The organism is Enterococcus sp. DIV0755f (assembly GCF_051713725.1).
In the GTDB taxonomy this organism is placed as follows: Bacteria; Bacillota; Bacilli; order Lactobacillales; family Enterococcaceae; genus Enterococcus_D; species Enterococcus_D casseliflavus.
In genome coordinates, this window is sequence record NZ_JBIOQL010000001.1 from 1209215 (window position 1) to 1324557 (window position 115343).

Annotated in this window: 92 protein-coding genes and 1 pseudogene (2 of these 93 running past the window's edge); 68 read left to right on the forward strand and 25 right to left on the reverse strand. The window is 44.4% G+C overall.

Annotation, left to right across the window (positions count from 1 at the left end; translation table 11 throughout):
- The 12 genes from IGI73_RS05430 to IGI73_RS05485 all read left to right on the forward strand — a co-directional run.
- Positions 1-5640: the 3' portion of an Ig-like domain-containing protein gene (locus IGI73_RS05430; RefSeq protein ID WP_438759130.1), read on the forward strand. The gene continues 3753 nt to the left of window position 1, outside the view; the window shows 5640 of its 9393 coding nt (coding positions 3754-9393); its start codon lies off the left edge, out of view; the stop codon is at positions 5638-5640.
- A 102-nt stretch (positions 5641-5742) separates the two neighbouring features.
- Positions 5743-7212 carry an adhesive domain-containing protein gene (locus IGI73_RS05435; protein ID WP_438759131.1) on the forward strand — a complete coding sequence of 490 codons (1470 nt, stop codon included), beginning with the start codon at positions 5743-5745 and terminating at the stop codon, positions 7210-7212.
- Positions 7213-7226: 14 nt separating this feature from the next.
- Positions 7227-7535, forward strand: a complete 309-nt coding sequence (locus IGI73_RS05440) for a hypothetical protein (protein WP_428206406.1) — start codon at positions 7227-7229, stop codon at positions 7533-7535.
- Positions 7532-8179, forward strand: a complete 648-nt coding sequence (locus tag IGI73_RS05445) for a WxL domain-containing protein (protein ID WP_428206405.1) — start codon at positions 7532-7534, stop codon at positions 8177-8179. The genes IGI73_RS05440 and IGI73_RS05445 overlap by 4 nt, the downstream gene beginning before the upstream one ends.
- Positions 8180-8290: 111 nt before the next feature.
- On the forward strand, positions 8291-9325 hold the full coding sequence (locus IGI73_RS05450; RefSeq protein ID WP_428206404.1) for a DUF916 and DUF3324 domain-containing protein: 1035 nt from the start codon (positions 8291-8293) through the stop codon (positions 9323-9325).
- 615 nt (positions 9326-9940) lie between these two features.
- Positions 9941-10669, forward strand: a complete 729-nt coding sequence (locus tag IGI73_RS05455) for a LytTR family transcriptional regulator DNA-binding domain-containing protein (protein WP_015509411.1) — start codon at positions 9941-9943, stop codon at positions 10667-10669.
- 27 nt (positions 10670-10696) lie between these two features.
- Positions 10697-17062 (forward strand): bacterial Ig-like domain-containing protein, encoded by a 6366-nt coding sequence (locus IGI73_RS05460; RefSeq protein WP_428206403.1) that lies wholly within the window; start codon positions 10697-10699, stop codon positions 17060-17062.
- A gap of 260 nt (positions 17063-17322) precedes the next feature.
- Positions 17323-18999, forward strand: a complete 1677-nt coding sequence (gene kdpA, locus IGI73_RS05465) for a potassium-transporting ATPase subunit KdpA (protein WP_428206402.1) — start codon at positions 17323-17325, stop codon at positions 18997-18999.
- A gap of 12 nt (positions 19000-19011) precedes the next feature.
- Entirely contained in the window at positions 19012-21042 is a 2031-nt protein-coding gene (gene kdpB, locus IGI73_RS05470) for a potassium-transporting ATPase subunit KdpB (protein ID WP_074535103.1), read from the forward strand.
- 41 nt (positions 21043-21083) lie between these two features.
- Positions 21084-21620 carry a potassium-transporting ATPase subunit C gene (locus IGI73_RS05475; protein WP_413153486.1) on the forward strand — a complete coding sequence of 179 codons (537 nt, stop codon included), beginning with the start codon at positions 21084-21086 and terminating at the stop codon, positions 21618-21620.
- A 12-nt stretch (positions 21621-21632) separates the two neighbouring features.
- The gene (locus IGI73_RS05480) at positions 21633-24233 is read left to right on the forward strand and encodes a DUF4118 domain-containing protein (RefSeq protein ID WP_375836771.1); all 2601 of its coding nucleotides are present in this window, start codon (positions 21633-21635) and stop codon (positions 24231-24233) included.
- A gap of 11 nt (positions 24234-24244) precedes the next feature.
- Positions 24245-24946, forward strand: a complete 702-nt coding sequence (locus IGI73_RS05485) for a response regulator transcription factor (protein ID WP_016610414.1) — start codon at positions 24245-24247, stop codon at positions 24944-24946.
- A gap of 296 nt (positions 24947-25242) precedes the next feature.
- Here IGI73_RS05485 and IGI73_RS05490 read toward each other — a convergent pair whose 3' ends face one another.
- Positions 25243-25674 carry a GNAT family N-acetyltransferase gene (locus tag IGI73_RS05490; protein WP_428206401.1) on the reverse strand — a complete coding sequence of 144 codons (432 nt, stop codon included), beginning with the start codon at positions 25672-25674 and terminating at the stop codon, positions 25243-25245.
- A 284-nt stretch (positions 25675-25958) separates the two neighbouring features.
- Here IGI73_RS05490 and IGI73_RS05495 point away from each other — a divergent pair, with 284 nt between their 5' ends.
- Positions 25959-27299 carry a peptidoglycan DD-metalloendopeptidase family protein gene (locus IGI73_RS05495; protein ID WP_428206400.1) on the forward strand — a complete coding sequence of 447 codons (1341 nt, stop codon included), beginning with the start codon at positions 25959-25961 and terminating at the stop codon, positions 27297-27299.
- 77 nt (positions 27300-27376) lie between these two features.
- Here IGI73_RS05495 and IGI73_RS05500 read toward each other — a convergent pair whose 3' ends face one another.
- Complete coding sequence (locus tag IGI73_RS05500; protein WP_428206399.1) at positions 27377-27745, reverse strand: iron chaperone; 369 nt, start codon at positions 27743-27745, stop codon at positions 27377-27379.
- A gap of 418 nt (positions 27746-28163) precedes the next feature.
- Between IGI73_RS05500 and IGI73_RS05505 the strand changes: the two genes are divergently transcribed.
- The 24 genes and pseudogenes from IGI73_RS05505 (at position 28164) to IGI73_RS05620 (ending at position 55276) form a co-directional block, all read left to right on the forward strand.
- Positions 28164-28676: a hypothetical protein gene (locus IGI73_RS05505; protein ID WP_015509419.1), complete on the forward strand. Its 513-nt coding sequence runs from the start codon at positions 28164-28166 to the stop codon at positions 28674-28676.
- Positions 28660-30015 (forward strand): PTS cellobiose transporter subunit IIC, encoded by a 1356-nt coding sequence (celB, locus tag IGI73_RS05510; RefSeq protein ID WP_016610408.1) that lies wholly within the window; start codon positions 28660-28662, stop codon positions 30013-30015. The genes IGI73_RS05505 and celB overlap by 17 nt, the downstream gene beginning before the upstream one ends.
- Before the next feature lie 101 nt (positions 30016-30116).
- Positions 30117-30845 (forward strand): GntR family transcriptional regulator, encoded by a 729-nt coding sequence (locus tag IGI73_RS05515; RefSeq protein WP_015509421.1) that lies wholly within the window; start codon positions 30117-30119, stop codon positions 30843-30845.
- Positions 30846-31625: 780 nt separating this feature from the next.
- Positions 31626-32711, forward strand: coding sequence for a DivIVA domain-containing protein (locus tag IGI73_RS05520; protein ID WP_087627253.1), 1086 nt, complete (start codon positions 31626-31628; stop codon positions 32709-32711).
- A 137-nt stretch (positions 32712-32848) separates the two neighbouring features.
- A pseudogene (locus IGI73_RS05525) lies at positions 32849-34155 on the forward strand (hypothetical protein).
- The gene (locus IGI73_RS05530; protein WP_005235091.1) at positions 34152-34526 is read left to right on the forward strand and encodes a hypothetical protein; all 375 of its coding nucleotides are present in this window, start codon (positions 34152-34154) and stop codon (positions 34524-34526) included. The pseudogene IGI73_RS05525 and the gene IGI73_RS05530 overlap by 4 nt, the downstream one beginning before the upstream one ends.
- Complete coding sequence (locus tag IGI73_RS05535; protein ID WP_428206397.1) at positions 34459-35838, forward strand: glucosaminidase domain-containing protein; 1380 nt, start codon at positions 34459-34461, stop codon at positions 35836-35838. Before IGI73_RS05530 ends, IGI73_RS05535 begins: the two co-directional genes overlap by 68 nt.
- Positions 35831-36874 (forward strand): hypothetical protein, encoded by a 1044-nt coding sequence (locus IGI73_RS05540; RefSeq protein ID WP_061054321.1) that lies wholly within the window; start codon positions 35831-35833, stop codon positions 36872-36874. Before IGI73_RS05535 ends, IGI73_RS05540 begins: the two co-directional genes overlap by 8 nt.
- A 13-nt stretch (positions 36875-36887) precedes the next feature.
- On the forward strand, positions 36888-38342 hold the full coding sequence (locus IGI73_RS05545) for a hypothetical protein (protein ID WP_428206396.1): 1455 nt from the start codon (positions 36888-36890) through the stop codon (positions 38340-38342).
- A gap of 38 nt (positions 38343-38380) precedes the next feature.
- Entirely contained in the window at positions 38381-38704 is a 324-nt protein-coding gene (locus IGI73_RS05550; RefSeq protein WP_016610400.1) for a hypothetical protein, read from the forward strand.
- A 25-nt stretch (positions 38705-38729) separates the two neighbouring features.
- Positions 38730-39425, forward strand: coding sequence for a type IV pilus modification PilV family protein (locus IGI73_RS05555; protein ID WP_061054319.1), 696 nt, complete (start codon positions 38730-38732; stop codon positions 39423-39425).
- A 43-nt stretch (positions 39426-39468) separates the two neighbouring features.
- Positions 39469-40155 (forward strand): type II secretion system protein, encoded by a 687-nt coding sequence (locus IGI73_RS05560; protein ID WP_074536892.1) that lies wholly within the window; start codon positions 39469-39471, stop codon positions 40153-40155.
- Entirely contained in the window at positions 40142-42190 is a 2049-nt protein-coding gene (locus tag IGI73_RS05565) for a type II secretion system protein (RefSeq protein ID WP_428206395.1), read from the forward strand. Before IGI73_RS05560 ends, IGI73_RS05565 begins: the two co-directional genes overlap by 14 nt.
- A gap of 14 nt (positions 42191-42204) precedes the next feature.
- On the forward strand, positions 42205-43779 hold the full coding sequence (locus IGI73_RS05570; protein WP_428206394.1) for a GspE/PulE family protein: 1575 nt from the start codon (positions 42205-42207) through the stop codon (positions 43777-43779).
- 91 nt (positions 43780-43870) lie between these two features.
- On the forward strand, positions 43871-45181 hold the full coding sequence (locus IGI73_RS05575; RefSeq protein ID WP_015509432.1) for a type IV pilus twitching motility protein PilT: 1311 nt from the start codon (positions 43871-43873) through the stop codon (positions 45179-45181).
- Positions 45182-45184: 3 nt separating this feature from the next.
- A complete protein-coding gene (locus IGI73_RS05580) occupies positions 45185-46396 on the forward strand; it encodes a type II secretion system F family protein (protein WP_428206393.1) in 1212 nt (403 codons plus the stop codon).
- A 74-nt stretch (positions 46397-46470) separates the two neighbouring features.
- Positions 46471-47022 (forward strand): type II secretion system protein, encoded by a 552-nt coding sequence (locus IGI73_RS05585; protein ID WP_142967757.1) that lies wholly within the window; start codon positions 46471-46473, stop codon positions 47020-47022.
- 79 nt (positions 47023-47101) lie between these two features.
- Complete coding sequence (locus tag IGI73_RS05590; protein WP_008378680.1) at positions 47102-47854, forward strand: prepilin peptidase; 753 nt, start codon at positions 47102-47104, stop codon at positions 47852-47854.
- Positions 47855-47961: 107 nt separating this feature from the next.
- Positions 47962-49008, forward strand: a complete 1047-nt coding sequence (pilM, locus tag IGI73_RS05595) for a type IV pilus biogenesis protein PilM (RefSeq protein WP_422700476.1) — start codon at positions 47962-47964, stop codon at positions 49006-49008.
- Positions 49009-49010: 2 nt separating this feature from the next.
- Positions 49011-49634 carry a hypothetical protein gene (locus IGI73_RS05600; RefSeq protein ID WP_074536887.1) on the forward strand — a complete coding sequence of 208 codons (624 nt, stop codon included), beginning with the start codon at positions 49011-49013 and terminating at the stop codon, positions 49632-49634.
- The gene (locus IGI73_RS05605; protein ID WP_087627265.1) at positions 49627-50253 is read left to right on the forward strand and encodes a hypothetical protein; all 627 of its coding nucleotides are present in this window, start codon (positions 49627-49629) and stop codon (positions 50251-50253) included. Before IGI73_RS05600 ends, IGI73_RS05605 begins: the two co-directional genes overlap by 8 nt.
- 21 nt (positions 50254-50274) lie before the next feature.
- Positions 50275-53448, forward strand: coding sequence for a pectate lyase-like adhesive domain-containing protein (locus IGI73_RS05610; RefSeq protein WP_438759134.1), 3174 nt, complete (start codon positions 50275-50277; stop codon positions 53446-53448).
- Positions 53391-54320, forward strand: a complete 930-nt coding sequence (locus IGI73_RS05615) for a hypothetical protein (RefSeq protein ID WP_438759135.1) — start codon at positions 53391-53393, stop codon at positions 54318-54320. The genes IGI73_RS05610 and IGI73_RS05615 overlap by 58 nt, the downstream gene beginning before the upstream one ends.
- Before the next feature lie 248 nt (positions 54321-54568).
- A complete protein-coding gene (locus IGI73_RS05620) occupies positions 54569-55276 on the forward strand; it encodes a demethylmenaquinone methyltransferase (protein WP_438759136.1) in 708 nt (235 codons plus the stop codon).
- A gap of 104 nt (positions 55277-55380) precedes the next feature.
- On the opposite strand, the gene IGI73_RS05625 is transcribed toward IGI73_RS05620, so the two are convergent.
- From IGI73_RS05625 to IGI73_RS05645, 5 genes are all read right to left on the reverse strand, one after another.
- A complete protein-coding gene (locus tag IGI73_RS05625) occupies positions 55381-57186 on the reverse strand; it encodes an ABC transporter permease (RefSeq protein WP_422700479.1) in 1806 nt (601 codons plus the stop codon).
- A 13-nt stretch (positions 57187-57199) separates the two neighbouring features.
- Positions 57200-57952, reverse strand: coding sequence for an ABC transporter ATP-binding protein (locus IGI73_RS05630; RefSeq protein WP_428206391.1), 753 nt, complete (start codon positions 57950-57952; stop codon positions 57200-57202).
- 7 nt (positions 57953-57959) lie between these two features.
- Positions 57960-58322, reverse strand: coding sequence for a YxeA family protein (locus IGI73_RS05635; protein WP_428206390.1), 363 nt, complete (start codon positions 58320-58322; stop codon positions 57960-57962).
- Between the two features lie 167 nt (positions 58323-58489).
- Positions 58490-58840: a hypothetical protein gene (locus tag IGI73_RS05640; protein WP_010747917.1), complete on the reverse strand. Its 351-nt coding sequence runs from the start codon at positions 58838-58840 to the stop codon at positions 58490-58492.
- Positions 58837-60138, reverse strand: a complete 1302-nt coding sequence (locus tag IGI73_RS05645; protein ID WP_270787609.1) for a DUF1576 domain-containing protein — start codon at positions 60136-60138, stop codon at positions 58837-58839. The genes IGI73_RS05640 and IGI73_RS05645 overlap by 4 nt, the downstream gene beginning before the upstream one ends.
- A 377-nt stretch (positions 60139-60515) precedes the next feature.
- Between IGI73_RS05645 and IGI73_RS05650 the strand changes: the two genes are divergently transcribed.
- Positions 60516-62249 carry an oligopeptide ABC transporter substrate-binding protein gene (locus IGI73_RS05650; protein WP_438759137.1) on the forward strand — a complete coding sequence of 578 codons (1734 nt, stop codon included), beginning with the start codon at positions 60516-60518 and terminating at the stop codon, positions 62247-62249.
- Positions 62250-62566: 317 nt separating this feature from the next.
- Here IGI73_RS05650 and IGI73_RS05655 read toward each other — a convergent pair whose 3' ends face one another.
- Complete coding sequence (locus IGI73_RS05655) at positions 62567-63430, reverse strand: helix-turn-helix domain-containing protein (RefSeq protein ID WP_428206388.1); 864 nt, start codon at positions 63428-63430, stop codon at positions 62567-62569.
- Between the two features lie 1061 nt (positions 63431-64491).
- Between IGI73_RS05655 and IGI73_RS05660 the strand changes: the two genes are divergently transcribed.
- From IGI73_RS05660 to IGI73_RS05670, 3 genes are all read left to right on the forward strand, one after another.
- A complete protein-coding gene (locus IGI73_RS05660) occupies positions 64492-65334 on the forward strand; it encodes a PRD domain-containing protein (protein WP_005225677.1) in 843 nt (280 codons plus the stop codon).
- 170 nt (positions 65335-65504) lie between these two features.
- Complete coding sequence (locus tag IGI73_RS05665) at positions 65505-67406, forward strand: beta-glucoside-specific PTS transporter subunit IIABC (protein ID WP_010747921.1); 1902 nt, start codon at positions 65505-65507, stop codon at positions 67404-67406.
- 91 nt (positions 67407-67497) lie between these two features.
- On the forward strand, positions 67498-68967 hold the full coding sequence (locus IGI73_RS05670) for a glycoside hydrolase family 1 protein (RefSeq protein ID WP_015509445.1): 1470 nt from the start codon (positions 67498-67500) through the stop codon (positions 68965-68967).
- 52 nt (positions 68968-69019) lie between these two features.
- Here IGI73_RS05670 and IGI73_RS05675 read toward each other — a convergent pair whose 3' ends face one another.
- From IGI73_RS05675 to IGI73_RS05685, 3 genes are all read right to left on the reverse strand, one after another.
- Positions 69020-69205 (reverse strand): hypothetical protein, encoded by a 186-nt coding sequence (locus IGI73_RS05675; protein ID WP_074931802.1) that lies wholly within the window; start codon positions 69203-69205, stop codon positions 69020-69022.
- Between the two features lie 360 nt (positions 69206-69565).
- Entirely contained in the window at positions 69566-69823 is a 258-nt protein-coding gene (locus IGI73_RS05680; protein ID WP_005225681.1) for a hypothetical protein, read from the reverse strand.
- A 106-nt stretch (positions 69824-69929) separates the two neighbouring features.
- On the reverse strand, positions 69930-71105 hold the full coding sequence (locus IGI73_RS05685; protein WP_270266561.1) for a helix-turn-helix domain-containing protein: 1176 nt from the start codon (positions 71103-71105) through the stop codon (positions 69930-69932).
- A gap of 159 nt (positions 71106-71264) precedes the next feature.
- On the opposite strand from IGI73_RS05685, the gene IGI73_RS05690 reads away from it, so the two are divergent.
- The 7 genes from IGI73_RS05690 to IGI73_RS05720 all read left to right on the forward strand — a co-directional run bounded on the left by IGI73_RS05690 (position 71265) and on the right by IGI73_RS05720 (position 80922).
- Complete coding sequence (locus tag IGI73_RS05690) at positions 71265-73466, forward strand: glycoside hydrolase family 3 N-terminal domain-containing protein (protein WP_438759138.1); 2202 nt, start codon at positions 71265-71267, stop codon at positions 73464-73466.
- A gap of 19 nt (positions 73467-73485) precedes the next feature.
- Positions 73486-74838 carry a PTS sugar transporter subunit IIC gene (locus IGI73_RS05695; RefSeq protein ID WP_194194708.1) on the forward strand — a complete coding sequence of 451 codons (1353 nt, stop codon included), beginning with the start codon at positions 73486-73488 and terminating at the stop codon, positions 74836-74838.
- Positions 74839-74847: 9 nt separating this feature from the next.
- Positions 74848-75753, forward strand: a complete 906-nt coding sequence (locus tag IGI73_RS05700; protein WP_428206385.1) for an ROK family protein — start codon at positions 74848-74850, stop codon at positions 75751-75753.
- On the forward strand, positions 75746-77110 hold the full coding sequence (locus tag IGI73_RS05705; protein ID WP_428206384.1) for a glycoside hydrolase family 1 protein: 1365 nt from the start codon (positions 75746-75748) through the stop codon (positions 77108-77110). Before IGI73_RS05700 ends, IGI73_RS05705 begins: the two co-directional genes overlap by 8 nt.
- A 3-nt stretch (positions 77111-77113) precedes the next feature.
- Positions 77114-78085 (forward strand): alpha/beta hydrolase, encoded by a 972-nt coding sequence (locus tag IGI73_RS05710; protein WP_167822908.1) that lies wholly within the window; start codon positions 77114-77116, stop codon positions 78083-78085.
- A gap of 2 nt (positions 78086-78087) precedes the next feature.
- Complete coding sequence (locus IGI73_RS05715; protein WP_428206383.1) at positions 78088-79788, forward strand: DUF4091 domain-containing protein; 1701 nt, start codon at positions 78088-78090, stop codon at positions 79786-79788.
- Positions 79789-80034: 246 nt separating this feature from the next.
- On the forward strand, positions 80035-80922 hold the full coding sequence (locus tag IGI73_RS05720) for an SDR family oxidoreductase (protein WP_086338394.1): 888 nt from the start codon (positions 80035-80037) through the stop codon (positions 80920-80922).
- Between the two features lie 82 nt (positions 80923-81004).
- Here the strand turns inward: IGI73_RS05720 and IGI73_RS05725 are convergent, their stop codons facing one another.
- Positions 81005-82510: a helix-turn-helix domain-containing protein gene (locus IGI73_RS05725; protein ID WP_428206382.1), complete on the reverse strand. Its 1506-nt coding sequence runs from the start codon at positions 82508-82510 to the stop codon at positions 81005-81007.
- Between the two features lie 92 nt (positions 82511-82602).
- On the opposite strand from IGI73_RS05725, the gene IGI73_RS05730 reads away from it, so the two are divergent.
- From IGI73_RS05730 to IGI73_RS05750, 5 genes are all read left to right on the forward strand, one after another.
- On the forward strand, positions 82603-83271 hold the full coding sequence (locus IGI73_RS05730; RefSeq protein ID WP_428206381.1) for a WxL domain-containing protein: 669 nt from the start codon (positions 82603-82605) through the stop codon (positions 83269-83271).
- A gap of 16 nt (positions 83272-83287) precedes the next feature.
- A complete protein-coding gene (locus tag IGI73_RS05735) occupies positions 83288-84319 on the forward strand; it encodes a DUF916 and DUF3324 domain-containing protein (protein ID WP_428206380.1) in 1032 nt (343 codons plus the stop codon).
- 45 nt (positions 84320-84364) lie between these two features.
- Complete coding sequence (locus tag IGI73_RS05740; RefSeq protein ID WP_428206379.1) at positions 84365-86524, forward strand: L-type lectin-domain containing protein; 2160 nt, start codon at positions 84365-84367, stop codon at positions 86522-86524.
- 684 nt (positions 86525-87208) lie between these two features.
- Positions 87209-87577, forward strand: coding sequence for a DUF7006 family protein (locus IGI73_RS05745; RefSeq protein WP_015509452.1), 369 nt, complete (start codon positions 87209-87211; stop codon positions 87575-87577).
- 273 nt (positions 87578-87850) lie between these two features.
- Positions 87851-88213 (forward strand): hypothetical protein, encoded by a 363-nt coding sequence (locus tag IGI73_RS05750; protein WP_005225688.1) that lies wholly within the window; start codon positions 87851-87853, stop codon positions 88211-88213.
- Between the two features lie 75 nt (positions 88214-88288).
- Here IGI73_RS05750 and IGI73_RS05755 read toward each other — a convergent pair whose 3' ends face one another.
- Both IGI73_RS05755 and IGI73_RS05760 read right to left on the reverse strand, forming a co-directional pair.
- Complete coding sequence (locus IGI73_RS05755) at positions 88289-88723, reverse strand: MarR family winged helix-turn-helix transcriptional regulator (protein WP_015509453.1); 435 nt, start codon at positions 88721-88723, stop codon at positions 88289-88291.
- A gap of 58 nt (positions 88724-88781) precedes the next feature.
- Entirely contained in the window at positions 88782-89192 is a 411-nt protein-coding gene (locus IGI73_RS05760) for an Ohr family peroxiredoxin (RefSeq protein ID WP_060792506.1), read from the reverse strand.
- Positions 89193-89439: 247 nt separating this feature from the next.
- On the opposite strand from IGI73_RS05760, the gene IGI73_RS05765 reads away from it, so the two are divergent.
- Positions 89440-89652, forward strand: coding sequence for a hypothetical protein (locus tag IGI73_RS05765; protein ID WP_005225691.1), 213 nt, complete (start codon positions 89440-89442; stop codon positions 89650-89652).
- Positions 89649-90608: an SPFH domain-containing protein gene (locus IGI73_RS05770; RefSeq protein WP_010747934.1), complete on the forward strand. Its 960-nt coding sequence runs from the start codon at positions 89649-89651 to the stop codon at positions 90606-90608. The genes IGI73_RS05765 and IGI73_RS05770 overlap by 4 nt, the downstream gene beginning before the upstream one ends.
- A gap of 65 nt (positions 90609-90673) precedes the next feature.
- Here the strand turns inward: IGI73_RS05770 and mprF are convergent, their stop codons facing one another.
- A complete protein-coding gene (mprF, locus tag IGI73_RS05775; protein ID WP_074931775.1) occupies positions 90674-93220 on the reverse strand; it encodes a bifunctional lysylphosphatidylglycerol flippase/synthetase MprF in 2547 nt (848 codons plus the stop codon).
- A gap of 2 nt (positions 93221-93222) precedes the next feature.
- Positions 93223-93948 (reverse strand): alpha/beta fold hydrolase, encoded by a 726-nt coding sequence (locus IGI73_RS05780; RefSeq protein WP_428206378.1) that lies wholly within the window; start codon positions 93946-93948, stop codon positions 93223-93225.
- A 266-nt stretch (positions 93949-94214) separates the two neighbouring features.
- Here IGI73_RS05780 and IGI73_RS05785 point away from each other — a divergent pair, with 266 nt between their 5' ends.
- From IGI73_RS05785 to IGI73_RS05795, 3 genes are all read left to right on the forward strand, one after another.
- Positions 94215-95240 (forward strand): NAD(P)/FAD-dependent oxidoreductase, encoded by a 1026-nt coding sequence (locus IGI73_RS05785; RefSeq protein ID WP_428206377.1) that lies wholly within the window; start codon positions 94215-94217, stop codon positions 95238-95240.
- Between the two features lie 200 nt (positions 95241-95440).
- Positions 95441-96316 carry a cation diffusion facilitator family transporter gene (locus tag IGI73_RS05790; RefSeq protein WP_428206376.1) on the forward strand — a complete coding sequence of 292 codons (876 nt, stop codon included), beginning with the start codon at positions 95441-95443 and terminating at the stop codon, positions 96314-96316.
- 131 nt (positions 96317-96447) lie between these two features.
- Entirely contained in the window at positions 96448-96618 is a 171-nt protein-coding gene (locus IGI73_RS05795; protein WP_005225698.1) for a hypothetical protein, read from the forward strand.
- A gap of 116 nt (positions 96619-96734) precedes the next feature.
- On the opposite strand, the gene IGI73_RS05800 is transcribed toward IGI73_RS05795, so the two are convergent.
- Entirely contained in the window at positions 96735-96998 is a 264-nt protein-coding gene (locus IGI73_RS05800; RefSeq protein WP_015509456.1) for a hypothetical protein, read from the reverse strand.
- A gap of 168 nt (positions 96999-97166) precedes the next feature.
- On the opposite strand from IGI73_RS05800, the gene IGI73_RS05805 reads away from it, so the two are divergent.
- The 8 genes from IGI73_RS05805 (at position 97167) to IGI73_RS05840 (ending at position 104600) form a co-directional block, all read left to right on the forward strand.
- Positions 97167-97652 (forward strand): GNAT family N-acetyltransferase, encoded by a 486-nt coding sequence (locus IGI73_RS05805; protein ID WP_195960494.1) that lies wholly within the window; start codon positions 97167-97169, stop codon positions 97650-97652.
- 306 nt (positions 97653-97958) lie between these two features.
- Positions 97959-99257, forward strand: coding sequence for a PTS sugar transporter subunit IIC (locus IGI73_RS05810; protein ID WP_005225702.1), 1299 nt, complete (start codon positions 97959-97961; stop codon positions 99255-99257).
- A 28-nt stretch (positions 99258-99285) separates the two neighbouring features.
- On the forward strand, positions 99286-99537 hold the full coding sequence (locus IGI73_RS05815) for a hypothetical protein (RefSeq protein WP_005225703.1): 252 nt from the start codon (positions 99286-99288) through the stop codon (positions 99535-99537).
- A 1-nt stretch (position 99538) separates the two neighbouring features.
- Entirely contained in the window at positions 99539-100633 is a 1095-nt protein-coding gene (locus IGI73_RS05820; RefSeq protein WP_074535646.1) for a DUF871 domain-containing protein, read from the forward strand.
- A gap of 4 nt (positions 100634-100637) precedes the next feature.
- A complete protein-coding gene (locus tag IGI73_RS05825) occupies positions 100638-101750 on the forward strand; it encodes an amidohydrolase/deacetylase family metallohydrolase (protein ID WP_010747945.1) in 1113 nt (370 codons plus the stop codon).
- Positions 101734-102840, forward strand: a complete 1107-nt coding sequence (locus IGI73_RS05830) for a DgaE family pyridoxal phosphate-dependent ammonia lyase (RefSeq protein WP_428206375.1) — start codon at positions 101734-101736, stop codon at positions 102838-102840. The genes IGI73_RS05825 and IGI73_RS05830 overlap by 17 nt, the downstream gene beginning before the upstream one ends.
- A complete protein-coding gene (gene dagF / locus IGI73_RS05835) occupies positions 102837-103586 on the forward strand; it encodes a 2-dehydro-3-deoxy-phosphogluconate aldolase (protein WP_074931736.1) in 750 nt (249 codons plus the stop codon). The genes IGI73_RS05830 and dagF overlap by 4 nt, the downstream gene beginning before the upstream one ends.
- A 9-nt stretch (positions 103587-103595) precedes the next feature.
- Complete coding sequence (locus tag IGI73_RS05840; RefSeq protein ID WP_428206374.1) at positions 103596-104600, forward strand: sugar kinase; 1005 nt, start codon at positions 103596-103598, stop codon at positions 104598-104600.
- A gap of 106 nt (positions 104601-104706) precedes the next feature.
- Here IGI73_RS05840 and IGI73_RS05845 read toward each other — a convergent pair whose 3' ends face one another.
- From IGI73_RS05845 to IGI73_RS05880, 8 genes are all read right to left on the reverse strand, one after another.
- Entirely contained in the window at positions 104707-105285 is a 579-nt protein-coding gene (locus tag IGI73_RS05845; RefSeq protein WP_010747949.1) for a TMEM175 family protein, read from the reverse strand.
- 99 nt (positions 105286-105384) lie between these two features.
- Positions 105385-105945, reverse strand: a complete 561-nt coding sequence (locus tag IGI73_RS05850) for a TetR/AcrR family transcriptional regulator (RefSeq protein ID WP_010747950.1) — start codon at positions 105943-105945, stop codon at positions 105385-105387.
- A gap of 2 nt (positions 105946-105947) precedes the next feature.
- Entirely contained in the window at positions 105948-106871 is a 924-nt protein-coding gene (locus tag IGI73_RS05855; RefSeq protein WP_428206373.1) for a phytoene/squalene synthase family protein, read from the reverse strand.
- Positions 106861-108348 carry a phytoene desaturase family protein gene (locus IGI73_RS05860; protein WP_005235239.1) on the reverse strand — a complete coding sequence of 496 codons (1488 nt, stop codon included), beginning with the start codon at positions 108346-108348 and terminating at the stop codon, positions 106861-106863. Before IGI73_RS05860 ends, IGI73_RS05855 begins: the two co-directional genes overlap by 11 nt.
- Complete coding sequence (locus IGI73_RS05865) at positions 108345-109061, reverse strand: ABC transporter ATP-binding protein (RefSeq protein ID WP_428206372.1); 717 nt, start codon at positions 109059-109061, stop codon at positions 108345-108347. The genes IGI73_RS05860 and IGI73_RS05865 overlap by 4 nt, the downstream gene beginning before the upstream one ends.
- An 11-nt stretch (positions 109062-109072) precedes the next feature.
- Complete coding sequence (locus IGI73_RS05870; RefSeq protein WP_005235249.1) at positions 109073-110137, reverse strand: ABC transporter permease; 1065 nt, start codon at positions 110135-110137, stop codon at positions 109073-109075.
- A 314-nt stretch (positions 110138-110451) separates the two neighbouring features.
- Complete coding sequence (locus IGI73_RS05875; RefSeq protein WP_194185273.1) at positions 110452-111111, reverse strand: HD domain-containing protein; 660 nt, start codon at positions 111109-111111, stop codon at positions 110452-110454.
- Positions 111101-112024, reverse strand: a complete 924-nt coding sequence (locus IGI73_RS05880) for a dihydrodipicolinate synthase family protein (RefSeq protein ID WP_428206371.1) — start codon at positions 112022-112024, stop codon at positions 111101-111103. Before IGI73_RS05880 ends, IGI73_RS05875 begins: the two co-directional genes overlap by 11 nt.
- 336 nt (positions 112025-112360) lie before the next feature.
- On the opposite strand from IGI73_RS05880, the gene IGI73_RS05885 reads away from it, so the two are divergent.
- Complete coding sequence (locus IGI73_RS05885) at positions 112361-114193, forward strand: beta-glucoside-specific PTS transporter subunit IIABC (RefSeq protein WP_428206370.1); 1833 nt, start codon at positions 112361-112363, stop codon at positions 114191-114193.
- 48 nt (positions 114194-114241) lie between these two features.
- Positions 114242-115343: the 5' portion of a glycoside hydrolase family 1 protein gene (locus tag IGI73_RS05890; RefSeq protein WP_428206369.1), read on the forward strand. It continues 362 nt past the right edge of the window; only the first 1102 of its 1464 coding nucleotides appear in the window; it begins with the start codon at positions 114242-114244; the stop codon falls past the right edge of the window.

The window sequence follows — 115343 nt, forward strand, 5'->3', positions numbered from 1 at the left end:
GCTGGCGGGGATGAGTACCGCAGTCCTGCCACACCAGTGACGGTCCCAGCAGATGAGCTTGAACAAACAGCATTACCAACCATCGACCCAATCAATGCAGGGGACACGACGATCAGTGGGACTGCCGAACCAGGCGCTACGGTGACGGTAACGATCCCAGGTGAAGAACCTGTGACTGGTGAAGCCGATGACGAGGGCAACTGGACGGTTGAAGTTCCTGAAGTTTCTGAAGGAGAAACCGTCACAGTGGTCGCACAAGCACCAGACAAAGACCCAAGTGCACCAATCAGTGTTGGGGTCAATGGATTGATGATTGCTACGCCAACCGCGACGATCAGTGGCAATAGTACCGATGGGTACCCAGTAACGGGAACGGCACCAGCCAATGCAGCCATCGAAATCTTGAATGCCGATGACGAAGTAGTAGGTACTGGCACTGCCAATGACGAAGGCCAATACACGATCACGTTGACGAGTGATGATGCGTCTCCAGCTGAAACCTTACGGGTAGTGGCGGTAGTCACAGCCGGTGGTCAAGATTACCGCAGTGCGGCTGCACCAATCACAGTACCTTTGGATCAAACTGCAGTCCCAACGATTGAATCAGTGACAGCCGGCGACACCACCATCAGTGGTACAGCTGAACCTGGCGCAACAGTCTCGGTAACGATTGGTGACGCAGAGCCAGTCACTGCCGAAGCAGATGACGAAGGCAATTGGACGGCAACGGTGCCCGAGGTTTCTCAAGGAGAAATAGTTTCCGTGGTAGCGACCCTTGATGGGGAAACACCAAGTGATGCAGCAACGGTCGTCGTAAATCCACTTAGTGTGGCGACACCGACAGCAGCGATCAGCGGCAATAGTACCGATGGGTATCCAGTTACAGGAACGGCCACGCCGAATGCAGCGATTGAGATCTTAAATGCAGCCGATGAGGTTGTCGGCAGTGGCGAAGCAAATGGGGAAGGTGCCTACAGCATCACCTTGAGCAGCAGTGATGTTGATCCTTCAGAACCACTTCAGGTGGTGGCAGTGGTAACCGCTGGCGGCGATGAATACCGCAGTGCGCCGCTTTCCATCGTGGTCCCAGCAGACCAAACGACCGCACCAACGATCGATCCAGTGCAAGCAGGGGATACATCCGTCGGAGGAACGGCCGAACCTGGTTCAATGGTGACGGTGGAGATTTCTGGAGAAGATCCAGTGACTGCCGAAACGGATGAGGAAGGCAATTGGACGGTCACCGTACCAGAGCTTTCAGAAGGCGACACGGTCACAGTGGTTGCGGAAGCTGAAGGCAAAGATCCAAGTGAACCAATCAGTGTCGGTGTCGGTGCCTTGAACGTGGCAGCACCAACCGCAACGATCACTGGCAACAGTACTGACGGCTATCCAGTCACAGGGACAGCACCAGCCAACGTAGCCATTGAAATCTTAAATGATGCCAATGAAGTGGTGGGCAGTGGGACTGCCAATGGAGACGGTGAGTATACGATCACCTTGACAGAAGGTGTTTCTCCAGCAGAAACCTTGCGAGTGGTGGCAGTGGTAACAGCTGGCGGTCAAGAATACCGCAGTCCAGCAACTACTATCGTGGTGCCAGAAGATAACGCAGAAGACCAAACAGCAGCACCGACTGTCGCACCCGTGGTTGCTGGGGCTACAACTGTTAGCGGAACGGCTGAACCTGGGGCAGAGGTGACGGTTGAACTACCAAGCGGCAATATTTACACTGCAACAGCGAATGACGAAGGTGAGTGGACGGCAACTGTGCCGACGGTTTCTCTAGATGATGTCTTGACAGTTACTGCCTTGGCAGACGGCAAAACAGAAAGTTTACCAGTTACAGTGACGGTGCAAGGGCTGATCGTGGCAGCACCAACGGTAACGATTTCTGGCAATAGTGAAGATGGCTATCCAGTAACTGGTACAGCACCAGCCAATGCGGCAATCGAAATCTTAAATGCTGATGATCAAGTGATTGGCACAGGAACAGTCAATGAAAATGGCGTTTACACCGTTACCTTGACCAGTGAAGAAGCATCAGCGGGGGAAACGGTTCGTGTCGTTGCCATCGTTTCCGCAGGTGGGGATGACTTCCGTAGTCAACCAACGGCTGTCGTGGTGCCAGCGGATCAAACGGCGACACCAACGATTAATCCAGCAGTGGCTGGCGCAACAGAAATCAGCGGAACAGCCGAGCCAGGAGCAACAGTCAGCGTGACGGTCGGTGAGCAAGACCCAATCACCGCTGAAGTTGATGATGAGGGTAATTGGCAAGCTGAGGTACCAGCGCTTGCAGAAGGAACGACTGTTACGGCAGTGGCAGAGATAGAAAATGAAACACCAAGTACACCAGCAACGATCACGGTCGGGGCATTAACGGTGGCGGCGCCTAGTGCGTCCATCAGTGGCAATGCAGCCGATGGCTATCCAGTGACTGGAACAGGACCAGCGAATGCGACCATCGAAATCTTGAATGAAGCTGGCGAGATAGTTGAAACGGGTACGACCGATGATGCAGGGCTTTACACGATCAATTTGACCAGTGAAGACGTCTCTCCTGAAGAAAACTTGACGGTGGTTGCGGTGGTCACAGCTGGTGGCAAGGATTATCGCAGTCCAGCGACACCGATCATGGTGCCAGCTGAACCAGGTGAAAACCAAACAACGGCACCAACGGTTGATCCAATCAAAGCAGGCGATGAAACAGTTAGCGGAACCGCCGAACCAGGCTCAACTGTAACTGTAACACTACCGGATGGCACAGAAGAGACCGCCGAAACAGATGACGAAGGCAACTGGAGTGTCGATGTCCCTGAATTGTCTGAAGGGGATACCATCACAGTCGTCGCAGACAGTGACGGCAAAGACCCAAGTGATCCAATCACTGTCATCGTTGAAGGAGTGACAGTCGAAGCACCAACAGCTTCCATCAGCGGCAACAGCACGGATGGCTACCCAGTGACTGGGACAGCACCAGCCAATGCAGCGATCGAGATCTTGAACGCAGCCAATGAAGTCGTAGGAACAGGCACTGCTGATGGAGACGGCAACTATACAGTGGCCTTAACTGCTGAAACTGTCGATCCAGAAGAAACCTTAAACGTCGTTGCCATCGTTACAGCTGGTGGGAAAGAGTACCGCAGTAATCCAACAGCGGTCATCGTACCAGCAGATACGGTAGTGGATCAGACAGCTGCACCAACGATCGATCCAATCACGGCGGGGGATACCAGCATCAGCGGAACGGCTGAACCAGGTTCGACCGTGACGATCACCGTACCAGATGCGGAACCAATCACGGCTGAAACGGATGACGAAGGCAATTGGACGGCAGAAGTACCAGAAGTTTCTGAAGGCGATGCAGTCACTGTTGTGGCACAATCACCTGACAAAGAGCCAAGCGCTCCAGTCACAGTTGGTGTAGGTGCATTGACGGTCACTGCTCCTAGTGCAACAATCACAGGCAATAGCACGGACGGCTATCCAGTAACTGGAACGGCACCAGCCAATGCCACCGTACAAATCTTGAATAGCGATGGACAAATCGTCGGTTCAGGAACTGCAGACGCAGAAGGAAACTACAGTATCACTCTTGAACCAACAGCTGTTGCACCAGCGGAAAGCTTAACCGTCGTTGCAGTTCTGACAGCTGGCGGCAAGGAATACCGCAGTAACGCGACACCGATCGTGGTACCTTTGGATCAAGAAGAGCAACAAACTGCAACACCAACGATCGATCCCGTCAAAGCTGGCGATACGACGATCAGCGGGACTGCCGAACCAGGTTCAACGGTGACGGTAACGATTGGTGAAAATGAACCAATCACGACCGAAACGGACGAAGAGGGCAATTGGACAGTTGAGGTACCTGAAGTTTCGGAGGGTGATACCGTCACTGTTGTGGCCCAATCACCTGAAAAAGATCCTAGTGCACCAATCACAGTGAGTGTGGATGGCATCACGGTTTCAGCACCGACAGCGTCCATCACTGGCAATCCAGAGGATGGTTACCCAGTGACGGGGATGGCAGCACCAAATGCAGCGATTGAAATCTTGAATGAAGCGGGTGACGTCATTGGATCAGGCACTACCGATGAAAATGGCAACTACACGATCACGCTTTCTGGTGAAGCTGTTTCTCCTGAAGAATCATTGAATGTCGTTGCGATCATCACCGCTGGTGGCAAAGACTATCGGAGTAATGCGACACCAATCGTAGTGCCCGTTGAGAATACGATCGATCAAACCGCTACACCAATCATCGAACCAGTCACAGCTGGTGACACGACCATCACTGGTACTGCTGTAGCGGGAGCGATGGTCACCGTGACGGTAACGGGCGAAGAAGCGGTTGAAACCGAAGCAGATGAAGCAGGAAATTGGTCAGTGGAGGTTGCGGAAGTTTCTCGGGATGAAATCGTAACAGCAGTGGCGCAAAGCGAAGGAGAAACCGTCAGTGAACCAGCAACGACCGTTGTTAATGGCATCACGGTCAACGCACCTTCAGCATCCATTACTGGGAATTCCCAAGAAGGCTATCCAGTAACTGGGAACGGGCCTGCCAATGCAGCGATTGAAATTTTGAATGAAGCGGGGGATGTCGTTGGAACAGGCACTACCGATGAAAATGGTGACTACACGATCACATTGACTAGTGAGGATGTCGCACCAGTAGAAAACTTATCGGTTGTGGCGATCGTCACTGCTGGTGGGGATGACTATCGCAGTAATGCGACGCCAATCGTCGTACCTGTCGATGATGAAATCATCAAGACAGATACACCAACTATTGACCCAGTCACGGCTGGTGATACAACGATCAGCGGAACGAGTGAGCCAGGTGCTACGATCACCGTTACCATCAGCGATCCGTTAACAAGTAGATTCCTGACCATCTTCGCGGCTGAAGGACCAATCACAACGATCGCCAATCAAAATGGCGACTGGCGTGTTGAGCTATCCGCGGAAGCGACGGAAGGTGAAACCGTTACGGTTCTTGCTTTAGCAGATGGCGAAACCCTAAGTGATCCGACGACGACCGTAGTCGATGCTTTGACGGTTGATGCACCGGTTGCTACGATCACTGGCAATCCTACCGATGGCTATCCAGTCTTCGGGAATGGACCAGCCAATGCGACGATCGAAATCTTGAATGAAGCGGGTGACGTTGTCGGAACTGGAACGACCAATGGGAATGGCGCATTTAGCATCACATTAGATCCAGAGGATGTTTCACCAGAAGAAACCCTTGATGTTGTGGCGATCGTGACAGCAGGTGGCAGAGAATACCGCAGTGCAGCTACACCAATCGTGGTACCAACGGGTGACAATGGCACGGATGGTTCAGATGGTACTGACGGCACGGACGGTAGCGATGGCACGGATGGCACCAATGGTTCTGATGGTACGAATGGTACCGACGGAAGCAACGGCGCTTGGGGCAACTGGGGCAATTGGGGAAACAATAATTGGAACAGCAACAATAACAACCAAAGCTGGTGGGGAAGTAAATTCTTACCGAAAACGGGATCAGAAGGAACCTGGTACGCTTCAGTGATTGGAGCAGCAGTCTTCGTTGTCGGAGGAATCGGCTTGTTCTTCAAAGCAAGAAAGAGAAAAGACCAGCAAAAATAGCATGACTTTACCAGCGGAGTGGACAGCCTCCGCTGGTATCTCTAGTGAATCAAAATGTTGAAGCATTGATCATCGTTTCGTAAAGAAAGGGTTAGAAATGGTATGGAAAACAGGAGGAGGGAAAAACGTTTTTACAAATGGACGATCGCTCAGTTGATTTTTTTGTTGACCAGCATCAGTTTCGTCAATTTGTATCTTTTAACAACGACCAAAGAAGCCGAAGCAGCAGTGAATGTTTTAGATGTGGAAATTTTAAGCAATTTAACGAGTGCCAATACAAGTGATACTTCAGCAAGTGCCACTTGTATTGGCAGTGTGACAAATCGACCAGTGACTTTTTCAATCAAAGGGAACGGGGGCTTGAATGCTTCTGTCAATGTCAACGGTGAGGATAAATTTGCTTTGTTGGCGATCCCCACAGAGTTGAGAGCTAGCATCAGTGTCAATGGATCAGCAGCTATCAAAACGTCGACCACAGTCAATATTGCCAATGTCCCACTTTTGAATGCGATCTTAACAGCGCTTGATTCCTTGACCAGCTCCTTAAATCTCAATCTCGGGATCGTGCAAATCGATTTAACAGCTGTCAATCAGCAAATTTCCTTGCTAAAAACTGTTGGTAATTTAGGCAATGTAGAAATAAGCAGTCCGTTGCAGTTCACCACCCAAAGAGAAGCGTTGTATGCCAATATGAGTTCGAACCTCGGTGTCGTTTTAGGAACCAATGTCCCGCAAATTTTACGGAATTTAAGCACGGCAATTCAAAATACCCAGATTCGAGTGATCGGCATCAATATTGGTGGTGTCGTTCGTGCATTGCTGCAAGGGTTGCTGAATACCTTGCTTAGCACCGTAACGTCAGCGTTGAACAATTTGGCAACCGTCCAAGAACAAATGGCGGATGCAGCCGTTTTAGGAGCAACGGATGTTCAAATTCCTACGCTACTTTCGGGTCCAGGACAGTTGACCGCAAATTGGACCGCAAATTTTTCGGCTTCTGTGTTGAAGGCAAAGCCGACGGACATCAATCTCTTGAACTTTAGTGCGCTAAATATCAGCAGTCGCCAAACTATGATTTATTTTATGGTCGAAGCACTGACGATGGATCGGACGAATTTGCCGACCCAGCTGAATTTTGGCCGGCATGCCATTCAAACGAAAAAGAGTGAGACATGGCGGGCAACCGCCAACGGCGACCAAAGCGCAGCAGCTACAACTGGGATTTTACGGATCAATGTTACCCGCAATCGTCAGAAAAAATGGCAAGTCAAGGTCAGACAATCCACCAATTGGGTCAATGGTACGCGAACATTGCCAGCTGCCGAATTAAGGGTTCAGCTTGGAACTGTCAATTCGTCATTTACAGACGGTCGAGTGGTTTTACCTGATAATGCAACGATTGCCCTGCAGCAAAATGTCGAAAAAAATGTGGTGACGTTGGAAAATGCGGCATCGACTGGTGGACTGACTGTTAATTTTTCCCAGTTCAATTTATTTGTACCTGAGAAAACACCTAAATTTCAAGGTCAGTATCGCGCCACAGTCGTGTGGACCGTTTCCGATACACCTTGAAAAGGAAGAGCCGAATGAAAAAAAATTCCCTTGTGCTACTTCTGGTTTTGATGATCGGCAGTTTCTACAGTTTCGTTCCATCAGCAGTAGCCAATACGACGACCGGCAACATTGAGTTTTATGAAGGACCAACGGAAACAGCTAGCAGTGATTCCATTGATGAAGAAATTGAACCACCGACCAGTCAAGAAACGGTCACTAACGCAGAAGAACCGCTGCCACAGCTTTCAGAAATCAATCACTTTTGGCTGCCCGTAATAGGCGGATTCTTCACTAGTCTGACATTGATCTTTTGCATCAAAAAAAGGAGGATGGCAAAATGATTTCAAAGAAATCGATAATAGGCGCATTGGGCGTATTGACTGCCCTTAGCATTGGTGCGACAGTGCAAGCAGATGACACGACCGGTGTCGTAGAATATACCTCTGGGGGCATCGTGTTTGACCCGGATAAAGGCGGGAGTGATCCCAATACGCAGCTACCAACGAATTTAGATTTTGGTGCCCATGAAATCCAAACAGAAAATGCCGAAACGTGGGTAGCTACTACGGATGGAACTGGACTACCTGTGGATGGGTCAACGCTGCAAAGAGGGGCAGTTGCGGTCAGCGATAACCGAGGACAGGCGAACTCTTCTTGGGCGATCAAAGTACGGCAAGCAACCCAATTTACGGCAGGAGACAGCACGTTGGACGGTGCGGTATTAACGGTAGATACGGGGACGTTGACCAATAACTTGAGTTCGCCGCCAACAGGAACCAGTGATATTGCCAATGGCGAGCTTGATTTTGCGGCGATCAACAATGAGTATGCTTTTTTGACCGCCAATGCTGGCGAAGGGATCGGTGAAACGTCGATGCCTTTAGAACAATTCACCCTTTCGATCCCAGCCAATACGGAAAAACAATCAGCAACCTACCAAACGACCCTCGTTTGGACGATCAGTAGTGCGCCGACGACCCCATAGGGCAGTAGTCATTGCGTAACAGTTAGCAGAAAAAAAGCAGCTTGCCTGAGCGGCTGCTTTTTATGCTAGCTGATTTTTCTTTCCTATTTTGTGTAGAAAGGATCTGACAGGATGCATCAGAAGAAAGTTCGAGGCAAAGGATTTCAGTATTGGGTAGTAAGTATTCTAACGGTCTTATTTTTCATTGGTACGAGCAGTACGGGGGCAGCAGATTCGCTTGATACCTTCGATGTTCAAATCAAATTGCCAGAGTCACAGCAAGACAAAGAGCTGATGTACTATGATTTGTTGCTGGAGCCCAAGGCAGAAGAAAAACTAGCGGTCATGGTTTCCAATAAAAGCGAGCAACCAATCAATCTACAGCTATCCTTTAATCGAGCGGTCACGAACATGACGGGTGTCGTTGAGTACTCTGGGGCAAATGAAGAAGCAACGCCTTCTGCTCCATACGCGATCGAAGAACTCGTCACTTTAAGTGATGAAACCCTTTCGTTAGCCCCTAATGAGCAAAAAGAAATCTCCTTGACAGTCAAGATGCCATCTGAATCCTTTGATGGGATTTTGGCAGGGGGACTATACGTCCAGCAAACCGGCAGTGAAGAATTTCAAGGAAATGTCCAAAACCTACTAGCCAGAGAAGTGGCGGTGTTGCTCCGTAACAAAGAAACCGACATCCCACCAGCGGTTCGGATTGAGGAAGCCCATCTGGAAGAAATCAATCGCCGCAATGTCATCATCGTAGCGGTGGAAAATACAGCGGCAAATTATCTTAGTAAGGCCACGCTGGCTTATGAAGTGTTTCATGATGGACAAGCAACAGCGATCAAAGGAGAAAAAGAGGTCCAATTAGCGCCCAATGCGTTAATGAATTACGCACTGCCATTAGAAGGAAACGAACTGCAATCAGGAGAGTATGAAATAAAAACGACCCTCAAAGCAGCTGATCAACAATGGCAAGGAGAGCCTACCTTCCAAGTTGCAAGGCAAGAAGCGCAAGAAAGAAACGAGCAAGATGTCAGTATTGAAGAAACCGCTTCGCCGATCCTTCTCTATTTATCGATTGGTGGTGTTTTATGTCTGATCATCGCCTATTTGATTTGGCATAATCGTAAGCTGAAGCGAGCATTGAATAAAAGTGATGATTAGCAGGTAGTGGAAATCAACGGTGGTTGCAGGAAAAGTCTACTATTATAGTAAGAAATGTTTTCAAATAGCTAAAAGCAGTACCACTCATAAAAAGAATCAGGAAAGAAAACCATTTATCATTGAGAATAAATGGTTTTTTCGGGTTCCGCACGTTTTGTTGAGAACAGTGAAGAAGAAATTTTGACATTCACCAATAGGAGGTCATGTCATCACTGATGAATAATTGTTCTTCAATCATTGAAAGGAGAGAAGCATCCAGTGGAAAATAAATAACGTTTGTGATGTTCGGTTCTGATCGTTTTTTTTCACATGGAATTATCATAAAACTTCACATAATAATGTTTCCGCTTCCCTAAAAGTCTGTCGTAGATATTGTTAAAAAAACATAATATTTTTCTGTTGGCTACGCTTACTCCCTTATAAAAGCTTTAAGAAAACTCTTTAGCGTGTCTTTTTATCTATAATAGGTTTAGACCAATTACAGCGTCTTTTCTTACTTTGTTTTTAATTTAAACTACCTTTTTTGCATGAATGCTTCTTTAATTCGTTTGAAAGTGCAAGCAGGCATTTTTGATTAAGAATACAATTAGAAATGATGCAAAAAGGAGAATTAAGATGTCTGCAAATTTGAGCAATTTCGCTGTTTATATAGTAGATGACAACTTTTTTAATGGGAATTTGATGAAGAAAATGATTACGGAAAGTCGTGTTCCGCATTCTTTAGTGCAGATTCTTTCACCTGAAGAATTAGCCCCTTTTCTTGACGGATACCTAACAGATGTGAACGATCTCTTCTTATTTTCCATTGAAATGAAAGGATTTGATCGAAGTTTTCAATTAGCAGGAAGTTTGAGGGAACAATGCAAAAAGTGTCAAATCGCTTTTTATGGTGCCTATGCCTCCAAAATCGAAATCAAGAAACTGAATCTTATCTGTCCTTTAGGGATCATCGATACAAAAGAAAAGGAGGTGGCAATGCAGCTAAGAAATTTATTAACGGAAGCGATCGAAGTCAAACGATCATTACTCGGAAAAAAGCACTTATTAAAAATCGTCAGTAAAAGAGAGTTGATGGTGGTTGATGCAGAAGCAATCAACTATATTACAACGATCAAAGGAGAGCGAAACCGAATCGCTTTTCACCAAAAAAAGTCGATCGAATTCCTCGAAACTTCCTTGAAGGTGATCAAACAATTAGAGCTGCCAGAGTATTATAACGTCTTCAAATCCTACATTATCAATGCGCGACAAATCAAAATGATCGATCGAACAAACAATGTTTTGTGCTTTTTTAATGGAGAAGAGTTAGAAGTCGGGAAAAAAATCCGTAAGGCAATCAGTTAAAACTACATACATTTACTGGAGGAAAAAATGAATAAGAGAAGCAAAAGAATTCGTCATGGGATCGTTGTTACCGCACTAGGAATCACTCAAGTGATCACTCCGATCATGGCGATAGCGGAAACAACCGAACAAGAACAGACCGTCAACACGCTAGACAAATCCGATCAACTACTAGAAACGATGACTGAATCGACAAATGATGCTAACGGAAACGAAGCACAAGCAGCTGAGGATGCTGAAACAGATTATTCTTCCGAAGCGAACAAAGAGGAATCATCAGCTGGTTCAGAAAACACGGAACCAAGTGAAACGACCACATCGGCTTCCTCAAATAGAACGGAAGATTCTAGCCATGCGAGACAAGAAAGTTCTTCAACATCCGATTCAAAAGAAACCAAAGAAGAGCAACACACACCTCGTGTCAGCACGCGCATCAATGACCAAGAACTTTTGGAAAAAGGCACCCTGCTGACCATTTCTGGCGAAGAATTCAGCCGAACGGAAGAAACACGAATCTTAAACAATAGTCCAGTGAAACTGAAATTGGATTTTGAAATCAATGACAAAGATTATTTCGCTGGCACCACTGCTGTTTTTGACTTGCCGCAAGGCCTTGGCTTTAGTGATGTGCAAGGAACCAATGAAGCGATCAATGCATCGTGGGCTGTAGATAGTGCAGCTCATCAACTGATGATCACGTTTAATCAATCGGTTCATGATGCCTCTTTTTCGATCGAGTTGACTAGTTATCTATATTCAGAAGATAAGCCTCAGCTAACGATTGAGATCGGCGATCAAAACCAGACAAGCTATGCGATTGATTTGTATGAAGAGGTCGATCCGATTCAATATGTGTCAGAAAGAAATGTCTTTGGGATGGATGGAATGGTTTACTACAATACCGATCGGACATTATCTGGAACAGAAACTCTTTCACTGAATTTGGTTGATACGCCGGGAGCTTCCTTCAAAAAGATTGAGACCCAACCGTTAAAAGTTTTCAGCTATGAGGTGGATATCAAAGGAAAGATCAAGCCAGAAACACAGACAGCATTAGTCGAAGGGACGGACTATACGATCACCTCAAATAGTCTTTACAATACTGCTGTTGAAATCAAACAGATGGACAAACAAAAGGCTTATGGGGTTTCTTATCAATTTACGATGAGCCTGACCGAGCTGACGGATTATACTGCTTCTTTTTCAAAAGGGTATCCAACGACCGGATTTGGTTCGGTACAGCTAAAACAAACAACTGCCCAAAACAGAGGGTTTTCCTTTATCGCAAAAACCAGCAAAGATGAAAAAGAAGTCGATTCTAGGTATTATATGGGGGTTGCTTCTGCCAGTTTTATGAATGGCCTTTCTAAAGGAAACTACTATGTATCAATTCATCAAATGCCGACGGAGATGAAAGCTGGTCAACAAATCATCCTTTCGAGTCAAAACGGACAGCCGATCACGGCGAAACAGTTAACAGCAAGAGATGCCTTCTATCAAAATGTGACTTTTGCGGATTATTTTTCTGTCGAAAATAACGGGGACAAACTGATTGTGACCGCTACAAAAGACAGCAATCTCACTCTTGGTTCCACGAACATAACCGTACCCTTTGATCAGAAAGATATCATTCTCAATGTCTCGACACCGTTGATCGCCAATAGAGAATTCAAAATCGTTGAAGACAACTATGTCGAACCAATCAGTGTCCTTAATCCGAATAATGCTGAAACGGCTTGGGGAAATTATGATCAAAATGGTGCTTACATGAGTGATACCTCCATCAACATCGAAGGCAGTAACTCACAACCAATCGAAAATTTACAAATGTTTATTGAACATCCAGAGTATCTTTCTTTGAGAAAGGTACCAAAAGTTAGTTTTTACTACACATTAGGAAAAGATTATACGATTGAAGAAGTAGCAGGCGGAACGATGGTCACTTTTACGTCGCCCATTACCTATTCCGTTCAATTTGATATTGGCTTCAATTACGTGCCAGACAGTTTAGCACCGACAAAATCGATTCCTAATGATACAATTCCAATCACGATTTCCGCAACGGGACTTGACACGGTTCACACCTCCGTCTATACCGGTAGGAAACTGTACTCTGAACGCACGCTCCAAAGCAGTAAGAATCAGTTTTTAGTCAACGCGCGTCAAGATACCATCAGTGATTTGACCGTTGAAACTCATGTACCGAAAAATACCGATGTCGTGTTTTCGATCATCGATGTTTCCAATGAACAAGTCAGTGGCATTTATCCACAGTATTGGGATCGCGGTTATTATGATAACCAAGCCATGAAGGAAAGCGATCCGAATTATCCAACGATCACCCATGATGAAGAAACCAACTATTATACCTTTGATTTTGGGACGACCAATCGGCGCTACATTATTTCCTATCAATACGCCAATGGATGGCAGGAAATGAGTACGATTTATGTACCTGGTTATGCAAAAGAACCGTTATCAAATAATCAGCAAGGCACAGCCACAGTTTCAGTATCCAATACGGCGACAGATATTATTGGCATTACGCAAAATACCGTCAATAATACGAAAAACATGACGCAGGTCAAGGTCACGACAAAAAATATCGATGATGGCTCGAAAAAAGTAGCAAATCCAACGATCCTTCTAAAATCGTTAGGGAACACCAATGGCGAAATCGATTTAGGATCGATCACTGTTTCGAATGTGCCAGATGACAGCTATGAAGTCAAAGAAGTTGATGGGAACGTACAGCTTGTCTTTTCAAACTATGTTCTAACGAAAAATATCGAAATCAGTTACAACGTCCTTTCACAAAACGCCGGCCAAATCTCAGCCTCAGCCACGATCGTTTCTGATACGATCGATACCTTGTCGGAAGCCAAACGGACGGCTACCTCGACGGTGGCCAATCTGCAATTTTCGGCAGGCGATTCCAGCGGGATCATCTACAAAACCAATGCGACGCTTGATGTTTATAATACCGAAGAACCAACTGAGAAGATTGCGGGGGTTACTTTGACGCTTTGGAATCAATTGACTGGAGATATCGTTTCTGTCGTAACGGATGAAAATGGAGAATACCAATTAACTGATATTTATACGGGGAACTATACGCTTTATGTTTCCTACGTCCCAGAAGGTTACGTCATACCACAGGAACTTCAGCTTGGTAAAGAGGTGCAAGTGAACCGGACGGGCAATCATCTTTCTGTCGGCATCACACCAGAAGAAGACTTGTCGACGATCGACGCCAAAGATAGCACGATCTACGTGGGAGATGAATGGCATGCTGAAGACAACTTTGTTTCAGCGACAGACAAACACGGCAATGCGTTGACCTTCTCGGAAATTACCGTCAATGGCGAGGTCGACACATCTAAAGTCGGCACTTATGAAGTCAAATACATGAATGGCAACGTGAGCGAGACAGCGACGATCACCGTGGTTGCCAACCAAGAAACGGTAACAGCCAAAGACAGCACGTTATATGTAGGCGATGCATGGACAGCAGCTGATAATTTTCTATCGGCAACGGATAAAGATGGCAACGCAGTGACAATCGCAGAAGTGACCATCAACGGCGAAGTTGATACGGACACACCAGGAGAATACCAAGTCATTTATCGCAATGGCAAAGCCGAAGCGAAAGCAACGATCACCGTGTTAGCTGATCAAACATCAATTAAAGCTAAAGATAGCACCTTGTATGTTGGTGACGACTGGCATGCGGTGGATAACTTTGTTTCGGCAACGGACAAAACAGGAGCGAATGTACCATTTTCAGGAGTGACCGTTAGTGGAGCCGTGGATACTTCCAAAGAAGGTCAATATCCAGTGGTCTATCAAAACGGCAATCAAAAAGCAACAGCGACGATCACCGTGGTTGCCAATCAAGAAACAGTCGTTGCCAAGGATAGTACACTTTATGTTGGAGATTCATGGGAACTTGCGGATAATTTTGTTTCAGCAACGGATAAGAAGGGACAACCGTTAAGCTTGGCAGAAGTCACCACCAGTGGTGACGTGGATACGAAAGTACCAGGAGAATACCAAGTCATTTATCGCAATGGCAAAGCTGAAGCGAAAGCCACGATCACCGTGTTAGCTGATCAAACATCAATTAAAGCCAAAGATAGCACCTTGTATGTTGGTGACGATTGGCATGCGGTTGATAACTTTGTTTCGGCAACGGACAAATCAGGAGCGAATGTACCATTTTCAAATGTGACCGTTAGTGGATCAGTTGATACTTCCAAAGAAGGTCAATATCCAGTGGTTTATCAAAACGGGAAAGTAAAAGCAACGGCGACGATTACGGTTGTTACCAACCAAGAAACGGTAGTTGCTAAAGACAGTACGATTTATGAAGGCGATGACTGGCAAGCCGCCGACAACTTTGTGTCGGCAACAGATAAAGACGGCAACGCAGTAAAACTGGCTAATATCACAACAGTAGGGACAGTTGACAGCGCCACACCAGGGAAATATGAAGTGATTTATCGCAATGGCAATGCTGAAGCGAAAGCCATGATCACCGTGTTAGCTGATCAAACGAGTGTCAAAGCCAAAGACAGTAACTTATATGTTGGTGACGAGTGGCAAGCAATCGACAACTTTGTTTCGGCAACGGATAAAACAGGAGCAAACCTACCATTTTCAAGAGTGACTGTTAGTGGATCAGTTAATACGAGCAAAGAAGGTCAGTACAAAGTTACTTATAGCAATGGTAAAACAGAAGCTATTGCTACGATTACGGTTGTTGCGAACCAAGAAACGGTGGCAGCTAAAAATAGTACGTTGTATGTAGGTGACTCATGGGAAGCCGCGGATAATTTTCTTTCCGCAACAGACAAAGACGGCAAGGCATTGCCGCTAACAGAAGTAACCGTTGATGGCACAGTTGACACCTCTAAAGAAGGCAGATATGAAGTGGTTTATCGCAATGGCAAAGCCGAAGCGACTGCCACGATCACCGTGTTAGCTGATCAAACGAGTGTCAAAGCCAAAGACAGTACTCTGTATGTCGGCGATGACTGGCAAGCTGCCGACAACTTTGTCTCAGCCACAGACAAAACGGGAGCAAACCTACCATTTTCAGGAGTAACCGTTAGTGGCTCAGTCGACACCTCCAAAGCAGGCGAGTACCCAGTGGTTTACCAAAATGGTCATGTCAAAGCAACGGCGACGATTACGGTTGTTGCCAACCAAGAAACGGTAGTCGCTAAAGATAGTACGATTTATGAAGGCGATGACTGGCAAGCCGCCGACAATTTTGTATCGGCAACAGATAAAGACGGTAACGCAGTAAAACTGACTGATATCACAACAGTAGGCACAGTCGATAGCGCCACACCAGGGAAATATGAAGTGATTTATCGCAATGGCAAAGCTGAAGCGAAAGCCATGATCACCGTGTTAGCTGATCAAACGAGTGTCAAAGCCAAAGACAGTACTCTGTATGTCGGCGATGACTGGCAAGCTGCCGACAACTTTGTCTCAGCCACAGACAAAACGGGAGCAACGGTTGAATTATCAGGAGTAATCGTTACTGGTACCGTCGATACTAATCAAGAAGGCACATACGATGTCACTTATACGAATGGAAAAGTCAGCGCCACAGCGACAATCACTGTGGTTGCTCACGAAGAAACGGTCGTAGCAAAAGATAGTACAATCTATGAAGGAGAGAAGTGGCAAGCCGTCGATAATTTTGTCTCGGCAACAGATAAAAGCGGACAAGCAGTTGATTATGATCAAGTATTGATTAGCGGTACAGTCAATACTGATGTGCCTGGAAAATACCAAGTCATTTATCGAAATGGCAAAGCCGAAGCAACTGCCACGATCACCGTGTTGGCAGATCAAACGTCTGTGACTGTGAAAGATAGCGTGATTTATGTCGGTGATAACTGGACAGCAGCCGACAATTTTGTCTCCGCTACAGATCGTGACGGTAAGTCACTCGCATTGGAGCAACTGCTGGTGGGCGGTTCGGTGGATACGAAGAAAACGGGCACCTATCAAGTCACTTATTCAATCGTCACTGATGAAGCAGCAACTCCTAACTTTTTCGCACGTTTATTTGGTACTCGCTCACAAGAAGCAGTCACCGCCACAGCGACGATCAAAGTCGTTGAAAAAGCAGAAGAACCAGAGGAGAACGATCAGCAGCCAGAGAAAGATGATTCTGACAAAGGGCAACAAAAACCAACGAATGAAGGGCAGACTGACAAACAAACCAAAGCGACCGCAAAGGACAAACGGTTGCTACCAAAGACTGGTACAGCCATCACTCAAGGCTATTCGATTGCAGGAGTGAGCCTTGTTGCTCTAGCGGGGATCGTCTTCTTTCGTAAGAAACACACGATCAAAAGCAGAAAAACGAAATAAGTCGCAATGACTCTAGCAGCGGATATCGTGAAGGATATCCGCTGTTTTTTTTTAATACCTGCTGTATTGCGGTTTTCTTGTCCGATAAGCAGCCGTATAAAGAAGATATAAAGATGCTAGCAGAAGATTTACACTATTTTTATTTCTTTTTGCGTATGCTTACGTCATGAAGGAGTGAAGAATATGAATCTTGTTTTAGGAATAATCGGAGTGATCGTAATGATCTATCTCTTTTGGTACTTGTTTGAGGGGGGAGAACGATGAGTAGCTATTTTGTGCAAGGCTTTTTATTTTTACTGATCTTACTAGCAGCAGCGGTTCCTTTGGGCTGGTATATCAAAGAAATCATGCAAGGAAAAACACCGCGGTTTGTCCGCTTTATTCAACCCATTGAACGGTTGACCTATCGAGTGATTGGTTCGGTCAGCAAAAAAGAAATGACGGCCAAAACCTATCTATTTTCCGTCTTGGCCGTCAGTGTCTTTTCCATCATCGGCTTGACCGGATTATTGATGGTTCAGCACTGGTTACCGCAAGGGGCAGCCGTTGAGAATATGTCTTTTGACTTAGCATTGAACACAGCCGTCAGTTTTGTGACGAACACGAACTGGCAAGCTTACGCTGGGGAAGAAGCACTGACCAATCTTTCCCAAGCATTAGGATTAACAGTGCAAAATTTCTTATCAGCAGCAGTAGGACTAGCTGTACTGTGTGCCTTGATTCGTGGGCTGCAGCAAAAGCAAAAACGTACGGTAGGGAATTTTTGGCAAGACATCACCCGTTCCTTGCTCTATATCCTTTTGCCACTTTCATTGATGTTAGCGATCTTGCTCCTGTCTCAAGGCGTTGTCCAAACGTTGAGCAGCGGCGTGGAAGTCAATGGATTTGAGGGGGAATCCTTTTGGATGGCGCTCGGACCAGTAGCGAGTCAAATCGCCATCAAGCAATTAGGGACCAACGGCGGCGGGTTCTTTGGCGCCAACGCCGCCCATCCATTTGAAAACCCAACGATGTTCAGTAATTTTTTAGAAAACTTAGCGATCTTGTTGCTGCCAGCTGCTTTGATTTTTGCCTTTGGCTTTTGGATCAAAGAATGGAAACAAGGACGTACGATCTTGATCACCGCAACCGTCTTTTTGATCCTAGCTTTTATTGGCGTAGTGATCAGTGAAGCTTATGGACCGCAATTCAGTCAAGTGCTTGGGAATGCCAATCTAGAAGGCAAAGAAGTACGTTTCGGTGTCGGTTGGTCGAGTCTCTGGGCAGTGAGTACCACCGCTGCTTCCAGTGGATCAGTCAATGCCATGCTGGATAGTTTCACACCACTCGGGGGTGCGATTCCGATGTTCTTGATGCAGCTGGGGGAAATCATCTTTGGTGGTGTCGGAAGCGGACTTTATGGCATGATCGCTTTTCTATTATTGACGGTCTTTATCGCTGGTTTACTCGTCGGACGAACACCAGAATATATCGGCAAAAAAATCGAAGCCTTTGACATTAAAATGACGAGTATCATTATTTTGACGCCATTGCTACTGACGCTTTTCGGGGCTATGTTGATGACCTTGCATCCTGACATCATGAGCTGGCTAACCAACCAAGGCGCCCATGGCTTTAGCGAACTGTTGTATGCAGCAACTTCGTTTAGCAACAACAACGGGAGTGCCTTTGGCGGCTTGACCGCAGATACTGTTTTCCTGAATAGTTTGGGTAGTATCTTGATGTTCGTTTCACGTTTCGTTCCCATCGCAGCCATCTTGTATCTGGCAGAAAACATGGGGGCCAAAAAGAAAACCGTTCGTAATGAAGGAACCTTGTCAACCACGAGTCCAGTCTTTGTCACGATGCTGATCATTGTGATCATCGTGATCGGTGCACTGAGCTTTTTACCAGCGATGGCTTTAGGACCAATCGCAGACTTTTTTACAACGAAATAGGAGAGAGAAAAAATGAAAAAAATCTATCAATGGGCGATCGGCGAATCCTTTAAGAAATTGGATCCTCGCCAACAAATCAAAAACCCCGTAATGTTTGTGGTTTACTTAGGGGCGATCTTGACAACAATTTTATGTTTTCAAGAACAAACGGTCCCGTTGTGGTTTAGCATCAGTGTGACCGTCTTCTTATGGTTGACCTTGTTGTTTGCCAATTTTGCCGAAGCAGTGGCAGAAGGGCGCGGCAAAGCACAAGCGGATAGTTTGAAGCAAGCCAAAAAAGAAATCATGACCTACAAAGTCATGTCCTTGGAAGATGTCGCCAAGGAGGCTTTTATCGAAGTCCGTTCCTCCGATTTGAAAAAAGGCGACTTGGTGTACGTTCCATCTGGCGAACAAATCCCTGCCGATGGGGATGTCGTGGAAGGTGCTGCTTCGGTGGACGAAAGTGCCATCACAGGAGAATCAGCCCCTGTCATTCGTGAGTCTGGTGGCGACCGCAGTGCAGTCACGGGAGGAACGTTAGTCGTTTCCGATTACTTGGTCATCAAAGTGACCGCTGAAAATGGTCATTCTTTTTTGGATAAGATGATTGCGATGGTGGAAGGGACACAGCGGAAAAAAACACCCAATGAGATTGGCTTGCAGCTGTTCTTAGTGACACTGACCATCATCTTCTTGGCTGTTTCCATCACATTAATTCCTTTTACCGATTTTAGCAGTCAGTTATCTGGTCGGGGAACGGCGATTTCCAGTGTGATCGTGATCGCTTTATTGATTTGTCTCGCACCGACCACGATCGGCGCCTTGATTTCCTCGATTGGGATCGCTGGAATGAGTCGTTTGACCAAAGAAAACGTCATCGCCATGAGTGGCCGCGCGATTGAAGCAGCAGGAGATGTGGATGTTTTGCTGCTGGATAAAACAGGGACCATTACTCTGGGAAACCGCCGTGCCAGCGAGTTCTTGCCGGTACCAGGGGTCACCGCCAAAGAGTTGGCAGATGCAGCGCAGTTGGCATCTTTTGCCGATGAAACAGCGGAAGGCCGCAGTATCGTGATTTTAGCCAAAGAAGCCTTCAATATTCGGGAACGGGAATTTCAGCAAGCCGATGTTCATTGGATCGATTTTAGTGCCAAAACACGGATGTCTGGGATCGACTATCGTGGCGATGAGATCCGTAAAGGAGCTGCGGATACGATCAAGCAATATGTGACGGCAAAAGGGCAGACCTATCCCACGGCATGTGACGAGATCGTAGAAAAGGTCGCTAAGGCTGGTGGAACCCCATTGGTCGTAGTAAAAAATGGCCAGGTACTCGGAGTCGTTTATTTAAAAGACATCGTGAAAAACGGCGTCAAAGAAAAATTTGCCGACATGCGCAAGATGGGCATCAAGACGATCATGATCACTGGGGACAACCCCTTGACGGCAGCTGCTATTGCCGCCGAAGCGGGCGTCGATGATTTCTTAGCCGAAGCAACACCAGAAAACAAAATGAACCTGATTCGCGAATATCAGGAAAAAGGGCATTTGGTGGCGATGACGGGGGATGGAACCAACGATGCACCCGCACTCGCCCAAGCCGATGTGGCAATGGCGATGAACACTGGTACACAAGCAGCCAAAGAAGCGGGCAATATGATCGATCTTGATTCCAGCCCTACCAAATTACTGCAAGTAGTCCAAATTGGTAAACAGCTGCTGATGACCCGTGGGGCATTGACGACCTTTAGTATCGCGAATGATATCGCCAAATATTTCGCAGTGATCCCTGTTCTGTTTTATGCGATTTATCCAGAACTCGCAGCGCTGAATATCATGAATCTTGGTAGTCCCTTAACTGCGATTTTGTCTGCAGTCATCTACAATGCAGTCGTGATCATCGCCTTGATCCCTTTGGCGTTAAAAGGGGTCAAATACCAAGAAAAACCAGCCAGCCAAATGCTGCGGCACAATCTGATCGTCTACGGCCTAGGCGGCATCATCGCACCATTCATTTGCATCAAGCTAGTAGATTTGCTTTTATCAGCTGTTCTGCTATAAGAAAAATCCATCAGAGTCAAGGAGTCATTTAGGAGGAAAACATGATGAAGAACACCCTCTTTGCCAGTATCAAATTTTTACTAGTTAGTACCGTGCTATTTGGCGGTCTCTATACATTGTTGGTCACTGGTGTCGGACAAGTCTTTTTTGCCCATCAAGCCAACGGCAGTCAAATCGTGGAAGACGGAGCGGTCAAAGGATCTGAGCTGCTTGCGCAACCCTTTGACCAAGCAGGTTACTTCCAAGGGCGTGATCAAACCGTTTCACAATTGTCGCCCTATGATACGACCCAAAAAAAGACTGTAGCTGAGCGGACAGCGGCGTTGCTGGCAGAAAATCCAACCCAAACCAGTGTGCCGATCGATCTCGTGACCGCTTCGGGTAGTGGCGTTGATCCTGATATCAGTGTCGAAGCGGCACTTTTTCAACTGCCACGGATCGCTGACACAAGAGGCATCGATGAACAAATAATTCATGATATAATAAACAGGAATAAAGTAGCTGATCTGTTCTCCACGAGAGAATACGTCAATATCATGACCTTGAATCAGCAGCTCGATCAATTACCCGAGGAATAGGGGGAAGCATCTATGAGTGAAAACAACCAGCAGACGATCCCAGAAGAGATGCTGCTGCAAGCAGGCTTTGGACCTAAACGTGGCAAACTACGGGTGTTTTTCGGTTTTGCTGCCGGTGTCGGAAAAACCTATACGATGTTAACCGAAGCCCATGAGTGTTTGCTCATGGGCAAAAATGTGGTGATCGGCTATATCGAACCCCACAAACGTCCCGATACCAATCGATTGCTTGAAGGGTTACCACAAGTACCATTAAAGCAATACCAGCACAAGCAATTGACCCTTTATGAGCCAGATATCGATCGACTGATCCAACTAAAACCAGATATCGTCTTGATCGATGAGTTGGCACATACCAATCCCATTGGTGCGCGAAACAAAAAACGTTACCAAGATGTCGATGAACTATTGAATGCAGGAATCACCGTCTACACGACCATCAATGTCCAGCATATCGAAAGTCTGAATGATATCGTGGAAAAGGTCACGGAAGTGGAAGTCAGAGAAACGGTGCCTGACACCTTTTTCCAACACGCCAGTTTGCGGGTAGTGGACGTTGAACCAGACGAACTGATCGATCGATTGGAACAAGGAAAAATCTATGCTGATGAAAATGCCAAACGAGCGCTAAAAAATTTTTTTACGCCAGAAAAACTTGATCATCTGCGGGGATTAGCGATCCAAAAAGCTTCCAATCATATCAATCAAATGAACGGCGGTCGAAAACGAGTTCAAAGCAAGCTTTTGACCATCATTGATGATCGCTTGCCGAAAATGGCAGAAAAATGCATTCGTTGGACCGCTCGCTTAGCCCAAGGAGTCGGTGCCGAATGGACGGTCATCCAAGTTCGATCGTTAGATGATACACCTACCGAAGTGCCGTTGGCAGAGCGTTTGGGTGCAGAAGTCATCAACATTGAAGCGGATGACAGTTTTGAAACCATCGTAGAGTATGCCAAAATGACGGGTGCCAGTGACATTATCATGGGGAAACAGGTTTCTCAAAAGTGGTTCCAAAAATTGTTTGTCGAGGATTTAGAAGACCGCTTGATTCGCCGCCTTGATGACATTGAGATCCATTTGATTCCTTTTAAAGAAAAAATGCAGCGACCACGGCTGACGTTTTCGCAATTATTTGAAGGCGGCGGTCGAGATTTCACCTTGACCTTTGGGCTGATCATGCTCGCCACCTTAGTGACAGAAGGCATGCAGTATCTGCATTTCGGCGAGCAGAACTTGATGCTGGTCTACATCTTTTTTGTTCTCTTAGTGGCCCGTTACACGAGTGGCTATCTATGGAGTGCCATGGCATCGATCATTAGTGTCCTTTCTTACAACTGGTTCTTTGTCGAACCCTTGTATTCCTTGACGGTCTATAAAGCAGGTTATCCAATCACATTAGTGATCATGCTGATCGTTGCCTTGATGATCAGTAACTTGATGGTTCGATTGAAGACCCAAGCAGAAAATGCCAAGGAAAAAGAGCATCAAATGGAGATATTGTATGAACTGAACAAACAATACATGGAAACGCGGAATGAGCAAGAAATCTATGAAAGTACGACCACCTATTTGGCACGCTTACTCCAGCGAGAAGTGGCGTTATATGACAGAGAAGGCCACTTGAGAAGTCTGCATTCTTCAAGAGAAACACTGTCTCAACTGACTGGTAAGGATGAGAAAGCCGTCGCTTTTTGGGTCGTGAAAAATCAAAAAGAAGCTGGTCGCGGCACAGATACTCTGATTGGTGCCAATGGGTTCTACTTGCCGATCGTTTTAAACGGCAAACCACTAGGCGCCCTTGGGGTAGAACGCAACGAGGAGCATCAGTTGGCCAATAGTCAATTGAATTACTTGCGCCTTGTAATCACCCAAATCGCGACCGTGTTGGAGCAAGTCTCATTAGCGAGTGAGAAAGAACAGATCCAATTAGAAAACGAACGGGAAAAAGTCCGCAGTAATCTACTGCGTGCGGTCTCCCATGACTTGCGGACCCCCTTGACGACGATTTCTGGCATTGCCGAAACATTGAGTGAAACCGAAGGCGTGATCAAAAAGGAAACGAAACAAAAGCTGCTAGAAGACATCCAAAGTGAATCCCAGTGGTTGATCCGCATGGTCGAAAACTTATTGTCGGTGACCCGCATCAACTTGACCAATATGGCGGTCAAGCGCAGTGAAGAACCGATCGAAGAAATTATCGAAGCGGTTTTGACACACCTAAAGAAAGTCTATCCGCAACAAAAAATCATCGTGAAAATGCCTGATCAGCTGATTTTTGTTCAAGTCGATCCCATCTTGATCGAACAAGCCTTGTTTAATTTGATTGAAAATGGGGTTCGCCATGGAACCGCCGATACACCGATTTTCTTGCGAGTTTCTCAAGAGCAGGATGTGGTCATTGAAATCGAAAACCAAGGGGAGATCCCCTTAGGACAATACCAAAAAATCCAAGCGAATTTGACCAATGACACCGAAGTGCCGGTGGATTCAAAAAATGGATTAGGTATCGGACTGAGTATCGTTAAAACCATCATCCATGCCCATGAAGGTAAATTAGCGATCGAAACGAAAGCAGGCAGTACGATCTTTCGTATTTATTTAAAGCAGTAAGGAGGGAAAACATGCAGCGACATTTTTTATTGATTGAAGATGATTCGAATATTGTTGATTTTATGGAGGTCGTCTTGCAAAGAGAGCATTACAACTTTACGTCAGTCGGCACTGGCATGGAGGCATTGATGCTCTTGCAGGAAGAAACCATCGACTTCATCTTGCTGGATCTGGGCTTACCGGACATTGACGGCATGGAGCTGTTGAAAATCATTCGTAAGCGCATGAACACACCGATCATCGTGATCTCTGCCCGCAAAGATGAACAAGACAAAGTGCAAGCATTAGACCTCGGTGCCGATGATTATGTAACGAAGCCCTTCAGTACCAATGAGTTATTTGCCCGCATTCGCACGGCACTACGGCACAAGGAGACAGCTGCCTTTAGCAGCAGCCCAATTCTCGTAAACAAGGAGTTAACGATCGATTTTGAGAAAAAAATCCTGTACAAGAATCAAAATGAGATCCATTTGACCAAAAACGAATACCGCATCATGGCAGTTATGTTCAAGAATTTAGGCAAAGTCGTCACTTACGATACCCTGACTAGTGAAGTCTGGGGACCTTTTGCAGCGGATGCACAAACCTTGCGAGTCAATATCTCAAACATTCGCAAAAAAATCGAAACCAATACGCTGCAGCCAGAATATTTGATCACTGAAATTGGAGTCGGGTATCGCTTGCGGGAGTATCCAGCAGAACTCTCTGAATAAATTCGTTTCAACTGTAAATAGCCTCTTCCTAAACTTTAGGAGGAGGCTATTTACATGAATCACTTCAATCAGCACAGAGTCTACTGCTTTATATTATCAGTATAAAAAGGATTGCAGTCAGTGGAAATCTAAGTGGATAAGGGGCTGCATGAAGAGGAAAGCAAGCAATCATGTCACTCGTTTAAAATTTGTATATTTGTTATAAATTTATTGTTTGATCGGTAGAATTTTTTTTAAGATGCCAAAGGGTTAGTTAACTGACAGGTAGAAAAAACGAAAAAGGAAAAAAAGCGGCATCAACGATGCCACTCCATGGTGTTTTCGATTTCATTGGTATCAGAATCCACTTGTTCAGAAACGATGGTAAAGCCGTTTTTGAGATAAAACGCAATAGCAGCTGTATTTTTTTGGTAGACGTTCAGAGTCAGCTTCTCGTGTTCTGCTTGTACTTTTTGTAAAAGCTGCTTGCCAATGCCGAGGGCACGATAGTCTTTCAAAACGAAAATACCAGCGATATAATCATCCAACAACCCGATGAAGCCGACGGGCTGATCATCCACCGAATAGGTGTAGATAAGGGCATCGGCAAAGGCTTTTTTCACAAAGTCATAGTTATCTTGCCAATGGGCAGCTGAGATAAAGTCATGGGCATCCAAATTGCTTTGCAGCCAAATCTGGGCGATAGTTTCTAATTCAGAATCGGTAAATTTGGTCACTTGTTGTATCATGAGAACCTCCGTTTTTTAATCCAGTATAGCATAGGTTCACTGCTGATTACTGCAAATCGCGGCATTTTCGTAGGCAATCGGACAGGAGATGAACCGATTGATAAGTAACGAAGATTAAATGACGAAGAAAAGCAATCTTTTTCGTTGAAATATTCTAACAATTTTGTTTCAGCTAGATGTCAATTTCTTGCAGCCAGATGTTATTTGTGTGAAAACAGCCCCAAGAGTGAAATCTTTCGGTATGCTAAAGAAAGCGATAAGACACATCTATTTAAGGAGAAAAAATGAAAAAGACACTTTTGGTTGCAAGTTCACTTGTTTTGCTGACGCTGCCTGTCGTGACGGTATCCGCAGACAGCTTTGATCAGAAGATCCAGCAGCAAAATGAAAAAATCAATGACATAAAAAATGAATCCACCTCATTAGAATCACTGAAACGATCTACAGAGGCAGAGATTCAATCGATTGAAGGAGAAATCCAAGCAATCCTACAAAAGAAAACGACGACGGAAGAAGAAGTCAATGCCTTGGCACAAGAAATCCAAGTCCTTGAAGAGAAAATCATCAAGCGCACAGAAGTACTGGCGAATCAAGCGCGTGACATTCAAACGTCGGAACCTTCCAATCGTTTGTTCCAAAAAATCGTTGATGCGGAGTCCATCGGAGAAGCTATTCAACGGGCGATCGCTTCAGTAACGATCATGAATGCCAGCAATAGCATTGTCGAACAACAGCAAGAAGATATTGCAACAAGCCAGAAATTGGAAAAAGAGTTGCAGGAACAATTGGTTGCAATCGAAGAGCAGTCAAACGCATTGCAAGGAAAACAAGCGGAATTAGCTGATGTCAAGTTGAATCAAGAAGTTGCACTAGCCGACCTTGCCTTGGCGTTGAACACCGAAGAAGAGAAAAAAGACCAATTGGAAGCGGACAAAGCAGAAGCACAACGGCAAAAAGAAGCAGCGTTGAAGCAATTGGCTGAGCAAGAAGCACAAGAAGCAAAAGCGCGCAAAGAAGCAGAAGAAGCAGCAAAACGTCAGCAAGCAGCAGAAGCCAAGTCAGCTGAAACCGACGAAAGTCCTGCCGTTCAACAAGCAGCAGTGGCAGCAGCCCAGCCGAAGACGGAAGCCGCAGTGGCGCCAGAAACATCGGTGTCGTCAGAAAAAACTGCAGCTACGCCTGCACCTGTGCAGCAAGCAGCTGAGCCAAAGGAACAAGCAAGCACAGGTGGATGGCAAATGCCAGTCGATTCGGTTCATATTTCGAGTCGTTTTGGGTATCGAACAGATCCAACAGGTGCATCAGGAAATCAACATAATGGCATCGACTTTACTGGAGGGACAGGAACGCCGATCTATGCGATCCAAGCAGGCGAAGTCGTTGAAGCGGGCTATGGTCCGTCAACTGGTAACTATGTGATCATCAAACATGCCAATGGCGTTTACAGCTACTACATGCACTTTAGTACGCTGCCAGCTGTTTCGGTCGGACAAAGCGTCTCAGCTAGACAATATGTTGGCGGTATGGGAACGACTGGGAATTCAACTGGCGTCCATCTACATTTAGGGATGTCAACAAGCTTATGGTCAGGATTCTTTGACCCAGCGCCAGAATTAGGCTTATAATAGTCAGAAAAACCGCAGAAGCGAACAGGCTTCTGCGGTTTTTTGGGTTGCTCTTCTTTTACGAAGTCTAAATTGGCTCAGCGCCAAAAGCGGGTCATCTCCGCTTTGTCTTTCAGGTTGAAAGCGATCATGTCCTCAATCAATCCTTGATCGATCGGCTCAGTCCACTTGATGCGAAAAATGTTATCCGTATGGCTGTAACCGGCGTTTTCAATGGCATCGGCAAACTGTTCAAGACACTTGGTTTCAGGGGAGACAGAAAAATGCGGTTTTGAAACGCTGAAACCGATAATAAAGGTCTCATGGGCGGTGAACATCGGCTGATTCCACTTGATGACTGGAACGAGGTCAGGAAATTTCTTGGTAATAGCGGCAAATAAGGCACGCAGTTTTTCTTGCTTTACTGGCTCTTCAATGCTGGTTAAGTAAGTTTCTAATACATCCATTGGGAGGATCTCCTTTCGTTTTAAGGAACGAGTACAGGGAATGTCGATCACTAAAAATAACGCGTGTTCGAAATCAAACATTTTGTTACTTAGAGTGTACTGTAAAGTTAGCAAGTTTACAAACCTGTTGCCTTGTTTGGGGGATAAAGCCTTCAGGAACAAACACTGTTTGCAAAAACGAATGCTAAAAATAACTTTTTTCTACTCGAACAAAAGCCAAGAGTCAGGAACATTCCCTCATTATCCTGCAAGGTTCCTTGAGATTCGCTTAACTTTTCAGAAATAACGAATGAAAAAGCAGATTATTTTCAGAGAACACTTTCAAAAAGAAATCGGTTGCATTCAACAAGAATTCTGCTAGAATATAACTTGTTCGAACAAGTTGTTGAGCGAAAGCAAAACGAAAGGAGGAGGACTTGTGACCAAAAGGAAACCGGTAACCCAAGCAGCCAAGAAAGAATATGCAAACAAAAGTATGCGGTTTAATCGTTTTTTACTTTTTCGTTATATGACTGCGATCTTTTTCTTTGTCAATCTTTATTGGACCCTATTGAGTCTGTCTCAATGGACATGGGCTGGTTTGATTCCCATTGCCTTATTGATCGTTGATGGACTTATACTTATTGAACAAACTCAAAAATATTGGCAGCAATCGAATCGTTTACTGGTGACAAAGATCGGTTATTGGCTCCAATTCGGCGTCAATCTCATTGCAATTTTTGGTATTTTGATCGGGCAGCAAGCAACGTTGATTCCTTTTATGAATCAATCGGGTAGAGGGATCTTACTTGCCTTGTTTTCTGTCGGCATGATGGCGTGTTTGTTCATTCAGCGTAAAGCGTGGTTGATCGAGCATGACCGCGACAAATATTTCACGTATTTGACTACATTTGAAACTCAAGGAGGAACAGTCAATGGATTCAGAAAATAACAAAATGTTTGCCTTCTTGGACCGCTACTTAATGGGTCCAATGGGGAAAATCTCACAATTACGGATCGTTCGTGGGGTCATGGCAGCCGGGATGGCGTCGATTCCTTTCACTATCGTAGGATCGATGTTCTTGATCATCAGCGTTTTGCCACAAAGTTTTCCTGTATTAGAGGGCATTTGGAGTACATCATTTGATAAAGTAGTTAATCTCTATATGCTGGGTAACACTGCAACAATGGGGATTTTAGCACTATATTTTTGTATTGTTTTTGGATATGAGTATACTAAGATTCAAGCACAAGAAGAAAAACTTGTTTTAAGCCCAGTCAATGGAGCATTACTTTCTATGATGGCGTTCTTTATGTGCTTGCCGCAATTAGTCTTTGAAGGCGGAGTAGCCACGCTAGTTGAAGTGATTTCTGACGATCAGAAAATCATTAATGGTTGGGAAATCGGTGGAGGCGTTACTCGTTTAGGAACAACTGGGATCTTTACAGCGATCATCATGGCGATCATTGCCGTAAAAATCTACGCGTTTTGTGTGAAGCGCAATATTGTCATCAAAATGCCTGATACAGTACCTACAGGTGTTTCTTCCTCATTTACTGCTTTGATTCCTACAGCCCTAATTGCACTCACTGTGATCGTTATCAATGGTGCATTAGTCGCAATGGGCACAGATATTTTCAAAGTCATTGCGATTCCGTTTAGTTTCGTGACGCAATTGACCAGTACCTGGATCGGACTGCTTGTTATCTACTTCTTCATGCATGCACTATGGATCGTCGGTATTCATGGGGCAACGATCGTGACCTCATTCTTGACGCCAATCGTGTTGTCAAATATGGTGGAAAACCAAAATGGTGCCAACATTGCCTTTGCGGGTGAATTTAACAACAGTTTTGTTACGATCGGTGGTTCAGGAGCGACGTTAGGAATGGTGATTTTCATCGCATTCTTTGCAAAATCAGCGCAGTTAAGTGCTTTAGGAAAAGCAGCGATCGTGCCATCCTTCTTCAATATCAATGAACCGATTTTATTCGGGATGCCAGTGGTATACAACCCGTACACAGCGATCCCATTCTTCTTAGCACCGATGGTTTCAATGTCCGTTGCTTATTTTGGTATCAACTTAGGCTTTGTTAACCCACCGATTGCTCAAGTAGCGTGGCCGACCCCAATTGGATTATCTGGCTTTATTGGTTCAGGTGGTGACTGGCGTGCCTTTGTCTTAGCAATCATCTGTGCAGTCGTTGCTTTCTTGATTTGGTTCCCATTCATCAAAATGTATGATGGCAAATTATACAAGGACGAACAAGCAAACGCAACGAAGGCATAATCAATCCGTTTTTTTGATAAGCCGGCTATGAAAAATAGCTGGCTTTTTTTACGCCAAAGATGATAATAGTAGTAGAGAATCCGAAGGAAAGGAGTAGGCAAATGACGAAACTCAGTATTGAAGACTTAGCAGCGGAATTGATCAGAAAGATCGAAGCGGGTGACATAGGAAATGAGCAGGGGAAGATGCCTAGTGAACGAGAGCTTTTGGCGATTTATCCAGTTTCTCGTTATACGTTACGTCAAGCCCTCAATAAATTGAGCAAGATGGGCTGGATCTACCAGATGCAAGGCCGCGGCTCGTATATTCGCTTTCAAAACAACCAAAAACCGGCCATTGAACAAGGAGATCTTGGCTTCAATGAAGACTTGACACGGGGCGAGAAAAACATTCGAACGGTCAAAGCCTCAAAGCGACTGGTCAAAGTATCAGAGGCGCTGTTTCTTCCAAGTCAAAAACAATTTGCGAAAGATCAACACTTTATCGAAGTCCAACGTTTTCGCACATTAGATGACAAACCCTATTTGATTGAACGTTCCTATTATATACCTGAAATCGTGGGGGAGATCTCCGAAACAATGATGGAGGGGTCGATGTTCCAAGCTTTGGCAGAAGAAAAACAACTGACAGTCGCCTTCATCGACAAGTTCATCCAAAGCAAACCGCTATCACAGGAACAAGCAGCGTTTTTTCATCTAGAAGAAGGCATGCCCGCACTGATCGTACGAGACGACAGCTATCTGAGAAATGGCGAACTATTAGCCTTTTCGATGATCCATTATGATTATCGGATGGCGACATTATATATGCATAAAAAGTTGTTCGTTTAAAGAAAACGGATTTTCAAGAAACGGTTCTTTCTTTTTTTAAGGCAATAGAAAAGCAGCCCATTAGGGAGAAAAAAACTTACAGTTGCGGAGCAGCGGACTGGCAAACTGAGAGAAAAGGGATCGCTTCCAATGGATGAAAGATGACTGAGCAGGAAAACTATATAATAGGTAAAGAATCGATCAGCGACCTTGGCTTATAAGGTCGCTGATTTTTTTTGAGGGGATTGATCGGCGGTTAAGAAGGCGTGATTGTTGATTTAAGATAAAGATCGTTTAAAGAAGAACACCTGTTTTTTAATACGAGGATATTTTGCTCATTTTTTAACAATATCACTGGGGATAAATGGTTTCCTCTGACAAATATTTCATCAAGTGAAGAAATATCTGATTTTTCAATCTGTTTTTGCTTTGATACTATCAAATAGACAACAGATGTTCTGCGAACGGAAGCCGTCTTTTCGTTTAATGGCTATTTTATTGAGAAACAGGCCGATTCATTTACTTGATTTCTATCTTCCAAAATACATGGAGGTCGTGGAGATCAAAGGATGTAGTGGTCTTTGCTTTCTTTTTTTAAGCGAAGGGGGACAAGAAGGAAGCGGACATCACTGCTCAAAAGGTCACAGCAGAAACGTCAGCTCGTTTGAAAAAAAGCCCGAGGGTAGAACAGCCAAAGTGCAACTTTTCACGAAAGCAGACGAACAAGTAGACCAATTTGTAGACACATTAAATTGTTCAACGAATCAAATCATCGATGAGTGAGGAATCAGGAGGGGTAACATGGCATTATTTCGCAAAAAGAAAGATGAAGAAACTTACGAAGGCGTTCATGTCTACGACGAGGAATATGATGAAGAAGAGTACGACGAAGACGAGTACGATGATGAAGAATATGATGACGATGAGTATGACGACGAAGAATATGATGACGACGAGTACGAGGACGATGAGTACGATGATGAAGAATACGAGGAAGACGAGTATGAGGATGATGCCCAAGAAGAGCTGCTGGCATTAGAAAATACCGTTTCACAATTGACCAAAACCGTCGAACATTTGACCAAGCAATTGGAAAACAAACAAGAATCCATCAATCGGATGGCTTCGCAAGCGACGCAACAAGAAAGTATCATTTATGAAAACAAGCAGCTGCAAATGCGCTACAACGAGTTACAGCAGCAGTTAAAAGAAGCAGAACGTCAACAAGAAGCCCTCAAAACCAATTATGAGCAAGAAATTGAGCAGTTGACGAGTCAAGAAGACGAATTGATCGAAGTAGAAGAAGAGCTCGAACAATTGCGTCAAAGAGAAGATGAACTGCTAAAAGAATTAGAAGAAAAAAGCAAGCAAGTCCAAGCGTTTGAAGAAAAAGCGATTCATTTAGAAGAAAAAGCGGCGATTATCGAAAACTACAAATTAAAAGAAGTCGAAAGCATGCGTCGGATCACTTCGCTTGAAAATGAAAATCAACAGTTGAACATGCGCTTGCAAGAAGCCGAAGCGAAATATCGTGATCTCGAGCGTTCAAGAGTCGAGCAATTGGCAGATAAGAATGTCTTACAGCGTGACTTGGAACGTGAATTGACTAAGGTCGAACAAATGAAGGACGAGCTGGCGACGATTTTGATCGAAGCAAAAGAAAAAGCACGGGAAACCGCTGCTGAAGCAGAACTGGAAGCTGACAGAAGACGTCAAATGGCGGAAAATGAAGCCCACAAGATCATTTCAGAAGCATCGATGGAAGTGATGAAGATCCGTCAAGAGATCAAGCAATACCAAGAACGACTTACGGCATTTCATCATGAGTCGAAAGGGCTGTTTGAGCAGTTGATCCAGCATAGCAAAGTATTGAATCTGCCAGACTAAAACGAAGGTTATAAGTCGGAATAGACGAAAAGGTCTGCTGAATAATTTCTGAGAGCGACACGACAAAGGAGGGAAACCCACTAGGACCATATGTGCTGTTTAAGAAATCACGGGCAACAACTACGAGTTGATTTCTTATGAGAATGTTGGTTATTGGGACGAATGTGACGAATGATATTTTAAAAATTGCCATCTATCCAACCTTGAGTCCGAATCTTGAGGAATTATTTTATAAACAAGAGGCACTTCCATCAGTAATCACTGCCTGCGACAACCTCTATCAAAAAAAGTGGCCGCTCAAATCCTCGATCCGCAAACAAGTGACGCATTACTTTGAGCAATTTTATTCCATCGAAGCCTTTACCCATCATATCGAGATGGAGATTTTACGGAAAAAATCGATTACTCAAAATTACGCATTCCTTTGGAACAGCAATTCCCACAGTTTGTGTGGACGCAAATCGGCATCAATCATGTGTCCGATGAAAAAAGCAATCTGTTTTTGGAGTTTGTACCAATCGCTTACACAGAAGAAGAGTTTCCCTTTACGATTCAGTTGGATGCCAGCTTGCAGCAGCAAGCCTCGGCTGGTGTAAGTGATGCGAACGACTTTAAAGAGCAACTGGCAAAAATCGTTCAAAGCGTGATCGATGAACAAAATGTCACGTTTGTGAGTCGCCCGAAAGCGCAAGTCCATGAAGAAAAACGGCAAGGCAAAACCGATGCAGTGAAAAAAGAGCTGGAAGACACAGTCGAGTTCCAAAAGGTCAGTGCGGATGAGCCACCAAAGTTCAAAAAGAAAGTTCGCAAAAAAAGCAGCAAAAAAAAACAGTCAAAAAAAGCCAAGCAATTACCCAAAGTCAACGCCAATGAATTAGCGTTGGAGGAAGAAGCGAAACGAGAACGAGCAAGCAAAGAGCGTTTGCGCTTGGCCAATCAAAAGCTTGAGATCTACATCGAAAACTTAGAAGCCTCTTTGATCAAAAATAGTATCCACTATTTAAACAGCTTGACCGATGAAGAAGACGAGAACTGGCATACGCAATTGAAGATCAGCTTACGAGAATATACCTATCTTTTTCAAAAAGCCAAATACCTAGAACAGGTTTGGCGCATCAATGACAATCTCGTACAAAAGATCGAAAAGATGACCTTGAACGAAAAAGAGTTGACCTATGAGAGAGGGCAAGTGCAGCAAGTGGTCGACAACAATCTTTCTGCTAAAGATATCAGCTTGGTTTTTTATGAATGCAGCGTGATTGAATCACGGGTCAAATTGTATGAGCGACCATGGTTTAGAAAACCTTACGCACGCATTATGAAGATGGACTATGACAATCTTTTAAGAAAAGCCGCTTACTTTGATCTTCTCCAAAGCGAAAGCTATCTATTAGAAAAAAAAGCATTGATCGAAGGCAATACAGACGTTAGGAGCAGTCTATGAGAACCCAAAAGCAAAAACAACGATTCTTATTCTTATACCGCATCTACTTTATTGCTTCTTTGATCCCATTAGCGGTATTTTTGCAGCTGACCGCCTATTTTTATCTCTCTGCCTTTCGAGAATATGTCACTATCAGTCATTTGTTTTTACTCGCTCTTTTGCTAGGTTTTACGATGTATTTGCGGAACAATGCCTTTCATTATCAATTGCTGCTTGTGCAGCTTGAGAAAAATGAAAGCAAAGACCATGAACGACCAAAAAAAGGCACCAGCAAGAACAGCCCCAAGGAGGAGGATCAAGAAGATGAAAAAGCCCAGAAGAAACGTAAAAAGTCTGTTAGCGATCGGAGCATTTATCGGAATCATCAATAATCAAACGATTTCTGAAGCCATGGTTCGATCGATCTTAGGTGTAGAACCATCTACTTATATGGAAACCATCGATGCACAACGAGAAAGTCGTGGGCAATCGATAACGGATGCCCTCCGACCGGTCTCTTACGAAGGAGCTGACAGGATAACGGAGCAACTTGATACTCCTCCAGAACAAACAAATGAAAGCCTCCCAGAAGAATCGGAGCAAGCCGAAAAAGGAACGGAAGTCCAAGTCGTAAATGATATTGAACGACCGGCAGATGATGGGCAGACAGACGAGGAAGAAACAGAGAGCGGCACCGATGAAACAGAAGACCAAGAGACTGAAGATGTTCCGCCGACGCCAGAGCCTTCAGATGGCGATCAACAGCCGAATCAGCCTGCTGGACCTGAAACGAATGAGGAAGAAACCAACGATACCAACAGCAGCAACAATGGCGGAAACAACCAATCAAATGGGAATCAAACCAATCAGGACAAAGAAAAAGATCCCGATCCAATCACTGAAGAACCCGAATCGCCGATCGATGAAGAAGAGCGGGAAAGCAACTTTCAGTTTTCGGTTTCTCGTAATCTAACGACACAACAATTCATCAATGAGATCGGTTCTGACGCGCAGGATGTTGCCTATAACAATGATCTTTATGCTTCAGTGATGATCGCACAAGCCATCTTGGAGACTGGCTCAGGAAATAGTGCTTTATCCAGTCCGCCAAACCACAATCTCTTTGGCATCAAGGGCAGCTTTCGTGGGCAAAAAGTGACCTTCAATACGCAAGAAGATGATGGAAGTGGTGCGTGGTATACGATCTCTTCCAATTTCCGTAAATACCCAAGTTACCGTGAATCCATCGAAGATTACGCTCGCTTACTAAGAGGAGGCATCACAGGCAACCCGCGCTTTTATGCCCCCGTTTGGAAAGAAAATGCCCCAACCTATCGGGAAGCAACTGCATGGTTGACAGGGCGCTATGCCACGGACATCCATTATGACCAAAAGCTGAATGCGTTGATCGAGGCCTATGATCTAACCATCTATGACAACGAGCCGACCGAAGAGGTCATGGAAGAGATTGAACGCACACGTGCACAAGCAATCGAAGCAGCCCGCAAGGAAGAAGCTAAGACGACCCGTTCGTTGTTTGAAGACTTGCAAAGAAGCTCGGCAAATCGTCGAGGCTCAGGAAATTTGCCAGCGTCCATTCGGACTGTCAAGGATCGCTTGCAGGAAAATGCCAATGCCAATACTTATGCAAACCAATTAAGAGGGATGGAACGAGCGGGCAGCGAGGTAGATGCCAATGAGTAATCAGTCGCAAGCACCTAGAAGAAAAAAACGTCCGCCACAGCCTGCCAAACGTGAAAAAAAACGAGAACAACCAGAGGATACACCGAGAAATCCCCGAATCGAAAAGTTTCAAGCGCAAGGCAAGCAAGCCAGCCCTTCAAGTGGCAAGAAACGACCAAAAAAGCCACCTCAAAAAGAACCGACAGGACAGGCGCCTGCGAAAAAGAAACGAAAAAAAGCGGCTAGCACAGCGAATCGCCCCAAATTACCGACCGAAAAGCAGCATCCTAGCAAACAAAAAGAAAGAGCAGCTGCCAGTACGACCAGTGAAGCACCACGCAAAAAGAAAAAGCGTCCACCGCAGCAAGCACGTCCAAGCCAGCGCAACGAGCAGGGGAAAACTAAGAAATCAAGTAATCCGAATGCCAAATCAAAAGGGACCCACAAGCAAGGCAAAAAACCAGCGGAGGTTTCCCAGAAACGACCAACCCCGCAAAAAGGCAAAGCTGCGACGAAGAAACCAACAGCTAAAAAGAAATCTGGTGATCTCGTACTGAAAATCATTTATCTGATTTTCTTGGTTTGTAGCATGACTGTCCTCTTTACGTTTATCGGCTTATATGTAGCTGATCAAAACGAGATGACGGTTTTCAATCATCGGGTGGTGCGTTTATCAGATAATGGGATGGCGAATCTTGACAGCTCCGCATTACGCACACAAGATTTGATCATTTTAAGAGAACAAGCCTTCACTCAAGTACAGCCAAACGGGATCGGAGTCTTTACAAATAGCTCAGGAACAGGCTATATTGCCCGCCGAGTGCTATCGATCGAGGCTGACGAAGAGCAAGGCTATCATTTATCCGTCATTGGTGATGGACAGGCATTTGGGGAAGAAGCCATCGAAGCAGACCGTTTCGTTGGGGAAGTCTCAATGAGTATCAACCATGTAGCAGATGTGTTTCGTTTTATTGATCAAAACTTGATATTATCCATCATCTTCTGTGTATCATTGATCGCCTTATTCATTCTATTAGGCATTTATCTCTTTACTTGAGAGCCGTCATTACTTGAGAAAAGAGGAAACAAGGTTGCAAAAAAAAATAGTGTTAAGAAATAGTATCGCGGGTCTGCTTTTCTTTCTTTTGTTGCTTAGCATCTTGATTTGGCAGAATAATCAGTCTATTCACATTCGTCGTTTAGCGGATGAAAATGAAGTGTTCGAAAAAATCGAGATTTTGGAAGAATGGCAGGAACGAATGACCCTTACAGGGATGACGATCCAACGATCCGTTCGGGTAATGAACGCCAGTGAAGTGCCAGTGTTTGTTCGAGCAAGCTTTGAAGAAGTGCTGCGCTATGTCGCGCCAGACAGTGAGGAAGCAGCTTTTGAGCAGGCGGCAGATGCGAGTGATGCGCCAGACTTATTACCAGTACTGTCTCGCTTTGATGAAAACGAAATTTTAGCAAGAGGGTATCAGAACGTGACCCAGCAGATCCCAGAACTCGTTGGAAATGCTCTTGATGGTCAAGTGATGGTTTGGATCAGCGGTGAGACGATCGAAGAGTTGGCACCCACGCCTGCCTTGGATGCCTTCGATAGCGAAGAGATGCAGGAGTTATTGGGGGAATTAGACGCTGAAGGACAGGATAATCCTGAGAACTTCTACGATCACACCGAAGGCAATGAAGAAATGGAGGAGCAACCGTCATCAGACTTGATCGATGGTCCGCCAGATCTCTGGCAAGAACCGGTCCTTGTCGAAGCGCACTTCAGCTATTCCTTTCGACGAAACCAACAACCGGTCATGCAGAAAATGAGTGGGGAACTGCTGCTGCTCAATCCTGCTGATCCGGTTGCTGAGTGGACCTTTGAAGCAGCCAACTTGACCTATAGTTATTATCTTGAAGGGTATCGTTATTTTGTTCGAAACTGGGCGGAGTCGCAGCTAGCCAGCCCCTTTTCCACCAATGAAGAACCTACGGGATTCACGTATCTCGGAGAACAAGGAACGATTGACCAGTCGTCATTTGATTACACGACGACAGAATCTGGGTTAGGCAGTGCCTTTCAATTGCCAGAGATGATCAGTGCGTTTCCCGATGCTGCTGGGTTGTATCCGACCCAAACGGTGAAAACGCTAAGCAGCTTTGTCTCTGAAAGTCCCGCCCAGATCGACTCAGAAGCCATCATGATCGAATTCGGCTCTTTGAGCGATTACCGTCAGATCGATCGAAACACTTGGATCTATAATCCCGATGATGGCTGGTTTTATTATAGTTTCCCTTTGGACCGATCCTATCAAAGTGAAGACGGTTATGGCGTCACCCGTTCACTGATCGAACAAGTGATGATCGATACAAGTGTCGCAGACGATAGCCATCTTGCCTACGAACTTTTACCGAAAGTCGAAGTCATTCAGGCTTCTGATCGACAATCATTAAAGGAGGTCTTTCAGTTAGACAATGATCGGCCAGAGAGTGCCACTGCGATCATCTATCGGCATTTGCACTCACTTCAATAAGTTGCTAGAAAATAAGTCAAGGAGAGATTCACGTGAAAATGGTCATTGAAGAAATTGAATACCGTTATTTTCTTCAATACGGGAAGTATTTGGATTATTTCTACCAACAATACATGCAAGCGAATGTCGAAGATCCTGATGTTGAAAAAGGGATCGCCGAGATTCAGCGACTGGTTGAAGAAGAAAGGTATCATTATATCAGGGAACGAATTCGCATCACACGCAAAGCCAAAAAAAGTATTCCATTAGCTGACTACCCTGATTTCAATAAACTGATTCACTGGGGGTTCACCCTTAGCAAATTATCTTTTCTTGACCCAGATACAAGTATCAACCAGCTAGAAGAAAAGGATTCTCCTTGATCGGGGGTTAGGCAAAAAGCAGGTGATGAAACTGAAAAACGGCAGACAAGCACATAGAGTACTTGATGAATCAGGGTTCAGCCTTGTTGAGATCCTTGGAGCGATCGTCATTCTCGGGATCGCGATGGTCATGATCGCCATGCTGATTATCCAAAACAACCTGATCCTTAGCTACAATACCCGAATGGAAGAGGCCATCGCAGCACGAGATGACGTCAAGGAATGGCTAATCTACCGAGCGCAGACCCAAGATTTGGCGGATTTGAATATCGGGATCTTTACTGCTCGCCCATCTTGGATGATGGGCGATCCAGATGACCCCTCAGAAATTCGCAGACACCATTTGGTCCTCGATAATTCAGGGATTCAATACAATGCGCAAGGGCAACCGATGTATGAAGAAATCCCGATTGCTGTAGATGATCTCAATCGGGGACGATTTATTCGCAAAGTGGTATACGATCATTCTGGCGCTCATTTGCCGCAGCCCTTGGCAAATTCGGAAGAAAATCGCCTCTATATGGGAACGTACTTGTCGGAGAATGAAGAAACCACCAACTATTTAGTCAAGGTCTCCATTCGTGAAGACCCCAGGCATGGACTGCGAGAAGACAGTTATGATCGTCGGCAGCTGGGCATCGGACTTATTATTCAGGTCTTCGATAAACAAACGGGCGCATTTTTGACAGAAACGTATCTGCATTGGGTAGTTGACTATTGAAAGGGCTGGCTGTTCTTGCGGAAGTTGCAAAGGAGGGGCGCAGATGAAGCATCGGTTACAAGATGAGCAAGGAGTCACGCTTGTCGAATTGTTAGGGGCGATCGTGATATTCGGCATTATCATTGCTCTCTTTTCTGGGACACTTTTTCTGATCGTCCAAGCCTCTGTCCGTCAAGGTCGAATTGCTGCCTTTCAAGGGATAGCGAATGAAATCATGGCGCAAGCAGATCAAATCGCCAAAATTGACGGCATCTATGAGCATGCGGGGTATTTAGGAAAATATGATAGTCTTCTTTTCCACGAGGAACATATTGTCAAAACCATGCCCGAAGGAACCTTAGGGGCAGCAATTACGGAAGAGGGCAGTCCGCGAATGGTTGTGACGGATATCACAGATACCAACAATATCCGTGCCAGAGTCTATGATACGAAAGACCCTACCATCAAGTTAAAGATCATTCAACAAAAAAATGAGAATGAAGCGACGCTGACCCATCACTATACGCCAAATTATCGCGATACGTTCAGTATCCAGACCAAATTTTTCGTTTTGTTTTACACGGAAACGATCAATTTTGCGGATTATTATGATGATTTGACTGGCTGGTGGCAGATGGAGGATCTGGTCACTGATTACCACGAGCAGATTATCTATAGACGAGAATTTACGATCAATTATCGGGACAATGAGAAAGCAAGAGGGGGGGTACCTGGGAATGGACGATGGTAGACAAAATGAAGCGGGTTTTGCGCTGATTTATGCCCTCGCGGCGATCATTCTTTCCTCTTTGATGATTGGCTTGGTTTTCCTAGTTGCTCGAAATGTCAATTCACAAATTCGAACGGTAGATAGCTTCCGTCGCGTGGAAGATGTACACGAATATTCCTTTCAACTCGCTTCTCAAGACCTAAAACTGAGAATAGATGATTTAATCACTCGAACCATGCAGAATGGCGGCTTCTATTCTAATAATAATGACTGGCAAGACAATCTAGATAACGAATTGAGATCTGTGCTGGATGAAGTCAATGTGAATAAGACCATCGATAATAAATTTTCTTTTACCTCCTCTATCGTTGACTATGAATATAATGAGATCGCCCCTTATGTAATGACGAAATCTGGTGGGGAGCAAGGATGGATCCAAGCAGCCTCGATGCTGCCAGATAAAACCAATCTTCAAATCATTATTCAAATTCAATCGCAAGTCACGGATCAGACGCAACTGGCTGAGGGACAGCCGCGAGTACATACAGCTTCTGCCGAATATATCTATGAAATGCAGCTTGAAGAAGAAGACCTCGAACAAAGACAAACACAGCTGGATATTTGGCGAAACATTTTTTATCCCTATTACTTACCCTCTACAGTAGGACAAGCGGTATCCGCCGATACTTGGGTTCGAAAATTATTCGAAGTCGCTGATTTCCAGCGCGTACGCCCATCATTTGATTATCTCGCCTTTGAATCGGATGACTTCTTGCAATTCGGGTTTGCCAACAATGTCCTGCAAGATTTTCAAGACGGAAGATTTTTAGATTTTCGAACAAAGCCGATTCTTAACTGGCTGCATTTCGATGGTTCCTTTTTCTTTAATCATGGGATCCAGATGGAAGGACAGGGAAGCGGGCAGTTTTCGGCAAAAAGTCTGCTTGCGATCCAGAATGACGGCGGGCAGCCTAGCAACGGGTTGAACTTGATCAAAGACGTCTTCTTGCAAGCGGGTCTAGGAATGTATATCGATTTGGGCAGTCGAGCTGGTAGCCGCTTGGTCTTATCACAAGCCTATACGGATATTTTTGCTGGAAACCTTTGGATCAACAATACTAATAGTTCGGCTTCGAGAGTTGAGCAAGAGGGGGTTCTCTTTGCTGAAGGCCATCTGAATGTTTCCGTAAATTCACCAGATGCAGGCTCTGGATTAGGCGAATTAAATAGCAATTATTTTAATTTCTATCATCGAGAAGCCACGAAACAGAATCCTGCTGCAGATGGTAGTTTGACGTTTATGAAGCCGTCGATGGTTCTGACGAGCAGCAATTTTTATGCAGGGCCAGTCACGGAAGGCTCGATCGTGCATAGTACCGAAGATACGGAACGAAGGATTACTGTTTATGGTGATTTTATGCTGACGAATACGATGATGCCTAGTGGTGGAACGATCGATGATTTCTCGTATTTTCAGAATCAAAATCAATTCACAGTGCCTCATGACCCGTCAAGAATCACTTTGGATGGCAGCAATACCATGATGGAGGTTCACGGGCTTTCATTTATCGATGCGCCGAAGACTGCTCGAAGACTGGCATTAGCAGAAGCAGGCAGCTCAGCGGTTTTTGATTCTTACTATGAAGATCCAGCGTATTGGAATCAAATCACCTTAAAAAATGGTGCCCAGCTGATCTTGGGTCATACAGGCGTTGAACCCTTTCATTTAGCTGTGGATAGAGAGTCGACCTTTGTCATGGAAATCCTGCCAGATTTGGCATTATTTGACCCGACTTTTTTAGCGACAGGGGCTCATAACCGTCGTCTTGAAGGAACGGTCGTTCTCGTACCTTACTATATGGATGACCAGGTGGAACTGGAAAATCAACTACAACAATTAGGCGTCAATTATCGCGTCCGCGACTTTGAAAGTCAGGCGCAACCGGGGGAGGTAACGATCCTCAGAAGTTTTTTGGATCGAAACATGTGGTCTGATGATGAAGCATATTTAACCGTTACACGAATGTTTGACTATATCAACAAACTCGATTATTGAAAGGAGGGCGCCAGTTGCCGCAATCAAGTGAAAGAACGCCACGTAGAAAACCTAGAAGGCCTCTCAAAAAGTCAGAGAGTAGTCCAAGTTCAACCACCGCTGAGAAAACACAAACAGGCAACCTGTTTGACTTAGAGATTAGCTCAGAGGTTTTGTCCCTGATCCCCCGCTCGTTTGCCAAACAGCACAGCGTCTTTCCGTTAGAGAAAAAAGGCAATCGTTTGACCGTTGCGATGGCAAACCCTGGAGATTATGCGGCGATTAATGAAATGCGTTTGATCACTGGGTTATTGATTCGTCCGCAAAAAGCCCACAATGCCGATATCCAACAACTGATCGTTCGCGATTACCCTTCTGAGATCAGTTTGGATGGCTTGAGCGACTCTCTCGTTGAAACCATCGATCCAGAAGGCGACTCAAAATTAGATGATTCGCCGATCGTCAAATTGGTCAATACCCTGCTGCAAGATGCGGTGGATCGGGGCGCCAGTGATATCCATTTCGATCCACAAGAAAAAGGATTAGTCGTCCGCTTACGGGTCGATGGGGAGCTTCGTACCCATGAAAACTTGCCTAAGAGTATTCAGACTGGTGTTACTTCACGACTGAAAATCATTTCCTCCTTGGATATCACCGAAACACGTGTGCCACAAGATGGTCGGGCAATGATTCGTAACGGGGGCAACGTGGTTGATTTGCGGGTCTCGGTTTTACCTGTCATTCATGGGGAGAAAGTCGTGATTCGGGTGCTGGATCGCTCCAGTGGCATTCGACGCCTAGATGAGTTTCGCTTTGAACCGAAGGTATTGGCAACCTTTAAAGCGATTTTGCATAAACCCCACGGGATCATTCTTGTCACTGGACCGACAGGATCAGGGAAATCATCTTCCTTGTATGCAGCGCTGCAAGAGTTGAACACGCCTGAGATCAATATTATCACCGTCGAAGACCCAGTAGAGTTTCAGCTGCAAGGCATCAACCAAGTGGCAGTTAACAGCAACGTCGGTTTGACCTTTTCCGCTGGGTTACGGTCGATCTTGCGGCAAGACCCCAATGTCGTGATGGTGGGAGAGATTCGGGATGGCGAAACGGCGGAGATTGCGATTCGGGCTTCCATGACTGGGCACTTGGTATTATCCACCCTGCATACCAACGATTCCGTCAGTACCATCAATCGCTTAGTCGATATGGGGGTAGAACCGTTTCTGGTCGCCAATGCGTTAGAAGGCATCTTAGCTCAACGGCTCGTCCGAACCCTTTGTTCTTCTTGTAAGACAGTAGGACCAGCCAGCGACAAGGACAAGCAGTTATTTGAATCCTATGGCATCACGGTTACGGAACTGGCACAGCCTGTGGGCTGTCCAAAGTGTGGCAATACAGGATTCAAAGGGCGAATGGCCGTCCAAGAGCTGTTGACGATCGATGCCAAGCTGCGCCGTATGATCACGAACAAAGCGACCAACGACCAGCTGATGGATTATATTCAGGAACGAAAGATGCGCTTTTTGTTGGATGATGGGTTAGACAAAGTGCAACAAGGATTTTCCACCATCGAAGAAGTCTTGAAGGTGGTCGCCGCAGAAGAGTGAGACACGGATTGATTTATCGGTGATCTAGGGATCACCGAAGAACTACATACATTGTTTTAAAAGGAAATGCACATAGAAAGGGGCTGGTTTAATGGATCAAACGAGAGTGGCAACACAAGAGCGAGCAACCAAAAGGGCGACGAGAGAAAAAACAGCTCCGACCCGTACCCGCATCCGTGAAAATCGTGAACTGAGAGAAAAAAAACGTGCCCGCAATCGCCAGAGCGATCAAGACCGATCTGTCTCAACGCGGGAGATCATTCAAAAAGCAGAACGGCAAGCAGCGACAAAAACGACGACTGCCAGCAGTGCACAGGGCGTCAATCGCAACGAAGCTGCGCAGTTTGCTGCCATGTCACCTAAAGAGCGGATCGATCATTGGCTGATGATCGCTGTGGAACAAAAAGCATCAGATATCCATTTAGTCGAAGGCGTACCGCCGATTTTTCGTCGCCACGGCGACTTGCTACCGATCGAAGGGGTGCCAACCATCGACACCAAGGACATCGAAGCCATTGCCGAAATCCTTTGCAACCAACGGCAATGGGAGGAATTCAAGGAAAAGGGCGAGACCGATTTGGCCTACGAATTAGGCGACATCTGCCGCTTTCGGGTCAATATTTTCCGTCAAAAAGATACCGTTTCGATCGCCTTGCGGCAGATCCCCATCGAGATCCCGAAATTAAGCAAACTCGGTATGCCGACCGTCTTGCGGACCCTGATCCATAAAAGCCAAGGCTTGTTCTTAGTTACAGGGCCGACCGGTTCAGGGAAATCAACGACACTGGCTGCGATGCTGGACTATTTGAATGACACCAAAAAGACGCATATTTTGACGTTGGAAGACCCGATCGAGTACATCCATAACCACAAAAAAAGCATCGTTGCCCAGCGGGAAGTCGGCAGCGACACCATGTCCTTTGGCAATGGCTTACGAGCAGCCCTGCGGCAAGATCCAGACGTCATCTTAGTAGGGGAGCTGCGGGATTTTGAAACGATCTCGATTGCCTTGACGGCAGCGGAAACGGGACACTTGGTATTAGGAACCTTGCATACGTCAAGTGCCCCAGCGACCATTGAACGGATCGTCGATGTCTTTCCTGCCGATCAGCAGACTCAGATTCGTACACAGCTTGCTGGCGCATTACTAGGGATCTTGTCCCAGCGCTTGCTGCCAACGATCGATGGCAACGGACGGGTAGCAGCAACTGAGATGATGCTCAATACCCGAGGGATCGCCAGCTTGATCCGTCAAGGGAAAACCCACCAAATCCATAATATGCTGCAGATGGGGAAAAACGAAGGCATGCATACCATGAGCGCTTCTTTAGAAGAACTGGTTGCTGCGGAACGGGTCGATGCCGATGTGGCAGATAACTTAATGGAGGAAGGGGGCGAATAGCCGATGGCACTCTTTGCCTATCAAGGCACCAATGTCCGTGGTGAAACGTTTTCTGGCAGCTTGCGTGCCAATTCCTCCGTCGAAGCCCGCCAAAAACTGCGCCAAAAGCACATCAAAGTCAACAGCTTGATCGAACAGCCAGAAACCTTGGCGAATAAAGAGATTCAACTCTTTACAAAAGTTTCGTTAAAACTGCTGGTAGGGTATTTACGCCAGTTTTCGACATTGATCGCTTCGGGAATTACGATCGTTGATGCTTCACGAATGCTGGAAGAGCAACAAAAAAACCCGAATTTCAAGAAAATTCTTGGTGAAGTTCGGGATGAGATTGATAGCGGACGCCCGCTTTCAGAAGCCTACAAAGATCATCCCAATGCCTTTCCGACACTTCTGACCAGTGTCATCGCTGTTTCGGAGATGTCTGGATCACTGGAAGGAAATTTGAAGGATATGGCAGATTACTATGAAAAAAGCGCCGAAAACCGTAGCGGCATCGTCACCGCGATGGTTTATCCGATTATTTTAGTGATTTTAACCTTTATCGTAGGGATCATTTTATTGGTAATGATCGTCCCGATGTTTGTGGAAGTATTTGAAGGATTTGATGCCGATCTGCCGACGATCACCGTCGCAACGATGGCGATCAGCGAGTTCCTTCAGACCAGAGGGTGGGTTTTAGCCGTCTTGATCGTCGGATTTTTCGTCGGACTGTGGATCGCACGACGCAATCCAACCTTCGATTTCGCTTTTCAAAGTTTTCTATTACGTATTCCGCTGATTGGCGATATGATCACCAAAAATAGTTTTTCATTATTTATGACAACCATGTCGACATTGCTCAGCAGTTCTGTCGGTATGGTGACCGCCTTGAATATGAGTCGGGATGTCGTTGCCAATAAATACATCAAGCGGATCATCGATAATTGTGCCTTTCAAATTGAAGAAGGCGGCAAGATGAGCGATGTCTTTCGCGGCAACATGATGGTTCCGATGTTAGTGACCCAGATGGTCGAGATTGGTGAAAGTACTGGTTCCCTAGAGGACATGCTGAAGCGATTGAGTATCATCTATCAAAAAGAAGTTGATGAAACCAGTAAGCGACTGAAAACGATCATGGAACCGATTGTCATCTTGATAATCTGTGTGATCGTTGGCTTGATCGTTGCGGCGATCATGATCCCGATGTTCGATTTATTCGGTGCGATCCAAGGGTAATGATTTTGGTATTATCAAGCCACCTAGACGGCTTGTTTAATATATATGGAAGAAACAGGAGGAGTAAACACACTATGATTGATGCAATTTTAGCAGAAGAAACAACAGACAATCGATTGAATAAATTATTGAAAGACGAGCGCGGCCTCTCCTTGGTCGAGTTGCTGGCAGTAGTCGTTATCTTAGCGATCATCGCTGGGATCGGGGTTATTGCGATCGGCAACGTGATTCAAAATGCTCGTGAAGATGCAGCAGTTTCTGATATTCAGCAAGCTTTCTCAGCAGCAGTACTCTACCAATCAACTAATAGTAATTTGAATGATGGAACAGCGGATTCAATTTTGGAATTTACCTTACAAGATGTAATGGACGATGGATTACTTAATAGTAATTCTTGGGTTGGTACTCCGAATACAGATGGTACACCAGGAACTTCGCATTCGCCAAATAATGTGGAGTTTTCCATCACTGATGATGGTTCATTGAGAGTATATATTCCTGCTGGAATTTTAAGAGCCGGTCAAAAAGGAAATGCTGAAATTGGAGAGTCTGATGCGCCTGTAGACCAAGCCTTTATCACTGGTCTAACAAGAGATCAGGTCTTTCCATCAGAGTCAGATGACTAAAGAAACTAAAAACACCTTAAGTCACTAACCTGACCTAAGGTGTACGGCAACTCAACCCCCAGGAAAAAAGGAGTTTTTTATGAACGAAATTTTGCAACAGATCCCAATGGGCCTAATCATTGGTTATCTTTTCATCATAGGAATGTGTCTAGGTTCTTTTTTCCTAGTGGTTGGTTGGCGGGTTCCCAAAAAGGAATCCCTGCTGACTCGCTCGCACTGTGATGACTGCCAACAGACATTAGGTGCAAGGGACCTCATTCCAGTTTTATCATACCTTATTTTAAAAGGCAAGTGCCGCAAGTGTCAAAAAAAGATCCCGCTGATTGCTTTTCTTTATGAAGTGTTGATCGGCATGCTATTTACGGGTACGACCTTGCTGTTTTGGGGCACTGCTGAAGTGATTGCCGCTTGGTGTTTATTAGCCTTATTAGCCATTATTTCTGCCAGCGACATCTTCTATCAGTTGATCCCCAATAAAGTGTTAGCCCCTTTTTTCGCTGGAGGGATCGGTTTACGGTTGATCCAACCGCAAAATGAATTTTGGTGGTATTGGCTCGTTGGCTTCTTTGCTGGCTTCTTGCCATTGTATCTCTTAGCGGAGCTCAGTAAAAAAGGCATGGGTGGCGGCGATATCAAATTATTTGCCGTCTTAGGCGTGTATATCGGCCCAGTGCAAGTCTTGACCGTTTTATTTGTCGCTTCTTGCTTGGCAGTGATTTTTTACGTGATCCAAATGCTACGGGGCAAAGTCAAAAGCCGCTACATTGCTTTTGGTCCCTTTATCGCCATTGCTACTGGCATGGTTTATCTTGGCAGCGGCTGGTTCCTTTGAATCGGGTTGCTGACCTTGGCGTTTGCTTGATTTGCTAAGCAAGCGTTGTACATAGAAATAACGTTGGTTCCTTCATAAAAACCAACAAGAAGAAAGCAGGTCCTCGTATGTTTGGCAAAAAAACAATTCCCCGCTTAGTTGGGATCGACATCCAAAAAAACTGCATCCGTTACTGTACCAAAAAAGGTGACCGTCTCAAATACGGCGAGCTGGTCGTGAATGGTACGATTTTTAAAGATGATAAGCTGCGCAATCCTGATAGTCTTGAAGCCGCCTTCAATGAGATCGCCAAACGCTTGGGATTACGCACGATGAGTGTGGTGATCACGGCGCTGAATTCTCGTCTGCTGATCAAGCAGATCCCAATCGGCAAGATGAACTCGGAAAAAGAGATTCGCGAGTACTTGTATTTTGAATTGGGGGAGTCCATCTCCTTGCCTTTTGAAAACCCGATCTTTGATCTACTGATCCTAGGTAAAGGCAACAAGCAAAAAGCACCAAAAGCACAAAAGAGAAAAGCCAGTAAGAAGGAAGAAAAAGCAGAGCCGCAAGCTGTGGTCATCCAGCGGAATCGGTTTACCATCAATGGCAATGTGCCAGTCGTGGTCACATCAGAGCCGATTTTGATTCAACTCGGCGACACATTGAAAAAAGGCGGCCATCAGCTGATGGGCGTCGATTGCAGTTTTCTGGCGTATAGTCGTATGTTTCAGCGACAGATCAACTGGAGTGAAAATTTCGTGCTGGTCGAGTTAGATGCTGGTATCGCCAATATTACCTTTTTTGAAGAATTGGTGCCGACCTACTTGCAGTATGAAGATTATAATCAAGCCAATTGGAAATATATTGAAAAAGCCCAATCTGTGCAAGTGAACTTTAGGGAAAGTGCGGAGATCCAAGCGCTGGAAGGGTTGGCAGAAACCCTGAATTCGGTGATTGCTTACTATTATCAGGAAATCTCGCCTGATTGTGAATTGAAAAAAATCTACTTAGTCGGCGGTCATCCAATGCTGCGCAAAGAAGTCCAAGAAATTTTTCACGACGTATCTTCTTTGCCAGTCAAAACGATTTCTGCAAAAGTAAGTGAAACCAGCAAGAAAAAAATTCCCGACCGCTATGTCTTGGCTGCGGGATTAGCGACGAAAGAGGTGTAACCATGAACATCAATCTATTGCCTAATAAATTTATTCGTAATCGGGCGTTTGAAGTCATTCTTTCGGTGTCGCTTCTCCTTTCGTTAGTTGTCGTTGGGGTTTGTGGGTTAGGCTTTTGGTATTATCAACGTTTGGTGACCAATAATCAAAGCAATATCATGTCTAGTCAAGCAGAGCGTATCGTCTTTCAGCGCCAGTTAGAAGAGATGTTGGCGTCAAAATCTCAAGACCTACAAGAATTCATTGCCCTGCAAAAGCAAGAGAAATATTTCACAGCGCCTATTATGGAAACCTTTGAGGAAGTGGCATCAGGGATCGATGTGACCATCAATTCGTATAATTTGCTGCTAAATAGCGATGGGGGAACGTCCGAAACAGCCCAAGACGGCACGCCATTGTTTCCTTCGGTGAACTTGGCGGTCCAAGGGGATGTTTATGAAAGTCTGATTCGCCTCAAATCAGCTTTTGAAGCAATCGATTGGGTACATCATGTGACCTATCAATCCTTCTCTCATAGTTCAACGCCGCAAGATGGGCGCATCACTGTCTATCTCTCACGAATCGATGCACCACAAGTGATCAGTGAAGACAGCGAAGAAGAAAGCGAGGTGGAAGCGGATGACTAGAGTCTTTTTCTCCAAAAAACACATCATCATCTCCGCAGTGATTGCACTAGTTCTCGCTACCTCCGTACTCATATTTTGGCTATTTTTGCTGAACCCCAAACGTGCCGAAGGGATCGAATTGGCTCAGGAATTAGCTGGGATCGAAGCTGAGATCCGCGACATTCAAGAACAGTTGGTCTACCTGCAAGGGGAACCAGACCTTCTTTCATCAGAGACGGTCAATGAGGTGCCGATCATTCCCAATGGCATGGCGATCGAGTCTTATTTTACCGATCTCGCTGCCCTTGAAACGGAATTGCCGATCACGATTTTGCAATCGACCTTTAATGAGGAGATGCTTTACCCTACACCAGAACAAATGGCAGATCAGACTGGTGACAATCCTTTGGCTACGCAATTTCGGGTCACAAGGATCGGCTTTGACCTCCTGAGTGAGACGAATGAAGGAATCGTGCGTTTTATTGATCGGATGGAAAACCTGAATCGCTTTTTAAAAGTTGAATCAGTCGAATATCGGCAAGGAAGCAATACGTCAGGAGCAGATGCGTTTTCGGCAAGTGTCGTTATCAAGCTGTATTATCTATCAAGCTTTGAAACGGGACAAGAACTGTTGGAGTAATCAAAGGAAAGGGGTGCCTAGATGAAATCATTTACTGTTCTAGCGACTGTCTCGAAAATCAAACTGGCTGCCGCTGCATTAGGGGGTTTTATCGTTATTTCTGTCTTGTATGCGGTCTTTGCTATCCATGGTGGCAATTCTTATGAAGTGTCCGGTCACTTTGACCCAGAAACAGGACAATATGTATTGACGATCGAATCGGAACAAGCTGCGGGCGAGACGCTTTTCTTGATGGCGAATCATGAAGCGCTGGTGTCATTAGAAATGTTTGAAATGCTTGAGCTGGAAGAAGCGACCTTGCATCCAGCTGAACAAGAGGGTGTTTATGGTGTGGAAATCGAAGTGGCGCCTACGGAAGAAACGTTGTCCTTGGCATTACCAGTCTCTTTAGGAGAAGAAGACGCCATCGAATTTGTTCTTAAGCGGGGAAACCGGACACTGCAAAAAATCGCTCCGCCTTCTCTCGAGGAACGACAAGCCTTGCGATTGGAAGCTGACAAGGCTGTAGAAGAAGCAGCCTTGCTTGACGTTCAGCAGCAGGAAACCAATGAGTCAGCGGCAGTCGAACTGCTTTCAGAACGGGCGACACAAGGAGAGCGTGCCGAAGTTTCGGACTATCAAGAGCTGCGGGCTGCTTTCAGTAATTCATCGATCTCTGAAATCGTGTTTCTCGCTGACATTACCGCTGATTATACGAATGAGGCCAACAATCGTTTAACGGCGTTGAATCGGTCGGTGTCCATCGATGGGAATGGCTTTACCTTAACCACACCGAAGCGTTTCAACACGAACGGGACACCAAACTATAGCACGAATCCTACTGGACGTTTCTTTGAACTGACGACTACCCATGATCGTCAGCCAGCGGTCTTTGAGTTAAAAAATATGACGATCGATTTTCAGGGGAACAATCTAGGATTAAACGCATTGATCTATCAACAATCGTTGGCAGCTTCAGCTTTTTGGACGGTCAAAATAGAAAATATCGAGGCAAAAAGTGGTGTGCTAGAGGGCAGTACGGGCAATAATTTCCTTTATTTACAGCAAGGAAATCTCGAGATTCGCGGAACGTTCCATTGGGTGGCTCACAGGAACGCAGCCGCGGGCAACAGTTCGGATACTGGCAGCTTTAATGTCAAAAGTGTCTTGATCACGGATGAGGCGGATGTCAAGATCTCAAATACTCGGCCAATTTTTCGACTTCATCCAAATAACAACAACATTTCAACCTCGTTTCGAGTCAATAAGGGTTCCAAGGTAGAGCTCTACAGCGTTCAGCGACAAGTAATTTGGGCGAATATGGAAAATCGCACAAATGAGGTGATTTTTGAAGTCGATGGTGAAGGCACCGTCTTAAATGCCTCATCACAAATGGACTTAGCGGGAGCTGACGGTGCAATCATTTCCTTGATTGGACAACGGGATGAGAGGAACAACAAGTTTTCCCGTACCATTATTTCTGGCGGAGCGGTCGTAAACTCGTATTCTAGAGCCCCCAGTCCCACGAATGGTGTACCGAGAGGAACCGCTGCTTTTGTCAATCAAATTTCCAAAGCGTCAAGAGACACCGAGCTCGGTGGCAATGTGACGGTAACTGGGGAAGGGTCGCAGTTTAATCTATTTGGCGATGGTCAAAATCATGACTATGCTTCTGTCATGCGGTTTCGCTTAGTAGGGGAGCAGACCTTTGTGCTTGCCGACCAAGGGAGAATGAATATCGTCAAATACCATGGGAATTCGGCTGCTGTGCGGATGTATGGTCGAGATAACGAGTTCTATGTGGAGTCAGCCGGTCAGTTGAATATTTTTAACCATGCAGGCACCAGGACTGCGGCAGATGATGGCATCTATATTGATGAAACAGGTTTTGCCGTATTTGATCAGTACAATGATGAAGATCGAGAATTTGACCCATCTGCTGATTCCACCATTACTGCCAGTAATGGTGAAGATAGGGCTGGTCGACAAGGGATTCAATTTCCCCTTGATGGCAGTGGAACCTCGGTCTTTAGTGCACAAGGTGAAAACAGTCGAATCCACATCTATGCACATCGTGGACCTGCTGTTTGGATGCAAGGCGGAGAAGCCGAGTTCTTAGCTGGAAAAGACGCGACCTTTCGAATGGAAGGACGCACCCTAGGCGCAAATAATGGAATAATCAGTTCGGTCGCAAGAAGTAATTTTGTGATTGATGAACCACTGTTTTATGATTTTCGAAACAATCGACCCAATGGCGGACAAGCGTTCTCAAACTCAAATCGTAACAGTACCTTTACGTCTAATCGTGTGGGACTAGCGGTTTGGGAAAAACGCAACGGAGTGAATCTAGATGGTGATCCGGACAATTTCTGGAATCCATTGAGCTATCAACTAGGCAATGTCAATTTTGCACAAATCGTTAGTCCGCAACCGGGAGAGCCTTTTTCAAATGAATTCAACAGTACGACTTTTAGGGGCGGGAATGCCTACACGCGATTTTCTGCCAATAATTATCCGCCAATGATCCAGCACTTAGTGACCCCTACCAATGCCGACAAAACCTTTTATGCCAAAGCGGTCGTTCCGTATGAATATACGGGGGCGATTCGCGATGCTTGGGATGATGAGGTCTGGGTGGAAGTTGCTTTGAAGGACGAAGCAGGCAACCAGCTTGAAACGCAATGGCTTTCCTCAAAATCAACTGTCGATGTTTTTGGTGAGGTGCATAGTGGTGTGATCGCATGGACGAGGGACGACTTTTTCAAGACAGGTCAACGTTTTGAAGTGCTGCGTGCCCACCGAGGAGTAGACCCCACGATGGAGGATGTTGATGATTCGATTTTCATTCATGCAACAGAAGAGAGTATTGCCGCTTTGCCTGATGCGGTCGTCGTGGATGTACGACCACCGACTGGTCTGCAAGTGGCAGAGGATCAGGTCTTTAATGAACGGACGACAACAGTTTCGGGTATCATGGATTTTCATTCTCCGCAAGACGACCAGCCAAAAGAGCGCGTCGCCATTTATGCGAGTACCGCGCAAGGATTGATCCGTGATGCTTCAGGTGACCCATATGTCATATTACACTTGATGCCGAACAAGGCAACGCCGTGCCATGGCAGTATCAATTGCCACGTCGTCTTGATCCTGAAGAGGATGTGTATATCGAATTTTACGCGAAAGATTTTGCCAATGATCGTTACGACGATTTCGTAGGAACGTTACCAGATACGACCACGACGGAACCCAATGGACAGTTGGGGAGTACGAATCCGTCCGCCAGCGATTACGAGGACTATTTAGGGTATCGTGATGCCATTGGCGATGAACGTTTCCCACCAGCGCTCTCCTTTGAAGTCACCAGTATTCGACCTTCTGACCCATCGATTACGTTGCGAGTACCGCAAAGCTTTGATCGAGATGAAGAAGGCAATCCGATTATCACCGTCGGCAATCAATTGATCTTGCGGACGATCGTAGAAAGCAACGATGCACGAAATTCTGGGAAAGACGATATTGAAAATGCTGTCGTGACGCTAGATATCTCGCCGAATTTATTGACGTTCTTAAATGTCGATGCGCTCGTGTATCAAGACAATGTCGCCTCGGCAACTCTTTCTGGCGATCGTATCACGATCCATTTAGAACGCCCGATCGCACCTGGAGATCGCATAGAATGGAACTTGACTGCTCGGGTGGATGAACAGGCAGCTGCTGGGAACGGTCTGACCCCAGTAACGATCAACGGTAGAGTTTCGGGGAATCAGCCAGAGACGGAAAACATCCTGGTAGGGGAAGACAGTCTCACGCTGCAGACAGGTACACGCGCTGTCACTGGTGAGTTGATCAACCTTGCTGTTCATAACAATCAGCTGCAGATTTTTTATTCCAATCTTAGTACCTTTGACGTCTATATGGATGGCACCTTTTATCGAACATACAACGTGCAGCAAAGACCCGTCACAGATTCTGTCACCCTTGATATTCCTGTCCATGACATCCGTAATTTGATTTCTGTGCGCTACAAAGACGAAAATGGTGCAGACCGTGTTTCTTATTGGAACAATATCTGGGACTTCATCGATTAAACGTGAATAACCTGTTTTAAAAGCTAGAAGAACAGTCTTTCACTGCTGGATCCGCTTATTGCTGACCGAATTGCCTTGGTCAACAACGTGGGGATCTATGTAGGAAAGGCTGTTTTTTGGTGGGAAAATGACTGGAGGAAAAGGAGAAAGCAGGGTTTTTGTTCCGCAGGTTTTTTCGTGCTAGACTAAAAAGCAGAAGCACGTGAAGCAACAGCAAAACGAAGGGAACAAAGAAAGGACGTGCCGCAATGGCAACAACAGCCAAAGAAACAAAAGTACATGATGTATTTGAATCGATCGCTTCCCGTTATGATCGAATGAACGGTATTATCTCCTTTCAGCTGCACAAACGGTGGCGCAAGGATACCATGAAACGAATGGCAGTACCAATGGGTGCGGAGATATTAGATTTATGCTGCGGTACCGGGGATTGGGCGTTTGCATTGAATGAAGCGGTCGGTCCGACGGGGCAAGTGACCGGCGTTGATTTTAGCGAAGAAATGTTAACGGTTGCCAAAGAAAAGGCCCAGAAAAAGCAACAAACGCAGATCCAGTGGCAGACTGGCAATGCGATGGCATTAAGCTTTCCAGACGAGCACTTTGATTATGTGACGATCGGGTTCGGGTTGAGAAATGTCGCGGATCGCCAACAAGTCTTGGCAGAGATCCATCGGGTGCTGCGCCCAGGCGGGAAAATCGTTTGTCTCGAAACATCACAGCCCACACTGATCGGCTGGCGGCAACTGTTTACTTTTTATTTTCACCATGTCATGCCGTTATTTGGCAAACTGTTCGCCAAAAGCTATCAAGAATATTCCTGGCTGCAGGAGTCCACACGGGATTTTCCTGACAGAGAGGCATTGAAACGAGAATTTCAGGCAGCTGGCTTTGATGTGTTGCAAGTCAAAAGCTATGCAGGAGGTGCGGCGGCGATGCATCTAGGGGTCAAACCCTAAGCTTGCTTTCCCTTTGTGCGAGAAAAAACGAAAAAATGAAAGAGACCATCATGCCCTTTATGGCTTGATGGTCTCTTTGCGTTGAGCAATTCAGAGTGTGATTGTTATTTTTTCTTTGGGTTTAAAACAATGTTGGTGTATAACCCAATGGTCACCACGTAATAAATGGCATAGAGGGCGATAAAGATGCCAAAAGGTAGCCATAGGTCATGATACGGATCGATCATCAAGGTGGTGAACATTTTTAGACCGAACAAGACATGGATCATTCCTAAGATACCAGGAACTAGGAAAAGCACGCCAATCTCTTTGCGGATCGAGCTTTTTAGTAAACGTGTGCGGGTACCGATTTTTTTCAGCATCGTGTAACGTTGGATGTCGCTGTTTGCCCCTGAAAGAATTTTGAACATCAGGCAGCTAGCTAACATCGTCAAGAAGGCGATACCCAGGAAGAAGCCCATAAATTCAAAACCAGAGAAAATCCCGTTATAGCTGTCGTAGGCGAAGACCCGTTGTGAGAAATTCATATCGGCGGTTTCTGAAGAATTTGCGTCTTGATTTGCTTGCGCCAAATCACGCAGCGCATCGTAGCTTGCTTGAAAGTCTTTGACTTGTACCATTCGCAAGCTGGTTTCCGGTGCATTGACCGCACCAAAAGCGGTTTGATCGACGACTTGGATCTCCTTACCTCGTTGTTCTGGTAAGAGGTAGCTACGCAATTGATCTTGGGCGGTCACATCAGAAGCTAATTGATCGCCAGTCAGCTTGTTGTAAGTAACATCGACACTCAGCTGATCCATACTGGAGCTGAGCAAGTTGTTTTCGTTGAATTGTTCCTTCACGTAATAAATGGTGTCATCCGTTTCTTTCATGCTGTAGGTCACATCAAGGGTCGGGTTTAACGCATTGACTTTTTCGTCAGAGGCGTTTTGGGCATTGTTCAAATACAAGTCATAAGGGGCAACAGTTTTTGCCAAGATAGGGATCTCGTTTTTAAAGCCAAGACCAACCGTCAAGGCACCTAATGCTAGAGCAAAAAGCATCGCCACCATCGAAAGCATCTGGGTATACTCACGAATCCGAAAGCTTAATTGCGACAAGGTGAAATTGTTTAACTTTTTCAATGCGATCGTATCGTTCTTCTTTAATAGGGATAAAAGAGCGATGATCACCGAACGAAAGACTAGGTATGTGCCAAGAACGATCGTGACAAGGGCGATGCCGATCCCGATCAATTGGAAGGTCATCAAATCGCTCATCATATAATAGCCGATGGCTAAGGAACAAAGACCTAAAATGGTTTGCAAGAAGAGCAAGAATGGCCGTTGTTTGACTTGTGCCGGCGTGCTTGTTTCTCGTAATAATGCTAAAATCGATTTTTTGGCAATTGCCCGTGCATTGAAGATGGCAGCAATCAAGAAGAGAACCGAGAAGAAGACGACGGTTACGATCAATGCCTCTGGACTAAATGCTGCATAATGGGTGATCTGCAAGTTTAATTGATTGACTAGCAAAGTATTGACACCACTTGCTAAGCCGATCCCTAAGATAGAGCCGACGGCGGTGGCAACGATACCTACCATAAAGGTTTCGATAAAAATCATTTGGGCGATCTTTCGTCCTTTGGCTCCTAACATCATAAACATGGCATAATCCTTTTGGCGCATCGCCATCAAGAAAGAATTGGCATATAAGATGTAGGCAAAGGTAATGATCCCTAAGAGAACCGAGCCAAAACGAAAGACGAAGACCACCATACTGATGATCGAGTTGCTTTTTAAAAAGGCTTCATTGCTCGCCATTGATTCGAACATATAAAAGATGGCTGAAGCCATGACTAAACCAGAAAAGAGGACGATATAATCCTTCAACCGAGCTTTGATCCCGGTAAGTGATAGTTTCCAAAGCATGTGTTCTTCCTCCTTATTGTTCCAAGTTTCCTAGAATGACAAGGATCTGGCGGTAAAACGCTTCACGGCTTTGATCCTCACGTTTGACTTCTTGATGGATCTTTCCGTCCTTGATAAATAAAATACGTTGGCAATAGCTGGCAGAAAGGGGATCATGAGTGACCAATAAAATCGACACTTGGTCATTGGTATTCAAGTCGTCCATCATATTCAATAAGTCTTTCGCACTTTTTGAATCCAAGGCACCTGTCGGTTCATCCGCAAAAAGGATCGTTGGTTCCGTGATCAAGGCTCGAGCGGCTGCCACCCGTTGCTTTTGTCCACCAGAGATCGCTGCTGGATATTTTTCGAGAATATGTGTGATGGACAAGCGTTCTGCGACTCGTTTGATCCGTTGTTGGATGATCTTTGGTTTGACTCCTTGTAAAGACAACGGCACAGCGATGTTTTCTGAAGCCGTTAAGTTTTCTAATAGATTGAAGTCTTGGAAAATAAAGCCGATTTCACGGCTGCGGAAATCCGCCAAGGCATCGCCTTTTAGTTTGGTGATATCGCTATTGTTGATGCGAATGGCACCTTTTGTCGGATGATCCAACGTTGAAAGAATGTTTAGTAGGGTGGATTTTCCTGAACCAGAAGCCCCCATGATCCCAATGAATTCGCCTTTTTCAATATCAAAGCTGATACCTTTTAAGGCTTCGGTTTGTTTTTCGTTAGCTTTTCCATACACTTTGGTCAGTTCATTTGCTTGAATAATTTTTTCCATCGTTGCGTTACGCTCCTTTTAATTGGGTTAATGCTTTGGTTGGGATGTCTTTTTCTTTGACCTCTTCATAGCCAGTTACCCCTTTTTTTTCGTTCCAAGTAAGCTTTAAATAGGCTTCTTTGCGCAATGGTCGTTCTTGGAAACCGTTGAAATCAAGGGTTTTGCTTTTGCCGTTCTCATCATACCCTGGCAATTCGTAATGGTATTGCGTATAGACATTCCCATTGTCATCCTTAGAAGTCGTCTTTTCACCATCTGTGGTGATTTGGACATAGTAGCTGTCGCCGCCCATGATGACGGTTTGTGCGACATGCAATGCGCCGAACCCTATGAGGAGGAGCGCTGCAAGTCCAATCAGAAGTTTTTTCATCTATCGGTCACCTCGTTTTTTATTATGATGAAAGTATAACGCTGGTTTTCTGAAAAGTAGTGTGAAAAATCTATCAATAAACTTTCATTTTTGTCACGACAAACGAACAAAAAACGTTTCTAAAGGGTGAAGGTCACCGCTTAGAAACGTTTTTTGCGTAGGGCTTTTCAGTTGTATTTTTTGCGATACAATTCAACGATCAATTGCTCATCCTCGTACATGATGGATGCTTCGTCGATCATTAATCCTAATAGATAGTAATCTTTTTCTTCATGGATCGTTTGATGACCGCCTAACAGCTCCACATAATAATTTTCTAACGTGCTATCTCTTGGTGTGTTGAGCATGTCGATAAAATGTTCTAAATCAGAGGGCTGCTCTGGAAATTGACCTTGCACAACTGCTTTAAACCCCTCTGCTTCAAAGGCCATCTCACTTATTATCTTTTGACAGTCATGGGACAAAAAGTAGGTGACCACTTCATCGACGATTCGCCGTGCCCGTTCTTTTTCAATCATTTTCTTCTCCGCCTTCTGATTTGCTGGTATTCATCTAACAATGGTACCATTGCTGCCGCGACAAATCCACTGGAAAAGCCATTATTGTATAAGTTCAATCCTCCATGTAAATAGGTGATATTTGTGACCAAGGCTGCATGGACCACCCCAGCGATTACGCCAGCAACTGGACCATAATACCCACTGATGGGGGCTAGACTGGTGCCGAAGATCGCTGTCAGCAATAAACTGAAGGTCGATACATCAGAGGTCAAACCGACCTTGGTTGCTAAAACCACCCCAACCATGACAGGCAAACTATTTCTCCAGTGATTCCCGAATGCACTGAAGCCTATCACGGTCAATATTGCGCCTAAAAGGGGACCAGATAGTTCGCCTTGTAAGAAGAAGACAAAGAACAGCATCAACATCCCCATCATCGCCATGTTCATCATCGTGACCCCAAGGGAAAAAATCGTGACATAGTCCGTCATTAATTTCCCTGACGTTTGAAAAAGCTCAGGCAAGCCTTTGAGGGATCGCTGATTTAGAAGATACCCGATAAGAAACATAGCAAGACAAAGAATGAGCAAGAACCCAGTCAGATAATAGTGATACTCCGTCGTCAACTGTTTGTTTGAATAGACTTCTAAGTCGAACAGGCGTAAAAAACTCGTGAAAAACATAGTGATGATGCCAGCAGCAAACCCGATATTATACAAAGAAAAACCTTGGTGGAATTGTAAAAATTGAGCTGCTAGAGGAGGAAGCGCCAAACCGATCAATAGACCGATGCCATAACCAAAAGCGATCCCGACGGGTAAAGGCAACCCTAAACCGAATGCTAAGTAACTGATAACCGGCGAGGCGGCACTGCCAAATAAGGCAACCAGTGAATATTGTGTAGCGGGGCGTTGCTGTATGTAAGAGTATAAATAGACACCAAGTGGAATGGGAATCGAGTTAAAGATGTTTTTTCCAAAAAAAGAAAAGCCAGATATGGTAAAAAAAGCAGCGATCATTGGTCCACTAATAATCGTTCCTTGCTTTTTCGCAAGGAGGATACTGATCAATGTCAATAAGCCACTGTTTAAAAAGGCGCTTCCAAGATTGCCGATCGCAAAATAATCAGAAATCAAATTACTGGGGGCATTTAAGATTGCCAGCGAGCCTTGCCACAAAGCTTGAGGAGGGGAAGCAACCAAGCCAATGAGGATCAAGACGATGCTATACGCCAAAAGCAAGCGCTGGGTTAAGAGCTGTGAGATAGGTGCAAAGGGTTTCGATTTTGTTTGTAAGAAAACTCGTTTATCTGCCATAGTTTCATTGAACGCTCCTTTTTTTCATAGTATCACACCTTTTAGCGACAAAAAAGTATTTTTTGACAGTTTTAAGCAGCGGGAGAACAAGGTAAATGAGAACCAAAAAAGGGAGAAAAAGAAAAATTTAAGAAAATGCGAATAATAATAACGGCGATGTATCAAGGAGAATCGCCGTTTTTTCAATAATTTCATCAATCGGTGAAATTATTGACAGAAAGAATTTTACGAAAATTGTTATAATTTAGTTAATCTCGTTCAGATTTTCTAATAAAAAAGCCATTTTAAGATAAAAAAAACTGTTTGCTTGGTTTTTTTATTCGAAGATCGAGTGATCACTGAATCACGAGGAAGGGATTTAAATAAGGAGGAAGAGTATGAAGAAAACGAAGTTTGGCATGATTACTTTATTGGCAGCGCTTGTTTTAGGGGCTTGCGGACAAAGTAACGGAGGTGGAACAGGTTCGACAGATACACAAGAATCATCAACTGAGGCAGCTGGATTTGATATCAATGATTTGCAGCTTGCAGTTGAAAATAACGATGAAGTGATCGATGGGGGCGTCTTAGATGTTGCGGTAGTAACAGATACGCAATTCCAAGGGTTGTTTCAATGGGAGTTTTATCAAGATGCTTATGACCGTGACTTCATGTTACCAAGCCATGAATATTTGTTCCTACAAGATGAAGATTTCCGAATTGTGAATGGTGGACCAGCTGATTTAGAATTAGATGTCGATAACAACAAAGCAACGATCACTTTGCGTGAAGATTTGAAATGGTCTGACGGGGTCGATGTAACGGCTGAAGACGTGATCTTCTCTTATGAAGTCATCGGACATCAAGACTATGATGGCGTTCGTTACAACAATGATTTTACGAATATCGTTGGTATGGAAGAATACCACAGCGGCGATGCCGATACGATCTCAGGGATCACAGCAGTCAGCGATAAAGTCGTTGAAATCGAGTTTAAAGAAATGCATCCAGGTATGCAGCAATCCGGTGGAGCGATCTGGCATTCTGCATTAGCGAAACATGCCTTTGAAGGCATTGAAGTGGCAGATATGCCTTCAAGTGATCCCGTTCGAACCAATCCAATCGGTTTTGGTCCATACAAAATGAGTAATATCGTACCAGGTGAAACGGTGGAATATGTACCGAATGAACATTACTATGGCGATACACCAAACTTAGAAAAAATCGTGATGCGTAACGTCCCTTCGGCTTCAATCAATGAAGCGTTAAACGCGAAGCAATACGATTTAGTCTTAAAAATGCCAACAGATACCTTTGATACGTATCAAAACATGGATGGCTACCAAATGTTAGGTCGTCCAGAACAATCTTACACGTATCTTGGCTTTAATTTAGGTTCATGGAATGAGGAAACAAACAGTGTTGATTTTGATCCAAATGCAAAAATGGCGAACAAAGCATTGCGTCAAGCAATGGGCTATGCCATCGACAATGATGCGATCGGTGAGCGTTTCTACCACGGCTTGCGTTCAAATGCTTCAACATTGATCCCACCTGTTTATGGTACGTTGCACAATAGCGATGCCGAAGGATACCACTTAGATATGGAGAAAGCAAACCAACTTCTAGATGACGCTGGCTTTATCGATGTGGATGGCGATGGCTTCCGAGAAGATCCAGATGGCAACAAATTGACCATCAACTTTGCGTCAATGTCTGGTGGGGAAGTTGCCCAACCATTGGCGGATTACTATGTTCAACAATGGCAAGAAATCGGTTTAGATGTTCAATATTCAACAGGTCGTTTGATCGATTTCCAAGCCTTCTACGACAAGCTGAAAAACGATGATCCAGATATCGATGTCTTCCAAGCTGCTTGGTCTACTGGTTCAGATCCATCACCAACCAGCTTATGGGGACCAAATTCAGCATTTAACTACACTCGTTTTGAGTCAGATGAAAATACTGAATTGTTAGCTGCGATCGATTCAATCGATTCCTTTGATGAAGCAACACGGAAGGCTGCTTTTGATGCATGGCAAGAATATGCGATTGAAGAAGCTTTTGCGATCCCAACGTTGTATCGGAATCAAATCTTACCGATCTCTGATCGTGTCGCAAACTTTACCTAGGCATTTGATGCCGATCATAACCCATGGGCAACCATCGGTGTGACTTCAGAATCTCGTTAAACGGTTATTAAATTACACAAATGAAACGACAGCAGCGTGCTCGTTGCTTTTGCCAAACAAAACCAGTTAGGGCTAAAACCTAACTGGTTTTTTCTTGGCCCATGCAGACGGAAGAAGCAAGTCGAATGTTGAACCCTTCATTTCGAGCGGCTGTTTCGTGGGCGGGTTGGAGTGACATTGACGAAAAAGCTGAGCTCCGTTGGAAGATCAGCTTTTTTTGTTAGATAACATTACCTAAATGTCCATTTAATAAGCGGCTAAATCGCACGATTGGTAACAGCAGCAAGCAACTGTTGGAGATCGTTTTTATGGTTCTGGTAACCGGCTTGTTCAATAACGACTAAGGTGTTTTTTAGAATCTCTTTGTTCAACTGAGCGGATTGCAAATACGAGTATATTTCCTGATACAGCACTTGATGGATTTTTAAATAAAAATAGAGAGGAGTATTGGGTAGCGGTTCAGACAAAAGCAGAAACTTGTTAAGTAGATAGGCATCTTTATTTTCGCTGGCAAAGGCACAGCCGTTTAAGATCACGACACTTAACAGATTTGCATAAAATGGATCATTGGCGTAGTGAAGGATTTTTTTGATCCCATGATCTAAGTAATAACTGATCGTTTCTTGGTCAAAAATAAATAACAAATTTGAGAATAAATTTAACTCAAAGCGCCCCCAGGTTTCGATATCAAACAAGTATTGCTTTACCAGTTCGACTTCTTGGGTGTAAGCTCCTTGATTCATCAGAAATGATTCACGGTTGAGCAGCAGCAATCCTTGAACATACAAAGAATAATAGAAAAAATTTTGTGTCTCAAAGTAGCGTTTTTCCAGGCTAGTCAAGTAGTCGAGAGTCAGTGTTCGCTCATAGTAACGGGTATAGAAATCTTGCGCCAGCTGACGTTTCTGATCCGTGGCTTCGCTGTCGATCAACAGACTGAACTCATGAACCGTGATATTCATTTTGTCTAAGTAGTCAAACAGGGTTTGTGAAGAGAGGTTTGTTTTACGATTTTCGAATGATGAAAGGGTGGTACGTGAGGAAATACCTTCGGCAAGCTTGGCTTGCGAGATTTTGCGATCTGTGCGCAGTTTTTTGATTAAAGAGCCTTGCTGTTTCATGGGGGACCTCCTTAATTGTGACGCATTTCTGAACAATGTGATTTTAATAACATGTTATCAAATATAATAAGGTATAGCAAATAATAAAGGAGGTAGTTTTTCATGGAATTTGAACCATTCGGCCCTTGGGAAATCAACCCATTTAAAAACTAGTACTGCCTTTTCTGCGAAACCTTATCGTTGACCTTTCAATGATAAGTCTTGTGACTGTTTCCTTTATGATAGGAACAGCATTTTCCTCGCTCTCTGCGATTTTTATCGCAGGATCGAGCAACATCTTGAAGAATCGAAAGGTTATTTGATTGCTTCCCCCTCTCAAAGACACCTTTTCGTTTGTGGAAGTCATGAAGCGCATGAATCGCTAAAAGCGGTCAGTCACATTGAATGTCTGTCATGCACCAGACCTTCCCCAATTCTTTGATTCTTTGTGATTGATCGTTTTTTGTAAAGCATCATCCTTCTAGCTATGACCGTAATGTACGAAGATTACGGTTTTTTTGTTGTGTGCTGTTGGATAAAATCTGCAAGAGTTGTCACAGAGGGTTTATACAGAAAAACCCCTCACTATCAGTAAGAAAACTACGAGCAAATAAGTGTGAAACGAAGCCGAAAAGGAAAAAAGAAAAACGTTTGCAAAAAAAGTGTTGACATTTTTTCTCAGAATGAGTACTATTATCTCAACGGAACATGAGAGTGTTCTCATTACTGGATTCGTTACTGTTCGGCAGGCAAGACCAGAGGAAAAAAGTGCGTTGATTACCCAAAGTTTCTTGGGTTGTACACTTTTTTGCTTTGGTCTTCTTTTTTTGCTCCATTATTTCTAATAGCTAAAAAAAGAACCGGTTCCAAGGTAAGATCCAGTCATTGATCAGCAAAGGAGGGGAGAAGTAAAACGCAATGAACTGCCAGCTGGGTTTGACGATAGCCTGCAACACTTTCTGGAGCAGTCAATCACCTCGTCACTTAACGGCACGTCAGAGAAAAAAAATACAAGACCTTCTGCATAGACGTCAAAGGATGCAATGTTTTTAACGGGCTATGCTGATCAAGGAGGATCGTTCGTGAAGATTATCAAGAGGATCAACAACAATGTTGTACTTTCAAAAGAAGATGAAGTTGAAGTGATCCTAATGGGAAAAGGGATCGGCTTTCAAACGAAACCGGGTGACCCGATTCCAGCTGAGCGAATCGAAAAAAAATACTATCCAGAAGATGATTTGACAGTGGAACATATGTCGAAAGTCATGACGAAGGCTGACGAAAAACAAATGGCCGTCATTTATGAAATCGTGCGTCTTTTTCGGGATAGTGTTGGAACCGATTTCAATCCAAATGTTTATTTCACACTGATGGATCATATCTTGTTTGCCATCAGTCGTCAAAAGCAAGAAATTGTTTTGACCAATCCCATGCATTGGGAAATCAAGAAAATCTATGCCAAGGAATATGCGGTCAGTGTCCAAGCGGTCGAGTTGATCCGCAAAGAGCTGTATCCCGATTTTTCACAAGAAGAAGCTGCGTTTATCACTTTGCATTTCGTCAATGCGCAAATTGAAAAAAGCGCCAATCAAAGTGCTTATGAGCACACCGAGTTGACGAACAATATTTTACGGATCGTTAAGTACAGCATGAACATCGAGTTTGATGAGAATTCTTCCTACTTCCAACGGTTCGTGACCCACATTCGCTATTATTTAATTCGACAAAGTCAAGAAAAAGAAGAGCCAGTATTGGCAAATCCAATGATTGCCTTGGCCTTCAGCAGCTATCCAAAAGAAAAAGAAACCGCAGATTCGATCAAAGAATACTTATTTGAACAAAAGGGCTGGCATGTCAACGATATGGAATTGATGTATTTGATTCTGCATATCGGTAACTTAGCCGCTCACTCAAAATTAACCTAAGAATGGAAATGGATTCGTTACAGTTCGGCTGGCAAGACCTGCACTTTCTTACAATACTCGATGAGGAAACCCGTCACTCTTTTTTTAGGGGATCTCTCATGCTTGTTTATTGTAGAAATGGCTGGTCTTTTTATTTTTATTAAATGACCAATAAAAAAGGAGCAATCAAAATGGCAAAATATACTGAATTAGCGCAAGACATTTTGGCCCACGTTGGTGGCAAAGAAAATGTCTCATCTGTAAAACACTGTGTGACTCGCTTACGGTTCCACTTAAAAGACGAAAGCAAAGCGGACACTGATTATTTGCAAAAACGTGACGGTGTCGTGACCGTCGTCAAAGCAGGCGGACAATACCAAGTCGTTATCGGCAATCATGTGCCAGATGTTTATGATGAAGTGTTGAAAGTCGGCGGATTAGCCGATGGTGGCAGTCTTGATATCGATGAAGGCGACGGGCAAAAAGGCAGCTTGTTTGACCGCTTCATCGATGTTATCTCAAGCCTGTTCCAACCGTTCTTAGGTCCATTAGCGGCAGCCGGTATCTTAAAAGGGATCACGGCGTTGCTGGCAGCAACTGGGATGGAAGCGACCAATGGTATCTATGTAGTAATGAATACTTTAGGCGATGGTTTGTTCCAATACTTACCAATGATCTTAGCCGTCACTGCAGCGAAGAAATTCAAGATGAACACCTATACAGCATTAGCGATCGCAGGAGCGATGGTCTATCCTGGCTTAGCAGAAAGTGTGGCTGAAGCGAGCAAAGTCTTCGGTCTAACCTTGACCTTGCCAGCAGGCGGCTACTTCAACAGCGTATTGCCAATTATTTTAGCGATTTTTGTCGCTTCAAAAATTGAGCAGTTTATGCGCAAAGTCACACCTGACGTAGTCAAAATGTTTGTGGTTCCGTTTGTAACGATTTTGATCACTGTGCCGTTGACCTTCTTTGTGGTAGGTCCAGTCGCAAATACAGCCTCTAGCTGGATCGGTGTTGCTTTCCAAGCAGTGTATGATTTCAGCCCAATCATCTACGGCTTTGCTTTAGGGGCATTATGGCAAGTATTAGTTATGTTTGGTCTTCACTGGGGTCTTGTGCCATTGGCGATCATGGATATGGCGCAAAACGGCTCTTCGATTATTTTGACCGCAGCAGTGCTACCATGTTTCACGCAAACGGGTGTGTTAGCAGCGATTTGGTTGAAAACGAAAGAACCAAAAGTCAAACAAGGCGCAATGCCAGCATTGATCTCATCGATCTTCGGTGTGACTGAACCTGCGATCTATGGGTACACGTTGCCAATGAAAACACCATTTATCGTTTCTTGTTTAGTTTCAGGTTTCGTCGGTATCTACTTGTCAATCTTTAACGTCACTGGTTATGCAATGGGTGGTATGGGTATCTTCTTGTATCCTGCATATATTGATCCAGCAACAGGCAGCTTCCATAGTGTGATCCACTTGGCGATCGGTACAGTGATTGCAATCGTAGCGTCATTTATCATCATGATGTTGTTGAAAGTACCAACATTGTATACAACTGTTGATTCACCAGTCGACGGTCAAGCAACACCAGCAGCGCCAGCGCCAGAAGCAAAAACCGTTTCTGCCAGCGTCAAAGATGAAACAGTCAAAAGCCCAGTAACTGGTCAAGTGGTTGCTTTAGCAGATGTGGAAGACAAAGTCTTTTCTTCAGGTGCTATGGGAAAAGGGATCGCAGTTGAACCAGCGATCGGTGAAATCACTGCGCCAGCAGATGCAGAAGTCAAAATCTTGTTTCCAACAAAACATGCCATCGGTTTAGTGACAGAAGATGGAACAGAACTATTGATCCACATCGGTATGAATACGGTAGAACTTGAAGGCAATCACTTTACTGCCTACATCAACCAAGGAGACAAAGTCAAAGCTGGTCAAAAATTGATTTCTTTTGATACAGAGGCAATTCGTGCGGAAGGCTATTCCTTGCTGACACCAGTCATCGTCACGAATTCTAACGATTACAGTGACATCCAAACGACACAGTCAAAAGAAGTAACAGCTCAGGACGATTTGATTGAAGTCGTAAAATAAATGCGTTTAACGGCACGTCGCAGGATCAGTAAGAATGCTTTCTTGCTGATCTGCTGTGTCGATTATTAAAGAAAAAGAAAGTAGGCTAATCATGACAGAAAAACAATTTCCAAAAGGCTTTTTATGGGGCGGCGCCACTGCAGCCAACCAATTTGAAGGAGCATGGAACGAAGGCGGACGTGGTCCAGCGACATCCGATACAGCGATCGCTGTCAAACCAGAAGACCGCAAAAACATGGCAGAATTTGCTGCACCAATGACACGGGAAAAAGTTTTGTTTGCCTTAAATGACAAAGAAGGCTTGTATCCAAAACGTTGGGGGTCAGACTTCTACCATCGCTACAAAGAAGATATCGCTTTGTATGCAGAGATGGGCTTCAAAACCTTCCGTCTGTCCATCGCTTGGTCAAGAATTTTTCCAAATGGTGACGATGCTCAGCCAAATGAAGAGGGCTTGCAATTTTATGACAATGTGTTTGATGAGTGTGCGAAATACGGGATCGAACCCTTAGTGACCCTCTCTCACTACGAAACACCTATTGGGATCGCGTTGAACTATGGCGGCTGGAAAAATCGCCAAGTGATCGATTTGTTCGTCAAATACGCAGAAACCGTGTTGACCCGCTACAAAGACAAAGTCAAATACTGGTTGACCTTCAATGAAATCAATATCATGGGGATCTCTGGCTATGTTGGTGGTGCCTTGTTATCCGAAGACGGCACACAAAACCTTTCTGACATGTATCAAGCCGTGCATCATCAATTTGTGGCTTCTAGTTTAGCAACAAAATTTGCCCACGAAATCAATCCTGACATCAAAGTAGGGATGATGTTGGCACGAATGCAAGCTTACCCAGCTACACCAAATCCAGCAGATGTGATGGAAGAAATCAAGCGTGACCACGAGAATCTCTTCTTCTCTGATGTCCAAGTTCGTGGGAAGTATCCCGCATATACGAAGCGCTTCTTTAAAGAAAATGGCATCGAAGTGACCTTCGAAGACGGCGATTTAGACATTCTTGCGCAATACCCTGTCGACTTCATGTCCTTTTCTTACTACATGAGTTCTATTGCTCGCCACAATCCTGAAGAAGGCGGCGAAGCAACTGCTGGCAACTTTTCTTTAGGCGAATCAAACCCTTACTTGGAAGCCTCTGACTGGGGGTGGCAAATCGATCCAATCGGCTTGCGTGTGACTTTGAATAACTTGTACGACCGCTACCAAGTACCGTTGTTTATCGTTGAAAACGGCTTAGGTGCCTTGGATACGGTGGAAGAGGATGGTTCGATCCATGACAGCTATCGCATCGATTATTTGAAGGCGCATATCGAACAAATGTATGAAGCGATCGAAGATGGTGTGGAATTGATGGGCTATACGCCTTGGGGTTGTACCGACTTAGTATCGGCTTCCACGTCAGAAATGTCGAAACGCTACGGCTTTGTCTATGTAGACGCGGATGATGAAGGAAACGGCAGCTTTGACCGTTCCCGCAAAGATAGTTTCTACTGGTACAAAGAAGTGATTGCCACCAATGGCGGTAGTTTGTTACAGGATTAAAAACTAAACCAAAGCGGCTCTCTTTTGTGAGAGCCGCTTTTTTTTGCTGGGTTTAGAGAACAAAGAAGAAAAAGGGAATCAGCAGCTGCCATGCCAGAAAAATCAAAGATACAGTCAGCGCCCATTTCTTCATTTTTGGCTTAGGCACAACGGATTCAGGCATCAAATACACAAGGGAAAAAACCGTGAGAAAAAATAGCAGGGTCAGTGGTTGGACGACAAAGGTCAGCCAGTTCATAGGAAACGCTCCTTTCAAGAGGTTTGATGATTCTTTGCTATGATGTGGTAATTTACAATTTTATTATATATTTAATTATTTAGGAAGGCAATGTGTTCTAGGGGATCGCAAGTGTCACAACGAAAGGAATCAGAGAGAAAGGCTTGGCATGCCGTGATCGGCGAAAAGTGATTTTTTCATCAAAGCAGATTGAATAAGAATGAGTGAGGATGAATAATAAAAAAATCCCCTCGAAAGGGGATCATGAGCCGTAATCCTTACGAAGGGGATGAAAGGAGCTACTTCATAGGTATAGATCGTCATTGTTGTAGTCAAAAGGCATTAAGAGGGCGTTTTGGCGCGAGTCAGGCGCAGCTGCAGTCAACGTTTTCTACTACGCAAATAAAAAATATACCCAAGCAGACTAGCAGAAATCAAGAAACCCATAAAATAAACGGTTAGTTTCATATCTGGCATGACATAGGAGTATTCTAAGATTTTACAAACAAAGATGATCAAAGAAACAGTGATCGTTAGAGAAACCCATGTGAAACGCGGCAATCGTTTTGTTAGGAAGACCAAACCTAACGAAAAAAAGATGACTGGTACCCAAAAGATCAAGCGAGCAAGTTGGATCATTTTATCTCTCCTCATTCAAATTGATTTGAGTAAAAGGATAGCTTACAACGCTTGTTATTAAAAATGATAGCCATTGCTTCTGAGTATTTTTTCGTAAATTGTGTTTTCAACTTAAAGCATGGGCGTAATGCTGCTCTTTAAATTCTTTTGGTGTTTGCCCCGTCACTGCTTTGAAATTGCGGATAAAATGGCTCTGATTGGCAAAGGCTAATTGGGTGCTGATTTTTTCGTAGGAATAGTCTGTGAACAACAATAAATGCTTGGCTTCACTGATTTTTCGTTCCTGAATGTAACTGTGGATCGTTTTGTTCATTTCTTTTTTGAATTGATTGCACAGATGGGTCTTGTGTTTTTGAGTAATGGCAGCGAGGTCATCAATGGTCACTTTTTCATAGAGATGGCTATCAACATGATTCACGATCGTTTTGACCAGCAGCGATTTTTTCGCCAGCGGGTAGCTGTGTAAAAGCTCCATGAAGCGGTAGGTCGCTTCTTTGATATAGCGAAGGCATTCCTCAGCAGAATGAATATAAACCAGACCTTGGATCAAGGAATCAGATAAGCCGAATGCTTGGTTGACTGGTACTCCTTCGTCAATGCTCATGCGGGTCACGACAGCGACAAATGCCGAAAATTTTAGTTTCAACCCTTCAAGCTCATAAGGAGAGAGCGACACGCTGTAGGTCTCTTTCATTTTGTTGAACACCCAAACCACTTTTTCAGGCTCATTACGTTTGATGTAGTCGAGATAACGCAATTCAAAATGGTAGGAATCAAAGGTGGCTTCATGCACCCGACGTTCGTAAAGATTGGTTTCCAAACTAAGATCTGTTTGCATGGATCGGTCATGAGGCTCGTTTTGGTAATGCCAATGAATTTGGTCTTTTGCAAGAGGTTGCTCCGCAAACAGCGTATAAAGCAGTTGGATGTACTCTTCAAAGGAGTATTTGTCTTCTTTTGAGTAGTGCACATTGTAGTGGTATTCGTGTTCAAGAAACAGGTAAGACGTATCTGGTGTACCAATCACACCACAGGGTCCGATGACCATATAACAGGTTTTTCCAGCTAACTGAAATGCAAAACAACCAAGCATATATTTGCCGTAATGATAGAGATTCGCAACTGGGCCGTTCGTTTCTTCCAAATAGTGTTTCAGAGGATTCTGGGCTGTTAAGGTGAGTGGGGGATACAAAGGAGTTCCTTCTTGATCCAAGAGGATCATTGGAATCAAATATTTGCGATACAGCAGATCCATGGCGGTCGTAAGTGTTGTTTTGTTCATGAGACACCTCAAATCCAAACATTGTTTTTTCTTTTAGTATAACGTAAATTTTTTCGCATTCAATAAATATTTTATTATAAACACTAGTTTCTTAGTATATCTAAGGAAGGATTCTTTCTATAATTCAGATAAATAAAACGGTTACAGGGAGGAGCAAACATGGATAGTAAAAAATTGAAAGAATTGTTTCAGCAATTGACGCCAGAAGAAAAAATCGCTCAGACGATTCAATTGAATGGCAGTTTAGTCATTGAAAATGAGGTGATGTCTACGGGACCGATGCAAGATCTCGGACTTCCCAAATCGTTGAAGATTCATGAGATTGGTTCAATCTATAATGTCAATGATCATCAAAAATTGATTCAGTTACAAAGGGAAACGTTGGCACACAGCCGACTTAAGATTCCCATGCTGTTTATGTCTGATGTCATCTACGGGTTTCGGACGATTTTTCCGATCCCCCTTGCGCAAGCAGGTTCTTATGATTTTGACCTGATCGAGCAAGCCGCTGAGATGACCGCCAAAGAATGTTACCAAAATGGCCTTCATGTGATCTTTTCACCCATGCTGGATCTTGTTCGCGATCCTCGCTGGGGGCGGGTGATGGAGTCGCCAGGAGAAGATGTTTATACTGCCAAACGTTTTGCTAAAAGCGTCGTGACCGGTTACCAAGGCAATCTTGATCAAGGAGTGGCAGACAATCACGTTGCTGCTTGCATCAAACATTTTGCCGGTTACGGTGCACCCGAAGCAGGCAGAGAATACAATACGGTCGATATGTCGAATCAGCGCTTATTCAATGAATATTTGCAGCCCTATCAAGCGGCGATCGAAGCCCAAGCACTGCTAGTGATGACGGCCTTCAACCTATTGAATGGTGAACCTGCAACGGGTAGCCGCTGGCTGAACCGAGAGATTTTACGCGAACGATTCGGTTTTGATGGGGTACTGGTCTCCGATCATGCCGCCATCAAAGAATTGGTCCCTCATGGCTTTGCTAAAGATGAACGGGAGGCCGCTCAGAAAGGTTTGGAAGCGGGCGTTGATTTTGATATGATGACATCGGTCTATGCGACGCACTTGCCAGAACTGATCAAACAATCCGAATTAGCAGCTTTGTTGGATGAAGCAGTCTGGCGAATTCTCGTATTAAAAAATCAATTAGGTTTGTTTGAGGAACCCTATCGAGGGTTGAAAACGCAACAGACTGGAGAGGTTTTGTCGGAGGAAGCCAAAGAGCTAGCCGTTAAGTTAGTGGAAAAAAGTTGCGTGCTTTTAAAAAATGAGGGCAGCTTACCTTTGAAAAAAGACCAAACCGTCGCTGTGATCGGTCCTTATGGAGAAAGCCGGTTGACGTTAGGCTTTTGGGCGTCAGTTAGCGGCAAGCCACAAGATACGATTCCTTTAAAAACTGGTTTGCTGAAGCACTTCGCACCTGAAAACCTGATCTTTGCTCGTGGATACAATTTATTCGATTCGTATGAGCAATTTGGTCCTTTAAAAGTCGGGATCGAACAGCTGAATGGACCGATCGAACCAGAAGACCAGCTGCTTTTAGAAGCCGTCAAAGCGGCTGAGGCTGCAGAGGTCATCGTCTTGACTTTTGGGGAACAATTTTTGGAAAGCGGCGAAGGGGCATCAAAAGCTCATTTGCAGCTGCCAATGAAACAAATGCGTTTGATCCAAGCGTTGAAAAAAACTGGCAAGCCTTTGATTGGCGTGCTTTACACTGGCAGACCGCTAGTCTTAACACAAGTGGAAGCATTATTTGATAGTCTGTTGCTCGTTTGGTATCCAGGAACGATGGGCGGGATCGGGATCGCCAATCTGTTGAGTGGGCAGGCTTCTCCGACGGCAAAACTGGCGATGACCTTTCCTCGTAGTGAAGGACAGATCCCACTATACAGTGCCCAGATGCCAACGGGCAGACCTTTGACAGATGGTGAGCATTCTGATCGCTTTTTGTCAAAATACCGCGATGAATCAAATGAACCCTTATTCGCATTCGGAACAGGTCTTAGTTACAGTACGTTTACTGGTGAATGGCTTGGTAGTGAAGTATCTAGCGAGACGATCCAATTGGCTTATCGAGTGAAAAACCAATCAGCAACAGCTGCAGAAACCGTCATTCAAATTTATCTCATGCAGCGCCCAGCGGCAATGGTTCGTCCAAGTCGCCAATTAATCGCAAGTGACCTCATCTCATTCGCGCCCCAGGAAGAAAAAAAGCGAAAATTATCACTGCCGTTGTCAGAACTTGTTTTCTATGACAATCAAGGGACCAAACATTTTACCAAAGGGACTTATCGATTCCTAATACGGATCGATCAAAAAGAAACGATGCTTAGTGTAACGATCTAAACTAAAGGAGTGAGAAAGAATGGAAAAATTAGAAACATTTTTAAGTAGCAAACTATTACCAATGTCACAAAAATTACAACAAAACAAAGTCTTGGCCGCTTTGATGGAAGGCTTTATTCGAACAAGTCCCATCACTTTAGGAATTGCGTTTATCACGATCATTGGAAATTTTCCGATTCCCGGTTGGACGGACTATTTGACGAAAATTGGCATCTTCCAACATGTTGAAGCGATCACTAACGGAGCAACTGGCGTTTTTGCCCTATATGTCGTATACAGTTTGGCGTATTCTTACGCAAAACAGTTAGGAAGCAACGAACGCAACTCGGCGATTATTTCTTTAGCTAGTTTCATTATGTTGATGCCCCAAACCGTCGCAACGACCGTCATGCAAGATGGCCAAGCAGTGGAACAAACGATTGGTGCCTTGAAGCTTGATTTCTTAGGCGGCCAAGGACTATTTATCGGCATGCTGACCGCTTTGTTGGTCACTCGCTTTTATGCTTTCTTGTCGAGAAAAAATATTATGATCAAACTGCCAGACAGTGTTCCCCCAATGGTGACCCAGTCCTTAGCACCAGTGTTTGTTGTCACGATCATTTTTGCAGTCGTCTTTGTCTTACGTGTCTTGTTTGGGTTTACTTCATCTGGTTCGATTTTCCAATTCTTTATCGATGTGATCAATGCGCCGTTGAACTCCTTAGTTGCCAGCCCGCTATCGATCATCATCATTATGGAATTATTAGCCGTTTTATGGTTTTTCGGAATTCATAATGCAGTTTTACAAGGACCGCTCGGCGCGATTAGTATGACCATGGTCGTTTCGAATATTGCCGCTTACCAACAAGGACAAGAACTGCCTTATCTGATTCCTTCAGTGATTTATATGGGTATGTATGCTGCTGGCTTCATGGGCTTTGTGACCTTCTTTATGATCCGCAGCAAATCGGCAAAAATGAAACAATTAGGAAAATTGTCATTTATCCCGTCGATCTTTAATATCACAGAGCCAATCATGTTCGGGATGCCGATTATTTTGAATCCGTTGTTCTTTATTCCGCAAGTCTTTACACAATTGATCGCTGGCTTTGTGACCTGGGGATTGGCGACTACGATCCTCCCAATCAGCTTGAATCCAACCATGAGTCTATTGCCATGGACGACACCGACTTTTATCAAAATGCCATTTTCAGGAGGGCTTAACTACACGATCTTAATGATCATCTGTATGCTGATCGGTATTGTGATGTGGTATCCGTTCCTAAAAATTGCGGATAAAAAAGAGTACGAATTAGAACTGGCTGCTGAAAAAAAGCAAGCAAGTGAAGCAGCAAAAATGACAGAAAAAGTCGTGGAAGAAATTCAAGCGTAAATAAAGGAAGTGGCACATTTGGTTTATTTAGGAATTGATATCGGTGGGACGCACATCAAAACGGGATGGGTCGAACACAACGAGGTCAGCAAACGGCGCACCATTTTAACCCCTGCAGCTTTGGAACCCTTTAAAGAAGCCATCAAAGGGCTCTTGCAAAGCTATGCCCGTCAAGATTCTTTCACTAAAGTGGCGATCGCAGTCCCTGGTTCAGTTAATGAAACAGGGACGGTCTTCTTTGGTGGTGCCTTGCCATACCTTGATGGGGTAAATTTGCCAGAATTGATCTGCCAGTTAAGCGATGGCATGGTGACAGAGGTTACTGTCGAAAACGACGCAAAAGCCGCCGCACTAGGGGAAATGAAAGCTGGCAATCTTCAAGGTATCCAAAATGGTGCGGCAATCATTTTAGGAACCGGTGTGGGGGTCGGCCTTTGTCTGAATGGAACACTCTATCGCGGGCATCATGGACAAGCTGGTGAAGTCAGTTTTATGATTCGTGACCGACAAATGAGAGGCGCGGACTCTTTTGTGGGGATCGGTCTTTCGGCTGTCGGATTGATTGAGCGTTTGGCTACTAGTATGGCTGTTGCGCCTGAGGGTCCTTTGGTCTTTGATACCCTTACGAAAACTGCTGATCCGGAGGCAGAAGCTTTATTTTTAGCCTATACCAAAGAAATCGCTGTCTTGTGCTTCGATCTTCAATGTCTTTTAGCTCTGGAGAAAATCGTTATCGGTGGCGGGATCAGCCGTCAACCACGCTTGATCGAAGCCATAGCTAGCAGCTATCAAGCTATTTTTAAAACCGCACCAATCATTGAGAAAACGCTGCAGCCAGTTGCGATCCAAGCCGCTTATTTTCAAGCGGACGCCAATTTGATCGGCGCAGCTAAGGAGGAACCGTGGGATGAGTAAATTTCCAGAAGCATTTTTGTGGGGAGCATCCACTAGTGCTTATCAAGTAGAGGGCGCATGGGCGGAAGACGGCAAAGGTCCCTCAGTGCAAGATATCAAAGAGATTCCGCAAGGGACCACTGATTTTAAAGTAGCATCAGATCACTATCACCGATATGAAGAAGATGTGAAACTGTTTAAAGAATTAGGGTTAAAAGCCTATCGTTTTTCCATATCTTGGAGCCGCGTCATGCCCGATGGTCAGGTCAACCCAGCAGGATTAGCGTTTTATCAAAAACTGATCGATCTGCTACTAGAAAACGAGATTCAACCGATCGTCACCGTTTTCCATTTTGACCTTCCTGTCGCGATCGCAAAGCAAGGCGGATGGGAAAACCGAGAGACGATCCAAGCATTTGCTGATTACTGCCAAGTACTGTTCGAAAACTTTGGGCAACAAGTCCCGCTATGGCAAACCATCAACGAGCAAAATGTGATGGCACTTGCTGGTTCGGTTATTGGTACGAGTCAAAAATCCATGAAAGAAAAATTTCAAGAAAATCATCATATGCTGGTGGCACAAGCATTGGTCACCCAGCAATTTCATGCAGGCAATTTTAGCGGCAAGATTGGCCCAGCACCGAATATCGCCAGCGTTTATCCAGCTTCTGAGAAACCAGCAGATCAGCTGGCAGCTCTATATATGAGTGCGCTGAGAAATTGGTTATTCCTAGATGCGGCTGTTTTTGGCACGTACAATCACAACGCATGGCATTTATTAGAGAAGATTGGCGCAGCACCGACAGTCACTGAAGCAGATCGAAAGATTTTGGCAGCGGGTACCTGTGATTACATCGCATTGAATTATTATAATACGATGACCGTCAGCAGCTATTTTCAAAAAGAAACGAAACTCGATCAACAGTCTGGTTTCGGGATTCCAGGCTTTTTCCAAACAGTAGAAAACACCCATTTGCCAATGACTGAATTCGGCTGGCCGATTGATCCAGAGGGCTTTCGCTTTACGTTGAACGAAATCTATTCCCGTTATCGTCTACCCCTCTTGATCACGGAAAACGGGATCGGTGCCAAGGATGTTTTGACAACTGATGGAAAAATCCATGATGATTATCGCATCGACTATTTGCAGCAGCACATAAAGCAGCTGGCATTGGCGATCGAAGATGGTGTCGATGTGATCGGCTATTGCCCGTGGAGTGCCATTGATCTAGTCAGTACTCACGAAGGCATCGCTAAACGTTACGGGTTTATCTATGTCAATCGTACGGACGAGCAGCTGTTGGACTTGGCACGATACAAGAAAGATAGTTTTTATTGGTATCAAAACGTCATCGATAAAAATGGGTTAGGAGAGTAAGCGGTGTTTATTCAGGAATATCTATTTGATCCAGAAGCGCAAGCCGGTCTGACAGTGTATCTGCATGAGGAAAAAGCCGAGTATGAACGGGTGGGTGATCGTCCGTTTGTCATGGTGATTCCTGGCGGCGGCTACTCCTTTTGCAGTGAGCGGGAAGCCGAGCCGATTGCTTTAAATTTTGCTGCCCAAGGCTTTCACTCAGGAGTCTTGCGCTATCATGTGGGGACACATCGCAGTTTCAGCCATTCCTTAGAAGATGCCGAAAAAGCGATTGCCAAAATCCAAGAACTAACCAGTGAATGGGGAATCGATAGCGAAAAAATCGCTGTGATCGGCTTTTCTGCTGGCGGTCATTTGGCAGCGGCGTTATCGACACTCTCCCCAATGAAACCGAGCTTATGTATGTTAGGCTACCCAGCGATAGTGTCTTCATTTGCTGCTGTGATGAAGATCGATGCCCCTTCATTAGAGAAATGTGTCACAAAAGATACGCCACCCACCTTTTTGTTTTCAACCTTTGAAGACAATGTCGTTCCTATCGAAAATTCATTGGCGTATCTGCAAGCCCTAGAAGAGCACGAGGTTCCCTTTGAAAGTCATATTTTCCAAAAAGGACGTCACGGTCTTTCTTTGGCGACCGAACGCTTCGGTAATCGGAAAGAGATGGTCGATCCACGCTTTGCCCGTTGGTTTGATGAATGCGTCGAATGGCTAGAGTTGAACTGGGCAGATAAAGTTGCCCAGCCAGCTTTGTTTCCTGATTTAGGGCAGTGGCCAATTCGAGCGTTGCTTGAATCAGGGGAAAACAAACGCTTGCTGTTGCAGGCTTTTCCATCATGGGCAGACAAAAGTCGCTTAAAAATCGTAAAAAACATCAGCTTGCAGCAACTACTAACGATCATGCCAGAAGCGTTTGAAAATGTTTCTTATCAAAAGCTTGTATCGCAGCTGATTGATCCTAGAAAGGAAGAGTAAAAATGAAAGCAATCCTGGTCCATGAAAGCTATAAGGCTTCAACAGAATTGATCACCCAAGAACCACAAGCGATTGAACAGTTATCAGCTGTTCGTAACAGTACTGCTGCTTGTCAGCTGCTGCTGCACGATGGCAATCGCAATCATTATATTATTGGCGACGAGTTTTCGATCCCCGATGAAATCGAAATTCCCATGATACGTGTTGAGATTTTTAGCGAATTGCCGGTCAAAGCGCAATTCGTCGATTATTATGTCGGTCAGCAGGAATTGGCGTACGCCGATAAATTGCTTGAACGAACTGCCAAAACCTATCCTGGCGATCGCTTTGCGCCTCTTTATTTGGAGTGGCAGGTCGATGAGACGATCAAACCGCAAGCATATCCCGTGAAAATCAAGGTCTATCGGGCACACTTGACTAGCCATGAGGAGTGCTTATTAGAAAAGAACCTAACGATTGAAGTGGATGGCTTTACTTTTCCAAAAGACTATTTAGAGACGTTCCACTTAAATATGTGGCAGCAGCCCAGCAATTTGGCTCGCACCTTTGACGTTCCGTTATGGAGCGATGCCCACTTTGACTTGATCAAGGAAATGGCTGAGAGTCTCGCTGCGATCGGACAAAAAGCGATCACGGTGATCGCCGGAGAGATCCCATGGAAGGGCTGGTTCAATTACATCGTCAAAGATTATCCTGCTAATTTATATGAGTATTCGATGGTCAAGGTCAAAAAGACGCCAGACGGAGAACTGTCCTGTGATTTTTCTGTGCTGACGCGTTACTTGGATTGTTTTTTTGCTGCGGGTATCAAAGAAGAAATTGACGTGTTTGGTTTATTAGGGGTCTGGGAGCCGCCATTTTTCCCGCTGGTCAACTTGGACCATCCAGAAAAGTTGGTGATTCGCTTTTACGATGAGGGAAAAGGCGCCTTTGGCTTTCTCAATCAAAAAGCTGATTTGCAGGAGTATCTACGCCAAGTATTTGATTATTTTAAAGGGAAGAATCTATGGGAGAAGGTTCGCATCGTTTCTGACGAACCGAAGAAACAGCAAATCGACAGTTTCCGAGCCTCGTTAGCGGTCTTAAAAGAAATTGATCCGTCGATCCAGATCAAAGCTGCTTTTGATAAAGAAGACGTATTGTTTGAGCTGCTGCCAGTGATCGATCATCCTGTGACTTCCTATTACTGTACTTGCAACCATTACGAATCACTGATAAAAAGCCATCCAGGGAAGATGCAGTACTATGTCTGCAATTATCCCGACAAACCGAATACCTTTTTGCATAGTCCCTTGTTAGAAACGCGAATGCAAGGAATCTTATCGTATCAGTTCAAAACAGACGGCTTTCTGCGTTGGGCATACAATTGCTGGCCAGAACAGGCTCGGACCGATATTCGATACAACACGAGCTCACTACCGATTGGTGATCTTTGTTTCGTCTATCCTGGGAATCACGGACATATATTGTTGTCTCTAAGATATAAGCAACTCCAACGGGGAATTGAAGATTTTTATCTTTTGAAGACAGCCCACGCTGCTCAACCAAAGCAAACGGACGCCTTAGTAGCAGATTTTCTTAAAGTTACAGACACCAAACGCTGGATGATCGACAGCCACCACAGTCATCCCGATGTTTTTCTACAGACCGCAAAGGAGATGGAGGCCTTTCGTCGGGCACTCCTCGAACTGCTAGAAAAGTAGCAAAATCAACCACTGCACACAGAAACTTCACTACGATTTCCCAGCAGAATGATGAGATGCCTGGGGGCGTTCTCACTACTGAGTCATGTAGCATTTTCGTTTTACTAAGCATCTGTTTTCTTACGAATGCTTTTTTTCTGGTGAGCGTTTCGTTTCTCATTCCCTCCATCTTCCTTTACACTTTTAAGTAAGGTCATAACAAACGATGACAAATAAAAAGTAGAAATAATCAAGGAGGAAACGAGCATGTCAGAAAAAATCAACAATCCGTTAACGAAGTATTATGATGGCACATTTGAAAAACAGGTGCAAGAAGCACCGGCGATTCAAGGAAAGATGCAGCCAGTACCTGATTGCGGGGAAGAAAGCTACTCAGGTTCAGACAAATTAGCTGGACGCAAAGCATTAGTGACCGGTGGTGATTCTGGTATTGGTCGAGCAGCAGCGATCGCTTTTGCCAAAGAAGGCGCCGATGTTGCAATCAACTATCTTCCTTTTGAAGAAGAAGACGCGCAAGAAGTCAAAGCAGTCATTGAAAAAGCTGGACGCAAAGCCGTCTTGATCCCAGGAGACTTGAAAGATGAAACCTTCGCTCGTCAATTGGTTCATGAAGCAGCCAAAGAATTAGGCGGGTTAGATACATTGGTTCTAAATGCTGGGATGCAACAAGCGGTGAAGGACATCAAGGAGTTGACTACGCAACAAATTCAAGACACCTTTACAACGAATATCATCTCGATGTATTGGACAGTCCAAGAAGCATTGGATTACTTACCAGCTGGTGGAAGCATCATCACGACCACTTCGATCCAAAGTGCGGAACCAAGCGCCCATCTTTTAGACTATGCAGCCACGAAAGGTGCCATTACTTCCTTTAGTAAAGGGCTAGCTGCGCAATTAAGTGAAAAAGGCATTCGGGTCAATACCGTTGCGCCTGGTCCAATTTGGACGCCACTTCAAATTTCTGGTGGCCAACCACAATCTGCGATCCCAGAATTTGGTCAAAAAGAATTGATGAAACGTGCTGGACAACCAGTCGAATTAGCACCAGTCTACGTTTTCCTAGCCTCTGATGAAGCAAGCTATGTAACTGGTCAAGTGTACAGTGTAACGGGTGGTAGCTTCTTCGCTTAACAATCTCTGGATAAATTTGTAGGAAAAAAGCTCGAGCAAAGATGCTCGGGCTTTTTTTGCGAATGAAAATGGAATCGGCAGCTTACTTTCCTTGTTTGGCAAACATCTTGGTCATCATCAGTTGATTGATCTTTGCAAAAACGGCTGCCCACTCTTGTTCGGCTTGCAGGTTAGACAGTAAGACTAATTTTTCGGAAAAAATCACTTCTTCATAACTATCGGTGATCAATAGATCGGCTGCTTCCATCTGGTTAACAAAAGTCACTGAAGCTTTGGAATAAATCGAATGGATCCTTGTCTCGATCATTTGCTTCGTGCGGTATTGGATCGTCGTTTGAATATAGACCGACACGGTCGGGGGCGTATTCATCTGTGTTTCCAAATACAAGAGATGCGCAAGATAAGGCAACTGTGTCTGTTCAAAATACTCTTTATCCAAGTCAGCAAATGGATACCTTTCAACATGGGTCAGTAAAAGCTTGCAGATTGCTTCATAGGTTTTGTCTTTCGAAGGAGTGTTTTCGGTCAACAGTTGGTGTTCGAGTTGCCACACTTCCAGAAGATCGATGCCGATAATGATCGATAGATTGAAGACCAGCAGACAGCTGCTTAATAGTTTTTCAAATTCGGCGACTTCCTGACTTGGAGCAAAGGTATCGTGCCAATCTTTGATCATTGCAGTGAAAAAGCGCACAAGATCGGTATCAGAATGTTTGATCTCTTGGATGATCGCTTGATTCTTCGCTTGGGGAATCACCCCTGGCAAAAAGACATGCAAAAAGAAATTTAAGTAAAGATATTCTGACTGAAGCGTCTTTTCTGAGGCATAATCGGCACTCAAAAAAAGCGATTCGAGGATTTCCTCTGGTAAAAAACAATAGAAATTCATCAATCCCATGTATTTATCAGGAATCGATGGCAAATATTTTTTCTGGATCGTTCGGCTGACCACTGCTTGCCAAAATGCAGCGAGTTTATTTTTCGTTAACGGATTAAAGTGAGAAATAGCAAAGAACGCTGTAAACTCTTCGACATTTTTATGGGAAACGCTCGGCAATAGCCACAAGTCTGCTGGCGCACTTTGGGTCAAGAAACTGTAGGTGAAAATACGGATATCAAGCTCTTTTCCAGCAAGAACGATGCGGTTATTCAGGTCTGTTCGAATTTGGATTTGAAATTTATCCAATAGTTGGTTGATTTTCTTGATCAACCGATACATATGCGATTGGCTGACATGCAAATCCAAGCATAATTGCGTCAAGGTCATTTGCGGGCGCCCAATCAAGTAGTGAATCAAGGTATATTGTGTGGAGTTGAGCAAATAATGATACATCAATTTTGCATAGAAAGGTTCATCGTCCTCTGCTCGCTCAACAAAATACTGATTGTAATGATTTTTTGATAGAAGCAGGTGAGGGGAGAGCAGCTGTAAATCTTCATTTAAAAAATAAATATATTTTTGCAGACTTTTTTGTGGGATGTTCAAAACTTCTGACAGTTGGACCAATGTCACGCCATTGGAATTACAGACAACTTTGAAAATCTCTAATTTCTTTTCTTCTGCGGGAGAAATGAATTCTCGATACATAAGGGATTCTCCTTTTTGGCGTTTTTTTTACGCTAAATCTGTGAACCGTATGATAACCATGATGGATTATACTTATGATAGATGAGAATAGAATGAAAAAACACCAATTAAATTATTATTTTTTAAAGCTGTTTTTTTCGATTAAACTCGGTTTCTCATTAAAAAAAGTGAAGGAAGAGATGAAAATGAACAAAAAGGCAGTAATGTTAGGTTTGGTCGGAATGGGTTTAGGAATGGCGCCGACTGCGGCAGCTGCAGCAGAAGCGAATCCAACGGCTTCAATGACGAGTCAAGCAACGCTAACGATCGAACAAGGAATCTTGTCACTGGATCAGGTGACTAATTTTAACTTCGGTACAAGCAGTATCCAAGAGATCGCTACCGATGAACAAGTGATTCAAACAACGTCGAATGAAGTGACATCGATCACGGATTACCGTGGGCCGAATCAAGCTGGCTGGCAGTTGACGGCGCAATTATCGAAAATGACGAATGCGAGCGATAACGAGCTGGCAAATGCCAAAGTCACTTTAAATGGTACAACGGCTTCTGGCGATGCAGCGCTAGTTTCGGGCACCGAATTGATGGTAGGGGCCACAGACCCAACGCTGATTGCTTCTGCTGATGGCACAACTGGCTTAGCAACCAATGACTTTAACTTTTCCAATGCTTCATTAACCGTACCGAAGCAAAATGTGAACAGCGGCACTTATAGCGGCACGATCACTTGGACATTAGCGAACACGTATCAAGCAGAGTAGGAAAGAAAGGGCGACAATGAAAAAACAAATCAAGTGCTTCGTACTCATCAGTTTCTTTATCAGTTTGTGTTGCGTTACGAAAGTCACCGGTCATGCACAGACCACACGGTTCACTGTAACCCCTGAACTTCCCCAAAATCAAGTCAGTGACGTCACTTATTTCGACTTACTGGTAAATCATGAGACCGAACAGAATTTGACCGTTGCCCTTCATAACACGAGTTCGGAAACCCTTACGATACAAGCATCCGCACTGAATAGTTACACAGCTGCTAGTGGAATCATCGCTTATCAGGCAGCCGAAACAGCAGAGGATTTTGGCGGTGTGTCTTTCACGACCTTGATAAAGAAACCAAATCAAATGATTCAGCTTGAACCAGGGGGAACACGCCAAGTGGTATTTCCTCTTTCAATGAATGACAAGCGTTTTACAGGTGAAATCTTAGGTGCCTTTTCTTTTGAAGAAGAACAAAAGGAGGGGCAAGAGGCGGAGGAAACAAGTCTTACGTCAACCTATAAAATCGTCCAAGGTGTCCGCCTTCGCCAGCAGTTAGATGCGCTACCTGATCCTGAACTTTCCTTGATCAAAAGTGAGGCGGTAGAAAAAGACGGCATCGCATCCCTAAAAAGCCGCATTGAAAATGATCAGCCAGTGGCTTTTGGGAAGATTGCTGTTAAGACTGTGATTCGTGAGCAAGACAGTGACAGCGTTGTGGGGGGATTTACAGCAGAAAGTTTTCAATTTGGCCCAAACTCTACACTGGATCTTTATAGCGCGTTTGATGAAGAAATCGTAGAGCCGGGAACCTACCACATTCAAATCGAGCTGAGTGCCCCACGTGGAACGTGGGTTTTTGAGGATAGCGTCACTGTTTCTCGCCCAGAAGCTGAAACGATCAATCGAAAAACGATCGTGGGATCAGGCTCTCTTCACAGCAACCGTTGGGTATATATTGTTGCAGTGGTCATTCTCCTGCTTATTTCCAGTCTATTGCTCCTGATGTATTTGCGACGAAAAAAATCAAAGGAAACAACAGAGCAGGAATGAGAAGACTTCATTTAAGTACTTGATCAAACAAAGCGGAGGATGACGATGAAAAAATTTCTTACGACACGTTTTTTACTTTTCTTCTTGTTAGGTATCGCCTTATTTCATACAGGAAACGCATCTGTTGAGGCTACCGTCGTGGAGCCAGATTTTGCGACATTACCGATCGATGAAACCTTGATCACTACGGTGGGTCAAGCTGGTTCTCCGCAAGGATCGGATGGCTATAACTATGTTCAAATCAATGATGGCGTGACATCAAATGTCAGTGGGGGCGTTTGGTTCAACAAAGCGGTATCTTTTACCCGATCTTTTCGTTTAGAAATGGCTTTTTGCATCGAAAATGCAGCTGCTGATAGCGATGGCTTAGCTTTTGTTATGCAAAGCAGTGGCTTAAATGCCCTCGCGCAACAAGCAAGCTCAACGATTGGTGTCTGGTCCAATACGGGGGGGACGGATCCTCTGAATACAGGTGCGATTCCGCAAAGCTTTGCCATTGAATTTGATACCTTCTATAATTCTGGCAGTTTTGGGGTCCATGGTGCTATGGATCGCGATGCCCCCAATAGCCACCATATCGCATGGAATTTTCCAGGTTCTAACGAAGCCTATACGACAGAAGGTTGGTTGCCGACATACAAGGTCGTCAACCATCTTGATCCTGTCGCTGTCACCAAGATTTCTGATAGCCAGTGGCATACGTTTACCGTTACTTTCGATCAGCCCAATCAAACCCTGCATTATTCTGTCCCAGATTTTGGGGTCGATGTCACGGTACCCGTGGATGATACGTTCAAAACGAACTTGAACTTGACCAACAATGCGCCAGTTTATTTTGGTTTTACTGGTGCTAATGGTGGAAATGTCCAAGAAAAAGCAGTGGCATTCATTGATGTCGAAGGCTTGGTCGATATGGAATTGCGTACAGGCGTATTTGAACGTGACCCCAACAAGCTGTTGCTAGATACTGAGACAGCTCTGAGTCAACCACCAGTCGTTGATGCGCAAAAAACAATTACTTATGCCACGTATCTTTCTTATAAGGACACCAGTGATTTAACGGAGTTGGAAGCAGGCATCAAGCTGCGTTCGTTTCTTCCAGAAGGCTTTTCTTTAGTCGATGAGACAGTGTATTTCGGTGGTCCTGATTTGATGGTAAATGGTATGCCAGAAGGCGGCACGCCGATTGATTTTAGCGTTGAAGCTGGTGAGTTGGTCGCGACCCTACCTGCATTAGCCAAAGGGAATGACTATCTGATCCACTATTCGATTACCTATACGGGGGCGCCGCTCAATGAGAACTTGAATCAAACGGTGCCTGTGCAAACGACCTTCCAAGGGAATGCCTTTGTATCGAGTCTCGTATCTGGCAGCCCTGAGACGCATTCCTACACAATGACCGGTGTGTTTCCGCCCACGCTGACAACGGGTGTGCCTACCTTAGCAGAAGCGAAAGAAACCCAGCAGATCGTGCGGGAAAATCGCTTGTGCTTTACCCCGATTACCATCGATGACCGCAATTCAACGCAAGCACGCTTGTATGTTACGGATTTTTTTACGGAAGCAGAGACGGTGACGGAGGCAGATTTCTCAGAAACGGCACAGATAGAGCGAGCCACATTGGCAGATCCCTTTACATACACGTTGGAACGAGATACCGCGAATCTGGAGCCGGGAACCACTTATTATCTTGCTGCTTTTGTGATCGATGCAGAAGGAAATCAATCAGAAACCCATTATTATGGCATTGATTTTCGAGGCAGTGTACAATTTCTCAGTGCGCCGGAGTCGATCAACGGACCGACAATCAATGTAAATGAGCTCGCACGATCGATCCGAAGTGATGGCTTTGCCTATCTTCCTGTTTCGTTTGATCAAACCTCGGCACTGCTGTCTATCAGCAACAGCAGTGAAGGGACTTGGCAGCTTAATGGGCAAATGACTGATTTCTTGCAAGACCAGCAGCAGTTGGCAGAAGAAGTCCAATTCGTGATCTATGATCCGCTCGACGATCACTTGGTGGCAACAGTTACGAAAGAAGAAACGATCCTTTTTCAGCAGCTTCCCGACGGCGAGGCTGATTTGACCCTTGCTTTAAATGAATACAACTGCTATTTACGATTTGTTCCTGATTTTGATTTGATTCAACCGGGGACGTATACTGGTACGGTCAATTGGCAGTTGGAGAGTACGATTGTAGACTAATAAAAAAAACGCCATTACGGCGTTTTTTTTATTAAAGTTCTCAGTCGATCACTGCTAACTTTGTCGACTTTTCGCAATTTTTAAAACTAATGATAGGCCTGCTAAAGCAAAACTGCCGTATTTAACGAATTTTTCCAAGGAATCTAAAGTTTGCTGTTTTTTGCGTTTACAGTCCGGACAGCTTTTTTCATTGCCAGTTAACTTCTTGCCGCATTTACAATGGTTCTTCATCTTTGCTCCACTCCTCGTCTCGTTTATTTTTGATGACTTTCTCTACTTTAATTATACATGTTGCTGAAGGTTCTGTCTGAGATTATGCTGTCTCCGTTTTTTGTGAAGGGCAATAAGGGCTGCTGGTTGTTTGTTTCAAATCGATCGCGCTAAAGGATGCGATCCTTGGCGGCTGATTTTTCGTATAGAAGAGAGGCAATCTATCTAAAAAAGGAGGGAAATCTGACAAATTTCTCATTTTCAGATGTTGCTGATTCGCTTTGCTTATCAGTTCAGCAAAATTTTGCTATTGTGGAGTAAGATTGAGGAATCAAAAAACGACTTCTCCTTTTTTTCTTGATTCTATCCTTAATCTGAGAACGAAAATCACCGATAGTATGCTATATATAGGAACAGGGAGCCATCCTTGACGATGTCGAATATGGCATTTGAATGAAAGGATTGATGAAATAAGTGATTTCTTCAATAATCTATACGGACACAAAGGCTTATTTGGATAAGGTGGTCGATCAAGCACTGTTGGATTTGTTAAAATCTGATTATCCTAAAGTCTATGATCATGTACAACAATTGATTGCTAACTTTGAAGAAACGATCCAACAAATTGATCACTCAAATTTTTGGCAATTGATGCCAGAGATTTTAGGCTATGATTCACGCTTTGTCTTGTTGAACTCGCTGCAATTGTCAGAAGACAAATTTTTGACGGAAATCGAGGTTATTCAGATGATCGAACGCGATTATCCGAATTTGAATAAAGAGTTTTGTGGCTATTCCTTAAAAGAAAAAGAGCACGAAAGCCTGATCTTCAACATCCAATAAGCGGTTCTTCTTAGGATCACTTGATAGAAAAAAACGACTAGCGCATCTAGTCGTTTTTTTTATGGAGAAGAAGGAGAATTAAACGTGTTATTTATCATTAAAATAAAAAATATTTTGAAATTATGAATAAAATAGATTATTATTGGTATATAATCCTTTTAGTGAAAGAAAAAACAATCGTAAAATGAAGAGGATAGATAGCTTATGTCAATAGCTGCGATTGTTTTGATGAGAAAATAAGAACCAGCCTGATTGGCATGGAAAGGAGCAGTTATGGATTACTTGAGTTTTTCAAAAAAAGAGTGGGAAGTCTTAGTTTGTTTTTGGGCTGTGGATGAGCCGCTATGCTGTACCGAATTTAGTGAACGCTTCGGCTTGAATCGCAACACGTCATTGTCAGTGATTCGTAAGTTAGTCAATAAAGGGATACTTGAGATCGCAAGTATCAAGATGAGTGGGTCAGTTTTGGCTCGTCGTTTCCAACCAGCCGTCACCGAATTGGAGATTTTGCAAAGTGGTTTGACGGAGGAACAAATTTTTGAACTGGTAAAAATTGCGATCAAAAAAATTGAAGACCCAGAACAATTAACTCAGTTGCGAAATGTTATTGGCGAATTGAAAACCAAAGCTTCGTAGGTCATCTGGTTTTCTTCGCTGTTTGTTAGTGAAGGTTTAAAAGATAAAAAAATGATCCACTGTGAAAACAGCGGATCATTTTTCTTGTTCCTGAAATTTTTGGACCATTTTGGTCGTCAATTCGTGGAGGACTGACAGTTCTTCCGGTTCAAGGGGCAAGAATTCCGTTACTTTGTAGGGGATCTCTAGTGCTTGTTCATGGAGTCTTTTGCCTGAATCAGTCAATGTGACCCGCAAGGAACGTTCATCGTCTTGATTACGATTTCTTACTAGGTATCCTTTTGCTTCAAGCTTTTTTAAAACCGGTGTCAGTGTGCCAGAATCTAGACATAATTGCTTCCCCAATTCTTTGACACTGATCGCTTCATCTTCCCATAACACCAACATCACTAAATATTGGGTATAGGTCAAATTCAACGGGTCCAGTAAGTCTTTGTACTGTTTGATAATTTCTTTTGAAGCGGCGTATAGAGGAAAACACAATTGGTTTTCTAACGCTAAGACATTCATGTTTTCACCCCTTTTTCTAACATCCGCCTCTTATCATAGCTGTTTTTTCAACGAAAGTCTACTCGCTAACGGCTTTGACAGACACTTCAATGTTGCCAGCTGTAGCTTTTGAGTAAGGACATACGGTATGAGCGATTTCAAGCAATTCTTGTGTTTCCTCTGTTGATAAACCTTCGATTTGACCTTCGATCTCAACGCCTAAAACAAAGCTTGATTCACTTTCTGCGTATAACGTCACTTGTGCACTGACAGTCGAAGCACCGTCGATTCCTTTGTTGCTTTTCACTAATTCAAGGGCACTATTGAAACAAGCACTAAACCCAGCCGCAAAAAGTTGTTCTGGATTGGTGGCATTTTCAACACGTTTGCCAGGTGCAGTAATATTTAGTTCAAATGAATGATCGGGACTATGAACTTCTCCTGAACGGCCGCCAGTGTTGATCATTTTTGTCGAATACATTTTTTTCATTATTTCTTCACTCCTGATTTTTATATTTTGTACAATTAGATTGTATGCAATTTAATTGGGAAATGCAAGGGATTTGTTTTCAGCTCGTCTTTTTTTCTAAAAAGGAGGGAATTATGAAATGTATACTGTCCTCTTGGGTGAAACGTGCTATTATAGTTAGTAACACTTGTCATAGAATGAATGAATCAATTGAAACGAAAAATAACCTGCACGAAGGCAAAGAGGGTGGAAAATCATCGTAGACTACATGGAACAACGCGCGGTTGGACGTTATTTTCGATCGCTGACGGATCATTATTCAGGCTATATCCGTCTTTATGGCACCTACACAGAATATCGGGTGATTGCAGGGATTCCTGCTGAAAATGTCATGTTAGAGATTATCGGGGTTGAAAACGGTGTCTTATTGACCCGTGTTAACAATACATTATTTGAAAATGGAAGAGGGTTTTTACAATGATCATTATCCAAATTATTTTAGTTATCTTCGTATTAGTGATTCTGATTTGGCTGATCGCAAGCACTGCTGTGATCGTTCGTCAAGGGGAAGTCAAAGTTGTGGAAAGTTTTGGGAAATATGTTCGAACGTTGGAACCAGGTCTTCATTTTCTTGTTCCGATTTTATATACCGTAAGAGAAAGAGTGTCCTTGAAACAGATTCCTCTGGAGATCGAACCGCAAAGTGCAATTACCAAAGACAACGTAATCGTGCAGATCGATGAAGCAATCAAATACCACGTCACAGATGTTCGTGCCTTTGTTTACGAAAATGAAAACTCCGTTATCTCAATGATTCAAGATGCCCAATCAAACTTACGGGGGATCATCGGGAAAATGGATCTGAACGAGGTTCTAAATGGAACTGAAGAAATCAACGTGGCTCTATTTACTTCAATCAAAGACATCACTGCTGGCTATGGGTTAGCGATCGACCGGATCAATATCGGGGAAATCAAAGTTTCTCAAGAAATCATTGAATCAATGAATAAATTGATCACAGCTTCAAGAGACAAAGAATCCATGATCACAAGAGCCCAAGGGGAGAAATCTTCTTCAGTCTTAAGTGCCGAAGCCAAAGCTTCGCAAATGACGATCGACGCGCAAGCTCGGGCAGAACAAACCCAAATCGATGCAGAGGCGCGGGCAAAACGTGTACGGATCGATGCTGAGGCAGAAGCGGAACGAATCGCGAAAATCACTGAAGCTGAACGCAAACGGATTTTAGCTATCAATGAAGCAATCAAAGAAAGCCAGCTAGACGAGCGCTCCTTATCTTATCTAGGGATCGAAGCCTTTAAAGACGTGGTCAACAGCAATACCAACACGGTCATTCTGCCATCCAATATGACGGAACTAGGAAATATTCCAGTCGTCAAACAACTTTGGGAAAACGCACCATCTAAATCAGCAGAATAACTTCTAAGCGCAACAAATGAAAAAGCTCAAATGCTCCGAGAATAAACCGGCGCATTTGAGCTTTTTTATTTCGTTTTGTCTGCCGCTTGATTATCGACGATCAACAGGGCAATCATGACATAACCGATCCAACTGTCCCGAGAATATAAGATGTAGCGAGGGGACCAAGAAGCGGCATATTTCTGTTTGTATTCCCGCAATCCTTCAAAGGAATAGAAGCGAGACCCGAAGGTGTAAACGAGATAGGCGATCCGCTCTTGTAAGAAACTACTGCGGAAAGTACCAACATTGGCTAATGGTGCCATACCTAAATCGAATTGTTGGTAGCCTTGTTCTTTAAAATAGTCAAACAGCTGAATAAACAAGAAATCCATCGTTCCGTTCGGGGCTTTTTCAGGATCGTGACGCATCAGATCAATGGAAGCTAAGCCTGTCTGATAGGTTGGCATAAAGGAAGCAAACGCGACGATCTCTTGTTGCTGATTACGGACGACGGCAATTGGTGCGGTACTCAGATAGGATTCTGAAAAGAATCCAAGGGAGAACCCTTTTTCTTTCCGTCCATCTAGCCAGTTGTCAGAAATTTCCTTAAGGGTGGCAAAGGTTTCGGCTGAAAAGGGTGGAGTGAGCACATCAAAGGTAAAGCCTTCTTTGGTGATCTTGTTGTTCAATGCCCGCTGTCCCTTCATTTTCTTTCCTGAGAGGGTGAAGCTAGGCAGATCCACATAGGCTTTCTCACCGAATTTGATAAAGTCATACCCGAATTCATGCAGTAGCATCACCATTTCTTCACTACTTTCATAAAAGACTGGCAAGTAATTCCACTGATCCATCTCTGTTAGAAAGGTTTCCAGTGCCTGGGGAAAGTCTGCTTGCTTTCCAGAAGGATCCCCCATGACTAAGCATTTATTATTAAAGGTCGTAAATTGAAAAAAGACCGTCGGCTCGCCGATTTCTGGATAAACGTACACTTGCTTGTCTTTTAAATAGACAAGATGGCTATCGCTATTGCCGCCATAAGTGTTCAAAATATGCTTCACTTTATCGGTGGCGGCACTGACGCCGAGTTGGTGCTTTGGTCCCATCAAGTAGCGTGCAAACAGCAGCATCGCAACGGCGACGAATAAAATCGCAACGAAGCCTTGGAGCCATAATTTTTCAGAAGGGAAAAGCAAAAAATCCATCGAATGGTGATGCGTCGGATGCCGATTGATATGGGGCATATTGTAGACCCCGATAATGACATAGAGGATCGTCAATGAACCAATCAGCAAACCATCGATCGTCAGCCATTCCCAAGCGAAAACCAGTTGCTTTCGGAATAGCTCGCTTTTTGAAAAAATCATGATCGCCAGTAATAATAGAAGAAACAGCATGGTCGAAAAGCGGAAACCCGCAAAAATAGCATAGCCGATCGTTGCTGCAATCAACAAAAGCGTCGGCACATACGCGCGACTGACACGGGCAGAGATGCCGCGACCGGCAATCAAAAAGAGATAGCCGAGAAAGATACTCGGGTACTGCATTACAAAATTCAAGCGAATCGGATTGAGGTGGGCTAACCATTTGATTTGATCAAAGGCTTCTGGAATCGTGGCGGAAAGCACCAACATCGTTCCAGTCAAATAAAGCAGCAACACTTCGATCTTGTGGAACACTTCCAACAACAAGCTTTTTGGAATACCAGAAAAGCGCTGGTTGAGAGAGACACCGACATTTTTTGAGAAAAAAAGCAAACCGATCAAAAAGGGAATGATGTAATAAAACAGACGGAACAGCAAGAGCCAGGCAATGACACTTTCACGGGGAATCTGTAGTGAACCCATTCCCATGATCATCATGACATCAAAGGTTCCCAGTTCCCCGGGAATCATCGAGACGATCCCAATCACGGAAGCAGCGATGAAAAGCGGCAACAGTTGAAACACATCGACCGAGAGACCCATCAACAGACCCGTCGTAAAGAAGGCGGCAAAAACACCTAGCCATTCCAATAAGGAAGCGGCGATCAGCTGCAGACGATCACGTCGTTGCAGCCCACCTAAGTAGGCATTTTTTTTGGAAAAACTAAGCGCATAGACGATTGGAAAATAAAGACTGCCGCCTAAAAGCCAGATCCAATACTGTTGGAGATAATCGGTCGTGGGACCGAAGAGGACGAATGCCAGCGCAGCAAGCGATAAAATCGAAAGACCAGACATCAAATAGATAAAAATCTTCGATATTGCTTGGGCAACGTCTTTGCCTTTTTTTCCTTTGCCATAAAATTCCGACCGTAACCCGATACTGATGAAACCGCCAAAGCCGATCAAATTGTTCATGGTATTGATGATCCAGCTGGTTTCTAGTAAATAACGGCGATCAGGTTTGTCCCCTAGCAAGCGATTCAAGACGATATCATATAAGACCATGGGAAAGACACACAGTAAGCCAATGACAGCCATTAAAGCCACTCGCCAAAGGGATAGCTGCGCAAACAATTGTTTTAGTTGATCAATCGAGATCGTCTTGCTTAACGAAAGCAGCTCGCCGAACACGATCACGGCGACTGCAATTAAGAAGAGGGTTTTAAACAGTGAGCGGTGGTCGCGGAGCCAAGTAAAGATTCTCATAGTTATTCACCGACCTTTTCTAAAAAAGATAAAACTTTCGTATTAAATACTTCTGGATTTTTTCGTGCAAAACTATGTCCTTGTCCTTTGACGACGATAAAATTGGACTGAGGAATACTGTTTGCAATATAAAAAGAATGGGAAAGCTTGATCGAATCACGTTTGCCGACCAAAATCAATGTCGGCACACTGAGGTGATTCAAATCGGCTGTAGATAAACCGATTGGACGAAACAACAATCCCAAAATAGGCAGAAAGCCCCGCATGCCTTTGGAGAATGGGGAACAAAGCCAAACGATCAGATATTGCAAGACACTGCCGATTCGAGAAAAGAGCCTCACACCTCGCGGTTCCGTGTTGCCAGAGTTTAAAATCATGCAGCTGACACGCTCTGGGTAGAGATGGCAAAAGACCATCGCCAGATTGGCACCATCGCTAAATCCTAGTAAGGCGATTTTCGTTAGCTTTTCTTGCTGAATAATTGCTAAAAGATCTGTTGCCATTTTAAAAAAATCGATTTTCTTCTGCGTATTAGTGGATTTGCCATGCCCTCGACTATCGATTAAATACAGTTGATGTTTTTGACGCAAGGCGTCGACCTGCTTTGAGAAATAGGCACTGCTGCCGCCATTTCCGTGCAGTAAAAAAAGAGGGCGTCCTGAACCGGTTTTCTCGTAATAGAGGACAGACCCGTCCGGTAAGGGCGCGTAACATTTTTCAACTTCCATTTTTTCACCTACTTTCTAAGAGTATACCTTGAAGTCAGGGACGATCACAAATATATCACTAGATAAAATGAGAAAAAATAACAATCTGCTCATCTTTTTTTTACCAGAAGTTCAGGAAAAGGCTTTTTTCTTTACAATGTAAAGAAAAATAATTGGTAACCATAATTAATTTGTTTTCAGAAAATTCTTTACAAATGGACGATCGTTGTCTATAATCGAACTAACTAATTGAGAATGATTTTCATTTACGAAAGAGAGGCTAGCCAATGACCACTATAGCAGATGTTCTGATTATCGGCGGAGGACCCACTGGACTCTATGCGAGTTTTTATGCTGGATTACGTGATCTATCGGTCGTATTGTTTGAAGCACAAGCCGAATTAGGCGGGAAGATCAATTTCTATCCTGAAAAAATGGTCTGGGATGTGGGTGCATTGCCGCCCACCAAGGGAAAGAAAGTCAAAGAACACTTGATTGAACAGGCCAAGTTGTTTGATCCAACGATCTATCTGAAAACGAAAATCATTTCATTGACCAAGGAAGACGACCTTTTTTATGCAGTGGATGACCAAGAGAGGACCCATGTTGGACGCACCGTTTTAGTCTGCATCGGCGGCGGTGTCGTTTCTCCGCAAAAATTGCCATGTTTCATCCATAATAATGTCGACAACTATATCCACTATCAGTTTCCTGACCAGCAAGCGATCCAAGGCAAGCATCTAGTGATCTCTGGCGGCGGTGATGCGGCAGTGGATTATGCGATCGAAGCAGTGTCTTATGGTGCCAAAGTCACCCTGTGTTACCGAGGAGAAAAATTGAAAGCCCATGAAGCACAAGTAAAGAAGATGAAAGCAGAAGGGATTCAAGTGCTGATGAATCACACCATCGATGGGGTGAATCAAGCCGAAACATTCAATATGGTTCTACGACTAAAAAACAGCGCCAACCATGAAACGATCGATTTTTTATGCGATCATCTACTGATCCAACACGGGTATGACCGTGACAGTGGCTTGTTAGATAAAGTCTCCTTTGATCTTGCACGCCATGAAGACTTTTACCTCAATTGCGAGATTCCTACAAAAACTAGCCATCCTGGTGTTTTTGCGGCAGGCGACATTCATTATTTCAAAGGCAAAGTGAATCTTTTGGCGGGAGCCTTTCAAGATGCTGCGCAAGCAGTCAACCAAATCAAACACTATTTAGAGCCGACCAGTGTCCCACAGGCGATGGTTTCATCCCACAATGAGAAATTCAGTGAAAGAAATCGCCAGTTGTTGGTGAATGAGTAGCCATGCTTCTTTGTGAAAGAAAAAGTAGAAAAAGCAGGAGTCCCTTATGGGTCCTGCTTTTTTGGTTTCCTCAGAACAGAAATTCGTTTCACTAGAAGTGAATGTTTGCCGCTCCTAAAAAATAAAATCTCTCAAATAAATGATGCAAACTGTGAAAATTTCAGCTATTATTTTCAAGTTGACTATTTGGAGGGGATGACATGAATCAAACAAGATACGTAGAATTAAAACAAGCAGAAAGAGGCGCCATCTTAAGTATCGTTGCCTACATTTTGGTTTCCATCGCCAAACTTGCCATCGGTCGTTTGGCAAACTCTGAAGGACTATGGGCAGATGGGTTGAACAATGCGACGGATATCGTAGCGTCGATCGCTGTCTTGATTGGTTTGCGTCTGGCTCAAAAGCCAGCAGATGAAGACCATAAATATGGTCATTGGAAAGCAGAAAACGTGGCAAGTCTCGTAACATCCTTGATTATGCTGGCAGTCGGTCTGCAGGTCTTATGGTCCTCCATTCAAACGATTCTACTCGGAGAAACGCAAAGTCCCGATATGATCGCGGCAGTCGTCGGTATCATTTCAGCTATTTTGATGTATGGCATGTATTATTATAATAAGCGATTATCCGCTCGCGTAAAAAGCTCCGCTCTGCTAGCAGCTGCTAAAGACAACCGCAGCGATGCGTGGACGAGTATTGGAACTGCGATCGCTATTTTTGCCGCCTCATTTGGTATCGGTTGGTTGGACAGTTTGACTGCGATCGTGGTAGCTCTTTTGATTATCAAAACCGCCGTCGATATTTTTCGTGAGAGTGCCTTTTCACTTTCTGATGGGTTTGATGAATCGCTAGTCGTGGAGTATGAAGCGGCAATCGCTGGTTTTTCTGAAGTGAAATCTGTCAAATCGATTCGAGGAAGAATGTATGGCGCCAATGTTTTTCTCGATGTCGTCGTGACGATGGACAAATCTTTGACGGTTGAAAAGAGTCATAACGTAGCAGATGCTATTGAAGATCTCTTAGCTGATCGTTTTCAGGTGTTTGATACTGACATCCACATCGAGCCTGCTACCGAATAAATTTTCTGGAAAAACCTTGATAGGACAAGGATGTAAACCACCCGTTTCCTGTTTGTAAACTGAAAAGTTCTTACGGAACCTGCTCATTCATGGCAAACTAGAGGTAACAAAGGAAGAAAGTAGGGAGCCCTATGAATAATAAGCAGGTAGTAGAAAATGAATTAGTTATTTCTTTAGATAAAATGGATGAAACAGAAATGATGGCACTTTGCCAACAATATATTGCGGCTATTGATGATAGCCAAGTCCTCTTCGCTTTACTGAAAAAAGTTCAAGCCTCAAAAGCAGCAGTAAGTAAATAAAAAACAAACCGGCATCTTATGCATTGATGTTCCCCTCAGCGAAAGCGAAAGGCGCATTGATCAACAGGAAAAGATGCCGGTTGTTTTTTAATTTGTATGAGTCTTTTTAAAAACTTTTAAAGGACGTTTAATAGTGCGATTAACCCATAGATGATCAAAGAGGCTATTCCTAGAGGAACAATGCGTCGGAATATAATCTCTTTCAAGCGCTTGCCTGCTTGTCGTTCTTTTTCATAGTTAGGATCATGGGCATGCGCTTTAAATTGCTGAGGAGAACGAGAGAAGATCAAGCCGTTGGTCATCGATAAAACCCAGCCAATCAACGCCATGAAGAACGAAACAAAAATGATTGCCAGTAAAAGTAGTTGCAAGAGCTGCATCGTGTTGCTACCTCCTTTTCGTCACCATTTTTTCACTTCTAGTTTACCATCTTTTGAGACATTTTGGGGTCTTTGTTCCACGTGCCCTTTCTTTTTTTTCCTTATCCCTTATAATAGAGATATTTATAAACGAGTTTTTGTTTCGTGCAGCAGAAAGAAGGGGTTCTTATGGCAATCACAAAAAAAATCGTTCAATCACCTGAAGATTTCCAAACGTTGGATCGTTTGATCAAAGAAATCTGGCCAGAAGTGTTTACACCTATCATTGGGTCCGATCAAGTCGCGTATATGCTGGCTCATTACCAATCACCAGCAGCGATTCAAAACGAAGTCCAGCAAGGAGCAGTCTATCTTTTGTTATTAGAAGGAGACCGAGCAGTAGGATATACAGCGTATGAAGAAACGCAGCAGCAGATTTATTTAAGTAAATTGTATCTCCATCAATCCACTAGAGGCAAAGGCTATGCCAGCCAAGTCTTTGATTGGTATGAGGAGATCGCCTCAGGCAAAACACTGCATTTAAACGTCAACAAACAAAACCAGCAGGCGATCGCTGTTTATGAGCATCGCGGCTTTACGCGTGTTTCTAAACGCACCGTTGCGATTGGTTCGGGATTTGTGATGGATGATTTTATTTATGAGAAGAAAGTATAATTAAGTAGAAAATTCATTTGAAAAACTAAAAAACATTAAATGAATCAAGAATACTATTTTTGATTTTAATATCGTGCCTATTGGAAAACATTGCCAATAGGTTTTTTTGTATCAAGCTATTCAAAAATCCCTTATCAACACATAAATTTTTAAGTTTTGATATTGTGTAAAATTACGATGAATAAATGTTATTTTGAGTTGTTAAAAATAGTTTCGTCTATTCGTAAAAAACATATTTACTCCCAGGAAGCACTGTGCTATTATCCTTGTATAAACATTATAATGTTATAAACTAAGGAGGCAATTATGAAAGGGTTTGTAGAATTTATTGAACAGAAGTTGATGCCGATTGCAAATAAAGTGGGGATGCAACGGCACATGGTAGCGATTCGTAAGGGGATCATCGCTACGTTACCGTTAACGATCGTTGGGTCTTTCTTCACGATCTTGCTGAATTTTCCCATCGAATCAGTCGCTGCGGTGATCGAACCGTATCGGGAAGTTTTGGATATTCCCTTTCGTTATACAGTCGGATTATTGGCATTGTATGCAACGTATGGGATTGCTTCATCGCTAGCCAAAAGCTACAAGCTGGATTCATTGACTGCGGGTATCTTAGCAACGATGTCCTTTCTTGTAACCGCTGCACCACCGTTGCGAGTCTTCGATTCTGTGGAAGGCATCATTGATGCGGGACGTTATATCAATGTGGCAAACTTAGGCTCAGGCTCTTTGTTTGGCGCGATCGTCACGGCAATCTTGTCCGTTGAAATCTATCGTTTCTTTATCGTAAAAAACATTACCATCAAAATGCCAGATGGCGTGCCACCAGAAGTGACGAATTCATTTATGGCGTTGATTCCTGGAGGAGCGATCCTGATTTTGTTCTGGGTGATCCGTCATATGTTAGGCTTTGATATCAATGGCTTTTTAAGTAACTTGTTGATGCCGTTAAAAGACGTGCTAGCTGGTAACAGCTTGTTTGGTGGCTTATTGACTGTCTTCTTGATCTGTTTCTTCTGGGTACTGGGGATTCATGGACCAGCCATCATGGGTCCTGTCATTCGTCCATTCTGGGATATTTCCATCGCTGAAAATATGGAAGCGTTCCAAGCATCTGGCAATGCGCATGAATTGCCTAATATTTTTACGGAACAATTTTTACAATGGTTCGTCTGGATCGGTGGAGCCGGTACGACCTTAGCGTTGGTCGTTTTGTTCTTCTTCTCCAAATCAAAATACTTGAAACAATTGGGCCGTTTATCCATCTTGCCAGGCTTATTCAATATCAATGAACCAGTGATTTTCGGTGCACCGATCGTAATGAACCCAATCTTAGGCATTCCGTTCTTGGTGGCACCATTGATTACGACAACGATTTCTTACTTCGCGACTATTACGGGTGTCGTACCGATGATGGCTGCCAGACTTGGGTTTGCCATTCCAGCACCAATCGCCGCCTGGATGAGTACGGACTGGAGTATCGCAGCAGCGATTTTAGTAATCGTCAACTTCTTTATCACACTCGCAATCTACTACCCATTCTTTAAAGTCTTTGAGAAACAGCAGATTGCCCGCGAACAAGAAGAAGAAACAGCCGCTTAAGCAAGACAAAAAAGAGTGAGGTGCAAACATGGGGATTTATGCCATTTGTTTATTTTTTGGTTGTCAAATTTGGTTAACAAAATCAGCACAAGGGAAAAAAATTCAAGAAGTGCCGTTTTGGCGGATGCTTTTGTTCGGGATTCTTGGCGTTGCTGCAGCGATCCTACTGAGCCGTCAGTTTCCGTGGGGACCATTTTTGACGATAACGGCGACGATTGTTTGCAGTTCGCTTTTACTGACACGTTTTACTGCTTTTTATGAAGAAATGAGGATGAGATAAGTTGAAAAGACAACTAGGAGTATCGGTGTATCCCGATCACAGTGATTTTGAAACAGACAAAGCCTATCTGCAATTAGCCCATGATTATGGCTTTAGCCGCATTTTTATGAGTATGCTGGAAGTGAGTGACGGCAAAGAAAACGTGCAGAAAAAATTTAAAGCGTTGATTGATTTTGCCAAAGGATTAGGCTATGAAACGATTTTAGACGTGGCACCAGCCATCTTTTCGGAACTAGGCATCTCCTATGATGACTTGACCTTTTTCCATGAACTAGGTGCCGATGGGATTCGTTTAGATTTAGGCTTTGACGGCAATAAAGAAGCGATGTTGACCTACAATCCCTTTGGCTTAGCTGTTGAATTGAATATGAGCAATGATGTGGCGTATTTAGACAATATTTTGACCTATCAAGCCAACATTCCTTACTTATATGGCTGCCACAATTTCTATCCGCAAGAAGGGACTGCCTTGCCCTATGATTTCTTTGAAAAATGCAGTCGTCGTTTCAAGGAAAAAGGCATTCGAACCGCCGCATTTATCTCTTCTCAAACGGGAACGATCGGACCTTGGGATATCAATGATGGCTTACCGACCTTAGAAATGCACCGAAGAATGCCTGTAGAAACTGCCGCAAAGCATTTGTTTGCCACAGGCCTGATCGACGATGTCATTATCGGAAATGCTTATGCTTCTGAAGCAGAATTGGCAGCGCTAGGAGCGATTGATCGCTACCAGACCGCATTTGCTATTGAATTTGTGCCTGAAATCAATGAAGTTGAACGCCAAATCGCCCTGGACGAGCAGCATTACCGTCGAGGCGACATCACCGATCGGATGATCCGTTCCACAGAAGTTCGTAAAAAGTATAAGAACCATGACAATCCTGTCCATGACCACGAAGGCGTCTTTCAACGAGGGGACGTTGTGATCGGCAACGATCGTTTTGGCAAGTACAAAAACGAGCTGCAAGTCGTGCTAGAGCCTCACTCAGATCCACGAAAAAATAAAATCGGTTCGATCGTCGAACAAGAGTTAGTTCTGCTGCCCTTTATCCATCCTTGGTCGAAATTCACTTTCACAGAGAGGAAGGTGTAACGAAATGTTTGATTTGATTATTCGTCAAGCCCGCACGATCGATGAAGAAGTATTTGATATTGGGATTCAAGACGGCAAAATCACTGCTCTGGCACCCACGTTGCAGGAGCAGGCGAAACAAGAGCTGACCTTAGCAGAAGGGGAGTTCTTGTCAGCGGGTTGGATCGATGACCATGTCCATTGTTTCGAGGAAATGACGCTCTATTATGATTATCCAGACGAGATCGGTGTCAAACAAGGCGTCACGACCGTTATCGATGCGGGGACGACGGGCGCTGAAAATATCCATCGGTTTTATGATTTAGCCAAAGAAGCCAAAACCAATGTCTTTGCTTTAGTCAACATTTCCAAATGGGGGATCGTAGAGCAGGATGAACTTGCGGATCTGTCAAAAGTCAAAAAAGAATTGGTCAAAGAAGCACTGCAGAAGTTTCCTGACTTTATCGTCGGGATCAAAGCCCGAATGAGCAAAACGGTGATCGGCGAAAATGGCATCACGCCGTTGAAATTAGCGAAAACGATCCAAGCTGAAAATCAACCGCTGCCTTTGATGGTCCATATTGGTTCAGCACCACCGAATTTAGCAGAGATTCTCGCTGAATTGGAAACAGGCGATGTGGTGACCCATTGCTTTAACGGCAAAGCCAATGGGATTTTGGATCAGACAAACCAAACCATCAAGCCTTTCGTCTTTGCTGCCTATGAAAAAGGCTTGGTCTTCGATATTGGTCATGGGACAGACAGTTTCAATTTTGACGTGGCGGAGACAGCCTTTGCCAATCAGCTGAAGGCTTCTTCCATTAGTACAGATATCTACATTCGCAATCGTACCAATGGACCAGTCTTTGATTTAGCGACGACTATGGAAAAATTAGCGGTCGTAGGGTATGATTGGCGTGAGATCATCGAGAAGGTGACCAGTGCCCCAGCGAAGCAATTTCATTTACAGAACAAAGGCGAGATCGCATTGGGATATGATGCTGATTTTACGATTTTCCGCTTTGAAGCGGGCGAAAAGGAATTGACGGATTCTAACGGCAATCGCCGAATCACGACACAACAGATCGTGCCGCAAAAAGCGGTGATAGGAGGGGAACTTTTTGACACTGAATATTGAAGAATTAGGCTTGAAAGAAGTCATCAATGCTTCTGGCAAAATGACGATTCTAGGTGTCTCGAAAGTCAGCGAAAGTGTGCTTGCAGCCCAGCGCTACGGCGGGGAGCATTTCTTTGAAATGGCAGATCTAGCAGAAAAAACCGGAGCCTATTTAGCAGAATTGTTGAAAACGGAAGATGCACAGATCGTTTCTTCCGCTTCAGCGGGGATCGCCCAATCAGTGGCGGCACTCATCGGTCAAGGCGACAGCTATCATTTGTATCATCCATATAGTGAGAAAATCAGTAAGCGGGAGATCATTTTGCCCAAAGGCCACAACGTAGATTATGGCACACCAGTGGAAGTGATGGTGACACAAGGTGGTGGGAAGGTCGTGGAAGCAGGCTATGCCAATATGTGTACACCCGAGCACATTGAACAGATGATCACACCCGAAACGGCAGCGATCCTCTACATAAAGAGTCATCACACCGTTCAAAAAAGTATGTTGACGGTAGCAGAAACGGCCCAAGTTGCCAAGGCACACGATCTTCCATTGATCGTTGATGCGGCTGCTGAGGAAGATTTGTTTGCCTATACCCAAGCTGGTGCTGATTTAGTGATCTATTCAGGTGCCAAAGCATTTTCAGGACCGAGTGCTGGCTTAGTGATCGGCAAGCAGCCCTATGTCTCTTGGGTGCGCCTGCAATCCAAAGGGATAGGTCGAGCAATGAAAATCGGTAAAGACAATATTCTCGGATTTACCCAAGCCGTGACGGATTATCTAGTGGAGGGAACAGAATCTGGCGCTTCGATGCAAGAGCGTCTGCAACCATTTATTGCGGCAATCAATGAAATCACTGGTTTCGAAGCAAAAATCGTTCAAGACAGCGCTGGCAGAGACATTTATCGGGCGAGTGTTCAAGTGAAAGAACCAAGTGCCAATGCAGTGATCGACGCGCTAAAAGCAGGAGAACCAGCGATTTATACCCGTGAGTACCAAGCCAATAACGGCATTATTGAATTTGATATCCGAGCAGTCAATGAACAAGAAATGGCAGTGATCACTGATCGCTTACAAGAAATTATGTTAGGAGCAACACAAAAATGAAAACTTCACCCAATTATTTCGCTGACCGTGTCTGTCTAAATGTGTTAGCAAACTCCATCGACAATGCGAAAGCTTGTTACGAAGCAGCAGAGGGCAACATCGTCCTAGGTGTTTTATCAAAAAACTATGATAGTGACGAGGCGGCTATCGCTGACATGAAGAACTATCAAGTGGCAACAAATAATGCCCTTTCTGTAGGGCTTGGTGCTGGCGACCCCAATCAAAGTGAAATGGTCTCCCGAATTTCCGCTGTTCTTCAACCACAGCATGTTAACCAAGTGTTCACGGGAGCGGGGACCTCACGAGCTTTGCTAGGACAATCTGAAACGATCGTCAATGCCCTTGTTTCACCAACGGGAAAAGTCGGCTATGTCAATATTGCGACTGGTCCATTGAGTTCACAAACTCCAGCTGCAGAAGTCCCAGTCGAAACAGCGATCGCTTTATTAAAAGACATGGGCGCTAGTTCTATCAAGTATTTTCCAATGAAAGGGTTGGCTCATAAAGCAGAATATCAAGCGGTAGCCGAGGCTTGTGCCGCGAATGATTTTTATTTGGAACCGACCGGCGGTATCGATTTAGAAAACTTTGAAGAAATCTTGCAGATCGCTGTTGATGCAGGAGTGAAAAAAATCATTCCACATATTTATAGCTCGATCATCGATGGAGAAACAGGGGACACACGCCCTGGAGATGTACAGACATTAGCAGAAATGACGAAAAAGGTGTTGGCAGCAGCCAAATAGGGGGGATCAATGATGCGGATCGGTGCTTACGGTGAGGTAATGATGCGGTTGACGCCACCAGAATATCGAACGTTGGAACAGACCCACTCTTTGCGAATGGATTTTACGGGAACAGGGGTCAATCTGTTAGGCAATTTGGCGCATTTCGGCTTGACGACGTCGATGCTGACGCAGGTGCCAGCCAACCGATTAGGAGATACGGCAAAAGCCAGCTTGCGTTCCTATGGGATTCAAACGGCATTTGTTGGCAAAAAATATAGTCATATCGGCAGTTATTTCGCCGAGATCGGCTACGGCGCTCGTCCGACCTATGTGACGTATCAAAATCGACATCATAGTTCCTTTGGCGTTTCAGGTCCAGAAGAATATGCTATCGATGGTTTTTTAGAAACGATCGATCTCATTCATATTTGCGGGATCTCTCTTAGTTTGACTGAGAAAACCTGGCAAACAGCTTTGGCTTTGGCCAAACAGGCCCATGCCAAGCAGATTCGCGTCTGCTTTGATTTCAACTTCCGTCCAAGCTTGAATGAAGAATTAAATCGGGAGGTACTGAAACGACGGTATGAAACGATCCTACCCTATTGTGATCTAGTTTTCGGCTCTGTCCGTGACTTGGAGGAGCTCTTGGCTTATCCCTTAGAGGAAACCGAAGGCGCCGAGCTTGCGTTGATCCAATCCTTTATTGACCAGTATCAACTAGAATGGTTCTGCGGGACACGGCGTCTAGCCGTGGAAGACAAGCAGTTTATCAGCGGAAGGATCATTACGGCACAAGATACCTATGAAACGGCACCGCAGCTGCTGCAAGTGTTGGATCGGATCGGGGCAGGGGATGCCTATGCTGCTGGCGTATTATTAGGCTATGCCGAAAAATGGTCGCTCCAACGCACCGCTGATTTTGCTATCACGAATGCAGTTTTGGCTCATACGATGCTGGGGGATGTCCCCTTAACCACCAAAGAACAAGTTGAACAAGTCTTACAGGCACCAGGGAAAGACTTAATTCGCTAGAAAAAACACTTGCGTCCTTCTCGTGATGGATGACTGCGCAAAAGTAGACCAATCGGCTGCTTGTGCGCAATCATTCATCGCTTGTAGGAGAAGGACGCAAGTGTTTTTATTGTTTTAAAAAGGTTTCTACTTTTTTCTCAGGGATCACCCACAATAATAGTACAAGACTATCCAGTGTGATGATAAATAGGGGATGGATCAGCCAGCCCAGGAGCAATGCCAGCACGTTGATAAACAACGTAAAGTAGAGTTTCTTGTATCCGCGAAACAGTTCCACGATGGCTTGATTGTCAGGATTGGCACGAACCAAGGATTTTCCAACTAGAAAATAGCTGAAATCCGTCAATAAAATGACAGCCCCGTATAGCAGCTGTGGGGCAAGAGCGACTGGATAACGACTGACCCATGACGTTACAAAAGGAAAGAGGGTCAGTGCCAGAATCAACAAATGATTCGCCCACAAGGTCCAACCGTCGATTTTAGATACTACTTGAAACAGATGATGGTGATTGTTCCAGTAGATCGCTAACATCACAAAGCTGATCAAATAAATAATAAATTGCTGTTCCACTCCTAAAAAAGAAGCAAAGGTATCGCCTTCGGGCTGGTGCAATTCCAATACTAATAAGGTCATTACGATCGCAATGACCGCATCGGTAAAGGCTTCGATTCGATTTTTTGACATGTACATCCATCCTTTTAAGTTTCTGTTTACTGGATCAGTGTACGCGATTGTCAGAAATTCGTCGAATGATTATTCTCGGGACAAAAGCCAACGTTCCAGCTATTTCGCAATTGGCCCATTGCCTAGTGCACCGAATAAAAACAAATCGATCGCTTCTGGCATCTTGTCTTCTTTTTCTGGTGAGTCCAAATGAGCCGCCATCAGTACTAACAATTGACTGGTGACAAATTCTGGGTCGACATCCGAACGGAGATTGGAATCACTGCGACGAAACAAGTCAAGAAACGGTTCTTTGTAATTTTTCCGCCAAAGCAAGTACAGTTTTTTAGAAGTGTCCTCAGAAACGGTATGCTGAATGTCGTGCATCATCATATAAAAATTGATCCGATGCCGACTTCTTAAAAAAAGAAACATGTTCAAGATTTTTTCAGAGATCGTCAAGGAAGTATCTTCAACGGTCTGATTTAGCTTTCCAGAAACCTCTTGTGCCAAAGAGACCATCACTTCATAATAGATGGCTTCTTTGCCTTTGAAGTGATAATAAAGATTGGGTTGGGTGATGCCGACGGCTTCTGCGATCTGTCTAGTAGAAGTTGCTTGATACCCCTGCTGCATAAACAGGTTCTCTGCCACTCGTAATATTTTTTCTCGCAAGTTCAAAGTCAGCCCTCCCAACGTTCCTGACGAAGCATTTTTTTCGCGGTAAACAAAAGTTGGATTTTCCGTTGTTTCGGTACCGCTGTTTTTTCAGCAAATACTTGATAGTTGTTTTTGCGAATCACAGTCAAGATTTCCCGATAGATCAAAGCAGCTGCTAATAGAGCTTCACGGCAATCTTCATCGATTTGCGGCATCATGACAAAAGATTCTTGATAAAGCGACTCTGCCAGTTGCGCCTCGTGTTCCCACATCTCGATAAACTGCGGGTTTTGATTGCCAGCTGCTAAAGCCTCTCGCGAAAGGTTGTATTGCGCCAAGACCGTTTGCGGCAAATAGATGCGGCCCATCCGCAGATCCTCGCCAATATCACGTAAAATATTGGTGCGCTGCATCGCTTCACCCAATTTGATGGCAGGCTCTTGAATCGCAGCGGCAGCTTGCGAGAGAATCGGCAAGAGCATCAGACCTACACTGCCAGCTACGTAGTAACTATAGTCAGAAAGCTCTTTTTCAGAGGTGGGCTGCTGGAAGTCAAGGTCTTGTTTTTGCCCCACCAATAGGTCGAAAAAGGGTTGAAATTGCAGATCAAACTGTTGGAAAGAAAGGGTCAATGCCCGCCAAATGGCTTCATCAGGATCTTCTTCCTTGACGGCTTGCGGCAAGTCGATCGTATCGTCTGATACTTGTTTTTGCATTTCTTCCAAGCGTTTTTTCATGGCTTCGATCAACAATGGGTCTTGCTTTTCATCGACGGCATCATCGGCACGTCGGCAAAAGGCGTAGACGGCATAGACGGCGCGGGCTTTGTCTTTTGGCAATTGAGAAAAGGCGGTATGAAAATTTTTCGAATGCTTTTTTATGATGGCCTCACAGTATAAAAAATCGTTGTCGTATTCATCAAAGACGCTTAATGATTTAACGGTCATCTTTTAACAACTCCTCCACAGCTAACTTGGCACTTTGCATCACGATTGGCACACCCGCTCCTGGATGCGTACTGCTGCCGCAGAAGTATAGGCCTTCTGCATAATCAAATTTATTATGGGGACGATAGTAATTGCTTTGGGCTAAGGTCGGTTTCAAGCCAAATGTCGCACCGTTGTAGGCATTGAACCGATCATTGAACGTATCTGGCGTATACATTTTTTCATACACGATGTGTTCATCGATATCCGTAAAGATCGTTTTTTCTTTTAATAATCCAATGATCTGCTGGCGGTAGCTTTGGATCGTTTCATCTGTCCATTGATCAAATTTAGATAATTCAGGTACTGGGACTAAAACATAAAGACCTTCTTGACCATCAGGTGCTAAGGAAGCATCTTTCAGGGTTGGGCGATACAAGTAGAAGGAAGGATCTTCTGGCAGCTTACCAGCCTCGAAAAGATCATCTACATTGCGTTTGAAATCATTGGCAAAATAAATGCTGTGGAGTGCGCTATCCTCATATTTTTTGTCCAGACCTAAATAAAGCAAGAAACAAGAACAAGAATAATCCATCGAAGCGATTTTTTGATTGGTGTATTTGCCGCGTTTTGATTCATCAGGAATCAAGCTTTCCATGGCATAAGGAAAATCAGCCGCACAAATCACGGCATCTGCGGTGATCGTTTCTCCATTGACACGAACGCCTTTGGTTTGCTTGTTTTCGATCAATAATTCATCGATCGGCGTATTGTAATGGATCGTACCGCCTAATTCTTGGAACAAACGTGCCATACCAGTGGCTAACGTATACATGCCGCCTTTGATGAAATAGACCCCATACATCAACTCGATCATAGGGATGATCGTATAAAGGGACGGCCCTTGGTAAGGGGAGACACCGATATACAAGGTTTGAAACGCCAATGATTTACGCAGGCGATCATCTTTGACAAATTTAGAAATGGAAGAGTAGGCGTCACTAAACGTTCGCAGCTTTAACCCTGCCCATAATGATTTGGGATTGTAAAAATCTCGCCATGTCCGAAACGACTTGGTGATGAAGGACTCTTTGGCGATCACATAGCGTTTGTAAATATCTGCTAAAAAGGCAAAATAGCCTTGAGCATCTTCTTCTGAGATCGCTTCTAGCGTTTTGGTCAATTCTACTAAGTCATTTGAGAAGGTCAGCGGTTCGTCTTGGGCAAAATACAGCTGCAGCATCGGATCGACTTTCTCCATAGGAATATAGTCATTCGGATCAACGCCAGCAAATTCAAACACTTCACGATAAATTTCAGGCATCATCACGATGGTGGGGCCCACATCAAAGGTAAAGCCGTTTTCCTTGATCTGATTCATTTTGCCCCCAGGTTGACCTTCTTTTTCGTAGAGGGTGACGTCATAGCCAAGTTTTTGCAAACGGACAGCAGCAGCTAATCCTGACACGCCCGCACCGACAACAATAATTTTTTTCATGCTTGCTCCTTCTGCGAATCATCTGATTCGGCTTCTTTTTTCGTGTGTTCTTTTTCTTCTAAAACGCCATCTTTCATGACGAGAACCCGATCACAATAATCTGTTAAACGGGTATCATGGGTCACCATAATGGTGGCTTTTTGTTTTTCTTTGGTTTCTTTTGCTAAGATTTTGACGACTTCGACGGCTTTTTTTGAATCAAGACTCGCCGTTGGTTCATCTGCCAATATGATGGTGGGATCATGATAGAGCGCTCGGGCAATAGCCACACGCTGTCTTTCACCACCAGAAAGTTCATCGGGGTATTTGTTCTGCAGCTTTTCGATCCCAAGTTGTTCAAACAATTCAGTTGCTGATTGCTCTTGGGTTTCTTTGCTGACCTTATCCACTAATTGGAGTTGCTTTTTGACCGTCAAAAAGGGGACAAGGTTGGAAGCTTGTAAAATAAAGCCGATCTTTTTGAAACGAGTTTTTGCCCGTTGCTTTTCTTTTTGTTTACTGAAGGGTTCGTCATTGATATACACTTCGCCTTCAGAGGGGGCTTGCAGACCACCGGCGATCGTTAGAAAGGTACTTTTCCCAGAGCCAGAAGGACCGATGATGGCGACAAATTCGCCTTTTTCTACCGAAAAGTTGGTTTCTTTCAAGGCTTCAATTGTCGCGTCCCCATCTTTAAATGATTTTTTGACTTGTTTGAATTCAATGGCACTCATGTTTTTTCCTCCTATCCGATTGCTTTCAATGGGTCGATTTTTACAATCGTTCGCACCGAGAAGAAAGCACCTAGCATCGCGATCAGAATCATCATGACACTGATACTAGCAAAGAATAATAGATTGATTTGGAATGGCACTGCCGCAGGTAACACGAGGGCGGTACCGATCGTTGCCAAACCACCGATCAAAACACCCGAGGTTGCCAATAAGAACGTTTGGGCGATCACCGAAAAAGCAATGTAGCGGCTAGAGATCCCTTGAGCTTTCATGACACCAAAAATTTCTGATTTTTGCATCGTTAGCACATAGATAAAAATACCGATAACGATGGCAGCGATCACGATCAAGAACCCGATCATAAAGCCAAAGGTCAGCACTTGTGCGTTGTAACCAGGCAATTCATTAATAAATTTGCTGATATCCGTAGCGACCAGATCATCTGGCACTTCTTTGATTTTGCCGCGAGTCACGATCGCGTTGATACGGGCATTTTCAGAATCATCTTCTTTTTCAAAACGAATTTCTTGATAAGCACCGATCGAGGTGTAGAGGACCGGAGCGACACTGAAGCGGGCGTTATCTGTAAAACCGACGATTTTCAATTTTTTGTCACTGCCTGCTAATTTGATGGTGTCACCAATGGAAATCCCGTATTCTTCCTCAATACTGCTGTCGGCGACCGCTTCATCATCTGAAGCAAACATCTCGCCATCGGTAATATTGGGTGCTAAAAATTGATCTGGATCAATGCCGAAAAAGGTGACATCGACTTTTTCACCGTTGTCTTCTTTGGTCACAACTCCAGCGGTTTGCGCCAAAACTGCTTTTTCTGGTGCATCGACTTCATCATAAAGACTGCGAGGAAGCATCGACATGTTTAAATTATCATTTGCTTCTTCGGTCAACAAAATTTGATCTGCCTCCCATTTGTCGACCGCCATCCGATTATCTTGAGCCAACCCATAAGCTAACCCAGTTAAAAAAAAGACCAAATAGGCGATTAAAAACATGACCCCTGTGACTAGGGCGTAACGCAATTTGGAATGGCGTATTTCATTGATTGCCAAAAACATAACGATTCCTCCTAATATTTTATCACTTGATAAAATAAAAATACCATTTTTTTTATTTTCAGCAAACTATCTTGCTTACAAAGAGTAAATTCGGTGAAAAAAGGAAGGTTACATAGAAGGGGCGTCTGTTGATTGAAGAAAACCACTTGCTGCCCTTTGATTTGAATAGGCGCGTAGGAGCAGCGAAGGGGCGGGGGATTTTAGTGGAGAAAGAACGTTTAGAATAACAGTAAAAGCCCTCTGATTCAGTGCAGACACAACTGCGGCGCTGAATCAGAGGGTTCCTATTTGAAGTCTGGTGCTGGATCAAAGTGTCAATCGTCAGTTTCTTTGCTTGTAGCGATAACTAACGGCACGATTTTTTCAAAGGAGTGACGGAAGCTTTCAGGTTGTGCTAATTTTTGATAGATGATCGCCAAACCGTCTTGGTTTTTGCGATAATCCAACCAAACCTTCAGCTCACTTTGAGGACCGTATTTCTTTGAAATGTACTGATACGCTTCATGATGCAATTGTTCTAAATCTGTCAGCTGCTTTTTCTCATAAGCAAAAAGCAAGGTACGCTTGAGGATTCGCTCAAAATTTAAGTCGCGATCGGCTTCGGAAATAATTTTGCCATAAAGCGAGCGAGGCTCATAGGGCAGCGAGGCGCGATGATCTTCTACAGCTTCGCCGATCATTGAAATGACTGGAGGAGAGAAAAAGCGTGGCAACACAGCATCTTGTTCAACGATCTTGCGGGAATTGCTTTCGTGGTTTTTGCGGCCATAGAGCAAGCCGATATCATGGTAGGCAGCTACCGTATAGACGATATTCAGGTCAACGGGCAATGTTTCAGCAATTTCAAAACTATTTTGGATCACTTGGTGGACGTGCGCTGGGGAGTGACTGCTATCCAATTGGTTGTATTGCGGGATGATGGAGCTTTCAATATAGTGCTTTAGTTGTGGATCAATCGGTGCATCAATCTTCATTTGTCTGGTTCTCCTGCCTTTCATGTGCTAGATGAGGGGGAATTGAGCCAGTGCCAAACCGATCAATTGTTTCTAGACCTAGCGGCTGACGACAAAAGCCAAAGGGCTGTCCATCAATGGTGATTTGCTGCTTGAGCCACGGAAGGTAACTGATGGTATTGGTTGGATCGCCAGCAGCTGCTTGTTCCATATTCTGCCATTCATTCGACGTAGAAATCGTTGCATCACCTTTCAATAAGCCCTGCCAAATCACCTGGATCTCCTTGGGACAAAGGTTTCCTGCCATTGATGACAGCCCGTTAAACCCTAGTGCGACCTTTTCCGCCAAGTCCGCTTCACCACCAGCATAAAAACGAAAATCGGCAGCCGTCTTTGTTTTTAGTTGAGGCACTCGCTCCTTCCTGCCAGCTTCTTTTAAGCCGATCACCCGAGGGTCAGCGATCAAGGTCAAGATACTTTCTGCAGATAAATCAAAGCCCGTGCGGCGGGGATTGTTGTATAAAATAACTGGTTTTTCGCAAGTATGGATCAATCCCTGAGCATAGAGCACGGCTTCCTTTTGCGTCAGGCAAAGATAAGGGGGAAAGCCTAAAACCACACCATCGATTCGGGGATTTTTGCTGACTGCTTCTGCCAACGCGAGCGTTTCATGAAATACGATGCCAGCTAAACCGAAGAGGACTTCGAAATCGGCTGCCCAGCTGGTTTCTTGCGCTAAGGCATGTAGAAGCTGTTTTTTTTTTGTCAAGGTCAATGAGTGCTGTTCACCGGTGGAGCCGCACACCAAAACCGATTTGATCCCTTGCTTTTGCAGTTGCAAGATATGAGCGATCGTCCTTTTCGTGTCAAGTCTTTCTGCATGATCAAATGCTGTTGGGACGGCAACATGCAGTGAGTGATTCAATGGAGTCATCCGATTCATCCTTTCTTGTGATACGTTTAGCCAGCGATGTTCTTCTTGCTTCTGGTGCAAGCCAAGGAAGACGAAACAACTGATTATCCACTAAGTGTAGCAAACTTCTCGTTTCAGCAAAAGGCTTAGCAAAATATTTTTAAAACGGTGGTTGCGTTTTCAAATAAAGCATGGTATTATGCAAGTAATAAAACAGGCATGTGACTGGTAATGCAGGCAGGACCTATAAAAAACATGGAAGGGATCGTTGGATTCCGTTCAATGTTTTTGTAGGTGCTGCCTGCTTTTTTCTTTGTTTGGCCAACAAAGGAAAACTAATTAAAGGAGAAGAAAATTATGAATGTAAAAGAAACGGCAACTGCCATCGTTGAGTTGATTGGCGGAAAAGAAAATATCGCACATTTGGAACATTGCTCCACACGCTTGCGCTTTACCTTAAAAGACAATAGCCTCGTACAAAAAGATGCCTTGGAAAAAGTCGATGGCGTGATTGGGGTGCGACAAAATGTCCAATGCCAAGTCATCATCGGCAATGATGTCGTCGAAGTGTATGATGAGGTTATGAACGTGTTAGGTCATGAGCTAACAGCGGATGGAGGAAGTGAAGGCAAACAAAAACAATCGTGGGGTGCGGTCCTGCTTGATTTTATTATCTCGATTTTTCAACCGTTGATTCCAGCAGTCGCTGGAGGGGGCGTCTTGAAATCCTTACTGTTACTTACTTCTGTCACTGGATTGATGGACAATACGAGCCAGACGTATCAAATTTTGAATCTGATCGGTGGCGCACCATTGTATTTCTTACCGATTTTAGTGGCGATCACCACGGCAAATAAATTAAAGGTCAACCAATTGGTGGCGGTTTCCGCTGTCGGTGCCTTGATTTTGCCTGAACTAACGACACTATTGACAGATGGCGCAGCGTTCATGGGCTTCGGTTTACAAAATATCGCCTATGCGTCACAAGTATTTCCAGCCATTTTAACGGTTTTATTTTACGCTCAAATTGAAAAGCTGTTTACCCGAATCTCACCAAAACCGATCCGTATCTTCTTTGTTCCGATGATGAGCTTAGTTATTACGGTTCCAGTCGCTTTATTGATTTTAGGCCCATTAGGCTTTGAAGTCGGAACGATTTTTTCAGCAGCAATCATTTGGCTGTATGCCCATTTAGGTTGGGTGGCAACAGGGATTTTAGCCGCTGTTTTACCATTGATGGTGGTTACTGGTATGCACAAAGCCATGATTCCCTATGCTGTTTCGTCCATGAGTGAGATGGGGGCAGAGCTGTTATACTTGCCTGCCTCATTGGCACATAACATTGCAGAAGCTGGTGCTTGTTTTGCGGTGAGTGTTCGGACCAAAGACCAAAAACTTCGTTCAACCGCTGTTTCTGCAGGCATCTCCGCCCTTTTTGGCATCACCGAACCTGCTTTGTATGGGGTGACGATCCTGCATAAACGAGTGCTTTACGGCGTGATGGCTTCCAGCCTAGTTGGTGGAGCGGTGGCTGGTTTGTTTGCCATCAAGGCCTTCGCATTAGTTGGCCCTGGTCTAGCAAGTATCACTATGTTCGTGGATGAAGCCAACCCGATGAATCTTGTGTGGGCATTGGTCACGTTAGGGGTATCCTTTGCTGTTTCTTTTGTCCTTGTCCTTTTCTTATTCAAAGACAAAGTGGTAGAAAATAAGACGACGGTTGCCGATCCCAAAGCCGAAGTATTGAGCAAACCAGTAGATGGGCAAGTGGTAGCTTTATCTGAAGTCAACGATGAAGTCTTTTCAAGCGGCATGATCGGAGAAGGGTTCGGGATCATTCCGACGTCTGGCGAATTGATCGCACCTGAAGATGGCGAGATCACAATGTTGTTTGAAACCAACCATGCGATCGGGTTAAAAACCCGCAATGGCGCAGAATTGCTCTTTCATATCGGCTTGGATACCGTTCAACTAGAAGGCAAACACTTTACCCCTTACGTAAAAGCGGGGGATCAAGTGAAACAAGGACAACCGCTGATCCAATTCGATCTAGATGCCATCAAAGCAGCTGGTTTTGATCCAATCGTGATCTGTGTGGTCACCAATCAAGAAAACTTTACGGTCAAAACGATCGAATCAACCGATGAGCAAAGCGACCAAGGTGTCCTATCGATCGCACCGCTCGTCTAAACAAATGAGCAATGCAACAAAAACAATGTAAAAAAGGGGATTGAAAAAATGACTGAAACAACTTTTCCAAAGGACTTCTTATGGGGTGGCGCTATCGCCGCAAATCAAGTAGAAGGAGGTTGGAATCTTGGCGGCAAAGGCTTGTCGGTGGCGGATGTGGCGACCTACAAACCTCATGTCGATAACAAAGATTATGCGGCGCACATGAGCGTGACCGTAGAAGCCGTCAAAGAAGCGATGGCAGATCCAACAGATACCATCTATCCAAAACGGCGAGGAATCGATTTCTATCACCGCTATCCAGAAGATTTGGCTTTGTTTGCGGAGATGGGCTTTAAAGTGTTGCGATTGTCGATTGCGTGGACCCGTTTGTTCCCAACCGGGGAAGAAACGACACCCAATCAAGAAGGGATCGCTTTTTACCGCAATGTCTTTCAAGAAATGCAGCGCTTGGGGATCAAACCGATCGTAACGTTGTCTCACTATGAAATGCCGCTAGCCCTTAGCTTGAAGTACAATGGCTGGGTGGAACGTAAAGTAATCGATGACTTTGTCCGCTTTGCAGCCGTCTGTTTCGAAGAATTTGGGGAGTATGTGGAATATTGGCTGACCTTTAACGAAATCGACAGTATCCATCGTCATCCCTTTACAACAGCAGGCATCATTCCAGAACAATCAGAAGCAGGCAAAGAAGAGCAAGAGGTGTATCAAGCGCTCCATCACCAATTTGTTGCCAGCTCATTAGTGACCAAAATCGCTCATGAGAAAAACCCAAACAATAAAGTTGGCTGTATGTTAACGAAACTAATGACGTATCCATTGACTTGTGACCCATTGGATGTTGAATTGACCTTAAAGAAAAACTTGGAAAATGATTTTTATGCGGACGTTCAAGTCAAAGGGACTTATCCGCGAATGATTGAAAAAGATCTGGAAAAACGCGGGATCAAGATTGAAATGGCACCAGAAGACCGCCAAATCTTAAAAGATCACACCGTTGATTTTCTTTCCTTTAGTTATTATATGTCTATGGCCGAATCAGGTGATCCAAATGCCGAACGGACACCGGGCAATACGGTTTTAGGGGTAAAAAATCCCAAGCTGCCATCAACTGAATGGGGCTGGCAGATCGATCCTAAAGGCTTGAAAA

Coding starts and splice junctions, on each gene's coding strand:
- IGI73_RS05435 (WP_438759131.1), top strand. CDS start 5,743: ATGGAAAACAGGAGGAGGGAAAAACGTTTTTACAAATGGACGATCGCT.
- IGI73_RS05440 (WP_428206406.1), top strand. CDS start 7,227: ATGAAAAAAAATTCCCTTGTGCTACTTCTGGTTTTGATGATCGGCAGT.
- IGI73_RS05445 (WP_428206405.1), top strand. CDS start 7,532: ATGATTTCAAAGAAATCGATAATAGGCGCATTGGGCGTATTGACTGCC.
- IGI73_RS05450 (WP_428206404.1), top strand. CDS start 8,291: ATGCATCAGAAGAAAGTTCGAGGCAAAGGATTTCAGTATTGGGTAGTA.
- IGI73_RS05455 (WP_015509411.1), top strand. CDS start 9,941: ATGTCTGCAAATTTGAGCAATTTCGCTGTTTATATAGTAGATGACAAC.
- IGI73_RS05460 (WP_428206403.1), top strand. CDS start 10,697: ATGAATAAGAGAAGCAAAAGAATTCGTCATGGGATCGTTGTTACCGCA.
- kdpA (WP_428206402.1), top strand. CDS start 17,323: ATGAGTAGCTATTTTGTGCAAGGCTTTTTATTTTTACTGATCTTACTA.
- kdpB (WP_074535103.1), top strand. CDS start 19,012: ATGAAAAAAATCTATCAATGGGCGATCGGCGAATCCTTTAAGAAATTG.
- IGI73_RS05475 (WP_413153486.1), top strand. CDS start 21,084: ATGATGAAGAACACCCTCTTTGCCAGTATCAAATTTTTACTAGTTAGT.
- IGI73_RS05480 (WP_375836771.1), top strand. CDS start 21,633: ATGAGTGAAAACAACCAGCAGACGATCCCAGAAGAGATGCTGCTGCAA.
- IGI73_RS05485 (WP_016610414.1), top strand. CDS start 24,245: ATGCAGCGACATTTTTTATTGATTGAAGATGATTCGAATATTGTTGAT.
- IGI73_RS05490 (WP_428206401.1), bottom strand. CDS start 25,674: ATGATACAACAAGTGACCAAATTTACCGATTCTGAATTAGAAACTATC.
- IGI73_RS05495 (WP_428206400.1), top strand. CDS start 25,959: ATGAAAAAGACACTTTTGGTTGCAAGTTCACTTGTTTTGCTGACGCTG.
- IGI73_RS05500 (WP_428206399.1), bottom strand. CDS start 27,745: ATGGATGTATTAGAAACTTACTTAACCAGCATTGAAGAGCCAGTAAAG.
- celB (WP_016610408.1), top strand. CDS start 28,660: ATGGATTCAGAAAATAACAAAATGTTTGCCTTCTTGGACCGCTACTTA.
- IGI73_RS05515 (WP_015509421.1), top strand. CDS start 30,117: ATGACGAAACTCAGTATTGAAGACTTAGCAGCGGAATTGATCAGAAAG.
- IGI73_RS05520 (WP_087627253.1), top strand. CDS start 31,626: ATGGCATTATTTCGCAAAAAGAAAGATGAAGAAACTTACGAAGGCGTT.
- IGI73_RS05530 (WP_005235091.1), top strand. CDS start 34,152: ATGAGAACCCAAAAGCAAAAACAACGATTCTTATTCTTATACCGCATC.
- IGI73_RS05535 (WP_428206397.1), top strand. CDS start 34,459: ATGAAAAAGCCCAGAAGAAACGTAAAAAGTCTGTTAGCGATCGGAGCA.
- IGI73_RS05540 (WP_061054321.1), top strand. CDS start 35,831: ATGAGTAATCAGTCGCAAGCACCTAGAAGAAAAAAACGTCCGCCACAG.
- IGI73_RS05550 (WP_016610400.1), top strand. CDS start 38,381: ATGGTCATTGAAGAAATTGAATACCGTTATTTTCTTCAATACGGGAAG.
- IGI73_RS05555 (WP_061054319.1), top strand. CDS start 38,730: ATGAAACTGAAAAACGGCAGACAAGCACATAGAGTACTTGATGAATCA.
- IGI73_RS05560 (WP_074536892.1), top strand. CDS start 39,469: ATGAAGCATCGGTTACAAGATGAGCAAGGAGTCACGCTTGTCGAATTG.
- IGI73_RS05565 (WP_428206395.1), top strand. CDS start 40,142: ATGGACGATGGTAGACAAAATGAAGCGGGTTTTGCGCTGATTTATGCC.
- IGI73_RS05575 (WP_015509432.1), top strand. CDS start 43,871: ATGGATCAAACGAGAGTGGCAACACAAGAGCGAGCAACCAAAAGGGCG.
- IGI73_RS05580 (WP_428206393.1), top strand. CDS start 45,185: ATGGCACTCTTTGCCTATCAAGGCACCAATGTCCGTGGTGAAACGTTT.
- IGI73_RS05585 (WP_142967757.1), top strand. CDS start 46,471: ATGATTGATGCAATTTTAGCAGAAGAAACAACAGACAATCGATTGAAT.
- IGI73_RS05590 (WP_008378680.1), top strand. CDS start 47,102: ATGAACGAAATTTTGCAACAGATCCCAATGGGCCTAATCATTGGTTAT.
- pilM (WP_422700476.1), top strand. CDS start 47,962: ATGTTTGGCAAAAAAACAATTCCCCGCTTAGTTGGGATCGACATCCAA.
- IGI73_RS05600 (WP_074536887.1), top strand. CDS start 49,011: ATGAACATCAATCTATTGCCTAATAAATTTATTCGTAATCGGGCGTTT.
- IGI73_RS05605 (WP_087627265.1), top strand. CDS start 49,627: ATGACTAGAGTCTTTTTCTCCAAAAAACACATCATCATCTCCGCAGTG.
- IGI73_RS05610 (WP_438759134.1), top strand. CDS start 50,275: ATGAAATCATTTACTGTTCTAGCGACTGTCTCGAAAATCAAACTGGCT.
- IGI73_RS05620 (WP_438759136.1), top strand. CDS start 54,569: ATGGCAACAACAGCCAAAGAAACAAAAGTACATGATGTATTTGAATCG.
- IGI73_RS05625 (WP_422700479.1), bottom strand. CDS start 57,186: ATGCTTTGGAAACTATCACTTACCGGGATCAAAGCTCGGTTGAAGGAT.
- IGI73_RS05630 (WP_428206391.1), bottom strand. CDS start 57,952: ATGGAAAAAATTATTCAAGCAAATGAACTGACCAAAGTGTATGGAAAA.
- IGI73_RS05635 (WP_428206390.1), bottom strand. CDS start 58,322: ATGAAAAAACTTCTGATTGGACTTGCAGCGCTCCTCCTCATAGGGTTC.
- IGI73_RS05640 (WP_010747917.1), bottom strand. CDS start 58,840: ATGATTGAAAAAGAACGGGCACGGCGAATCGTCGATGAAGTGGTCACC.
- IGI73_RS05645 (WP_270787609.1), bottom strand. CDS start 60,138: ATGGCAGATAAACGAGTTTTCTTACAAACAAAATCGAAACCCTTTGCA.
- IGI73_RS05650 (WP_438759137.1), top strand. CDS start 60,516: ATGAAGAAAACGAAGTTTGGCATGATTACTTTATTGGCAGCGCTTGTT.
- IGI73_RS05655 (WP_428206388.1), bottom strand. CDS start 63,430: ATGAAACAGCAAGGCTCTTTAATCAAAAAACTGCGCACAGATCGCAAA.
- IGI73_RS05665 (WP_010747921.1), top strand. CDS start 65,505: ATGGCAAAATATACTGAATTAGCGCAAGACATTTTGGCCCACGTTGGT.
- IGI73_RS05670 (WP_015509445.1), top strand. CDS start 67,498: ATGACAGAAAAACAATTTCCAAAAGGCTTTTTATGGGGCGGCGCCACT.
- IGI73_RS05675 (WP_074931802.1), bottom strand. CDS start 69,205: ATGAACTGGCTGACCTTTGTCGTCCAACCACTGACCCTGCTATTTTTT.
- IGI73_RS05680 (WP_005225681.1), bottom strand. CDS start 69,823: ATGATCCAACTTGCTCGCTTGATCTTTTGGGTACCAGTCATCTTTTTT.
- IGI73_RS05685 (WP_270266561.1), bottom strand. CDS start 71,105: ATGAACAAAACAACACTTACGACCGCCATGGATCTGCTGTATCGCAAA.
- IGI73_RS05690 (WP_438759138.1), top strand. CDS start 71,265: ATGGATAGTAAAAAATTGAAAGAATTGTTTCAGCAATTGACGCCAGAA.
- IGI73_RS05695 (WP_194194708.1), top strand. CDS start 73,486: ATGGAAAAATTAGAAACATTTTTAAGTAGCAAACTATTACCAATGTCA.
- IGI73_RS05705 (WP_428206384.1), top strand. CDS start 75,746: ATGAGTAAATTTCCAGAAGCATTTTTGTGGGGAGCATCCACTAGTGCT.
- IGI73_RS05715 (WP_428206383.1), top strand. CDS start 78,088: ATGAAAGCAATCCTGGTCCATGAAAGCTATAAGGCTTCAACAGAATTG.
- IGI73_RS05720 (WP_086338394.1), top strand. CDS start 80,035: ATGTCAGAAAAAATCAACAATCCGTTAACGAAGTATTATGATGGCACA.
- IGI73_RS05725 (WP_428206382.1), bottom strand. CDS start 82,510: ATGTATCGAGAATTCATTTCTCCCGCAGAAGAAAAGAAATTAGAGATT.
- IGI73_RS05730 (WP_428206381.1), top strand. CDS start 82,603: ATGAAAAAACACCAATTAAATTATTATTTTTTAAAGCTGTTTTTTTCG.
- IGI73_RS05735 (WP_428206380.1), top strand. CDS start 83,288: ATGAAAAAACAAATCAAGTGCTTCGTACTCATCAGTTTCTTTATCAGT.
- IGI73_RS05740 (WP_428206379.1), top strand. CDS start 84,365: ATGAAAAAATTTCTTACGACACGTTTTTTACTTTTCTTCTTGTTAGGT.
- IGI73_RS05750 (WP_005225688.1), top strand. CDS start 87,851: ATGGATTACTTGAGTTTTTCAAAAAAAGAGTGGGAAGTCTTAGTTTGT.
- IGI73_RS05755 (WP_015509453.1), bottom strand. CDS start 88,723: ATGAATGTCTTAGCGTTAGAAAACCAATTGTGTTTTCCTCTATACGCC.
- IGI73_RS05760 (WP_060792506.1), bottom strand. CDS start 89,192: ATGAAAAAAATGTATTCGACAAAAATGATCAACACTGGCGGCCGTTCA.
- IGI73_RS05765 (WP_005225691.1), top strand. CDS start 89,440: ATGGAACAACGCGCGGTTGGACGTTATTTTCGATCGCTGACGGATCAT.
- IGI73_RS05770 (WP_010747934.1), top strand. CDS start 89,649: ATGATCATTATCCAAATTATTTTAGTTATCTTCGTATTAGTGATTCTG.
- mprF (WP_074931775.1), bottom strand. CDS start 93,220: ATGAGAATCTTTACTTGGCTCCGCGACCACCGCTCACTGTTTAAAACC.
- IGI73_RS05780 (WP_428206378.1), bottom strand. CDS start 93,948: ATGGAAGTTGAAAAATGTTACGCGCCCTTACCGGACGGGTCTGTCCTC.
- IGI73_RS05785 (WP_428206377.1), top strand. CDS start 94,215: ATGACCACTATAGCAGATGTTCTGATTATCGGCGGAGGACCCACTGGA.
- IGI73_RS05790 (WP_428206376.1), top strand. CDS start 95,441: ATGAATCAAACAAGATACGTAGAATTAAAACAAGCAGAAAGAGGCGCC.
- IGI73_RS05795 (WP_005225698.1), top strand. CDS start 96,448: ATGAATAATAAGCAGGTAGTAGAAAATGAATTAGTTATTTCTTTAGAT.
- IGI73_RS05800 (WP_015509456.1), bottom strand. CDS start 96,998: ATGCAGCTCTTGCAACTACTTTTACTGGCAATCATTTTTGTTTCGTTC.
- IGI73_RS05805 (WP_195960494.1), top strand. CDS start 97,167: ATGGCAATCACAAAAAAAATCGTTCAATCACCTGAAGATTTCCAAACG.
- IGI73_RS05810 (WP_005225702.1), top strand. CDS start 97,959: ATGAAAGGGTTTGTAGAATTTATTGAACAGAAGTTGATGCCGATTGCA.
- IGI73_RS05815 (WP_005225703.1), top strand. CDS start 99,286: ATGGGGATTTATGCCATTTGTTTATTTTTTGGTTGTCAAATTTGGTTA.
- IGI73_RS05825 (WP_010747945.1), top strand. CDS start 100,638: ATGTTTGATTTGATTATTCGTCAAGCCCGCACGATCGATGAAGAAGTA.
- dagF (WP_074931736.1), top strand. CDS start 102,837: ATGAAAACTTCACCCAATTATTTCGCTGACCGTGTCTGTCTAAATGTG.
- IGI73_RS05840 (WP_428206374.1), top strand. CDS start 103,596: ATGATGCGGATCGGTGCTTACGGTGAGGTAATGATGCGGTTGACGCCA.
- IGI73_RS05845 (WP_010747949.1), bottom strand. CDS start 105,285: ATGTCAAAAAATCGAATCGAAGCCTTTACCGATGCGGTCATTGCGATC.
- IGI73_RS05855 (WP_428206373.1), bottom strand. CDS start 106,871: ATGACCGTTAAATCATTAAGCGTCTTTGATGAATACGACAACGATTTT.
- IGI73_RS05860 (WP_005235239.1), bottom strand. CDS start 108,348: ATGAAAAAAATTATTGTTGTCGGTGCGGGCGTGTCAGGATTAGCTGCT.
- IGI73_RS05865 (WP_428206372.1), bottom strand. CDS start 109,061: ATGAGTGCCATTGAATTCAAACAAGTCAAAAAATCATTTAAAGATGGG.
- IGI73_RS05870 (WP_005235249.1), bottom strand. CDS start 110,137: ATGTTTTTGGCAATCAATGAAATACGCCATTCCAAATTGCGTTACGCC.
- IGI73_RS05875 (WP_194185273.1), bottom strand. CDS start 111,111: ATGAAGATTGATGCACCGATTGATCCACAACTAAAGCACTATATTGAA.
- IGI73_RS05880 (WP_428206371.1), bottom strand. CDS start 112,024: ATGACTCCATTGAATCACTCACTGCATGTTGCCGTCCCAACAGCATTT.
- IGI73_RS05885 (WP_428206370.1), top strand. CDS start 112,361: ATGAATGTAAAAGAAACGGCAACTGCCATCGTTGAGTTGATTGGCGGA.